This is a genomic window from Modestobacter sp. SYSU DS0875, assembly GCF_054050915.1.
Genome location: NZ_JBJHAH010000017.1, coordinates 1 through 84266, shown reverse-complemented (window position 1 = coordinate 84266; position 84266 = coordinate 1). Strand labels below are relative to the sequence as shown.

The 84266-nt window shown below is 75.1% G+C and carries 86 protein-coding genes and 1 pseudogene; 71 read left to right on the top strand and 16 right to left on the bottom strand.

Annotated features, from left to right (window positions below):
* Positions 1-253: 253 nt before the first annotated feature.
* On the bottom strand, positions 254-436 hold the full coding sequence (gene rpmB / locus ACI79Y_RS12430) for a 50S ribosomal protein L28 (protein ID WP_457085255.1): 183 nt from the start codon (positions 434-436) through the stop codon (positions 254-256).
* 206 nt (positions 437-642) lie between these two features.
* Between rpmB and ACI79Y_RS12425 the strand changes: the two genes are divergently transcribed.
* The 13 genes from ACI79Y_RS12425 (at position 643) to ACI79Y_RS12365 (ending at position 14084) form a co-directional block, all read left to right on the top strand.
* The gene (locus tag ACI79Y_RS12425) at positions 643-2238 is read left to right on the top strand and encodes a DAK2 domain-containing protein (RefSeq protein WP_457158772.1); all 1596 of its coding nucleotides are present in this window, start codon (positions 643-645) and stop codon (positions 2236-2238) included.
* A 1-nt stretch (position 2239) separates the two neighbouring features.
* Complete coding sequence (recG, locus tag ACI79Y_RS12420) at positions 2240-4447, top strand: ATP-dependent DNA helicase RecG (RefSeq protein ID WP_457158771.1); 2208 nt, start codon at positions 2240-2242, stop codon at positions 4445-4447.
* Complete coding sequence (gene rsmD, locus ACI79Y_RS12415; protein WP_457158770.1) at positions 4444-4998, top strand: 16S rRNA (guanine(966)-N(2))-methyltransferase RsmD; 555 nt, start codon at positions 4444-4446, stop codon at positions 4996-4998. Before recG ends, rsmD begins: the two co-directional genes overlap by 4 nt.
* Positions 4995-5480, top strand: coding sequence for a pantetheine-phosphate adenylyltransferase (gene coaD, locus ACI79Y_RS12410; RefSeq protein WP_457158769.1), 486 nt, complete (start codon positions 4995-4997; stop codon positions 5478-5480). Before rsmD ends, coaD begins: the two co-directional genes overlap by 4 nt.
* A complete protein-coding gene (locus ACI79Y_RS12405) occupies positions 5477-6166 on the top strand; it encodes a hypothetical protein (RefSeq protein WP_457085250.1) in 690 nt (229 codons plus the stop codon). The genes coaD and ACI79Y_RS12405 overlap by 4 nt, the downstream gene beginning before the upstream one ends.
* A gap of 150 nt (positions 6167-6316) precedes the next feature.
* The gene (locus ACI79Y_RS12400) at positions 6317-6997 is read left to right on the top strand and encodes a YceD family protein (RefSeq protein ID WP_457158768.1); all 681 of its coding nucleotides are present in this window, start codon (positions 6317-6319) and stop codon (positions 6995-6997) included.
* A 1-nt stretch (position 6998) separates the two neighbouring features.
* Positions 6999-7178 (top strand): 50S ribosomal protein L32, encoded by a 180-nt coding sequence (gene rpmF / locus ACI79Y_RS12395; protein ID WP_153362036.1) that lies wholly within the window; start codon positions 6999-7001, stop codon positions 7176-7178.
* Positions 7179-7201: 23 nt separating this feature from the next.
* Entirely contained in the window at positions 7202-8026 is an 825-nt protein-coding gene (rnc, locus tag ACI79Y_RS12390; RefSeq protein WP_457158767.1) for a ribonuclease III, read from the top strand.
* Complete coding sequence (gene mutM, locus ACI79Y_RS12385) at positions 8027-8899, top strand: bifunctional DNA-formamidopyrimidine glycosylase/DNA-(apurinic or apyrimidinic site) lyase (protein ID WP_457158766.1); 873 nt, start codon at positions 8027-8029, stop codon at positions 8897-8899. It begins immediately after the preceding gene.
* Positions 8896-9168 carry an acylphosphatase gene (locus tag ACI79Y_RS12380; protein WP_457158765.1) on the top strand — a complete coding sequence of 91 codons (273 nt, stop codon included), beginning with the start codon at positions 8896-8898 and terminating at the stop codon, positions 9166-9168. The genes mutM and ACI79Y_RS12380 overlap by 4 nt, the downstream gene beginning before the upstream one ends.
* A 148-nt stretch (positions 9169-9316) precedes the next feature.
* Positions 9317-9508 carry a hypothetical protein gene (locus ACI79Y_RS12375; RefSeq protein WP_457158764.1) on the top strand — a complete coding sequence of 64 codons (192 nt, stop codon included), beginning with the start codon at positions 9317-9319 and terminating at the stop codon, positions 9506-9508.
* 113 nt (positions 9509-9621) lie between these two features.
* On the top strand, positions 9622-13188 hold the full coding sequence (gene smc / locus ACI79Y_RS12370; RefSeq protein ID WP_457158763.1) for a chromosome segregation protein SMC: 3567 nt from the start codon (positions 9622-9624) through the stop codon (positions 13186-13188).
* A gap of 53 nt (positions 13189-13241) precedes the next feature.
* Positions 13242-14084 (top strand): MerR family transcriptional regulator, encoded by an 843-nt coding sequence (locus ACI79Y_RS12365; RefSeq protein WP_457158762.1) that lies wholly within the window; start codon positions 13242-13244, stop codon positions 14082-14084.
* On the opposite strand, the gene ACI79Y_RS12360 is transcribed toward ACI79Y_RS12365, so the two are convergent.
* The gene (locus ACI79Y_RS12360) at positions 14081-14896 is read right to left on the bottom strand and encodes an endonuclease/exonuclease/phosphatase family protein (RefSeq protein ID WP_457158761.1); all 816 of its coding nucleotides are present in this window, start codon (positions 14894-14896) and stop codon (positions 14081-14083) included. The genes ACI79Y_RS12365 and ACI79Y_RS12360 overlap by 4 nt on opposite strands.
* Entirely contained in the window at positions 14893-16581 is a 1689-nt protein-coding gene (locus ACI79Y_RS12355) for an alkaline phosphatase D family protein (protein WP_457158760.1), read from the bottom strand. Before ACI79Y_RS12355 ends, ACI79Y_RS12360 begins: the two co-directional genes overlap by 4 nt.
* Before the next feature lie 61 nt (positions 16582-16642).
* On the opposite strand from ACI79Y_RS12355, the gene ftsY reads away from it, so the two are divergent.
* On the top strand, positions 16643-17851 hold the full coding sequence (gene ftsY, locus ACI79Y_RS12350; protein WP_457158759.1) for a signal recognition particle-docking protein FtsY: 1209 nt from the start codon (positions 16643-16645) through the stop codon (positions 17849-17851).
* Positions 17852-17902: 51 nt separating this feature from the next.
* On the opposite strand, the gene ACI79Y_RS12345 is transcribed toward ftsY, so the two are convergent.
* The 5 genes from ACI79Y_RS12345 to ACI79Y_RS12325 all read right to left on the bottom strand — a co-directional run bounded on the left by ACI79Y_RS12345 (position 17903) and on the right by ACI79Y_RS12325 (position 22504).
* The gene (locus ACI79Y_RS12345; RefSeq protein ID WP_457158758.1) at positions 17903-19744 is read right to left on the bottom strand and encodes a SpoIIE family protein phosphatase; all 1842 of its coding nucleotides are present in this window, start codon (positions 19742-19744) and stop codon (positions 17903-17905) included.
* A 94-nt stretch (positions 19745-19838) separates the two neighbouring features.
* Entirely contained in the window at positions 19839-20588 is a 750-nt protein-coding gene (locus ACI79Y_RS12340; RefSeq protein WP_457158757.1) for an energy-coupling factor ABC transporter ATP-binding protein, read from the bottom strand.
* On the bottom strand, positions 20585-21370 hold the full coding sequence (cbiQ, locus tag ACI79Y_RS12335; RefSeq protein WP_457158756.1) for a cobalt ECF transporter T component CbiQ: 786 nt from the start codon (positions 21368-21370) through the stop codon (positions 20585-20587). Before cbiQ ends, ACI79Y_RS12340 begins: the two co-directional genes overlap by 4 nt.
* A gap of 1 nt (position 21371) precedes the next feature.
* The gene (locus ACI79Y_RS12330; protein WP_457158755.1) at positions 21372-21731 is read right to left on the bottom strand and encodes a PDGLE domain-containing protein; all 360 of its coding nucleotides are present in this window, start codon (positions 21729-21731) and stop codon (positions 21372-21374) included.
* Positions 21728-22504: an energy-coupling factor ABC transporter permease gene (locus tag ACI79Y_RS12325; RefSeq protein WP_457158754.1), complete on the bottom strand. Its 777-nt coding sequence runs from the start codon at positions 22502-22504 to the stop codon at positions 21728-21730. The genes ACI79Y_RS12330 and ACI79Y_RS12325 overlap by 4 nt, the downstream gene beginning before the upstream one ends.
* A 414-nt stretch (positions 22505-22918) precedes the next feature.
* On the opposite strand from ACI79Y_RS12325, the gene ACI79Y_RS12320 reads away from it, so the two are divergent.
* From ACI79Y_RS12320 to ACI79Y_RS12285, 8 genes are all read left to right on the top strand, one after another.
* Positions 22919-24241, top strand: coding sequence for an ammonium transporter (locus ACI79Y_RS12320; RefSeq protein WP_457158753.1), 1323 nt, complete (start codon positions 22919-22921; stop codon positions 24239-24241).
* Positions 24238-24576 carry a P-II family nitrogen regulator gene (locus ACI79Y_RS12315; RefSeq protein ID WP_089304115.1) on the top strand — a complete coding sequence of 113 codons (339 nt, stop codon included), beginning with the start codon at positions 24238-24240 and terminating at the stop codon, positions 24574-24576. The genes ACI79Y_RS12320 and ACI79Y_RS12315 overlap by 4 nt, the downstream gene beginning before the upstream one ends.
* A gap of 116 nt (positions 24577-24692) precedes the next feature.
* The gene (locus tag ACI79Y_RS12310) at positions 24693-27062 is read left to right on the top strand and encodes a [protein-PII] uridylyltransferase (RefSeq protein WP_457158752.1); all 2370 of its coding nucleotides are present in this window, start codon (positions 24693-24695) and stop codon (positions 27060-27062) included.
* Positions 27063-27193: 131 nt separating this feature from the next.
* Complete coding sequence (locus ACI79Y_RS12305) at positions 27194-27376, top strand: hypothetical protein (protein WP_457158751.1); 183 nt, start codon at positions 27194-27196, stop codon at positions 27374-27376.
* Between the two features lie 165 nt (positions 27377-27541).
* Entirely contained in the window at positions 27542-29140 is a 1599-nt protein-coding gene (gene ffh, locus ACI79Y_RS12300; RefSeq protein WP_457158750.1) for a signal recognition particle protein, read from the top strand.
* Between the two features lie 4 nt (positions 29141-29144).
* Entirely contained in the window at positions 29145-30230 is a 1086-nt protein-coding gene (locus tag ACI79Y_RS12295; RefSeq protein WP_457158749.1) for an amidohydrolase family protein, read from the top strand.
* 220 nt (positions 30231-30450) lie between these two features.
* Positions 30451-32187: a proline--tRNA ligase gene (locus ACI79Y_RS12290; protein ID WP_457158748.1), complete on the top strand. Its 1737-nt coding sequence runs from the start codon at positions 30451-30453 to the stop codon at positions 32185-32187.
* Positions 32180-32551, top strand: coding sequence for a ribonuclease E inhibitor RraB (locus ACI79Y_RS12285; protein ID WP_457158747.1), 372 nt, complete (start codon positions 32180-32182; stop codon positions 32549-32551). Before ACI79Y_RS12290 ends, ACI79Y_RS12285 begins: the two co-directional genes overlap by 8 nt.
* Here the strand turns inward: ACI79Y_RS12285 and ACI79Y_RS12280 are convergent.
* The gene (locus ACI79Y_RS12280) at positions 32482-32913 is read right to left on the bottom strand and encodes a VOC family protein (RefSeq protein ID WP_457158746.1); all 432 of its coding nucleotides are present in this window, start codon (positions 32911-32913) and stop codon (positions 32482-32484) included. The genes ACI79Y_RS12285 and ACI79Y_RS12280 overlap by 70 nt on opposite strands.
* Before the next feature lie 155 nt (positions 32914-33068).
* Between ACI79Y_RS12280 and rpsP the strand changes: the two genes are divergently transcribed.
* From rpsP to ACI79Y_RS12200, 16 genes are all read left to right on the top strand, one after another.
* Complete coding sequence (gene rpsP / locus ACI79Y_RS12275; protein WP_153362013.1) at positions 33069-33518, top strand: 30S ribosomal protein S16; 450 nt, start codon at positions 33069-33071, stop codon at positions 33516-33518.
* A 3-nt stretch (positions 33519-33521) separates the two neighbouring features.
* The gene (locus tag ACI79Y_RS12270) at positions 33522-33758 is read left to right on the top strand and encodes an RNA-binding protein (RefSeq protein WP_299958160.1); all 237 of its coding nucleotides are present in this window, start codon (positions 33522-33524) and stop codon (positions 33756-33758) included.
* A gap of 44 nt (positions 33759-33802) precedes the next feature.
* Entirely contained in the window at positions 33803-34318 is a 516-nt protein-coding gene (gene rimM / locus ACI79Y_RS12265; RefSeq protein WP_457158745.1) for a ribosome maturation factor RimM, read from the top strand.
* On the top strand, positions 34315-35061 hold the full coding sequence (trmD, locus tag ACI79Y_RS12260) for a tRNA (guanosine(37)-N1)-methyltransferase TrmD (RefSeq protein WP_457158744.1): 747 nt from the start codon (positions 34315-34317) through the stop codon (positions 35059-35061). The genes rimM and trmD overlap by 4 nt, the downstream gene beginning before the upstream one ends.
* Positions 35062-35071: 10 nt before the next feature.
* The gene (locus ACI79Y_RS12255; protein WP_457158743.1) at positions 35072-35572 is read left to right on the top strand and encodes an NUDIX hydrolase; all 501 of its coding nucleotides are present in this window, start codon (positions 35072-35074) and stop codon (positions 35570-35572) included.
* A gap of 205 nt (positions 35573-35777) precedes the next feature.
* Positions 35778-36134, top strand: a complete 357-nt coding sequence (rplS, locus tag ACI79Y_RS12250; protein WP_457084732.1) for a 50S ribosomal protein L19 — start codon at positions 35778-35780, stop codon at positions 36132-36134.
* 136 nt (positions 36135-36270) lie between these two features.
* The gene (lepB, locus tag ACI79Y_RS12245) at positions 36271-37317 is read left to right on the top strand and encodes a signal peptidase I (protein WP_457158742.1); all 1047 of its coding nucleotides are present in this window, start codon (positions 36271-36273) and stop codon (positions 37315-37317) included.
* A gap of 214 nt (positions 37318-37531) precedes the next feature.
* A complete protein-coding gene (locus tag ACI79Y_RS12240; protein WP_457158741.1) occupies positions 37532-38221 on the top strand; it encodes a LuxR C-terminal-related transcriptional regulator in 690 nt (229 codons plus the stop codon).
* 372 nt (positions 38222-38593) lie between these two features.
* Positions 38594-39358 carry a ribonuclease HII gene (locus ACI79Y_RS12235; RefSeq protein ID WP_457158740.1) on the top strand — a complete coding sequence of 255 codons (765 nt, stop codon included), beginning with the start codon at positions 38594-38596 and terminating at the stop codon, positions 39356-39358.
* Positions 39355-39675 carry a DUF2469 domain-containing protein gene (locus ACI79Y_RS12230; RefSeq protein ID WP_153362005.1) on the top strand — a complete coding sequence of 107 codons (321 nt, stop codon included), beginning with the start codon at positions 39355-39357 and terminating at the stop codon, positions 39673-39675. Before ACI79Y_RS12235 ends, ACI79Y_RS12230 begins: the two co-directional genes overlap by 4 nt.
* 147 nt (positions 39676-39822) lie before the next feature.
* Positions 39823-40191 (top strand): YraN family protein, encoded by a 369-nt coding sequence (locus tag ACI79Y_RS12225; RefSeq protein ID WP_457158739.1) that lies wholly within the window; start codon positions 39823-39825, stop codon positions 40189-40191.
* Entirely contained in the window at positions 40191-41711 is a 1521-nt protein-coding gene (locus ACI79Y_RS12220) for a YifB family Mg chelatase-like AAA ATPase (protein ID WP_457158738.1), read from the top strand. Before ACI79Y_RS12225 ends, ACI79Y_RS12220 begins: the two co-directional genes overlap by 1 nt.
* Positions 41708-42967, top strand: a complete 1260-nt coding sequence (dprA, locus tag ACI79Y_RS12215) for a DNA-processing protein DprA (RefSeq protein WP_457158737.1) — start codon at positions 41708-41710, stop codon at positions 42965-42967. Before ACI79Y_RS12220 ends, dprA begins: the two co-directional genes overlap by 4 nt.
* 31 nt (positions 42968-42998) lie before the next feature.
* On the top strand, positions 42999-43955 hold the full coding sequence (locus ACI79Y_RS12210; protein ID WP_457158736.1) for a tyrosine recombinase XerC: 957 nt from the start codon (positions 42999-43001) through the stop codon (positions 43953-43955).
* 49 nt (positions 43956-44004) lie between these two features.
* On the top strand, positions 44005-44808 hold the full coding sequence (gene whiG, locus ACI79Y_RS12205) for an RNA polymerase sigma factor WhiG (protein ID WP_457158735.1): 804 nt from the start codon (positions 44005-44007) through the stop codon (positions 44806-44808).
* A gap of 149 nt (positions 44809-44957) precedes the next feature.
* On the top strand, positions 44958-45344 hold the full coding sequence (locus ACI79Y_RS12200; protein ID WP_457158734.1) for a hypothetical protein: 387 nt from the start codon (positions 44958-44960) through the stop codon (positions 45342-45344).
* Between the two features lie 63 nt (positions 45345-45407).
* On the opposite strand, the gene ACI79Y_RS12195 is transcribed toward ACI79Y_RS12200, so the two are convergent.
* Together ACI79Y_RS12195 and ACI79Y_RS12190 are read right to left on the bottom strand one after the other, a co-directional pair.
* Positions 45408-45899, bottom strand: coding sequence for a DUF4262 domain-containing protein (locus ACI79Y_RS12195; RefSeq protein ID WP_457158733.1), 492 nt, complete (start codon positions 45897-45899; stop codon positions 45408-45410).
* Positions 45900-45928: 29 nt separating this feature from the next.
* Positions 45929-46480 (bottom strand): murein hydrolase activator EnvC family protein, encoded by a 552-nt coding sequence (locus ACI79Y_RS12190; RefSeq protein ID WP_457158732.1) that lies wholly within the window; start codon positions 46478-46480, stop codon positions 45929-45931.
* A gap of 337 nt (positions 46481-46817) precedes the next feature.
* Between ACI79Y_RS12190 and rpsB the strand changes: the two genes are divergently transcribed.
* The 5 genes from rpsB to ACI79Y_RS12165 all read left to right on the top strand — a co-directional run bounded on the left by rpsB (position 46818) and on the right by ACI79Y_RS12165 (position 51611).
* On the top strand, positions 46818-47744 hold the full coding sequence (rpsB, locus tag ACI79Y_RS12185; RefSeq protein ID WP_457084720.1) for a 30S ribosomal protein S2: 927 nt from the start codon (positions 46818-46820) through the stop codon (positions 47742-47744).
* 89 nt (positions 47745-47833) lie between these two features.
* On the top strand, positions 47834-48649 hold the full coding sequence (tsf, locus tag ACI79Y_RS12180; RefSeq protein WP_457158731.1) for a translation elongation factor Ts: 816 nt from the start codon (positions 47834-47836) through the stop codon (positions 48647-48649).
* Positions 48650-48864: 215 nt separating this feature from the next.
* Positions 48865-49653 (top strand): UMP kinase, encoded by a 789-nt coding sequence (gene pyrH / locus ACI79Y_RS12175; protein ID WP_457158730.1) that lies wholly within the window; start codon positions 48865-48867, stop codon positions 49651-49653.
* 115 nt (positions 49654-49768) lie between these two features.
* The gene (gene frr, locus ACI79Y_RS12170; protein WP_457076035.1) at positions 49769-50326 is read left to right on the top strand and encodes a ribosome recycling factor; all 558 of its coding nucleotides are present in this window, start codon (positions 49769-49771) and stop codon (positions 50324-50326) included.
* A 121-nt stretch (positions 50327-50447) separates the two neighbouring features.
* Positions 50448-51611, top strand: a complete 1164-nt coding sequence (locus ACI79Y_RS12165) for a phosphatidate cytidylyltransferase (RefSeq protein WP_457158729.1) — start codon at positions 50448-50450, stop codon at positions 51609-51611.
* Between the two features lie 42 nt (positions 51612-51653).
* Here ACI79Y_RS12165 and ACI79Y_RS12160 read toward each other — a convergent pair whose 3' ends face one another.
* Complete coding sequence (locus ACI79Y_RS12160) at positions 51654-52766, bottom strand: DUF952 domain-containing protein (protein WP_457158728.1); 1113 nt, start codon at positions 52764-52766, stop codon at positions 51654-51656.
* 59 nt (positions 52767-52825) lie between these two features.
* Here ACI79Y_RS12160 and ACI79Y_RS12155 point away from each other — a divergent pair, with 59 nt between their 5' ends.
* The 4 genes from ACI79Y_RS12155 to ACI79Y_RS12140 all read left to right on the top strand — a co-directional run bounded on the left by ACI79Y_RS12155 (position 52826) and on the right by ACI79Y_RS12140 (position 57111).
* Complete coding sequence (locus ACI79Y_RS12155; RefSeq protein WP_457158727.1) at positions 52826-53530, top strand: TrmH family RNA methyltransferase; 705 nt, start codon at positions 52826-52828, stop codon at positions 53528-53530.
* A gap of 129 nt (positions 53531-53659) precedes the next feature.
* Positions 53660-55144, top strand: coding sequence for a hypothetical protein (locus ACI79Y_RS12150; RefSeq protein WP_457158726.1), 1485 nt, complete (start codon positions 53660-53662; stop codon positions 55142-55144).
* A 72-nt stretch (positions 55145-55216) separates the two neighbouring features.
* A complete protein-coding gene (gene rlmN, locus ACI79Y_RS12145; protein ID WP_457084713.1) occupies positions 55217-56395 on the top strand; it encodes a 23S rRNA (adenine(2503)-C(2))-methyltransferase RlmN in 1179 nt (392 codons plus the stop codon).
* On the top strand, positions 56392-57111 hold the full coding sequence (locus ACI79Y_RS12140; RefSeq protein ID WP_457084712.1) for a VIT1/CCC1 transporter family protein: 720 nt from the start codon (positions 56392-56394) through the stop codon (positions 57109-57111). Before rlmN ends, ACI79Y_RS12140 begins: the two co-directional genes overlap by 4 nt.
* Before the next feature lie 111 nt (positions 57112-57222).
* Here ACI79Y_RS12140 and ACI79Y_RS12135 read toward each other — a convergent pair whose 3' ends face one another.
* Positions 57223-57552: a DUF2631 domain-containing protein gene (locus ACI79Y_RS12135; RefSeq protein WP_457158725.1), complete on the bottom strand. Its 330-nt coding sequence runs from the start codon at positions 57550-57552 to the stop codon at positions 57223-57225.
* A 63-nt stretch (positions 57553-57615) separates the two neighbouring features.
* On the opposite strand from ACI79Y_RS12135, the gene dxr reads away from it, so the two are divergent.
* The 5 genes from dxr to ACI79Y_RS12110 all read left to right on the top strand — a co-directional run bounded on the left by dxr (position 57616) and on the right by ACI79Y_RS12110 (position 64307).
* Positions 57616-58830 carry a 1-deoxy-D-xylulose-5-phosphate reductoisomerase gene (gene dxr / locus ACI79Y_RS12130; protein WP_457158724.1) on the top strand — a complete coding sequence of 405 codons (1215 nt, stop codon included), beginning with the start codon at positions 57616-57618 and terminating at the stop codon, positions 58828-58830.
* Positions 58831-58857: 27 nt separating this feature from the next.
* Positions 58858-60180: a M50 family metallopeptidase gene (locus ACI79Y_RS12125; RefSeq protein ID WP_457158774.1), complete on the top strand. Its 1323-nt coding sequence runs from the start codon at positions 58858-58860 to the stop codon at positions 60178-60180.
* Between the two features lie 76 nt (positions 60181-60256).
* Positions 60257-61417 carry a flavodoxin-dependent (E)-4-hydroxy-3-methylbut-2-enyl-diphosphate synthase gene (gene ispG / locus ACI79Y_RS12120; RefSeq protein ID WP_457158723.1) on the top strand — a complete coding sequence of 387 codons (1161 nt, stop codon included), beginning with the start codon at positions 60257-60259 and terminating at the stop codon, positions 61415-61417.
* Positions 61418-61447: 30 nt separating this feature from the next.
* On the top strand, positions 61448-62299 hold the full coding sequence (locus ACI79Y_RS12115) for a GNAT family N-acetyltransferase (RefSeq protein ID WP_457158722.1): 852 nt from the start codon (positions 61448-61450) through the stop codon (positions 62297-62299).
* A gap of 139 nt (positions 62300-62438) precedes the next feature.
* Positions 62439-64307, top strand: coding sequence for a penicillin-binding transpeptidase domain-containing protein (locus ACI79Y_RS12110; protein WP_457158721.1), 1869 nt, complete (start codon positions 62439-62441; stop codon positions 64305-64307).
* Positions 64308-64382: 75 nt separating this feature from the next.
* Here the strand turns inward: ACI79Y_RS12110 and ACI79Y_RS12105 are convergent, their stop codons facing one another.
* Both ACI79Y_RS12105 and ACI79Y_RS12100 read right to left on the bottom strand, forming a co-directional pair.
* Positions 64383-64868 carry a ferritin-like domain-containing protein gene (locus ACI79Y_RS12105; RefSeq protein WP_457158720.1) on the bottom strand — a complete coding sequence of 162 codons (486 nt, stop codon included), beginning with the start codon at positions 64866-64868 and terminating at the stop codon, positions 64383-64385.
* Positions 64869-64925: 57 nt separating this feature from the next.
* A complete protein-coding gene (locus tag ACI79Y_RS12100; RefSeq protein ID WP_457158719.1) occupies positions 64926-65423 on the bottom strand; it encodes a hypothetical protein in 498 nt (165 codons plus the stop codon).
* Positions 65424-65663: 240 nt separating this feature from the next.
* Here ACI79Y_RS12100 and rimP point away from each other — a divergent pair, with 240 nt between their 5' ends.
* The 19 genes and pseudogenes from rimP (at position 65664) to dapB (ending at position 83806) form a co-directional block, all read left to right on the top strand.
* On the top strand, positions 65664-66431 hold the full coding sequence (gene rimP / locus ACI79Y_RS12095; RefSeq protein ID WP_457158718.1) for a ribosome maturation factor RimP: 768 nt from the start codon (positions 65664-65666) through the stop codon (positions 66429-66431).
* Entirely contained in the window at positions 66428-67549 is a 1122-nt protein-coding gene (gene nusA, locus ACI79Y_RS12090; RefSeq protein WP_457158717.1) for a transcription termination factor NusA, read from the top strand. Before rimP ends, nusA begins: the two co-directional genes overlap by 4 nt.
* 8 nt (positions 67550-67557) lie before the next feature.
* Positions 67558-67923: a YlxR family protein gene (locus ACI79Y_RS12085; RefSeq protein ID WP_457084702.1), complete on the top strand. Its 366-nt coding sequence runs from the start codon at positions 67558-67560 to the stop codon at positions 67921-67923.
* Positions 67924-67984: 61 nt separating this feature from the next.
* A pseudogene (locus ACI79Y_RS12080) lies at positions 67985-68125 on the top strand (translation initiation factor IF-2 N-terminal domain-containing protein); the annotation flags it as partial.
* Between the two features lie 954 nt (positions 68126-69079).
* Positions 69080-70915 carry a translation initiation factor IF-2 gene (infB, locus tag ACI79Y_RS12075; protein WP_457158773.1) on the top strand — a complete coding sequence of 612 codons (1836 nt, stop codon included), beginning with the start codon at positions 69080-69082 and terminating at the stop codon, positions 70913-70915.
* A gap of 5 nt (positions 70916-70920) precedes the next feature.
* The gene (locus tag ACI79Y_RS12070) at positions 70921-71298 is read left to right on the top strand and encodes a DUF503 domain-containing protein (protein WP_457158716.1); all 378 of its coding nucleotides are present in this window, start codon (positions 70921-70923) and stop codon (positions 71296-71298) included.
* Positions 71299-71388: 90 nt separating this feature from the next.
* Complete coding sequence (gene rbfA / locus ACI79Y_RS12065; protein ID WP_457158715.1) at positions 71389-71931, top strand: 30S ribosome-binding factor RbfA; 543 nt, start codon at positions 71389-71391, stop codon at positions 71929-71931.
* Positions 71928-72176: a hypothetical protein gene (locus ACI79Y_RS12060; protein WP_457084699.1), complete on the top strand. Its 249-nt coding sequence runs from the start codon at positions 71928-71930 to the stop codon at positions 72174-72176. Before rbfA ends, ACI79Y_RS12060 begins: the two co-directional genes overlap by 4 nt.
* Entirely contained in the window at positions 72173-73168 is a 996-nt protein-coding gene (locus ACI79Y_RS12055) for a DHH family phosphoesterase (RefSeq protein ID WP_457158714.1), read from the top strand. The genes ACI79Y_RS12060 and ACI79Y_RS12055 overlap by 4 nt, the downstream gene beginning before the upstream one ends.
* The gene (locus ACI79Y_RS12050; RefSeq protein WP_457158713.1) at positions 73165-74490 is read left to right on the top strand and encodes an MATE family efflux transporter; all 1326 of its coding nucleotides are present in this window, start codon (positions 73165-73167) and stop codon (positions 74488-74490) included. The genes ACI79Y_RS12055 and ACI79Y_RS12050 overlap by 4 nt, the downstream gene beginning before the upstream one ends.
* Before the next feature lie 61 nt (positions 74491-74551).
* Positions 74552-75472, top strand: a complete 921-nt coding sequence (truB, locus tag ACI79Y_RS12045; RefSeq protein ID WP_457158712.1) for a tRNA pseudouridine(55) synthase TruB — start codon at positions 74552-74554, stop codon at positions 75470-75472.
* A gap of 186 nt (positions 75473-75658) precedes the next feature.
* On the top strand, positions 75659-75991 hold the full coding sequence (locus ACI79Y_RS12040) for an antibiotic biosynthesis monooxygenase family protein (protein ID WP_457158711.1): 333 nt from the start codon (positions 75659-75661) through the stop codon (positions 75989-75991).
* A gap of 127 nt (positions 75992-76118) precedes the next feature.
* Positions 76119-77267 carry a branched-chain amino acid aminotransferase gene (locus ACI79Y_RS12035; protein WP_457158710.1) on the top strand — a complete coding sequence of 383 codons (1149 nt, stop codon included), beginning with the start codon at positions 76119-76121 and terminating at the stop codon, positions 77265-77267.
* A gap of 23 nt (positions 77268-77290) precedes the next feature.
* Positions 77291-78268: a bifunctional riboflavin kinase/FAD synthetase gene (locus tag ACI79Y_RS12030; RefSeq protein ID WP_457158709.1), complete on the top strand. Its 978-nt coding sequence runs from the start codon at positions 77291-77293 to the stop codon at positions 78266-78268.
* Between the two features lie 124 nt (positions 78269-78392).
* Entirely contained in the window at positions 78393-78662 is a 270-nt protein-coding gene (gene rpsO, locus ACI79Y_RS12025) for a 30S ribosomal protein S15 (protein ID WP_029339129.1), read from the top strand.
* A gap of 259 nt (positions 78663-78921) precedes the next feature.
* Entirely contained in the window at positions 78922-81183 is a 2262-nt protein-coding gene (locus ACI79Y_RS12020) for a polyribonucleotide nucleotidyltransferase (RefSeq protein ID WP_457158708.1), read from the top strand.
* The gene (locus ACI79Y_RS12015; RefSeq protein ID WP_457158707.1) at positions 81180-82565 is read left to right on the top strand and encodes a M16 family metallopeptidase; all 1386 of its coding nucleotides are present in this window, start codon (positions 81180-81182) and stop codon (positions 82563-82565) included. The genes ACI79Y_RS12020 and ACI79Y_RS12015 overlap by 4 nt, the downstream gene beginning before the upstream one ends.
* A gap of 33 nt (positions 82566-82598) precedes the next feature.
* Positions 82599-82937, top strand: a complete 339-nt coding sequence (locus ACI79Y_RS12010) for a VanZ family protein (protein WP_457158706.1) — start codon at positions 82599-82601, stop codon at positions 82935-82937.
* 59 nt (positions 82938-82996) lie between these two features.
* Positions 82997-83806 carry a 4-hydroxy-tetrahydrodipicolinate reductase gene (dapB, locus tag ACI79Y_RS12005; RefSeq protein WP_457158705.1) on the top strand — a complete coding sequence of 270 codons (810 nt, stop codon included), beginning with the start codon at positions 82997-82999 and terminating at the stop codon, positions 83804-83806.
* Positions 83807-84047: 241 nt separating this feature from the next.
* On the opposite strand, the gene ACI79Y_RS12000 is transcribed toward dapB, so the two are convergent.
* Positions 84048-84266, bottom strand: a 219-nt coding sequence (locus tag ACI79Y_RS12000; RefSeq protein ID WP_457158704.1) for a hypothetical protein, incomplete at its 5' end; no start/stop codon positions are given.

The following is an 84266-nucleotide window of genomic DNA, read 5'->3' as shown; positions in this document are numbered from 1 at the left end:
CCCCCCCCCCCCCCCCCCCCCCCCCCGCCCCCCCCCCCCCCCCCCCCCCCCCCCCCCCCCCCCCCCCCCCCCCCCCCACGACTGTCCCGGAGAGGGTGGCGGGGGCCGGGTACGACAGTTCCGTGCCCGGGCCAACGACCAGCCGATCCCGCGTGCCGGGCGTCCGCGGCGAGCACACGAAAGACCCCGGAGGTCACGAGGACCTCCGGGGTCTGGGTGCCCCGGCCGGAGCCGGGAGCGGTCAGCGGGGGGACTAGCCCCGGACGACCTTGCCCGCACGGATGCAGGAGGTGCAGACGTTCATGCGCTGGCGGCCACCGCCGGCCAGCGCAGCCCGCACGGACTGGATGTTCGGGTTCCAACGGCGCGGCGTGCGGCGGTGCGAGTGCGACACCGACATACCGAAACCGGGCCCCTTGCCACAGACATCGCACACGGCAGCCACGGCGGATCACTCCCAGAAGTCGTTCAACTGAAGTCGTTTGCAGCGCGGTCGTTCGGACACGGGCACACGAGTACCCACACGCAGACTGGAGACCACTGTAGCCGGTCCCCGGCGCGGCCGTCGGACCGGCCGGAGCCGCCGGTGCTCCCGCAGCGCGCGAACGGGGACCGTCGGTCGGCGCAGGTACCCTCCCGTCCGTGCTGCAGGCGCTCGACGACGCGGCGGTCGGCCGGTGGAGCCGCGCCGTCGTCGACACGCTGTCCCGGTCCCGCGGCCGGCTCGACGAGCTCAACGTCTTCCCGGTGCCCGACGGCGACACCGGCACCAACCTGCTGCTCACCGCCGAGGCCGGGCACACCGCGCTGCAGTCGGCGGCCGGGGAGTCGGCGTGGGCCGTCCTCGCCCGAGGCGCGGTGCTCGGTGCCCGGGGCAACTCCGGCGCGATCCTCGCCCAGCTGCTGCGCGGCCTGGCCGACGGGCTGGCCGGCGCCGAGCGGGTCGACGGCCCGGTGCTCGCCGGTGCGCTGGCTGCCGCGGCGCGCACCGCCTACGGCGCGGTGGCCGACCCGGAGGAGGGCACCTTCCTCACCGTGGCCCGCGCCGGCGCCGACGCCGCGGTCACCGCGGTCGAGGTGGGCCGCGACGCGCTGCCCGACGTCGTCCGGGCCGCCGCCGACGGCGCGCGCACCGCGCTGCAGGCCACCCCGGGCCAGCTCGCCGCGCTCCGTGACGCCGGGGTGGTCGACGCGGGCGGCGCCGGCTGGTGCCTGGTGCTCGACGCACTGGTCGGCACGGTCACCGGAGAGGTGCCGGTCCGCCCGCCGCTCGCCGGCCGGCCCCACCGGCACCGGGCCGCGCCCGCGCCGCTGGTCGGCCAGCCACCTGCCGGCCCCGGGAGCGAGGTGCAGTACCTGCTGGCCGACTCCGACGACGCCGCGGTGGCCCGGCTGCAGCACCGGCTGGCCGGGCTCGGCGACTCGCTGGTCGTCGTCGGGGTCGACACCCCCGGCGGGCGGGAGTGGAACGTGCACGTGCACGTCTCCGACGTCGGGGCGGCGATCGAGGCGGGCATCGAGGCCGGCCGGCCGCACCGCATCACGGTCACGCCGCTCGCCCCGGTGCGCCCGCCGGCGGCCGCGCCCGGCGTCCGTGCGGTCGTGGCACTGGCCTGCGCGGCAGGCCTGGCCGACCTCTTCGCCGGCGAGGGGGTCACCGTGCTCACCGCCCCGGTCGACGCGGTCACCGAGGACGCCGTCCTGGCCGCGGTGCTCGGCACCGGCGCCGAGCAGGTCGTCGTCCTGCCCAACCACCCCGAGGTCACCGCCGTGGCGGCGCGGGCGGCCGAGCGGGCTCGCGAGGAGGGCCGCGACGTCGCCGTCGTGCCCACCCGCTCGGCGGTGCAGGGCGTCGCCGCGCTGGCGGTCGCCGACCCGGCGCGCCGGTTCGGTGACGACGTGATCGCCATGGCCGAGGCGGCGGCCGCCACGCGCTGGGCCGAGGTCGTCGTCGCCGAGCACGAGGCGCTCACCTCGGCCGGTCGCTGCTCCGCCGGCGACGTGCTGGGCACCGCCGACGGCGACGTCGTCGTCATCGGGGCCGAGCTCGCCGCCGTCGCCGCCGAGCTGCTGGACCGACTGCTGTCGGCCGGCGGTGAGCTGGCCACCGTGGTGGCGGGCGACGAGGCGCTGGGCGACACCGTCTGCGCGCACCTGGCCGCGGCGCACCCCACGGTCGAGGTGCTGCGCTACGCCGGGGGCGAGGGGGCGCTCCCGCTGCTGGTCGGGGTGGAGTGACGTGGCGCTGGCGATGGACACCCCGCTCAGCCGCGTGGTGGGCCCCAAGACGGCGAAGGCGATGGCCGACCAGCTGTCGCTGCACACCGTCCGCGACCTGCTGCGGCACTACCCGCGCCGGTACGCCCGGCGCGGGGAGATGAGCCGGCTGGAGGACCTCCAGGTCGGTGACCGGGTCACCGTGCTGGCCCAGGTGAAGAAGGTCAGCAGCCGGCCGATGCGCCAGCGCCGCGGCACGATCACCGAGGTCACCGTGGGTGACGGCGCGGGCAGCATGCGGCTGGTCTTCTTCAACCACCGGCACGCCCACCTCGACGTCGGGGAGTGGGGGCTGTTCGCCGGCACCGTGGGCAAGTGGCAGGGCGACCTGCAGTTCACCCACCCCGACTGCCACGTCATCACCGGCGACGACGCCGACTGGGCCCGCGCGCTGGTGCCGATCTACCCGGCGAGCAAGGACGTCTCCAGCTGGGTGATCCAGAAGTCGGTGAAGCTGTTGCTGGACGACGAGCGCTCCCTGCAGCAGGCGCTCGACGACCCGCTGCCCGCGCCGGTGCGGGAGCGGCACAGGCTGGTCCCGCTGGCCACCGCCCTGCGCTGGAAGCACCGGCCGGACTCCCAGGAACAGGTCGACCAGGCCGACGAGCGGCTCAAGTGGGACGAGGCGCTGGTGCTGCAGGCCACGCTCGCCGGCCGCCGCCGCGCCGCGGCGCTGGAACCCGGCATCGCCCGGCCGCGCCGGGCCGGCGGCCTGCTGGACGCCGTCGACGCCGCCCTGCCGTTCGCGCTCACCGACGGGCAGCGTGAGGTGGGGGAGGAGCTCGCCGCGGAGCTGGCCCGGGAGCAGCCGATGAACCGGCTGCTGCAGGGCGAGGTCGGCTCGGGCAAGACCGTCGTCGCGCTGCGGGCGATGGCCCAGGTCGTCGACGCCGGAGGGCAGGCCGCGCTGCTGGCGCCCACCGAGGTGCTCGCCGCCCAGCACGCCCGCAGCCTCGCGGCGGTCCTCGGGCCGCTGGGCCGGGCCGGGGAGCTCGACGGAGACCCGGCGGGCACCCGGGTGGTGCTGCTCACCGGCTCGCAGAAGGCCGCCGTCCGCCGGGAGGCCCGCGCCGCGGTCGCCGACGGCAGCGCCGGCATCGTCGTCGGCACCCACGCCCTGCTGCAGGAGGGCGTCGAGTTCGCCGACCTCGGCCTGGTCGTCGTCGACGAGCAGCACCGGTTCGGGGTCGAGCAACGCGACGCGCTGCGCGCCAAGGGCAACCGCCCCCCGCACGTGCTGGTGATGACCGCCACGCCCATCCCGCGCACCGTGGCGATGACCGTCTACGGCGACCTGGAGACCTCCACGCTGCGCCAGCTGCCCGCCGGTCGCGGCGGGGTGTCCAGCTCGCTGGTGCCGGTCCGGGAGAAGCCGTCCTGGCTCGACCGCGCCTGGGCCCGGGTGCGCGAGGAGGTCGCCGCCGGGCGGCAGGCCTACGTCGTGTGCCCGCGCATCGGGGACGCCGAGGACGGCAAGGGCTCCGCGCGGGACGACGACGGCCCGGACGACGCCGACGGCGCCCCGCCGGAGGACGAGAAGGGCGGCAGCGACCGGCGGCCGCCGCTGGCGGTGCTCGACGTCGCCGACGAGCTGCGCGCCGGGCCGCTGGCGGAGCTGCGGGTCGAGGTGCTGCACGGCCGGATGACGCCGGAGGACAAGGAGGCCCGGATGCGGGCCTTCGCGGCCGCCGAGGTCGACGTGCTGGTGGCCACCACCGTCGTGGAGGTCGGCGTCGACGTGCCCAACGCCACGGTGATGGTGGTGATGGACGCCGACCGGTTCGGCGTCAGCCAGCTGCACCAGCTGCGCGGCCGGGTGGCCCGCGGCAAGCACCCGGGGCTGTGCCTGCTGGTCAGCGAGGCGCCCGCCTCCTCGGCCACCGGGCAGCGGCTGGCCGCGGTCGCCGCCACCACCGACGGCTTCGAGCTGGCCCGACTGGACCTGGAGACCCGTCGCGAGGGCGACGTGCTCGGGGCCGCGCAGTCCGGGCGGCGGTCGGGGGTGCGGCTGCTGTCGCTGCTCGACGACGAGCAGCTGATCGCCGAGGCCCGGGTGGAGGCCACCCGGCTGGTCGAGGAGGGCCGCGGGCTGGCCGACCACCCGGAGCTCGCCGCGGCGGTCGCCGCCCTGGCGCTGGACGACCGCGCCGACTACCTGGAGAAGGCTTGACGAGGATCATCTCGGGAACCGCGGGTGGGCGGCGGCTGAAGGTGCCGGCGTCCGGGGTGCGGCCCACCGGCGACCGCGCCCGGGAGGGGCTGTTCAACTCCCTCGGCTCGCTGCTGGACCTCGACGGCGCCCGGGTGCTCGACCTGTACGCCGGCACCGGCGCGCTCGGGCTGGAGGCGCTGTCCCGCGGGGCAGTCGAGGTGCTGCTGGTCGAGTCCGGCCCGAAGGTGCTGCCCGTGCTGCGGGCCAACGTCGCCGCCGTCGGCCTGCCCGGTGCCCGGGTGCTCGCCGGCTCGGTGCCCACGGTGGTCGCCCGGCCGGCGCCGTCCGTCTTCGACCTGGTGCTGGCCGACCCGCCGTACGCCGTCCCGGACGAGGAGGTGCTCGGCGTGCTGCGCGCGCTGGCCGACGGCGGCTGGCTCGCCCCGGAGGCGGTCGTGGTGGTCGAACGAGCCAGCCGGGACGCGCCCTTCGACTGGCCGACACCGCTGACCGGGCTGCGCGATCGGCGCTACGGCGAGGCCGTGCTCCGGTACGGTCGCTCGTTGTGAGGCGCGCGGTCTGCCCCGGCTCGTTCGACCCGGTCACCAACGGCCACGTCGACGTCATCCGCCGTGCCGCCGCGCTGTACGACGAGCTGGTCGTCGCGGTGCTGGTGAACCCGGGCAAGGCGGGCCTGTTCGACGTCGAGGAGCGGATGGCGCTGCTGCGCGAGGCCGCCGTCGACCTGCCGAACGTGGTCGTCGACAGCTTCTCCGGCCTGCTGGTCGACTACTGCACGGCGAACGGCCTGCCGGCGGTGGTCAAGGGGCTGCGCGCCGTCGGCGACTTCGAGTACGAGCTGCAGATGGCGCAGATGAACCGCGAACTCGCCGGCGTCGAGACGCTGTTCGTGCCCACCGCACCGCAGGTCGGGCACCTCTCCTCCAGCCTGGTGAAGCAGATCGCCCGGTTCGGCGGGGACGTCTCGTCGCTGGTCCCCAAGGCGGTCAACGACCGGCTGGTGGCCCGGGCCCGGGAGGCATCCGCATGACCGAGGTCGTGTACCGGCTCTACGAGACCGTGGACGAGCTGACCACGGTCATCGAGAACGCCCGCAGCGTCCCGATGTCGGGCTCCTGCATGGTCCCGCGCGACCACCTGCTGGACCTGCTCGACGAGCTGCGCGAGACGCTGCCGGAGGAGGTGCACGCCGCCGGCGCGATCGTCGAGCAGCGCACCGAGATCCTCCAGCAGGCCCAGGCCGAGGCCGAGCGGCTGACCGGGCGCACCCGCAACGAGAGCGACCAGGTCGTCTCCGCCGCGCGGCGGCAGCGCGAGGAGATCGTCGGCACCGCCCGGCGGCAGCGCGACGAGCTGCTCACCCAGGCCCGCGAGCAGGCCGACGACCTGCTGGCCCGCGCCGAGGCCGAGGCGGAGGCGATCGTCGCCGAGGCCGAGCGGCTGCGCGACCAGCTGGTCGCCGAGGGGCGGGCGCAGGCCGAGCAGCTGGTCGCCGAGGGCGTCGCCGAGAACGAGCGGCTGCTCACCGAGACCGAGGTGTACCGCACCGCTGTCGCCCGCGCCGACGAGCTCGGCGCCCAGACGGCGGCGGAGGTGGCCCGGATGCGGGCGGAGGTCGACGAGTACGTCGACACGCGGCTGGCCGACTTCGGGAACACCCTCGCCCACATGGCGCGTTCGGTGGAGCAGGCACGCAGCAACCTCAGGACCCCCTGACCCCTGCCGCGGCCCTACCCGTTCCTCATGGCGCCCAGCGGGTGCCCGCCGGGGATCGGGTAGGCTGGACGCTTGTCCGGCTCCGTGCCGTCCCGTGCCGTTCGCTCGGGGCCGTGCCGGCACCCCACACCGACGACGACGAGTACTGACATGCCTGCTGCCTCCGCCCGCCCCTCCGACGCCGCGTCCACCGACGCCCGGCGTCCCGTCGGTGACCCCGCCGCGACCGCTGCGGAGCGTGCCGCCGCCAAGGCCTGGAAGATCGAGCTGCGCGAGCTGGGCCGCCGGGCCGGCTCGATGCGTGAGTGGGAGAAGACGCTGCCCGCCCCGGAGGGCTGGGGCGTCGAGATGATCGGCGTGCCCGAGGGTGCACCGGTCGACCTGCGGCTGCGCCTGGAGTCGGTCATGGAGGGCGTGCTCGTCTCCGGCGAGGTCGACGTCCCGGTGACCGGCCAGTGCGCCCGCTGCCTGGAGCCGCTCGAGGACACCCTCACCCTGGACGTGCAGGAGCTGTACGCCTACGAGGGCAGCACCACCGAGGCGACCAGCGGTGAGGACGAGGTCCGCCGGATCGAGGGCGAGACGATCGACCTCGCGCCGCTGGTCCGCGACACCGTCGTGCTCACCCTGCCGCTGTCGCCCACCTGCACGCCCGACTGCGCCGGCCTGTGCGTCGACTGCGGTGAGCGGCTCGACGACCTGCCCGCCGACCACTCGCACGAGGTGCTCGACCCCCGGTTCGCCGGGCTGGCCGACCGCTTCGCGCACCTGACCGACACCGCGGAGGGGTCCCAGTCCGGGTCCGCCCGCACCGACCCAGAGGAGAACTGACGTGGCCGTCCCGAAGCGGAAGATGTCGCGCGCGAACACCCGGTCCCGCCGTTCGCAGTGGAAGACGACCGCCCCCACCCTGGCCGCCTGCCAGAACCCGGCCTGCCGCGAGCTCAAGCCGCCGCACCAGGCCTGCCCCACCTGCGGTCAGTACGACGGCCGTCAGACCCTCGCGGTCTGACCAGCTCCGCACCCGCTCCCGGCGTGGCGAGCTCGACCACGACACCGGCGTCCACCGCCGACGGCTCCGTGCAGCCGTCGGCAGTGGACGCCGGTGGTCGCTCACCCGCCGGTGACGCGCACGCCGCGCAGGCCGCCCGCTGGCTGGCCGACGCCCTCGGTGTCTCGCTCCCCGGCGATCTGCTCACCCTGGCGCTGACCCACCGGTCCTACGCGTACGAGCACGGCGGCCTGCCCACCAACGAGCGCCTGGAGTTCCTCGGCGACTCGGTGCTCGGGTTGGTCGTCACCGACGAGCTCTACCGCAGCCACCCCGACCTGCCCGAGGGACAGCTGGCCAAGCTGCGGGCCTCCGTGGTCAACATGACCTCGCTGGCCAAGGTCGCCCGCTCCCTCGGCGACGGCGGCGTCGGCCCGCACCTGCTGCTGGGCCGCGGTGAGCAGACCACCGGCGGCCGGGAGAAGGACTCGATCCTCGCCGACGCCCTCGAGGCGCTGATCGGCGCGATCCACCTGGGCCGTGGCCTGGACGTCGCCAGCGCCCTGGTGCACCGGCTCTTCGACCCGCTGCTGGCCGAGTCGGCCACCCGGGGCGCCGGCCTGGACTGGAAGACCAGCCTCCAGGAGCTGGGCGCCGCGCAGGGCCTGGGCGCGCCCGTCTACGTGGTGGAGGACGAGGGCCCCGACCACGCCAAGACCTTCACCGCATCGGTGCTGCTGGCCGGCACCGCCCGCGGCCGCGGGTCCGGCCGGACCAAGAAGGCCGCCGAGCAGGAGGCCGCGGAAGCGGCGTGGCGGGCCCTCTCGGCCGAGGCGGAGGCCGAGTCGGAGAAGGCCGCGGGGGCCTGAGTGCCCGAGCTCCCCGAGGTCGAGGTCGTCCGCCGTGGGCTCGAGCGCTGGGTCGCCGGGCGCACCGTCGCCGCCGTCGAGGTGCACCACCCCCGCGCCGTCCGGCGGCACCTGGAGGGCGTCGACCACTTCGTCGCGACGCTCACCGGCGCCACGTTCAGCGCCGCCCACCGCCGCGGCAAGTACCTGTGGCTGCCGCTGACCGCCGCCGACGGCACCCCCGCCGACCGGGCGCTCGTCGCGCACCTGGGCATGAGCGGCCAGCTGCTGGTGGAGAAGCGCAGCGAGCCCGACGAGGTGCACCTGCGCGCGCGCTTCCGGTTCGCCGACGGCGGCCGTGAGCTGCGCTTCGTCGACCAGCGCACCTTCGGCGGCCTGGCCCTCGAGGAGACCACCGGCGAGGAGCTGCCGCCCCGCCTGGCGCACATCGCCATCGACCCGCTGGACCCCGGCTTCGACGAAGCGGCCTTCACCGCCGCCCTCCGCCGGCGCCGCACCGAGGTGAAGCGGGCGCTGCTGGACCAGACGCTGATCGGCGGGGTGGGCAACATCTACGCCGACGAGTCGCTGTGGCGCGCCCGGCTGCACGGTGCCCGCCCCACGGACAAGCTCACCCGCCCCCAGGTCACCGCACTGCTGGAGGGCGTCCGGGACGTGCTCGGGGAGTCGCTGGCCCAGGGCGGGACGTCGTTCGACTCGCTCTACGTCGACGTCAACGGGCAGAGCGGCTACTTCTCCCGCCACCTGGCCGTCTACGGGCAGGAGGACCGGCCCTGCCCGCGGTGCGGCACCGCCGTCGTCCGGGAGCAGTTCATGAACCGGTCCAGCTACAGCTGCCCGCAGTGCCAGCCCCGACCCCGGCGGCGCGCATGAGTGCGCGGCGGGTGGTCGCCGTCGTGGACGGTCGGGTCCAGGGCGTCGGCTACCGGTTCTTCGTGCGCCGCGCGGCCACCGCGCGCGGCCTGGCCGGGTCGGCGACGAACCTGCCCGACGGGCGCGTCGAGGTGGTCCTCGAGGGACCGGCCGACGACGTCGCCGCGGTGCTCGCCGCTCTCGACGGGCCCGACGCCCCCGGCACGGTCCGCGGCGTGCAGGCCCGGGACGACGTGGTGCAGGGGGTCCACGGCTTCACCACGGGGTGACCAAGACGACATCCACCCGACACGGGGACGCGGTAGCCGAGACGTTGACCGAGGTCGAGGCGGGTGTCACCCTGAAGCGACCAGCCCGTGCAGACCGCCTCCGGCGGTGCACGGGAACCACCTCCTGTCTGCGAGAGGCCGCTCAGTCATGGCCAAGGCCCTGTTCGGTTCCGTCGTCGCTCCGCACGAGCTCCGGATGGCCCAGGAGAACGCCGCGCTGCGCGCGCGGGTACGCCGCCTGGAGGAGGAGCTCACCGTCCTCCGCGAGGAGCGCGACAACGTCATCGCCCGCGAGCTGCTCACCCTGGCCGACGAGTCGGCCACCCCCGCGCTGGCCTGAACGACCGCCTCCGCACCACCCGCCCCGGGCGCCCCGTGAGCCGGGGTCCTGTCGGTGTGCTCGGTTAACGTCGGGCCGGCACCCGTCCCGCCGGCCACCGGAGTCTGCTCCCCGTGCACCTGTCCAGCCTGACGCTCAAGGGCTTCAAGTCCTTCGCGTCGCCGACGACGCTCCGCCTGGAGCCGGGCATCACCGCCGTCGTCGGCCCGAACGGCTCGGGCAAGTCCAACGTCGTCGACGCGATCGCCTGGGTGCTCGGCGAGCAGGGCGCCAAGAGCCTGCGCGGCGGCAAGATGGAGGACGTCATCTTCGCCGGCACGGCCGGCCGCCCGGCGCTGGGCCGCGCCGAGGTCACCCTCACCATCGACAACGCCGACGGCGCCCTCCCGATCGACTACACCGAGGTGTCCATCACCCGCCGCATGTACCGCTCCGGGGAGAGCGAGTACGAGATCAACGGCGACAAGGTCCGCCTCCTCGACGTCCAGGAGCTGCTCAGTGACTCCGGGATCGGCCGGGAGATGCACGTCATCGTCGGTCAGGGGCAGCTCGACGCCGTCCTCTCCGGCCGGCCGGAGGACCGCCGCGCGTTCATCGAGGAGGCCGCCGGCGTCCTCAAGCACCGCAAGCGCAAGGAGAAGGCGCTCCGCAAGCTCGACGCGATGCAGGCCAACCTCGACCGGCTGACCGACCTCACCGCCGAGCTGCGCCGCCAGCTCAAGCCGCTGGGCCGGCAGGCCGAGGTGGCCCGTCGTGCCGCCGGCGTGCAGGCCGACCTGCGGGACGCCCGGCTGCGGCTGCTCGCCGACGACCTGGTCGGCCTGCGCGACGCGCTGGAGAAGGACGTCGCCGACGAGACCGCCGCCCGCGCCCGCCGGGCGATCGTCGAGCAGGCGCTCGCCGAGGCGTCGCGCGCCGAGTCGACCCTGGAGCGGCAGCTGGCCGCCGACGCGCCGCAGCTCGCCGCCGCCCAGGAGGCCTGGTACCGGCTCTCCACCCTCGGCGAGCGGTTCCGCAGCGTCGCCCAGCTGGCGGCCGAACGGCACCGGCACCTCTCCGCCGCGCCCCCGGCGGGCCCGGCCGGCCGCGACCCCGAGCAGCTGGACGCCGAGGCCGACCGGGTCGAGACCACCGAACGGGAACTCGCCGCCTCCCTGGACGCCGAGCGGGCCCGGCTCACCACGGCCGTGGCCGTGCGCACCGACGTCGAGTCCGCGCTCACCGACGCCGAGCGGGCGCTGGTCGCCGCCGCCCGGGCGCTGGCCGACCGGCGCGAGCAGCTGGCCCGGCTCTCCGGCCAGGTGGCCGCCGGCCGATCCCGCGCCGCCGCCGGGGAGGCGGAGACCGAGCGGCTGGCCGCGGCCGCGGCCGAGGCGACCGAGCGGGCCGAGGCCGCCGCTGAGCGGCTGGCCCGGCGCCGCGACGAGCTCACCGAGGACGCCGGCGACGACACCGACCTCGCCGCAGCGCACGCGGCGGCGGTCACCGCGCACCGCGATGCGGTGCGCACCGTCACCGAGCTCACCGCCGCCGAGCGCGCCGCCGAGCGCGACCGGGCCGGCGCCCAGGCCCGCCGGGACGCCCTCGCCCTCGGGCTGGCCCCCGCCGACGGCGCCGCCGCGGTGCTCTCCGCGGGCCTGCCCGGCGTGCTGGGCCCGGTCGCCGACCGGCTCACCGTCACCCCCGGCGCCGAGGTCGCGCTGGCCGCCGCGCTCGGCGGCCTGGCCGACGCCGTCGTCGTCGCCGGGGTGGCCGAGGCCGCCGACGTGCTCACCCACCTGGCCGAGGGCGCCGGCGGCCGGGCCGGGCTGCTGGTCACCGGAGGCCTCCCGCCCGTCGCCCGCGACGGCTGGCCGGAGCTGCCCGCCGGTGCCCGCTGGGCGCTGGACCTGGTGCAGGCGCCGCCGGAGCTCGGCCCCGCGCTGGCCCGGGCGCTGGAGCGGGTGGCCGTGGTCGCCGACCTGCCCGCCGCCGTGGCGCTGGTGCGCACCCACCCGCGGGTCCGGGCGGTCACCGAGGGCGGTGACCTGCTCGGAGCCGACTGGGCCGCCGGTGGCCAGGCCAACGCCCCCTCCGGTCTGGAGGTGCGCGCCCGGGTCGAGGAGGCCGCCACCGCGCTCGAGGCGGCAGCCGCGCACGCCGCGGAGCTCGCCGAGCAGCTCACCGTGGCCCGGCAGGTCGCCACCGAGCGCTCCGCCGACGTCGACGCCGCCCTCACCGCCCGCCAGGCCGGTGACCGGGCGCGGTCGGCCGCCGCGGCGGAGCTCGCCGAGCTCGGCGCCGCGGCCCGGTCGGCCGTCGCCGAGGCCGAGCGGCTCGACGCCGCCCGGGTGCGCGCCGAGCAGGCCCACGAGCAGGCGGTCGCCGGGGTGGCGGAGCTGGCGGAGCGGCTCGCCGCCGCCGAGGCCGCGCCGGTGGAGGAGGAGCCCTCGACCGAGGAGCGCGACCGGCTGCGCGCCGAGGCCACCGCGGCCCGCCAGGCCGAGACGGAGGCCCGGCTGGCGGTGCGCACCGCCGAGGAGCGGGTCCGCTCGCTGTCCGGGCGGGCCGAGTCGCTGCGCCGGCAGGCCCGCCAGGAGCGCGCCGCCCGGGAGCGCGCCGCCGCCGCCCGCGCCGCCCGCGAACGGGGTGCCCGCGTCGCCGCCGGGGTGCGCGCCGGAGCCGAGGAGGCCCTCACCGCGCTGACGACGTCGCTGGCCCGGGCCGCCACCGAACGCGACGCGCTCGCCGAGGCCCGCACCGGTCGGGAGGCGGAGCTGCTCGCCGTCCGGGTCCGGGTGCGCGAGCACACCGGCGAGCTGGACCGGCTCACCGACGAGGTGCACCGCGACGAGGTGGCCCGCGCCGAGCAGCGGCTGCGGATCGAGGCGCTGGAGGCCCGGGCCGCCGAGGAGTACGGCGTCGACCTGCCCACCCTGGTCGGCGAGTACGGCCCCGCCGCCGCCGTCCCGCCGAGCCAGGCCGAGGTGACCGCGGCCGAGACGGCTGGTGAGCCGGAACCCGAGCCGGTGCCCTACGACCGGGCCGCGCAGGAACGCCGGGCCGCCCGGGCCGAGCGGGACCTGGCGGCGCTGGGGAAGGTCAACCCGCTGGCGCTGGAGGAGTTCGCGGCGCTGGAGGAGCGGCACACCTTCCTCGCCACCCAGCTGGACGACCTCAAGACCACCCGCCGGGACCTGCTGACCGTCGTCCGGGAGGTCGACGCGCGCATCCACGAGGTGTTCGCCCAGGCCTTCGCCGACACCCAGCGGGAGTTCGAGCAGGTCTTCGGCACGCTGTTCCCCGGCGGAGAGGGGCGGATCTTCCTCACCGACCCCGAGGACCTGCTCACCACCGGCGTCGAGGTCGAGGCCCGCCCACCGGGCAAGAAGGTGAAGCGGCTGTCGCTGCTGTCCGGTGGCGAGCGGTCGCTGACCGCGGTGGCCCTGCTGGTGGCGATCTTCCGGGCCCGGCCCTCGCCGTTCTACGTGCTCGACGAGGTCGAGGCGGCGCTGGACGACGTCAACCTGGGCCGGCTGATCACGCTCATCGAGCAGCTCCGCGACACCTCGCAGCTGATCGTGATCACCCACCAGAAGCGGACCATGGAGGTCGCCGACGCCCTCTACGGGGTCAGCATGCGCGGCGACGGCATCACCGGGGTGATCAGCCAGCGCCTGCGGGAACCCCAGCCTGCCTAGTCCGATGACCCGGGGCTTGCACCTCACACCGTGTCAGCGCGGAGGCTGACCTCGTGACGGTGACCATCGGGGACTTCGCCCGGCTCGGCGGTGTGTCGGTCCGGATGCTGCGGCACTACGACGCCATCGGCCTGCTCGTCCCTGCCCGGGTCGACAGCCGTACCGGCCGGCGTTCCTACGAGCTCTCCCAGCTCGGCCAGCTGAACCGGCTGGTCGTGCTGAAGGACCTCGGGTTCGGCCTCGGCGAGGTCGCCGAGATGCTGCGGGAGCCGCTCGACGAGCGGCGGGTGCGGGTGCTCCTCGAGGAACGGCGGGAGGCGACGGCGGCGCAGCTCCGTGACGCCGGCCACCGGCTGGCCCACGTGGAGGCGAGGCTCCGGCTGATCGACGGCGGAGACGCCGTGTTCGAGGACGTGCAGGTCAAAGACGTGTCGGCGGTCCACGTGGTGGGTCTGAGTTCGATCGTCCCGGTGGACGTCGACGATCTCGCGGCGGAGGTGGCGGGCCAGTTCGACCGAGTCGGGCTGGTGCTGGACGCCGCGGGGACCTCCCGGCTGGCGCCGGTCAGCCGGTCTGCGCCGATCGGCGGCGGGGAGGCGGCGGGCACGGGCACGCGGGTCACCACGGGGTACGTCGTCCCCGGCGGCGCGGTACCCGGGCTGGAGTCGATCGAGCTGCCTCCCGCCCGGGTGGCATCGGTGGTCCACCGCGGCCCGATGGCCGGCGTCCGGGTGGGCTGGCAGGCGCTCGCCCGCTGGGCCGAGCAGCGGGGCTGGAACGCGACCGGCATCGCCCTCGCTGCGGAGCGGACGGTGTTCCTCGCGGCGGGTGGTGACGACCAGTCCGAGTGGGTGGTGGAGCTCCAGCTCGAGCTCGGCCCGGGGCCCGCGGACTAGGCGCGGGCGGCCGGGACCTGGAGGTCCACGAGGAGCGGGTGGTGGTCGGACGCGCCCGAGCCGTCGAGCACCCGGGCGTCGGTCACCGTCACCCCGGCGGTCACCCACACCTGGTCGATCCGCACCCGCGGCCGGCGGGCGGGGTGGGTGAGCCCCGCGTCACGGTGCAGGGAGAAACGGCCGGTCTGGTCGCTGCGCTCGGCCGCCTGCTGCCAGGCGTCGGCGAGCAGGGCCCGCAGCGGCTCCAGCTCCGGAGCGCCGGCGTCGGCGTTCAGGTCACCGACCAGCACCCCCGGCTCCGGCACCGCCGCGTGCAGCTCCGCCACCGCGGCGGCCTGGGCGGCGCGGTCGGCCGCCGAGCCGCTGGACAGGTGCGTGGTGGTCACCCACAGCGCGCCGCCGGGCAGCCCGACCCGGGCACGCAGCGCGCTGCGCGGCTCCCCGCCCCCGGGCAGCGGGTGGACGTCGCGGGCCAGCAGCGGCAGCCGGGACAGCAGCGCGTTGCCGTACTGCCGCCGGTCGCCGTCTCCGTTGCCGCCCCCACTGCCCGGTTCGTCGATCGCCGGCCCCCATGCCAGCTCCATGTCCAGCGCCCGGGAGAGCAGTTCGGCCTGGTCGACGCCCTCGCTGCGCGGCCCGAAGTGCCGATCCACCTCCTGCAGGCAGATGAGGTCCGGGTCGGCATCGGCCAGCAGCCGGGCGAGCCGCGGCAGGTCGTGCCGGCCGTCGTCCCCGACGCCGTGGTGCACGTTGAAGGTGACCAGCCGGACCGGGGCCGTCGGCCCCTCCGGGTCGGGCGCGGATGCGGTCATGCCCCCAGCGTGGCCGATGCGCGCTCCGTTGCCGAGAGACGGGTGTCCAGCACCTGGGTGAAGTGCTCCGGGCCGTCGTCGTCGCGGGAGGTGGCCCACAGCAGGAATCGGGCGTCCCGGCCGTCGAGCACCAGCTCGCCGAGCTCGTTGCCGAAGAACGGCCCGGCCTGCTTGCGCCACTGCAGCGAGCTGGGGCGGACCCGCGCCAGCCGGTTCACCGCCCCGGTGAGTGCCCGGGCCCAGCGGCTCCAGCCGAGCTTGAAGCCGATCTCGATGGCGTGCGGGGCGGCGTTGTGCAGCGGGGAGACGGTCAGCTGGTGGATCCGGCTCTCCGTTCCGCCGGGGCACACCAGCTCGGCGGCGTAGGCGTGGTGGACATCGCCGGAGAGCACCAACGCGGTCGCCGGCGGCCGGCCCCGCTCGCCGCGTCCGACCTCGAGCAGCGTGCGGCCCAGCCGCTCGAAGGACTGCTCGAACGCCGCCCAGTGCTCCAGGTCGGCGGCCTGGCGCAGCTTCTCCATCAACCGGCCCAGCGGGCGGCCGGCGTGCCGCACCGACAGCGTCTCGTTCCACCGTTCGATGTCGTGCACCGCGTGCGGCAGCAACCACGGCAGGGAGGTGCCGATGAGCAGGTGGTCGACCCCGTCGGCGACCGCCTGGGACACCGCCGCGTCGACCCACGCGTACTCCTCGTCGTCGACGATCTTCCGGTCGGTCTCCTCCAGCGCGCGGCCGGCGCGGGTGTCCACCATGACCAGCCGGGCCGGGCCCCAGTGCCGGACGTAGCTCCATCGGACGCTCAGCGGCTCCCGGTCCGCGGCGCGGGCCATCTCGTCGAGCATCGGCCCGGCGTCCTCGTCCGGGGACGCCAGGATCGCCTGCCAGGTCTCGTTCCCGGCGAGCTCACGCGGGGAGAGGTTGCCCAGGTGCTGGTAGACCCAGTAGCTGACCAGCCCGCCGCAGATCCGCCGCTGCCACCAGTCGGTCGGGGTCACCTCGGCGCGCCAGGCGGCGGAGGTGTTCCAGTCGTCGATCATCTCGTGGTCGTCGAAGATCATCGACGACGGGATGGTCGCCATCAGCCAGCGGACCTCGGCGTCGCTCCAGGACTCCGCGTAGAGCCGGCTGTACTCCTCGAAGTCCGCCGCCTGGGCACCCGGCGGCTGGGACAGGTCACGCCGCGCCGCCATCCAGGTGCGGGTCGCCGGGGTGATCTCGTCGGCGTAGACCTGGTCGCCGAGCAGCACCAGCGCGTCGGGCCACTCGTCCTCGGGCACGGCCAGCAGGCGGCGGGCGTAGGCGTCCAGGGCGTCCGGCGGGATGTTCTCCCGCACGTCGACCGTCGTCGGGGTGGCGTACCGGCAGGACCCGAAGGCCAGGCGGAACGGGCCGGGGCGGCCGGCGGTGCGGATCCGGCTGGGCGGGAAGGCCGACTGCGCCGGCGGCCACACCCGGACGTCGTCCAGGTGCACCTCGTACGGGGTGCTGCTGCCCGGCTCGAGGTCCTCGACGACGACCAGGGCGTAGTGGTGCCCGTTCACGCCGAAGGTGCGCGCGGTGCGGCCGAGCACGGACACCTCGCAGGCCCGGTCGGTCTCCACCCACACGGTCGCCGAGACCCGGTCGACGTGTCGCAGCAGCGGCCCGAGCAGCAGGAGCGGGTGGGAGCCGGGGGTCTCGGGCATGGGCGACAGCCTGCCCCATCGGGCTGTGCGCCGGGGCGGACGCGGCTGGGAGACTGCCTGCATGGAGTTCGTGGAGTACGTGCTGATCGCGGTCGCGATCCTCGTCGTCGGCCTGGTGTCCGCCGTCGGTCTGCTGGTCGGCCGGGGACGGCGCACCACCCGGCTGGACGACGACGCCGCGGCCGGCACCACGCTGACCCGGCCCCGTCCGCCCCAGCCCACCGCCCCGCCCACGCCTGCACCGGAGCACACCGGGTCGACCGCCGTCGACCCGGCCGACCTGCCGGTGGCCGAGCCGGTCGAGCTGCCCCCGGCGGAACCCGAGCCGGGCCTGGTCTTCGAGACGCCGCCCCCCTCGGCCGGCCGGCTGATCCGGCTGCGGTCCCGGCTGGCCCGGTCGCAGTCCTCGCTGGGCCGCGGCCTGCTCACCGTGCTGGGCCGGGAGAAGCTGACCGAGGACGACTGGGAGGAGATCGAGGAGACCCTGCTGGCCGCGGACGTCGGCGTCGCCGCCACCACCCAGATCGTCTCCCGGCTGCGCACCCAGAGCCTGGTGCTGGCCACCGCGTCCGGGGAGGACCTGCGGCAGCTGCTGGTCCGCGAGCTGACCGCCGTCCTCGGCCCCGACCTGGACCGCACGCTGCACACCGACCGGCACGACGGCCGCCCCGCCGTCGTCCTCGTCGTCGGGGTGAACGGCGCGGGGAAGACGACGACGGTCGGCAAGATCGCCCGGGTGCTGGTGGGCGACGGCAAGAGCGTGCTGCTCGGCGCGGCCGACACCTTCCGCGCCGCCGCCGCCGACCAGCTGGAGACCTGGGGCGAGCGGGTGGGCGTGCACACCGTGCGCGGTCGGGAGGGCGGCGACCCGGCCGCGGTGGCGTTCGAGGCGGTGCGTTCGGGCATCGAGGGGGAGGTCGACGCCGTGCTGGTCGACACCGCCGGCCGGCTGCACACCAAGTCCGGGCTGATGGACGAGCTGGGCAAGGTGAAGCGGGTCGTGGAGAAGCACGGCCCGGTCGACGAGGTGCTGCTGGTGCTGGACGCGACCACCGGCCAGAACGGCGTCGTGCAGGCACGGGTGTTCACCGAGGCGGTGGACGTCACCGGGGTGGTGCTGACCAAGCTCGACGGCACCGCGAAGGGCGGCATCGTCGTCTCGGTGCAGCGTGAGCTGGGCATCCCGGTGAAGCTGATCGGGCTCGGGGAGGGGCCGGACGACCTGGCGCCGTTCGAGCCGGAGGCCTTCGCCGAGGCGATCGTCGGCTGACGCCCGCGGGAGCATCGACCGAGCTCTGCGAGGGAGGAGCGGACCGGGGGCCTACGGGCCGATGCGCAGCGCGAGCAGGGCGACGTCGTCGGCGAAGTCCGGCGCCATCCGCGCCAGGAGGGCGTCGCACAGCTCCTCCACGGGGGTGCCGGCGAGCTCGGTGGCGGCCGTGAGCAGTCGGTCCAGGCCGTCGTCGAGGGTCGCGTCCCGGCGCTCGACGAGGCCGTCGGTGTAGAGGACGACGGTGTCCCCGGGCCGCAGGTCCACCGCGTGGTCGGTCCGGGGCGTGCCCGGGTCCACGCCCAGCAGCAGGTTCCGGGGGCGCTCCAGCAGCTGCGTCGTCCCGTCGGCCCGGACCAGCACCGGCGGCAGGTGACCGGCGTTGGCCCAGCGCAGCGTGCGCACGCCGGCGGCGGCCTGCTCCGGGGTCTGCTCGACCCGGGCCAGCACGGTGGTCGCCAGCGTGGTCACCCCCAGGTCGTGGACCGCGCGGTCCAGCGCGGTCAGCACCGGGGCCGGCCGGGCGTCCAGCGCATGTGCGATGCCGCGCAGCAGGTTGCGCAGCTGGCCCATGGCGGCCGCGGCGTCCCGGTCGTGCCCGGTGACGTCGCCGATGACCAGCGCGGTCGCGCCGTCGGCGGAGGGGAAGGCGTCGTACCAGTCGCCGCCCACCTGGGCCTCTCGGGCGGCGGGCCGGTAGCGCACCCCGATCCGCAGGTGGTCCGGCTGGGGCGGCGCGGTGAGCAGCGAGCGCTGCAGCGCCTCCGCCAGGCTGCGGGTGGCGCGGGCCTGCCGCCGCTCCTCCTCCAACCGGGCGACCCGCTCGACCGCCTGTGCGCACTGCGCCGCGTAGGCCTCCAGGACGCGGAGCTCCTCGTCCTCGAACGCGCGCGGCCCGGCCCAGCCGACCGTCCACGAACCGAGCAACCGGCCGCCGGCGCGCAGCGGCAGGGCCGCCCACGACCGCACGCCCAGTCCCTCGGCCACTCGGGTGGCCTCCACGTCCGACCAGCCGCTCAGCGTGGCGTCGCGGACGATCCGGGGTGCGCCTGCCGCGGCCACGGCCATCGGCAGGGGTGAGTCCACGGCCAGGTCGGCGCTGAACAGCCGGCCGTTGCGCCACTCGGTCAGCCGCAGCGGTCCGGCCGGCCGGGTGAGGGCGACCGCCGCGGCGTCGACCGCGAGCGCCGACCGGCCGTGCTCGAACAGCAGCTCCAGCAGCTCGCGGGTGGTCTCCGCCTGGGCGAGCGCGGAGACGGTCGCCGCCAGCCCGGACAGGGAGCGGGCGGCGCGCCGCTCCCGCTCACCGACCTCGCGCAGCCGGGCGTTCAGCTGCTCCAGCTCCCGGGTGCGGCTGAACAGGTCGGACTCCACCTGGGCCACCCGGTGCTGGCCGCGGGCCGCTTCCAACCGGGCCTCGTCCCGGTCGCGGACGTAGTCGGTGATGTCGTCGGAGCGGTGCAGCAGCAGCACCACCCGCCCGTCGTCGTCCAGGATCGGCACGTTGCGCGGGCTCCAGAAGCGCTCCTGGTAGCTGCCGTCGGGCATCCGGATGTCGTACCGCTGGATCGCCATGGTGACCGGCCGGCGGGTGTCCCGGGCCTCGGCGAGGGAGGCGGCCAGGTTGACCATGCCGTCGGCGGCCGGGTCGTCGGGGTTCATCGGGAAGAGGTCGAACAGGTGCCGCCCGACGTTCTCCGCGAGCGTGGTCGCCGTCGCCTCCCGCCGCGCCTGGTTGGCGTGCACGATCACCAGGTCCGGGGTGAGCAGCAGGAAGGGTGCGGGCGCCAGCTCGAAGACCCGGGCGTACTCGGGGACGGGCAGCGCCGCAGGGCTCACCCGGCGCGCCGCGCGGGCGATCCGCGCCCCGTCCGGCGAACGTCCCTCGGCCACGTCGCTGCTGCCCCCTGCCCGGCTCCTGCCATCGATCCGACGGGGTGGCCTACCCGCGTGGCCCCCGGGGCAACCTGGTCCGGGACGCCGTCGCTCAGCCGACGGCGCGGGGGTCGAAGCCGAAGGGCAGCTCGAGCCGGTGGGCGGCCAGCAGCGCCGTGTCGGCGAGCAGCTCCCGGGTCGGGCCGTCGGCGACGATCACGCCGCCGTCCAGCACGACCGAGCGCGGGCACAGCTGCAGGGCGTAGGGCAGGTCGTGGGTGACCATCAGCATCGTCACCGGCAGCGACTGGAGCACTTCGGCCAGCTCGCGGCGGCCGGCCGGGTCGAGGTTGCTGCTGGGCTCGTCGAGCACGAGCACCTCGGGCTGCATCGACAGCACGGTGGCGACGGCGACCCGGCGTCGCTGGCCGAAGGACAGGTGGTGCGGCGGGCGGTCGGCGGCGTCGGCCATCCGGACGGCGGCCAGCGCGTCGGCCACCCGGCGGGCGACCTCGGGCTCGGGCAGGCCCAGGTTGCGCGGGCCGAAGGCGACGTCCTCGCCGACCGTGGGCATGAACAGCTGGTCGTCGGGGTCCTGGAAGACGATCCCGACCCGGCGGCGCACCTCCTGCAGCGAGCGGTCGGTCACCGGAAGGCCGCCGACCTCCACCCGGCCGCGCCCGCCCCGCAGGATGCCGTTGAGGTGCAGCACCAGCGTGGTCTTGCCGGCGCCGTTGGGGCCCAGCAGCGCCACCCGCTCGCCCGGTGCGATCCGCAGGTCGACGCCGAAGAGCGCCTGGTGCCCGTCGGGGTAGGCGAACGCGAGGTCGTCCACGACGAGGGACGGCGGGGGAGTGCTCACCCCAGCAGTGAACCCGCCGTCAGGACGGCGGCCGCGGCCAGGGGCAGGGTGAGCGCGATCGCCCAGGAGCGGGTGCCCACCACGGCGACCGGCCCGGTGGGGATCCGGCCGGTGTACCCGCGGGACAGCATCGCCAGGTGCACGCGTTCGCCGCGCTCGTAGGAGCGGATGAACAGCGAGCCCGCCGCGGGGCCGAGCACCTTGAGCGCCCCCAGGTGGCGGGCGCGGAAGCCGCGGGACTCCCGGGCCACCCGCATCCGGCGCAGCTCGCCGCCGACCACGTCGGCGTACCGGATCATGAAGCCCAGGATCTGCACGAGCACCGAGGGCATCCGCAGCCGTTCCAGGCCGCGCAGCAGGGCACGTGGGTCGGTGGTCGCGGCCAGCAGCGTGGCGGCCAGCACCGACAGCGTCGCCTTGGCCAGGATGCTGCCGCCGGCCGCCAGCCCGTTCTCGGACAGGGAGAGCCCGAGCACGTCGGTGCGGGGGCCGCGGGCGACGAACGGCAGCAGCACGGCGAAGAGGACGAACGGCACCTCGACCACCAGGCCGCGCAGCAGCCGCCCGGGACGCACCCGGGCGACCGCCGCGACGGCGAGGAGGAGCAGCAGGAAGCCGGCGTAGGCCAGCGGCGCCCACCCGGCGTGCACCGGCGTCAGCACCACGACCAGCGCGAAGGCCAGGACCGCGACCAGCTTGGTGTGCGGCTCGAGGCGGTGCACCGGGCTGTCGCCGGGGACGAAGGTCGCCCCCAGGCCGCCGTGCGCGTGTCCGGCGCCCACCTCAGTCGCGGGCGGCGGGAACGGCGTCGTCGGCGGGGACGTGCTCGCTCCGGCTCTGGTCCCGGCGGCGCAGCACCAGCGTGAGCCCGCCGGCGAGCACCAGCACCAGCAGCACCCCGACGACGCCGGCCAGTCCACCGGAGAGCCGGGCGTCGTCGATCCCCGCGGTGCCGTAGTCGGCCAACGGGGAGCCGGCGACGGCGCTGTCCTCCGCGGTGTGGCCGAAGCCCTGCTCCTCGGCGGTGGCCTCCAGGCCGTCGGGGGCGGAGCTGGCGTAGTAGCTGCCGACCCCGGCGATCAGCAGCGCGACGACCAGGCCAGCCAGCAGGAAGGCGCGGGTGCGTCGCTGCGGCGCGGTCACCGGGCGTCCGTCGGGGTGAGCACCGGCCGCTCGTCGGCGTCGGCGGGTGGCATCGGTGCGGTGGTGTTCGGGGTGCGCGGCCGGCCGGCCGTCTCCGGGCGCGGGGCCAGCATGCCGGCCGACCGGGTGAGGTGCCGCGCGCCGCGCACGAGGTCCGGGCGGACGGCGAGGACCGCGCCCAGCACGGCGACGGTGATGGCCGCCTCGCCCAGCCCGATCAGCAGGTGCACGCCGCCCATGGCGCCGGCGACCGCCGCCAGCGAGACGTCGGCGACGCCGCCGAGCCCGAAGAGGCCGGCGAAGACCAGCGCAGCCACCGGCACCGAGAGGAACGCGCCCACCCCGGCGGCGGCGAGCACCCCGGTGCGGCCGGCCGGCAGCACCCGGCGCAGCCCGGCGAAGACGCCGTAGCCGACCGCCACCGCGACCAGGCCCATCAGCGTGACGTTCGTGCCCAGGGCGGTCAGCCCGCCGTCGGCGAAGACCAGCGCCTGGACCAGCAGGACCACGGTCATGCACAGCACCGCCGTCCAGGGGCCGACCAGGACGGCGGTGAGCGCGCCACCGATCAGGTGGCCGCTGGTGCCGTAGGCGACCGGGAAGTTCATCATCTGGACCGCGAACACGAAGGCGGCGGTGAGGCCTGCCATCGGCGCGGTCCGCTCGTCGAGCTCGCGGCGGGAGCCGCGCAGGGCCAGCGCGACACCGGCGGCGGCCACGGCCGCGGTGCCGGCGGTGGTGGCCGCGTCGAGATAGCCATCGGGGACGTGCACGCGGACCTCCGGGACGTCGGGTGGTGCGCCGGCCGGGCGGCCTGGGCGCTGCCGGCCGCGGCGCTGCGACTGACCGACCTTATTGCACACAGCTCGCAGTTGCACCCCCCTTGCAACAAGGTGGCCGGGAACCGTCGGGCAGGTGACGTACTGCACCTCGGGCCCGGTCGGCAGGGGCCGTCGGGGCGTCTGCAACACGGTTGGAACAGAACCGGCCGACACGCTTAGTGGAGTTCACGACCGCGAAACACGTTCGCGCCGCCGCCGGAAACACGGGGTCGGCACCGTTCATCCCCGTCGCCCTCCGATGGAGGCGCCGGCTCAACCCGCTGCCCGCACGGGCGGTGGTCGACCCCCGAGGCCCCCGGGCCCCCGCTTGCGGCCGATGGCCGACGACACCCTCAGGAGGTTGCCGTGCTCGACACCGGCAATACCGCCTGGATCCTCACCAGCGCTGCTCTCGTGCTGCTGATGACCCCAGGCCTCGCACTCTTCTACGGCGGCATGGTCCGCGCGAAGAGCGTTCTCAACATGATGATGATGAGCTTCGGCGCGCTGGCGCTGATCAGCGTCCTGTGGGTGCTCTACGGCTACTCGATCGCCTTCGGCGACGACATCGGGCTCGGGCTCCTCGGCAGCCCCTTCGAGTTCTTCGGGCTCGACGGCCTGATGGAGGACACCGACGCGGCGCTCCCGACCATGGCGTTCGTCGGTTTCCAGTCCGTCTTCGCGATCATCACCGTCGCCCTCATCTCCGGCGCCATCGCCGACCGGGCCAAGTTCGGCTCGTGGATGGTCTTCGCCGGCATCTGGGCCACCGTCGTCTACTTCCCGGTGGCGCACTGGGTCTTCGCGTTCGACGGCGACGACGTGGAGGGCGGCTGGATCGCCAACGACCTCGCTGCGATCGACTTCGCCGGCGGCACCGCGGTGCACATCAACGCCGGTGCGGCGGGTCTGGCCCTGGCCCTGGTGCTGGGCAAGCGCCGCGGCTTCGGTCGGGAGGCGATGCGCCCGCACAACCTGCCGCTGGTGATGATCGGCGCCGGGCTGCTGTGGTTCGGCTGGTTCGGCTTCAACGCCGGCTCCGCCCTCGCCGCCGACAACACCGCCGCCGTCGCCTGGGTGAACACCCTGGTCGCCACCGGTGCCGCGACGCTGGCCTGGTTGCTGGTGGAGAAGATCCGCGACGGTCACTCGACCTCGCTGGGCGGCGCCTCCGGCGTCGTCGCGGGTCTGGTCGCGATCACCCCGGCCTGCTCGGCGGTCTCGCCGATCGGCGCGATCATCGTCGGCGCGGTCGCGGGTGCCCTGTGCGCCCTGGCCGTCGGCCTGAAGTTCAAGCTGGGCTACGACGACTCGCTCGACGTCGTCGGCGTCCACCTGGTCGGTGGCCTGGTCGGCACCATCCTGATCGGCTTCCTGGCCGACCCCGACGCCCCGGCCGGCGTGGAGAGCCTCTTCTACGGTGGCAGCGTCGACCAGCTCTGGCGTCAGGTCGTCGGCGCGGTGGCGGTGCTCGCGTACTCGTTCATCCTCACCCTGGTCATCGGCTTCCTCATCCAGAAGACGATCGGCTTCCGGCTCACCGAGGAGGACGAGGTCACCGGCATCGACACGGTGGTGCACGCTGAGTCGGGGTACGACTTCGCCTCCCTGGGCGGCGGCGGCAGCACCGCGCCCCTGGGTGGCCAGGCACGCGCCGAGGCGCGCAACACGGAAGGGACCCGGGCATGAAGCTCGTCACCGCCATCGTCAAGCCGTTCAAGCTCGACGACGTCAAGAACGCCCTCGAGCTGATCGGCATCGCCGGTCTGACCGTCAGCGAGGTCCAGGGCTTCGGTCGCCAGCGCGGCCACACCGAGGTCTACCGCGGGGCGGAGTACCAGGTCGACTTCGTGCCCAAGGTGCGGATCGAGGTCGTGGTCGGCGAGGTGGAGGCCGCCCGCGTGGTCGACGCGATCGTCGAGGCCGCCTCCACCGGGCAGATCGGCGACGGCAAGGTGTGGGTCACCACGATCGACGAGATCGTCCGGGTCCGCACCGGGGAGCGCGGGGCCGACGCGCTCTGACGCGCTGCTGGTGAGCTGACGTCGGCCGGGGTGGTGGGGAGACCCGCAGCCCCGGCCGACGCGCGTTTCCGGCTCGCCCACCACCCGCCCGTTCCGACCACCGCGAGAGGTGCCGCGTGCTCGACCTCGACGCCCTGCCCCGCCTGCCCCGCACCGAGCGGGTCCAGGCGGTGGACACCTGGCTGGCCGGCCTCCTCGCCGAGGCGCTCGCCGGCACCCCGCGTCCGCCCAGCCGGCGCGGGGCACCGCCGGCGACGCCGGCCGGGCAGGGGGTCGCGCTGGTCGCCGTCGGCAGCCTGGGCCGGCGGGAACTGCCCCCGCACGGCGACCTGGACCTGGTGCTCGTCCACGACGGCCGGCCGGAGATCGCGGCCCTGGCCGACGCGCTCTGGTACCCGATCTGGGACGCCGGGATGCGCCTGGACCACTCCGTGCGCACCGTCGCCGAGGCGGTCGCGATCGCCGGTGACGACGTCAAGGCCGGGTTCGGCCTGCTCGACGTGCGCCACGTGGCCGGCGACCCGGAGGTCGGCACCGCGCTGCGCGCAGCGACCCTCGCCGCCTGGCGTCAGCACGCCGGGCGGCTGCTGCCCGAGCTGCGCGACCTGCGGCGCACCCGCGGCCGGCAGGTCGGTGAGCTGGGCTTCCTGCTCGAGCCGGACCTCAAGGAGGCCTACGGCGGCCTGCGGGAGGGGCAGGTGCTGCGCGCCCTGGCCGCCGCCCAGCTGACCGACCAGCCGCCGGCCGACGCGGGGCAGGCGTACGCGCTGCTGCTCGACGCCCGGGACGCCCTGCGCGCGCACACCGGTCGGGCGACCGACGTGCTGGTTCGGCAGGAGCAGCGGCCGGTCGCCGAGGCGCTCGGGCTGGCCGACGACGACGCGCTGCTGCGCCAGGTCAGCCTGGCCGGCCGGCGGCTGGCGTTCGTCGCCGACGAGACCTGGCGCCGGGTGGACGCCTCGCTGGTCCGCCGCCCCCGGGCCCGGTACCGGCGGGTGCGCCGGGAGCCGCTGGCCGAGGGGCTGGTCCGCCAGGGCGACGAGGTCGTCCTGGCTCGCGACGCCCGGCCGGCCGCCGACCCCGGGTTGGTGCTGCGCGGCGCCGCCGCTGCCGCGCGGGCCGACCTGCTGCTCTCGCCGTACACGCTCAAGGTCCTCGCCGTGCACGCCCCGCCGCTGCCCGAGCCGTGGCCGCCGGAGGTCCGCTGGTCGTTCCTGCGCCTGCTGGCCAGCGGGCGCAGCGCCGTCCCGGTGCTCGAGCAGCTGGACCAGGAGGGGCTGCTGTCCCGCATGCTGCCGGAGTGGGACCGGGTGCGGTCGCTGCCGCAGCGCCACCCCTGGCACCGGTTCACCGTCGACCGGCACCTGGTCGAGGCGGCGGCAGCGGCCGCCGAGCTCACCCGGGACGTCGACCGGCCCGACCTGCTGCTGGTCGGCGCCCTGCTGCACGACATCGGCAAGGGCTGGCCGGGTGACCACACCGAGGTGGGGGTGGTCGTGGTGGGGGAGATGGCCGCGCGGATGGGGTTCAGCCCGCCGGACGTCGCCACGCTGGTCGCGATGGTGCGCCACCACCTGCTGCTGCCCGACGTGGCCACCCGCCGGGACCTGGACGACCCGCTGACCGTCGACCGGGTGGTCGAGGCGATCGACGCCGACGCCGCCCTGCTGCAGCTGCTGCACGCGCTGTCCCAGGCCGACGGCGCGGCCACCAGCACCTCGGCGTGGTCGCCGTGGAAGGCCCACCTGGTCGCCGCGCTCGTGGCGCGGGTGGCCGCCCGGCTGGGCAGCACCGCGACGCCGGAGCCGGTGCTCGAGCCGACCGAGCCGACGGTGACCGCCCCCGCTCCGGCGATCCCCGGGCCCACCGAGCCGGTGACGGTGGGCATGGAGGACGTGCTGGACGGTCAGCAGATCACCATCGGGGCGCCGGACCGCCCCGGCCTGCTGAGCCTGTGCGCGGGGGTGCTGGCGCTCAACCAGCTGGACGTGCGCGCCGCCCGGGTCAGCGTGGAGGGCGGCCACGCCACGCAGGTGTTCGCCGTCCGGCCCCGGTTCGGTCGGGCCCCCGTGCCGGAGATCCTCGCCGACGGCGTCCGCGCGGCGCTGGAGGGCACTCTCCCGCTGGCCGAGCGGCTGCGGCAGCGGGAACGCGACTACAGCCAGGACCGGGCGCCGGTGCGCCCGCCGCGGGTCTCCTGGTTCGACGCCGAGGCCACCGGGGTCACCGGCCTGGTCGAGGTGCGCGCCACCGACCGCGCCGGCCTGCTGCACCGGCTCACCGCGGCGCTGGCCGGCGAGGGGCTGGACGTGAGCTCGGCCACCATCGAGACGCTGGGCGCGGACGCTGTCGACGCCTTCTACGTCGCCGACCCCAGCGGCACCCCGATCGACGCCGGCCAGCGCGAACGCGTCGAGCGGGCGCTGGTCGCGGCCGCCCGTGGCGAGGTCCACGACCCCGCGGCGCTGCCCGTCCGCGACAGCTGAGCGACACCTGGCCCGGGCGGGTGCGTCGGGTTCTGTCGGACCCTCGTGGCACGTTGCACGTGCCGGACGACGCCCGGCGCCGGGATCCGCGGGACCACCGGGATCAAGGACGCGACGGAAGGGGACCCCTCGTGAGCGAGCTGCCGACCTGGCCCTGTGTGAGCTGTGGCCACGACACCCGGTTCGAGCAGCCGCCGTGCACCGACGGCCACACCGAGGACGGCGGCGAGTGCCCGGAGTGGCTGTGCGTCGACTGCGGCGCGGCGATCGTGAACGGCGACGCGTCGGCGGGGGAACGGCAGCGCGCCGCCTGAGGACGGACCCCGCTGCCCCCGCCGCGACGAGGTCGCGGCGGGCCCCTGCAGCGGGGCCTTAGGGTGGTGACAGGTGGCGTGACGGCCCCGGGGTGGCCCCGGGCGCCCGAGCCGAACCGTCGGACTCCGGCGGCGGCTGCGCGCCCGACTGCTTGAGGACGTGTTGTGTTCGAGACCCTCTCCGACCGCCTGGACAAGGTCTTCACCGGTCTGCGCGGCAAGGGCCGGCTCTCCGACGAGGACATCGACGCCACCGCGCGCGAGATCCGGATCGCCCTGCTCGAGGCCGACGTCGCGCTGCCGGTCGTCCGCTCCTTCATCGCCTCGGTCAAGGAGCGGGCGCGCGGCGCCGAGGTCTCCCAGGCGCTGAACCCGGCGCAGCAGATCATCAAGATCGTCAACGAGGAGCTCATCGGCATCCTCGGTGGCGAGACCCGGCGGATCCGCTACGCCAAGCAGTCGCCGACGGTGATCATGCTGGCCGGTCTGCAGGGTGCCGGCAAGACGACCCTGGCCGGGAAGCTCGGCCGCTGGCTCAAGGGGCAGGGCCACACCCCGCTGCTGGTCGCCTGCGACCTCCAGCGCCCCAACGCGGTGCAGCAGCTGTCGGTGGTGGCCGGACAGGCCGGGGTCGACGTCTTCGCCCCGGAGCCGGGCAACGGCGTCGGCGACCCGATCGCGGTGGCCCGCGAGTCGATCGACCACGCGCGGCGCACGATGCACGACGTCGTCGTCGTCGACACCGCCGGCCGGCTGGGCATCGACGCCGAGCTGATGGCCCAGGCCGCCGGCATCCGCGACGCCGTGCAGCCCGACGAGACGCTCTTCGTCGTCGACGCGATGATCGGTCAGGACGCGGTCACCACCGCCCAGGCCTTCGCCGACGGCGTCGGCTTCTCCGGCGTGGTGCTCACCAAGCTCGACGGTGACGCCCGCGGTGGTGCGGCGCTGTCGGTCCGCTACATCACCGGCCAGCCGATCATGTTCGCCTCCACCGGCGAGAAGCTGGCCGACTTCGACGTCTTCCACCCCGAGCGGATGGCCTCGCGCATCCTCGGCATGGGCGACGTGCTCACCCTCATCGAGCAGGCCGAGCAGGCGTTCGACGCCGACCAGGCCGAGCGCATGGCCGGCAAGCTCGCCGCCCGAGAGGGCTTCACCCTCGAGGACTTCCTCGAGCAGATGATGGCGATCCGCAAGATGGGCCCGATCGCCAACCTGCTGGGCATGCTGCCCGGTGCCGGCCAGATGAAGGACCAGCTCGCCCAGGTCGACGAGCGCGACCTGGACCGCACCGCGGCGATCATCCGGTCGATGACGCCGGCCGAGCGGGTCAACCCCAAGATCATCAACGCCTCGCGGCGGGTCCGGATCGCCAACGGCTCCGGCATGAGCGTCACCGACGTCAACCAGCTGCTGGAGCGGTTCGCCCAGGCGCAGAAGATGATGGGCCAGATGGCCGGCAGCATGGGCATGCCCGGCATGGGCCCGATGTCGAAGAAGCAGCGCGGCCGGCAGAACCAGGTGCAGGCCCGCGGCAAGGGCAAGAAGGGCAAGGGCGGCAAGAAGAGCGGCCCGGCCCGCCGGCCCATCGGCGCCCCCGGCGCGATGGGCGGCTTCCCCGGCGGGATGCCCGGTCAGCTGCCCGGCGGCCAGCCCCCCGGCGGGGTGCCCGGGCTGCCGCCCGGCCAGGCGCTGCCCGACCTCTCCAAGCTCGACTTCAGCCAGTTCAAGGACGGCCCGTTCAAGGACCAGGGCCGCTGAGCCGGTGACCGCCCCCGCCCTGCACCTGTCCGGCGTCGTCCTCCCCGAGGGCGAGCACCGCGACCTGTGGGTGCGCGACGGGCGGATCACCTTCGAGCCCGTCCCCGGCGCCGAGACGGTCAGCCGGGACGGGTTCGTGCTGCCCGGCCTGGTCGACGCGCACTGCCACGTCGGCCTCGGCCACGGCGGTGAGCACGTCGGCGACCTCGACGGGCTGCGCGCCCAGGCCCTCGCCGAGCGGGACGCCGGCGTGCTGCTGCTGCGCGACTGCGGTTCACCGGTCGACACCCGGGTGCTCGACGACCACGAGGACCTGCCGCGGGTGATCCGGGCCGGCCGGCACCTCGCCGCGACCCGGCGGTACATCCCCGGGCTCGCCCTCGAGCTGGAGCCGGCCGACCTCGTCGAGCAGGTCCGGGTGCAGGCCCGGCGGGGTGACGGCTGGGTGAAGCTGGTCGGCGACTGGATCGACCGCGGCGTGGGCGACCTGGCGCCGGAGTGGCCGGCCGACGTCGTGGCCGCGGCGATCGCCGCCGCCCACGAGGAGGGCGCCCGGGTCACCGCGCACACCTTCGGCACCGACGCGCTGCCCGACCTCATCGGCGCCGGCATCGACTGCATCGAGCACGGCAGCGGGCTGACCGAGGAGCTGGTCGGGCAGATGGCGGCGCGCGGCACCGCCGTCGTCCCCACCCTGGTCAACGTGGAGAACTTCCCCGGCTTCGCGGCGGCGGGGGAGCAGAAGTTCCCCGCCTACGCCTCCACGATGCGGCGGCTGTACGCACGGGCCGGGGCCGTGGTGCGGGCCGCGTACGAGGCCGGTGTGCCGGTGTTCGCCGGCACCGACGCCGGCGGTGGCATCGACCACGGCGTCATCGCCGACGAGGTGCGGGCGCTGCACGCCGCCGGGCTGCCGGCCGAGGCGGCGGTTGCCGCGGCGTCCTGGGCGGCGCGGGAGTGGCTCGGGCTGCCCGGTGTCGAGGAGGGGGCGCCGGCCGACCTCGTCGTCTACGAGGCCGACCCGCGCACCGAGCTGGACACGTTGCAGCGACCGCAACGACTGGTCCTCCGCGGCCACGTCGTCGGCTGAGCCGGCGGCCGCGGCCCCGGCGCCAGACGGCCCGGGATCAGGTGACCTGATCGTGGGGGGCGGCGGGGGGGGGGGGGGTGGGGGGGGGGGGGTCGGGGGCGCGCGCGCCGGGGGCCGCCCCCCCCCCCCCCCCCCCCACGGTGAGCCAGGAGGACGCCCCGGCCAAACCCGTGGACGGCGTCCCGCGGACGCCTGGGACACTCGTCCCGTGCTCCTTCGGATGTCCTCCCTGTTCCTGCGCACGCTGCGCGACGACCCGGCCGACGCCGAGGTCCCCAGCCACCGGCTGCTCGCCCGGGGCGGCTACATCCGGCGGGCGGCGCCGGGCGGGTTCACCTGGCTGCCGCTGGGTTGGCGGGTCTTCCGCAACGTCGAGCGCATCGTCCGCGAGGAGATGGACGCGATGGGCGCGCAGGAGGTGCACTTCCCGGCGCTGCTGCCGCGCGAGCCCTACGAGGCGACCGGCCGCTGGACCGAGTACGGCCCCAACCTCTTCCGGCTGCAGGACCGCCGCGGCAACGACTTCCTGCTCGGGCCCACCCACGAGGAGATGTTCACCCTCCTGGTGAAGGACCTCTACGGCTCCTACAAGGACCTGCCCCTCTCGCTCTACCAGATCCAGACCAAGTACCGGGACGAGGCGCGGCCCCGGGCCGGGCTCTTCCGCGGCCGTGAGTTCACCATGAAGGACAGCTACTCCTTCGACGTCGACGACGCCGGCCTCGAGCGCTCTTACCAGGCGCACCGCGAGGCCTACATCAGGATCTTCGACCGGCTCGGCCTCGACTACGTGATCGTCGCGGCGATGTCGGGTGCCATGGGGGGATCGGCGAGCGAGGAGTTCCTGCACCCGACCGACATCGGCGAGGACACCTTCGTGCGGTCGCCCGGCGGCTACGCGGCCAACGTCGAGGCGGTCACCACCGTCGCCCCGGACGCCGTCCCGTTCGACGGCCTGCCCGACGCGCACGTCGAGGACACCCCCGACACCCCGACCATCGAGACGCTCGTGGCGGCGGCCAACCAGCTCTTCCCCGACGCCGGGTACACCGCCGCGTCGACGCTGAAGAACGTGGTCGTCACGCTCGTGCACCCCGACGGCACCCGGGAACCGCTGATCATCGGCCTGCCCGGCGACCGGGAGGTCGACGCCAAACGCCTCGAGGCCGTGGTCCACCCCTCGGAGGTGGAGCCGTTCACCGACTTCGCCGGCAACCCCGCGCTGGTCAAGGGCTACATCGGCCCGCAGGTGCTGGGCAGCGAGAGCGAGTCGAAGATCCGCTACCTGGTCGACCCGCGGGTCGTGCCGGGCACCCGCTGGATCACCGGCGCCAACGAGCCGGGCAAGCACGTGTTCGACCTGGTGGCCGGGCGCGACTTCACCTGGGACGGCACCATCGAGGCCGCCGAGGTGCGCCCCGGCGACCCGGCGCCCGACGGCTCCGGACCCCTGGAGCTCGCCCGCGGCGTGGAGATGGGCCACATCTTCCAGTTGGGCCGCAAGTTCGCCGAGGCGCTGGACCTGAAGGTGCTCGACGAGAACGGCAAGCTCGTCACCGTCACCATGGGCTCCTACGGCATCGGGGTCTCCCGGGCGGTGGCCGCCATCGCCGAGTCCACCCACGACGAGCTGGGCCTGCGCTGGCCGCGGTCGGTCGCGCCGGCCGACGTCCACCTGGTGGCCACCGGCAAGGACGCCGCCGTCTTCGAGTACGCAGAGTCCCTCGCCGGCCAGTTGGTCGACGCCGGGGTCACGGTGCTCTTCGACGACCGGCCGAAGGTGTCGCCCGGGGTCAAGTTCAAGGACGCCGAGCTGCTGGGCATGCCGACGATCGTCACCGTGGGCCGTGGGCTGGCCGACGGCGTCGTCGAGGTGCGCGACCGGGCGACGGGGGAGCGGTCCGAGGTCGCGGTGGCCGATGCGGTCGACGCGGTCCTCGCCGCCGTCCGTGGCTGAGCGGTCGCTCGACGAGCAGCTGCGGCTGACCGCCGAGACGGTCGAGGCGAACCTCGGCCACGGCGACCAGGTGCACGCGCCCCGGCCGATCGACCACACCGCCGCCTTCCGGAGCCGGAGGGCGGCGGTGGCGGCCGGGGAGGAGCTCACCGGGGCCGGCTACCGGGTCGACGGGCTGTACCGCCGGCTGCTCACCGTGTGGCTCGAGTTCAGCGCCATGACGGCGGTCGACCACGAGACCGCGGCCGGCTTCACCCGTGAGGTGGTCGGCATCGTCGAGCGGCACGGGGGCCGCTACGACGGCTGGGGCGGGTTCCTGGTGGCCGCGGAGTCCGGCGACGAGGGCACCAGTTCCACCTCGTAGCCGTCGCCGTCGGCCAGGTAGGCGGCCCGGTGCTCGGGACCGCCGGCGAACGGGTGCCGGTCGGCGAACAACAGCGACCAGCCGTGGGCGGGGGCCTCGGCGACCAGCGCGTCCAGGTCGTGCACCCAGAACGCCAGGTGGTTGAGCCCCGGAGCGCGGCGGTCGTGCCGGTCGCCGGTCAGCGCCGGGGACTGCTCGATGACGAGGTAGCCGCCCTCCGCCCAGCGCCAGGACCGGCCGTGCGGCCACGACTGGAACGGTGCGGCGCCCAGGGCGGTCAGCAGCCACCCCCAGGATCGTTCCGCACGGGCGAGATCGGGCACCCACAGCTCGATGTGGTGCAGGGGTCCGGCAGCGGTCATGAGCTCTTCCCTCGCGTCTGGCATCATGGTCTGTCGAACACGGCGGCGGGTGGCCCTCTCACCATCCCCGCCCGTGTCCATCGCCTCGCCCCGGCGTACCCCCACGCGACCGTCCGGCGGGCAACCACACACGTTCGAGGAGCACACCACACACCGTGGCCACCAAGATCAAGCTCATGCGCCTGGGCAAGATGCGCGCGCCGTACTACCGCATCGTCGTCGCCGACGCCCGCACCAAGCGGGACGGTCGCTCGATCGAGACGATCGGCAAGTACCACCCGAAGGAGGACCCGTCCTTCATCGAGGTCGACAGCGAGCGCGCGCAGTACTGGCTCGGTGTCGGCGCCCAGCCGACCGAGGCCGTCGCCGCCATCCTCCGGGTCACCGGTGACTGGCAGAAGTTCAAGGGCGAGCCGGCTCCGGCCCCGATGAAGGTCGCGGCCCCCAAGCCGGACAAGAAGGCCCTCTACGAGGAGGCCGCCCGCGCCGCCGCCGACGAGCCGACGACCGAGGCGACCACCCCGCGCAAGAAGGCCGCTCCCAAGGCCGACGCCGCTGCCGACGCCCCGGCCGCGGACGCCGCCGAGACGCCTGCTGCCGAGTAAGACGTGCTCGAAGAAGCGCTCGAGCACCTGGTCAAGGGCATCGTCGACAACCCCGACGACGTCGTGGTCGACATGGTCAACGGCCGCCGCGGCAAGACCCTCGAGGTCCGGGTGCACCCCGACGACCTCGGCAAGGTCATCGGCCGCGGCGGGCGCACCGCCAAGGCGCTGCGCCAGGTCATGACCGGTGTCGGCGGCCGCGGCCTTCGGGTCGACGTCGTCGACACCGACGGGCGCTGAGCACTCCCGGCGCCGCAGGCGCCACCCCCGCACACCCCGACACCGTGGTGGTCGGCCGCATCGGCCGGCCCCACGGTGTCCGTGGTCAGGTCACCGTCGAGGTGCGCACCGACGACCCCGACCTGCGGTTCGCCCCCGGGTCGGTGCTGCTCACCGACCCGCCCTCCCGCGGCCCGCTCACCGTCGCCGGGATGCGCTGGCACAGCGGCACGCTGCTGCTGACCCTGTCCCGCCCCGACGGCGCGGTGATCGCCGACCGCGAGGCCGCGGACGCGCTCCGCAACACGCAGCTGCTCGTCCCGGTCGACGCGCTGCCCGAGCTCGACGACCCGGACTCGTTCTACGACCACCAGCTGGTCGGCCTGGCCGCCGAGCTGACCGACGGGACGCCGCTGGGCGAGGTGACCGCCGTGCGGCACGAGGGCGCCGAGCTGCTGGTCGTGCGGCGCACCGACGGCCGCGAGCTGCTCGTGCCGTTCGTCGCGGCCATGGTGCCGACGGTCGACGTCGCCGGTGGCCGGCTCGTCGTCGACCCGCCCGAGGGGCTGCTCGACCTGTGAGCTTCCGCGTCGACGTCGTCTCGATCTTCCCCGAGTACCTGGCGCCGCTGCGCCAGTCGCTGCTGGGCAAGGCCGCCGAGCGCGGGCTGGTCAGCATCGGGGTGCACGACCTGCGGCAGTGGACCGACGACGTCCACCGCACGGTCGACGACGCCCCGTACGGCGGCGGCCCCGGCATGGTCATGCGCCCCGAGCCCTGGGCCCGGGCGCTGGAGGCGGTCCGGCCGGCGGGCACCCGGCTGGTCGTGCCCACCCCGGCGGGCCGGCCCTTCACCCAGGCGGTCGCTGCCGAGTGGGCCACCGAACCCGGCCTGGTCTTCGCCTGCGGCCGCTACGAGGGCATCGACCAGCGGGTCGCGGACTGGGCGGCCTCGGCGGGCCCGGTCTCGGAGGTCTCCATCGGCGACTACGTCCTCGCCGGCGGGGAGTCCGCGGTGCTGGTCATGGTCGAGGCGGTCACCCGGCTGATCCCCGGCGTCGTCGGCAACGCCGAGTCGGTGGAGTTCGACTCGCACGCCGACGGGCTGCTCGAAGGACCCTCCTACACCCGCCCGGCCAGCTGGCGCGGCCAGGACGTGCCGCCGGTGCTGCTCTCCGGCGACCATGCGGCCATCGCCCGCTGGCGGCGCGCGCAGTCACTCCGGCGTACCGCCGACCGCCGTCCCGACCTGCTCGCCGCGCTGCCGACCGAGGCCCTGTCGGCGGCCGACCGGGCCGCGCTGGACGCCGACCCCCAGCCGTGAGGACCCAGCCGTGACGGACCGGCCCTGGGTGCGGCCGACCGCCCGCGTGCTGGTGCTCGACCCGGCGCAGCGGGTGCTGCTGCTCGGCGCGCGGCTCACCGGCCCGGACGCCGTCCCCGGCGAGGTGCTGTTCTGGTACACGCCCGGCGGGGGAGTGGAGGACGGCGAGGACCTGCGCACGGCCGCCGTCCGGGAGCTCGCCGAGGAGACCGGCCTGCGCGCCGACCCCGCCGAACTGGAGGGTCCGGTGTGGCTGCGCCGGCACCTGGGCCGCTGGGGTGAGCAGGAGATCGACTCGCGCGAGACGTTCTTCGTGCTGCGCGACGTCCGGCACGTCGTGGACGTGGCCGGGCGCACCGAGCTGGAGCTGCTCGCCGACGAGCCGCACCGCTGGTGGAGCGTCGCGGAGATCGCCGCGGGTGGGGCGGCGTTCGCCCCGCGCGACCTCGCCGACGCGCTCCCGCAGCTGCTCGCGGGCCCGTGGACGGGGCCGCCGCGCATCGTCGGCTGAAGATGTGGCACAGTAGAGAGCTGCTGCACGCCGTCGGCTCCTGTCGACAGTGGCTCCGCACCTGACGACGACGTCCCCCTGACCACGTCCTGCACGAGGTCACGGACGACGACGCGGGTGGTGGAGCGCGGCCCCCCGGTACGGACTCACCGGGACCCCGCTGCCCGTTACACGACGAGTTCCCTAGATCCTGAGGACTGCTGCGATGAACACCCTGGACGCCCTCGACGCCGCGTCGTTGCGCAACGACATCCCCGACTTCCGCCCCGGGGACACCGTGAAGGTGCACGTGCGGGTCATCGAGGGCAACCGCTCGCGCGTCCAGGTCTTCCAGGGCGTCATCATCCGGCGCCAGGGCGGCGGGATCCGCGAGACCTTCACCGTCCGCAAGGTCAGCTTCGGCGTCGGCGTGGAGCGCACCTTCCCGGTGCACACCCCGGTCGTCGAGAAGATCGAGGTGCTCACCCGCGGTGACGTCCGCCGGGCGAAGCTGTACTACCTCCGTGAGCTGCGCGGCAAGGCCGCCAAGATCAAGGAGAAGCGCGAGGTCGTCGCGCGCTGATCTCAGCGTCTCGGCACCGAACGGGGCCGGCTGCCATGGGCAGCCGGCCCCGTTCCCGTTGTCGGGCGGCTGTGCGGTGACGGCGGCCCGGCGCTCTGTCGGGCAGGGTGGCGCGCGGACCGTACGCTGAGCGGCGATGAGCACGCACGGGCCCGACGACTCGTCCGCCGGCCGTCCCCAGCGGGACGAGACCCCGGACTCCCCGCCCTCCCCGGAGGTGGGCTCCCGCCGGCCCGACGGGCCTGATCCGGGCGGCACCGCGGCAGGGGAGCGCACGGGGCGCCCACCGGCGAAGAAGGGCTCCCTGCTGCGCGAGCTGCCGGTGCTGCTGGTCATCGCCTTCGTCCTGGCGTTGCTGGTGAAGACCTTCCTGGTGCAGGCCTTCTTCATCCCGTCGGGCTCGATGGAGCAGACGCTGCACGGCTGCCCCGGCTGCACCGGGGACCGCGTGCTGGTGAACAAGGTGCCCTACTGGTTCGGCGAGCCGGAGCCCGGTGACGTCGTGGTCTTCCGCGGGCCGGACACCTGGTCCCCGGAGATCACCGTCGAGGAGCCGAGCAACTGGTTCACCGGGGCGCTGCTGACCCTGGGCCGGGCGATCGGCGTCGCCCCGCCCAGCGAGGACGACTACGTCAAGCGGGTCATCGCCACCGAGGGCCAGGAGGTCGCCTGCTGCGACCCGGAGGGCCGGGTCACCGTCGACGGGGAACCGCTGGAGGAGCCCTACATCTACGAGAACAACCCGATCGAGTCGCGGGCGTTCTCCCCGGTCGTCGTCCCCGAGGGGCGGCTGTGGGTGATGGGCGACCACCGCTCGGCGTCGTCCGACTCCGTCGAGCACAGCGGCGACAAGTACGCCGGCACGGTCGCCGTGGACGACGTGATCGGCAAGGCCGCGGTCATCGTCTGGCCGCTGGACCGGTTCGGTCTCATCGACGACCCGGACATCCAGGCCGACGCGGCAGCCGCCCCCGCGGGGCTCCCGATCCAGGGGGGTGCGGCGGTCGCGGTGCCCTACGTCCTGGGGCTGGCCGGCGCCGTGCCGCTGACCGCCTGGCGACGGCGGCGCAGGCTGCGCCGGGCCCGGGCGGCAGGCCCGTCCCGGCGTCCGCCCCGCACCGGCTGGCGGCGCGTGCGCCGGCCCGCGCAGACCCGGCCGGCGCGGGGCTCCTCGGCCGGCTGACGGTCCCGCCCCGGAGGCTCCTCCGGGCCACTGTCGAGCAGGCGCGCCGTCCTCCGGGCACGCTCGGCGACCCTTCTGATGCGCCTTTCGGCATGATCTGCGCGCGTCCCGCGAAGAAGTTTGCGGAAGTTGTTCAAGCAATCCGTTCACCCGGTCGATGTACATCGCAGAGAGTCATCAGACCCGAACGGAGAGTCAGACAGTGTCTGCACCCATGGCGAGCACCACGCGCGGCGTCACCCGCGTCATGATCCTCGCGGACGCCCCGGTTCTGCGCCGCGGGCTGATCGGCATGATCAACGAAACCGCCGGCATGCAGGCGGTGGGCACCCCCGGGGAGCCCCGCCGCGCGCTGACCCTCGCCGACTCCGCCCGCCCCGACGCCGTCGTCGTCGAGCTGGGCGCCGGCCGGGCCGCGACGCTCAACGCCTGCCGCGACCTGCGCCGCCGCTACCCGCAGATCGCGATCGTCGCCATCGCCACCTCCGAGGACCCCGCCGTGGTCAACGAGGCGCTGGCCGCCGGCGTCCGCGGCTACCTGCTCATGAACACCTCGCCCACGCTGCTGGGCTGGGCGGTGCTCGCGGCCCGCGCCGGGCGCACCGTCGTCGACCCGCAGATCCGCCGCACCGAGGGCGGGGCCGAGCCGGTCGCCAAGCCGCTGGCCCCCGAGGTGCCGCTGACCCGCCGCGAGTCCGACGTCCTGGACGAGCTCCTCCAGGGGCAGTCCAACCGGCAGATCGGCCGGAACCTGTTCATCAGCGAGGACACCGTCAAGTCCCACGTCAAGGCGATCCTGCGCAAGCTCGGCGCCCGCGACCGTGCGCACGCCGTGTCGCTGGTGCTCTCCGCCCGCAACCCGGGCTGCACCTGCGGCGCCCACAGCTTCACCGCCACCGTCTGATCCGGCGGGCCGCGGACGAGCCGGGCATCGCGCCCGCCGTCCTCGACCCGACCCCGACGGCCGGGACGTCCCCCCACGCCCCGGCAGGCCGGGCTGGTCGGCACCTGCCGACCACGCTCGCCCGCCACGAGCCGGTCCCCGTTCCCCCGCGGACCGGCTCGTGGTGTGTCCGGGTCCGTGGTGTGTCCGGGTCCGTGGTGTGTCCGGACCGTGGTGTGTCCGGACCGTACCCGGTGCGCCGCCGTCCGGTCCGTGTGCCACGACGTCCCTCCGGCGTCGTAGGGTCGGCAGTCGATGCCTGCCCGATCCACCCCGACCGCTCCCCGCTCCCGGGGCGTGTCCGCCGCGGAGGCGTCGGACACCCTCTGGGAGATGGAGCGCTCCCTCCGCCGCCGCGGGTTCGCCGCGATCGCCGGCGCCGACGAGGCCGGGCGCGGAGCCTGCGCCGGCCCCCTCGTCGCGGCCGCCTGCGTGCTGCCGGCCGGCCGCCGTGGCCGAGTGCCCGGGCTGGCCGACTCCAAGCTGCTCACCCCGGCCACCCGGGAGCAGGTCCACGCCGAGGTCGTCCAGCGGGCGCTCGCCTGGTCGGTCGTCGTCATCCCCGTGCCCGAGCTCGACGCCCGGGGCATGCACGTGACCAACATCGAGGCGTTGCGCCGGGCGGTGCACGCCCTGGACCCCGGCCCGGAGTACGTGCTCACCGACGGCTTCCCGGTCAGCGGCCTGGCCCAGCCCTCGCTGGCGGTCTGGAAGGGCGACCGGGTCGCCGCCTGCGTGGCCGCGGCCTCCGTGCTGGCCAAGGTCACCCGGGACCGGATGATGCTCGAGCTGCACGAGCGGTTCCCCGCCTACGGCTTCGACGTGCACAAGGGCTACATCACCGAGGCGCACAGCGCCGCGCTCGACGAGCACGGCCCCTGTCCGGAGCACCGGACGCGGTTCGTCAACGTGGCCCGGGCGCGGGACGCGCACGCCGCGCGGGCACCGGCGCTGCCGACGAGGCGGGCCATGCCCGATGATGGACCCGTGCCCGCCCAGTCGAACGACCTCCCGGAGCTCGTCTCCGGATCCATCCCGCGGGCTGCCGACCACCGCGCCGGCCTGCCCACGCCGGCACTCGTGGAGCACACGCGATGAGCACCGAGGACCTCGAGAAGTACGAGACCGAGATGGAGCTGCAGCTCTATCGCGAGTACAAGGACATCGTCCGCCAGTTCTCCTACGTGGTGGAGACCGAGCGGCGGTTCTACCTGGCCAACAGCGTCGACCTGCAGGTCCGGGACGCCGGCGGTGAGGTGTTCTTCGAGCTCACCCTCACCGACGCGTGGGTCTGGGACATGTACCGGCCGGCGCGGTTCGTGAAGAACGTGCGGGTGGTGACGTTCAAGGACGTCAACGTCGAGGAGCTGGACAAGCCCGACCTCGAGTTGCCGGACAGCCCGCGTCTGCCCTGACCCTGCCTGCCCTGATCCCGCCGCGCGCACCCGGCCAGGCTGCCCGGCGGGGGGCCGACCGGCGGTTCGTCGTCCACAGCCGCACCGGCTGTCCACAGATCCGGTGCGGCGCTGGTCCGCTCCCTGCGCCGGACCCAGGGTCGAGGGGTGTCTCCGACCCCGACCCCACGAGCCGCCCTCGGCGCCTACGGCGAGCGGGTGGCCGTCCGGCTGCTCACCGACGCCGGTATGCAGGTGCTCGACCGGAACTGGCGCTGCCGCCACGGTGAGCTCGACGTCGTCGCCCGCGACGGCGACGCGATCGTCTTCTGCGAGGTGAAGACCCGGCGCGGCACCGGCTTCGGTCACGCCGTGGAGGCGGTGACCGCCGGCAAGCGGCGCCGGTTGCGCCAGCTGGCCCGCGCCTGGCTCGCCGCGCACGACCACCACGCACCCGATCTGCGCTTCGACGTCGTCGGGGTGCACGTCCCGGTCGACGGGCCGGCCCGCGTGGCGCACCTGCGGAACGCGTTCTGATGGCGCTGGCGAGGACCTGGTCGGTGGGGCTGGTCGGCGTGCGCGGCGCCATGGTGGAGGTCGAGGTCGACCTCGCCGCCGGGGTGCCCACGGTGGTGCTGGTCGGCCTGCCCGACGCCGTCGTGCGCCAGTCGGTCGACCGGGTGCGTGCGGCGGTCGTCAACAGCGGGCACGACTTCCCGCTGCGCCGGGTGACGATCGGGCTGTCGCCGGCGGCGATGCCGAAGCAGGGCAGTGGGTTCGACCTCGCCCTCGCCGTGGCGGTGCTCGCCGGCGCCGGCGTGGTCCCCGCCGAGCGGGTGCGCGAGCTGGTGCTGCTCGGTGAGCTGGGCCTGGACGGGTCGCTGCGGACGGTCCGCGGGGTGCTCCCCGCGGTGCTGGCCGCCGCCCGCGCCGGGCACCGGCAGGTCGTGGTGCCGGCCGACAACGCCGACGAGGCGGCGCTGGTCGAGGGGATCGAGGTGCTGGCCGCCCGGACCCTGCGGCAGGTCGTCGCCCACCTGGCCGGGGGCGCGGCCATCCCGGTCCACGTCCGTGCGCCGGCGGCTCCCGAGCCGGCGGGCCCCGACCTGGCCGACGTCGTCGGCCAGACCGCCGGGCGCCGGGCGGTGGAGGTCGCCGCCGCCGGGGGCCACCACCTGTTCCTCACCGGCCCGCCCGGGGCGGGGAAGACGATGCTGGCCGAGCGGCTGCCGGGCCTGCTGCCGCCGCTGGACGAGCGGGCCGCGATGGAGGTCACCGCGATCGCGTCCGTCGCCGGCACCCTTCCCCCGGGAGCGCCGCTGGTCCGGCGGCCCACCTTCGAGTCACCGCACCACTCGGCGACGATGGCCGCGCTGGTCGGGGGCGGCTCGGGCCAGATCCGCCCCGGCGCGCTGTGCCGCGCCCACCTGGGGGTGCTCTTCCTGGACGAGGCGCTGGAGTTCCCGCGGGCCGTGCTCGACACGCTGCGCCAGCCGCTGGAACGCGGCGAGGTCACCATCCACCGGGCGAACGGCTCGGCCACCTTCCCCTGCCGGACGCAGCTGGTGCTCGCCGCCAACCCGTGCCCCTGCGCGAGCGCGGCCGGCGACACGGCCTGCACATGCAGCCCGCTGGAGCGCCGGCGCTACCAGTCCCGGCTCTCCGGCCCCTTGCTCGACCGGATCGACCTGCGGGTCACGCTGCCGGCGGTGAGCCGCGCCGCCTGGCTGGACGGCGTCGCGCCGCCGGAGTCGACGCAGGTGGTGGCCCGGCGGGTGGGCGCCGCGCGCGCCGCCGCCGCGGCCCGGCTGGCCGGCACCGGGTTCACCCTGAACAGCGCGGTCCCCGGCCGGCTGCTGCGCGAGCGGTGGCCGGTGCCCCGGCGGGCGCTGTCGCTGGCGGAGCGGGCCCTGGAACGGGGCTCGCTGTCGGTCCGCGGGTTCGACCGGGTGCTGCGGGTCGCCTGGACGCTGAGCGACCTGGCCGGACGCACGGTGCCCGGCTCCGACGAGGTCGCCGAGGCCCTCGGCATGCGCCTGCAGCGGGCGGCGGCATGACCGCCGGGAGCCCCGACGAGCTGGTGGCCGACCTGCGCAGCGGACCGACCGAGGACCACGCAGGTACCGCGGGTCCGGCGGCCCGCCGGGCGCGGGCCTGGCTCAGCCGGGCGATGGAGCCCGGGTCGGTGGAGGCGTGGCGGTTCGTCGAGCGGGTCGGTCCGGTCGAGGCGGTGGCCGCCCTCCGGGCCGGGACCGCCCCACCCCGCGTGCAGGCGGTCGCCGGTGCCCGGGTCGCCGACGACGCCAGCCTGGCCGACCTGAGGCGGGCCGAGCGGTGTGGTGCGCGCCTGGTCGTGCCCGAGGACGACGAGTGGCCGGCGCTGGCCCTGCACTGCCTGACCGTGGCGACCGCGCAGATCGCCGATGACCGAGGGCTCGACCGACGGCGGACGCCGGTCCCGCCGCTGGCGCTGTGGGTGCGGGGTGACGGGGCGCTGGCCGACGTGGTCGACCGCTCGGTGGCCCTGGTCGGATCACGGGCGGCGACGGCGTACGGCGAGCACGTGGCCGGTGAACTGGCCCACGGCCTGGGGGAGCGGGGGTGGACCACCGTCTCCGGCGGCGCCTACGGGATCGACGCCGCCGCTCACCGCGGGGCGCTGGCCGCCGGTGCCCCCACCGTCGCCGTGCTCGCCTGCGGCGTCGACCGGGCCTACCCGGCGTCGCACTCCGCCCTGTTCTCCCGGCTGCTGGACGGCGGCCTGCTGGTGAGCGAGTGGCCGCCGGGCTGCGCACCGCTGCGCCACCGGTTCCTGGTGCGCAACCGGCTGATCGCCGCCCTGACCCGGGGCACGGTGGTGGTCGAGGCGGCAGCGAGGTCCGGCGCGCTGGCCACCGCCCACCGGGCCGACGACCTGGGCCGGGCGCTGATGGTGGTGCCCGGCCCGGTCACCAGTGCGATGTCGGTGGGCTGCCACGAGCTGCTCCGCGACGAGCTGCGCACGGCCCGGCTGGTGACCACCGCGGCGCAGGTGATCGAACGGGTCGGGTCGCTGGGTACCGACCTCGCCACCCCGCCGGAGCGGCCGGACACCGCCCGGGACGAGCTGTCCGACGTGGCCCGGCGGGTGCTGGACGCCTGCCCGGTCCGCACCGGCGTCACCCCCGAACGTCTCGCGGCGGTGGCCGGCTGCGACGTCCTGGACGTGCTGCGGGTGCTGCCGGCGCTGGAGCTCGCCGACCTGGTCCAGTGGACCGGCACCGGCTGGCGGCTGCACCCCCCGCCGAAACCCGGGACCGGCGCGCCCCGTTGACCGGCCCCGTTCCGGCACGGACGCTGCCCCCATGGCGGGGACGGCGGAGCTGCGGGCGGCGCTGCCCCCTGCCCTCGCCGAGTCGCTGGACGCCTGGGAGGAGCACCTGCGCATGCAGCGGGACCTCTCGACCCACACCGTGCGGGGCTACGTCGGTGACGTCGTCTCGCTGCTGGACCACCTGGCCCGCCGGCAGGGGACCACCCCCGCCGACCTCGACCTCGCCACGTTGCGCAGCTGGCTGGCCGCCGGCCGCACCCGGGGCGACAGCCGGTCCACCACCGCCCGCCGGTCGGCCTCGGCGCGCTCGTTCACCGCCCACCTGCGCCGCAGCGGCCAGGTGGCCGAGGACGTGGGCCTCCGGCTGGCCAGCCCCCGGGCGCACCGCACCCTGCCCGGCGTGCTGGGCGCGGAGCAGGCGCGCGCCGTGCTCGAGCAGGCCGCCCACCCCGCCGCCGAGGCCGAGGACACGACGGTCACTGCCCTCCGACTGCGCAACCTGCTGGTGCTCGAGCTGCTGTACGCCAGCGGCATCCGGGTGGGGGAGCTGGTCGGCCTGGACGTCGACGACGTCGACCGGGGCCGGCGGCTGCTCCGGGTGTTCGGCAAGGGGCGCAAGGAGCGCAGCGTGCCGTTCGGTGCACCGGCGGCCCAGGCGCTGGAGACGTGGTCGACGGAGGGCCGGCCCGCGCTCGCCACCCCGACCAGCGGGCCGGCGCTGCTGCTGGGCGCCCGTGGTGGCCGGCTGGACGCGCGGGAGGCGCGACGCATCGTGCACGCCGCGGTCCAGGCCGCACCCGGGACGCCGGACATCGGCCCGCACGGGCTGCGGCACTCCGCGGCCACGCACGTGCTGGAGGGCGGTGCCGACCTGCGGTCGGTCCAGGAGCTGCTGGGGCACGCTAGCCTCGCGACCACGCAGGTCTACACGCACGTGACGGTCGAGCGGCTGCGTGCTGTCCACGCGCAGGCCCATCCGCGGGCCTGAGACAGTGGGGACGGCAAGGGTGCGCGAAGCGCGACTGGCGATCAGGGGGATGCAGGTGTCTGAGGCGACGGTCCACCAGCTCGGGGCGAGCGACGACCCGGACGCGGCGGTCGCCGACCTCTGGGCCCGCTACGCCGTCGACCGGGAGACCGGTCTGCGCGACCGGCTGATCCTGCACTACGCGCCGCTGGTCAAGTACGTCGCCGGCCGGGTCGGCAGCGGCCTGCCCGCGCACGTCGAGCAGGCCGACCTGGTCTCCTACGGCACCTTCGGGCTGATCGACGCGATCACCCGCTTCGAGCCGTCGCGGGAGATCAAGTTCGAGAGCTACGCGATGTCACGCATCCGCGGCGCGATCATCGACGAGCTCCGCTCCACCGACTGGATCCCGCGGTCGGTGCGGATGAAGGCGCGTCAGTTCGAGCGCACCATCGCCGCCCTCGAGAGCCGGCTCCAGCGGAGCCCGAGCGAGGAGGAGATCGCGGCGGAGATGGAGATGGACGTCGAGGAGATCCGCAAGTTCCTCGGCCAGCTGTCCCTGGTCAACGTCGTCGCCCTCGACGAGCTGCTCGTCGACGACGACGGCTCCGCCCCGCGCCTGGTCGACACGCTCAAGGACACCAGCGCACTCGACCCGCAGGCGATGGCCGAGCACGGGGAGGCGCGGCAGCTGCTGGCCCGCGCGGTCGAGCAGCTCCCCGACCGGGAGAAGGTGGTGGTGAGCCTGTACTACTTCGAGGGGCTCACCCTGGCCGACATCGGCCGGGTCCTCGGGGTGACCGAGAGCCGCATCTGCCAGCTGCACACCAAGGCCGTGCTCCAGCTGCGCACCAAGCTCGTCGACATCGTCTGAGGCCACCGGCCGCTCGTCCGCCGCTGACGCGGATCCCGACACCGGGACTTCGCCCGCTGACCGGGCACCGCGCCGCGAGCTGACCGTCCACCGGCTGCCCCACCTCGTGCCACGCTGCGCAGGACAGCCAGCAGCGGGAGGCGCAGCGCATGAGCACGGACCGACCGGTGGGGTTCGCGGGAGGACGCAACATCGCGATGAAGGTGCCGCCGCACCAGTGGGAGCAGACCGTCCGCTTCTACCGGGACACGGTCGGCCTGCCGGAGATTGAGAACCCCTTCGAGTCGGGGCCGCCCTCGGTCGGCTTCCAGTTCGGCGCGAACCGGTTGTGGATCGACCGGGTGGCGGGGGTCAGCCAGGCCGAGATCTGGTTGCAGCTGACGTGTGACGACCCGGCTGCGGCGGCGCAGCACCTGGCCGCGGCGGAGGGGGTGGCCCGGTGCGACGAGATCGAGCCGCTGGGCGAGACCCCGGCCTTCTGGATCAGCAGCCCGGCCGCGATCGTGCACCTGGTCTCCGAGCCCGACGGCGACTGATCCGCGAGCCGGGTCCGGGCCAGGGGCGCCCGCGCCGGAGGTGCTCCGACACTGCGCGCCCGGTCAGTCGCCCTGCTCGCCGGGGCGCGGCCCCAGCAGCGGCTGCGCGGTCGGTGGGTTGCGGTGCCCCGACTCCCAGGGCAGCGTGCCCTGGGAGTCGGGCCACACCAGCTGGAGCGCGTCGACCGAGCCGTAGAGCTGTTCGGCCATCGGCAGCCGGCCGGTGTCGGCCACGGCCAGGAAGACCACGGGGGAGTCGGCGTCGGTGAGCGTCGTCGTCACGGCGTCCGGCGTGAAGCGGGTGCCGGCCCGCACGGCCTCGCCCACCAGGTTCAGGTACTTCTCCCCGGCCTCGAACGGCAGCCCGGTCACGATCACCTCGGGGTGGCCGAGCCTGGTCAGGCCCACGGTGTGGGACCACCGCGGCTCGCCCGGGGACCCGCCGCCGTGCAGCACCGCCCAGCCGAACCGGTCGATGACCGCCTGCAGGTCGCGCAGCACCTGGCCACCGTCCTGTTCTCCCGGTCCGGACTCCTTCTTCCGTCGCCAGCGCACGCCCGGACGGTAACCCCACGGCGCCCGGGTCACCCCCACGGCAGCAGGCTGATCCGCGGCGGGCGCAGCAGGGCGAGCGGGTCCAGGTAGGTCTCGCCCCGCCGTACGCCCCAGTGCAGGCAGGCCTCGACCGGGCAGCCGGGGTGCCCAGCGGCCAGGGTGCCGAGGGGCGAGCCACGTCCGACGGCCTGGCCGGCGGCCACCGCCGGCTGCACCGGCTCGTACGTGGTGCGCAGGCCGCCGGCGTGGTCGACGCTCACCACCGGCCGCCCGGCCACCATCCCGGCGAACGCGACCACCCCGTCCCCGGCGGACAGCACCAGGGCGCCGCTGCCACCGCGCAGGTCCACGCCCCGGTGCCCGGCCGCGTACGGCGTCGGCGGCGGCTCGAACGCCCGGGTCACCTCCGGCGAACCGGGCAACGGCCAGCCCCACACCCCGGCCGGGGTCGTCGCGGGAGCAGCGGCGGGCGCGGGAGCAGCGGCGGGCGGGGGAGGAGCCGGCGACGCCGGCGGCGCCCCGGGTCCGAGCAGCGCGCCGGCGACCAGGACGAGCAGCATCAGCAGACGGGCGACGGACACCCTCCCGACCCTGGTGCCACCGGCGCCCGCGTGGCGGCCGGCGAGCCCGGCTGTGGACGGCGGGCACCGCTGGGGACGACCGGTGCGGAGCCCCCCGCGCGACCGCGTATGCTTGCCGGTGCGGCCCGCCTCGGCGGGTCGACTTCGCGTGTCCGCGTCCCGCTGCTCGTGCACCTCGACGAGCCCGGCGGGGAGCTCGCCACCCCGGTCCCGTCCCCGCGGCGGGTCGGTGGCGCGATCCGGACACCAGGGCGGCGCACCACCCGGTGCCCGCGACAACCGGCACAGCGCGGCCCGGCCCCCGGCCGCCCGCGCACGAGAAGGAAGGCGGCGCCACGTGGCAGTCGTCAGCATGAAGAACCTGCTCGACAGCGGGGTCCACTTCGGGCACCAGACCCGTCGCTGGAACCCGAAGATGAAGCGGTTCATCTTCACCGAGCGCAACGGCATCTACATCATCGACATCCAGCAGACGCTGGGTTACATCGACCAGGCCTACGAGTTCGTCAAGCAGACCGTGGCCCACGGCGGTTCGATCATGTTCGTCGGGACCAAGCGCCAGGCGCAGGAGGTCATCGCCGAGCAGGCGACCCGCGTCGGCATGCCCTACGTCAACCAGCGCTGGCTGGGCGGCATGCTCACCAACTTCTCCACCGTCTACAAGCGGCTCCAGCGCATGAAGGAGCTGGAGGACATGGAGCAGACCGGCGTCATGGCCTCCCTCTCCAAGAAGGAGCAGCTGGGCCTGACCCGCGAGAAGGCCAAGCTCGAGCGCAGCCTCGGCGGCATCCGCGACATGCAGAAGGTGCCCAGCGCCATCTGGGTCGTGGACACCAAGAAGGAGCACATCGCCGTCGGCGAGGCCCGCAAGCTGGGCATCCCGGTCGTCGCGATCCTCGACACCAACTGCGACCCCGACGAGGTCGACTACAAGATCCCGGGCAACGACGACGCGATTCGCAGCACCGCGCTGCTCACCCGCGTGATCGCCGACGCCGTCGCCGACGGCCTGATGGCCCGCTCGGCCGCGCAGGCCAACGCCGGGCGTTCCGAGGACGGCGCCCCCGCCGGTACCGAGGCCGAGCCGCTGGCCGACTGGGAGCGCGAGCTGCTCACCGGTCAGTCCGGTGACGCCCCGGCCGCGGAGCTGCCCGAGACCCCGGCCGCCCCGCCGACCGTCACCGCCGACGAGGTGGCTCCGGTCGAGGGTGTCCCTGCCACCGGCAGCACTGAGACCGGCACCCAGGGCGCCCAGAACGGCTGATCCGCCGGCGCCGCTCCCCGGTCACCACACGGCCGGGGAGCGGCGCCGCTGCACGTCCGCACCCAGCACACCACCCCAGAGGAAGTGACATGCCCGCCTTCACCGCAGCCGACGTCAAGCGTCTCCGCGACGCCACCGGCGCCGGCATGATGGACGCCAAGAAGGCCCTGACCGAGGCCGACGGCGAGTACGACAAGGCCGTCGAGCTGCTGCGGATCAAGGGCGCCAAGGACGTCGGCAAGCGCCTGGAGCGCTCGACGACCAACGGCATCGTGGTCAGCAAGGGCGGCGCGCTGCTCGAGCTCGACTGCGAGACCGACTTCGTCGCCAAGAACGCCGAGTTCGTCGCCCTCGGTGAGAAGCTGCTGGACATCGTGCTGGCGCAGAAGCCGGCCGACGTCGCGGCGCTGCTCGCCACCGAGGTCGACGGTCAGACGGTCGAGAAGCTGATCGAGTCCGAGTCGGCCCGCATCGGTGAGAAGCTCGTCCTCTCCCGGTTCGCGCTCTTCGAGGGCGCCACCGCCGTCTACCTGCACAAGCGCGCCACCGACCTGCCCCCGGCCATCGGTGTCGCGGTGCAGTACTCCGGTGGCGACGAGGACGCGGCCCGCGCCCTGGCGATGCACATCGCCGCGGCCCGTCCCCGTTACCTGTCCCGCGAGGACGTCCCCGCCGAGACGGTGGAGACCGAGCGCCGGGTCGCCGAGCAGACGGCGAAGGAGGAGGGCAAGCCCGAGCAGGCGATCGCCAAGATCGTCGAGGGGCGGGTCAACTCCTACTTCAAGGACTTCGTCCTGCTGGAGCAGCCCTCCATCACCGAGCCGAAGCGCACCGTCAAGCAGGTCATCGGCGACGCCGGTCTGACCGTCGAGCGGTTCGCCCGGTTCGAGGTCGGCCAGGCCTGAGGAAGGACCCCGTCCCCGCATCCCTCGCACGCTCGGGGTGAGCCTCTGGACGGGGCCTCACGGTGCGGCCTGCGACGGGGCCGTTCCAGCACGTCCCCATCGGCCCCGCTCCTCCCGGAGCGGGGCCGGTGGCCTGTCCGGCCCGTGCTGCGGAGGCCCGCGCGCCGGGCATGCGGCAGGATCGATCACCGACCACATCGACGCGAAGGACACCTGTGACCGACACGACCCCCGTCAGCAACCCGGAGGGCCTGCTCTTCGCACCCGCCGCCTCCGCGCCGACCGACGGCAGCGGCTACCGGCGGGTGCTGCTCAAGCTGTCCGGTGAGGCGTTCGGCGGCGGCAGCGTCGGGGTCGACGGCGGCATCGTGCACGGCATCGCCGAGCAGCTCGCGGAGGTCGTGCACGGCGGCACCCAGGTGGCCGTCGTGGTCGGCGGGGGCAACTTCTTCCGCGGCGCCCAGCTGGCGGAGGCGGGCATGGACCGCCGGCACGCCGACTACATGGGCATGCTCGGCACGGTGATGAACGCGCTCGCGCTGCAGGCGTTCTGCGAGCAGATCGGCCTGGAGACGCGGGTGCAGACCGCGATCACCATGGGCCAGGTCGCCGAGCCCTACATCCCCCGCAAGGCCGTCCGGCACATGGAGAAGGGCCGGTTGGTCATCTTCGGCGCCGGGGCCGGGATGCCGTACTTCTCCACCGACACCGTCGCCGCGCAGCGCGCGCTGGAGATCGGCTGCCAGGTGCTGCTGATGGCCAAGAACGGCGTGGACGGCGTGTACGACGCCGACCCCCGGACCAACCCCGGCGCCACCATGTACGAGGAGCTGGACTATGCCACGGTGCTGGCGAAGCAGCTGGGGGTGGCCGACGCCACTGCCATCAGCCTCTGCATGGACAACCGCATGCCGATCGTCGTGTTCAACCTGCTGCGTGAGGGCAACATCGCCCGGGCCGTCGCAGGTGAGAAGATCGGGACCCTGATCAGCCAGCCGGCCTGACCGGTCGGCTCCCGGACGGGCGACGGTCGCCGCGCCCCGACCCGGGTACCGGTCGGCGGAATGCCGATCGACCAGACGGCCAGCACGGCGGCAGCCGCCGCAGGAGGAGAGAACCGTGATCGACGACACCCTGCTCGACGCCGAGGAGCGGATGGACAAGGCCTTGTCGGTCGCCCGCGAGGACCTCGGTTCCGTGCGCACCGGCCGCGCCGCGCCGTCCATGTTCAACAAGATCGCGGTCGACTACTACGGCGCCTACACGCCGGTGCCGCAGATGGCCTCGATCACCGTGCCCGAGGCGCGGATGGCGGTCATCAAGCCCTACGACATGAGCCAGCTGCAGGCCATCGAGCGGGCGATCCGCGACTCCGACCTCGGGGTCAACCCCACCAACGACGGCACGCTGATCCGGGTGGTCTTCCCGCAGCTGACCGAGGACCGGCGTCGCGACCTGGTCAAGCAGGCGCGGGCCAAGGGTGAGGACGCCAAGGTCGCCATCCGCAACATCCGCCGACGCTCCAAGGAGGAGCTCGACCGCATCGCCAAGGACGGCGAGGCCGGCGAGGACGACGTGCGCCGTGCGGAGAAGGAGCTCGACGACCTCACCGCCACGCACGTGGCGGCCATCGACGAGGCGATGAAGAACAAGGAGACCGAGCTCCTCGACGTCTGATCCTGCCCGGACCCGCGCGGTGCCCCGCTTCCTGTCCCGTTCCGGACCCGAGGGTCCGGAGCGGGAGCCTGCCCGTGGCCGGGCCGGCGTCGCCGAACCCGGCTGGTCACCGGACGCGCCGGTGACCGCTCCCCAGCCGACGGTGAGTGGCCCACAGACCGGCTCGCTGCCGCGCGCCGGTCGGCCGCCGGTGCCGCCGGGCCGGGTCCGTCCGTCGCCGACTGAGGCGGCCCCCGGCCGGCCGGGCGCCGACCCGGACGACGAGCCGGTGCGCGGCGACGCCGACGCTCTGTTCACCTCCGACGGCGGGCTCCGCGCCGAGGGCGCCGCGACCGGCCCGGCGACCGTCGCCGAGGGCGGCGACGACCCCGTGGACCCCGTGGACGACCCGGAGCACGACGCCCCGCTGACCGCCGTGCCCGGGGCGCCCGGTGCCGAGGTGAGCGGGGAGCCGCCCAAGGAGAACCCCACCGGTGCCAGCCGCGCCGGCCGGGACCTGAGTTCGGCGATCGGCGTGGCGCTGGGCCTGGGCGCGGTCGTCATCGCCACGCTGCTCATCTGGCGCCCGGCGTTCCTGCTGGTGATCACGGCGGCCGTGCTGGTCAGCGTGGTGGAGCTGAGCCGGGCGCTGCAGGCCGGCGGCCACCGCCCGCCGATGCCCCCGGTGCTCGTCGGCGCGATCGCGATGATGGCGCTCGCCTGGACCCGCGGCCCCTCCGGGCTGGTCGTCGGCTTCCTGCTGACGGTGTTCGCGGTGGTCCTCTGGCGGCTCGGTGACGGGCCGGTGGGCTACCTGCGGGACGCTTCCGCCGCCGTCCTGGTCGCGCTCTACGTCCCGCTGCTGGCCGGGTTCGCCGTCCTCCTGCTGGTCCCCGACGACGGGGTCGCCCGCGTGCTGGCGTTCATCGTGACCGTCGTGTGCAGCGACACCGGCGGGTACGCCGCCGGCGTGCTGTTCGGCAAGCGCCCACTCGCGGAGAGCATCAGCCCGAAGAAGTCATGGGAGGGGCTGGCCGGGTCGGTCACCGCCTGCGTGGTCGTCGGCGTCCTGCTGTTCACGCTCACGTTCCACGGGCCGTGGTGGGGCGGTGTCCTGTTCGGCGTCGCGATCGCGCTCACCGCCACGCTCGGTGACCTGGGTGAGTCGCTGATCAAGCGCGACCTGGCGATCAAGGACATGGGCACCCTGCTGCCCGGCCACGGCGGGCTGATGGACCGGATGGACTCGCTGCTGCCCTCGGCCGCCGTCGCCTGGCTGGTGCTCTCGCTGATCGTCCCGGCCTGATCGTCCCGGCCCGATCGTCCCGGCCCGATCGTCTCAGCCTGGTCAGGCAGCGGCGCGGACTGCTTCCCACGCGCGACCCACCACGTCGAAGCCGCGCCGGGCGTACCACTGCCGCGGCCAGTCCAGCGCCGCGGCGTCGAGCACGACGAGGTCGCAGCCGGCCGCGCCGGCCCGCCCGAGCGCGGCCGCCAGCAGCGCGTCGGCGTACCCCCGGCGCCGCGCAGCCGGGTCGGTGGCCACCGCGTCCACGGCCGCGGTGGCCCCGTCCACCCGCAGCTGGGCGGCCGCGAGCACCCGCCCCGACTCCCGCACGACCAGGTCGGTCACCTGCACCACCCGGTCGTTGCGGTGCTCCCGGCCGACCAGCTGGGCCACCACCTCTGCCAGCGGCAGACCGGACCCCGCCAGCTCGCGCCGCCACGACCGCGCCCAGAACTCGTGCACTAGCTCCTGCGCCACGGCCTCCGTGGGCCCGTCGGCACGGGCGGGGAACGGCGCCCGACGGGCCATGACCACCGTGGGGGAGACGTCCCAGCCGCGACGGGACAGCTCCGCGGCGGCGTCCTCGGCGCCGGGGTGCAGCAGGGTGGCGGCCTGTGCCGGCCAGCCTGCGGCGGCCGCGACCGTGGCCGTGCGCTCCTCGACGGCCGCGGCGTCGACCGCGGCGGTGAACAGCACCCGGTTGTCGTCCCGGGAGTGGCGGAACGCCGGATCGGCCACGGCCAGGCCACCGGGTACCGGCCGTACCTGCGCGGCGCGCCGCGTGGCGACCGAGACGGCCAGCGCCCGCGCCCGGGCGAGCGCATCCCCCGGGTCGGGGAGCTGCGGCGGCCGGCCCGGGATCCACGGCACCACCGCGACGACGGCGGAGGTGGGCAGGGGGCCGAACAGGTGCGGGAAGCACATCGCTGCCAGGTCCCCGGGCACGCCGGGCTCCCAGCGCACCGGGTCCCGCAGTCGGGCCGGGTCGACGACGAGGAGCACCACGTCGTCGCGGTCGGGGCACAGCCGCTGCGCCGGGAGGTGCACCTGCTCCGGCGTGGACAGGTGCACGAACCCGACATCGGCCAGCGAGGGCGGGGTGACCGCGCCGGTGTTCAGCGCCGCGCGCCAGTCAGCCGGCTCGATCAGGTGCAGCAGGAGGCCGTCGCTCACCGGGCCACTGTCCCCGGTGCGCCGGACGCCGGGCGCACCGGGCGTGGCAGCATGCCCCGATGGCCGAGCAGCGGGGCCCCGAGGACGGGGAGAGCGGACCGGGCCCCACCGAGTGGGGGACGACGGTCGGCGTCGGTCCGTGGTCCGGTCCGTGGCCGGCCGACCCCCGCTACGACCCGGAACTGCTCGCTGCCGGCGACCGGCGCAACGTCGTCGACCGGTACCGCTACTGGCGGCTGGAGGCGATCGTCGCCGACCTCGACCGCCGGCGGCACCCGTTCCACGTCGCGATCGAGAACTTCGAGCACGACCTGAACATCGGCACGGTGGTACGGACCGCCAACGCCTTCCTCGCCGCGGAGGTGCACGTCGTCGGCCGCCGCCGGTGGAACCGGCGCGGGGCGATGGTGACCGACCGGTACCAGCACCTGCGCCACCACGCCGACGTCGCGGCGCTGCTCGCGCACGCCGACGCGGCCGGCCTGGTCGTGGTGGGGGTCGACAACGGTCCGGGCGCGGTGCCGCTGGAGACGGTCGAGCTGCCCCGCGCCTGCCTGCTGCTGTTCGGTCAGGAGGGGCCCGGACTCTCCGGTGCGGCGTCGGCGGGGGCGGCGCTCACCGTCTCCATCGCGCAGTACGGGTCCACTCGTTCGCTCAACGCCGGGGTGGCCGCGGGCATCGCGATGCACACCTGGATCCGGCAGCACGCCGGACGCACCCCTGCCGGGCCCGTGGATGCTGGCGAGACCTCACCAAAGGTCTGACGCGCGTCGTCAGATGTGACCGCCCCGTCACGCCGGGCTGGTGGCTGCCCGCAGGGGAGCATCCAGACGCGGCCGACGGGCCGGTCGCGCTCGGGCGGCCGGGGAGACGGTCGCCGATGAGGAGTGGACGTGGGGTCGCGCCGACCAGGGGTCGAGCGCTCGCAGGCGTCGGGCCAGGAGCTGCCGGGGCTGCGAGCTGCCGCCGGCGACGTGCCGGACGCCGGTGCGGCCGCCGCGGACGGCGGTGCGGGTGCGCCGTCCGAGCAGCTGCCCCCCGCCGACCCCACCGGCGGTGCCGACCCGCGCGACGCCTGGGACGAGGCGTGGCTCCCCGCGTGGGTCGCGGTCACCGACGAGGGGCCGGCGCAGGACGACACCGCCGCGGCCGTCCCCGGCGGGGCGGACGACGCCCCCCAGCCCGAGGCCGACGTGGCGCCGGGTCCCGACGCCGACGTGGCGCCGCAGCCCGTGGCCGATGTCGAGCCGGGTCTCCAGGCGCGCCCCGCTGGCGTCCGCGCCGACCTGATCCGCGCCGCCGCGGAGCTCGACCAGGAACTCGCCGCCCTGCAGCGGGCGGAGGAGGAGCGGGCCGCGGTCCGCGCCGAGGTGGCGCTGGCCGCCTCCCGCCTCTCCGACGAGCTGCTCGCGGTGGGGGCCGCCGCTGCGCGGCCGGCCGGCCCCGTGACGGAACAGGCACCGGACCTGATCGCGGCACCCCCGGAGGCGACGCCGGTCCGGTCGGTGGCGAACCCCCCGGTGGCACCGCGCCGTCGAGCCCGCGTGCTCGTTCCCCTGCTGGTCCTGGTGATCGCCGGGGTGTTCGGGATCCTCGCCGCGCTGGATGGCGGGGACGACGCGGAGCCGACCGTCGCCGCGGTCGCCCGGGACTCCGTCGGCACCCCCGGCCGCAGCGCGCCCAGCTCCTCGCCGAGCCGCCCCGGCCGCTCCACGCCGGCTCCGCCGTCGGGTGGGCCGGTGGTTCCTGCGGCGGAGTCGGACGCCTCGGCGTCGCGGGAGCTCCGGTCCGACGGCGGTCCGGTGGTGGCCGCCCGGGGGAGTGCGCGGGCTGCCGGTGCTCCGGCGGCCGGGGTCGTCGACCCGGCCGGGCAGCTGCCCGTCGTCGCGCCGTCGGGGCTGCCGCCAGCGGCTCCGGCACCGCCGGTGACAGGTGGGCCGGGGGTCCCGCCGGGACCGGCCCCCACGGTGCCGCCGGCCCCGACCCCCACCACCGCGCCCCCGCCGGGGATGCCCACGCCGACCGGGACGCCGACGGAGCCGGGGACGCCGACGGAGACGGGGACGCCGACGGAGACGGGGACGCCGACGGAGACGGGGACGCCGACGGAGACGGGGACGCCGACGGAGACGCCCACGCCAACCGGGACGCCGACGGAGACCGGGACGCCGACGGAGACCGGGACGCCGACGGAGACCGGGACGCCGACGGAGACCGGGACGCCGACGACCACGGCCCCGCCGGAGACCGGAACGCCGACCGGCGACACCCCCGCGACGACCACCCAGCCCACGACCGCCCAGCCCACGAGCACTCCGCGCGGCACCCCCGACCCGGGCGAGGCCGCGCCGCTCGCGGCGCGCGTGGTGCCCCGCTGACCCCTCCGGGGGAGCCATCTCACGGTGCACGGGCGCCACGGCCGCCGGGTGAGTGGGACCATGGGAGGCGCCATGACTGCTCTCCCCCTGGTCTTCGACGCCCCGCGCCGCACCAAGCCACCCCGCCACCTGGCCGACCTCACCCGTGAGGAGGCCCGCGCGGCCGTGGCCGAGCTCGGTCAGCCGGCGTTCCGCGCCGACCAGCTCGCGCGGCACTTCTACGCCGGCGTCACCGACCCGCAGCAGATGACCGACCTGCCGGCCGCAGCCCGCGCGGACCTCACCGCGGCGCTGCTGCCTGGTCTGCTCACCCCGGTGCGGCACCAGTCGGCCGACGGCGGGCGCACCCGCAAGACGCTGTGGCGGCTGCACGACGGGGCGCTCGTGGAGAGTGTGCTGATGCGTTACCCCGACCGCGCCACGGTGTGCATCTCCAGCCAGGCCGGCTGCGGCATGGCCTGCCCCTTCTGCGCCACGGGCCAGAACGGCCTGACCCGCAACCTCTCCGCCGCGGAGATCATCGGGCAGGCGGTCGCCGCGGCCGCCGCGATGGCCAACGGGGAGATCCCCGGCGGTCCCGGCCGGCTGTCCAACGTCGTCTTCATGGGGATGGGCGAGCCGCTGGCCAACTACCCGCGGGTGCGCAAGACCCTCGACGCGCTGCTCACCCCGGCGCCGCACGGGCTCGGACTGGGCCAGCGCTCGGTGACGGTCTCCACCGTCGGGCTGGTGCCGGCGATCCGCAAGCTCACCGACGAGGGGCTCAACATCACCCTGGCGGTCAGCCTGCACGCGCCCGACGACGAGCTGCGCGACACGCTCGTCCCGATCAACACCCGCTTCAAGGTCGCCGAGGTGCTCGCCGCGGCCGACGACTTCGTCAAGCGCACCGGCCGGCGGTACTCGATCGAGTACGCGCTCATCCGCGACGTCAACGACCAGCCCGAGCGGGCCGACCTGCTCGGCCGGCTGCTGGCCGACCGGCTGGCGCACGTGAACCTCATCCCGCTGAACCCGACCCCCGGCAGCAAGTGGGACGCCAGCCCGCTGCCGGCCCAGCGCGAGTTCGTCGCCCGGCTGCGCGCCGCCGGCGTGCCGACGACGGTGCGCGACACCCGCGGCCAGGACATCGACGGCGCCTGCGGGCAGCTGGCCGCCGCCGACCGGGTGGACGGGGTGCCGAGCGTCGCGGTGGCCACCCCCGGGGTCGAGGAGGGCGTCCCGCTCGGGTCCGAGTCGGACCAGGCGTGAGCGCCCCGGGGGTGCTCCCGGGGTCCGCCCCCGAGCACACCCACGCCGACGTCTCCGGCGGCTGGCTGCGCGCGGCCGTCTTCGGCGCGATGGACGGGCTGGTCACCAACACCGCGCTGGTGGCCGGGGTCGGCGCCGGGGGCGCGGCCGCTCGCACCGTCGTGCTGTCCGGGGTGGCCAGCCTGGTGGCTGGGGCCATCTCCATGGCGCTGGGGGAGTACACCTCCGTGCGCACCCAGAACGAGCAGCTCGACCTCGAGGTCGCCAAGGAACGCGGCGAGCTGGCGCGCAACCCGGCCGGCGAGCGGGCCGAGCTGGTCGCGCTGCTGCGCGACCGCGGCGTCGACGACGACCTGGCCGAGCAGGTGGCCACCCAGCTGTCCCGCGACCCGGAAGCAGCCCTGCAGCTGCACGTGCTGGCCGAGCTGGGCGTGAGCGCGGCCGACCGCCCCTCGCCCCGCGTCGCGGCGGTCTCCTCGTTCCTGACCTTCGCGACGGGCGCGCTGATCCCCCTGCTGCCCTACCTGCTGGGCTTCCCGCTGCTGTGGGCTGCGCTGGCCAGCGGCGGGCTGGGCCTGGCCGTGGCCGGCGCCCTCTCCTCCCGCTTCACCCCGCGCCCGTGGTGGTCGGCCGGGCTGCGCCAGCTGCTGTTCGGCGCGCTGGCGGCCGGGGCGACCTACCTCATCGGCCTGGCGATCGGCGTCTCGGTCGCCTGACCCGGCCGGGAACGACGCAGGCCCGTCCCCCGGTGGGGACGGGCCTGTCGACCGGCCCCGTCCAGCGGCTTCGCCCCGGCGTGCGCGGGGTGCGGAGGAAGGGGTCCGTGCTCAGCGTGAGCGCCAGGCGTTCTTCCGCCGCCGCGCGTCCCAGACCAGCAGCCCCGCCAGGTACAGCGCGAAGCCGATGATCCACAGGTTCTCGACCTGGCCGTCGTGGTTGCCGATCAGGAAGGCGAGGACCACCAGGACCATGAACCAGCCGCCGATGCGGCCCCACTTGCCAGCCTCACCGTGCCACCCCCAGTCCTCGGGGGTCTCGTGGGTGATCGGGGTCTCGCCCGCGCGGAGGATGCCCTCCTCACGCTCGGACTGCTCGACCACCCGGGCGCTGGTCTGCTGGCCCTGTCCCCGGCCGCTGTGCTCGCTCACGGGGGCCATCTTGCCAGGCGTGGTCGGCGCGCACCCGGCGGACGGCGCGGCGGGTCCTGACAGGATCGGCCCGTGAACGAGTTCCGCAGCAGCGAACCCCGGACCGTCACCGTGCTGGGGTCGACCGGGTCGATCGGCCGGCAGGCGATCGCCGTCGCGCAGCAGTTCCCCGACCGGCTGCAGGTCACCGGCCTGGCCGCCGGCGGTGGCGACGTCGCCCTGCTGGCCGAGCAGGCGCTCGCGCTGGGCGTGCGCACCGTGGCCGTCGCCCGGGCCACCGCCGCCCAGGACCTGCAGCTCGCGTTCTACGCCGCAGCCCAGCAGCGCGGGTGGGCGCAGGGCCGGTACGCGCTGCCGGAGATCCTGGCCGGACCGCGGGCCGCCGAGGAGCTCGCGGCCCGCCCCGCCGACGTCGTCCTCAACGGCATCACCGGGTCGATCGGCCTGGGCCCGACGCTCTCGGCGCTCGGGGCCGGGCGCACCGTGGCGCTGGCCAACAAGGAGTCGCTGGTCGCCGGTGGCGCACTGGTGACGGCGGCGGCCGCCCCGGGGCAGCTCGTCCCGGTCGACTCCGAGCACTCCGCGCTGGCTCAGTGCCTGCGCGGCGGCGACCGCGGGGAGGTGGCGCGGCTGGTGCTCACCGCCAGCGGCGGTCCGTTCCGCGGCCGCACCGCCGCCGAGCTGGCCGGCGTCACCTGCGAGGAGGCGCTGGCGCATCCCACCTGGGACATGGGGCCGGTGGTCACCATCAACTCCGCCACCCTGGTGAACAAGGGCCTGGAGCTCATCGAGGCCCACCTGCTGTTCGGTGTGCCCTACGCCGACATCGACGTCGTGGTGCACCCCCAGTCGATCGTGCACTCGATGGTCACCTTCGCCGACGGCGCCACCATCGCCCAGGCCAGCCCGCCGGACATGCGGCTGCCGATCGCGCTGGCGCTGGCCTGGCCCGACCGGCTGCCCGACGTGCAGTCGGCGCTGGACTGGTCGACGGCGAGCACCTGGGAGTTCGCCCCGCTGGACGAGGCGGTCTTCCCCGCGGTGCGGCTGGCCCGGCAGGCGGGTGAGGCGGGGGGCGTCGTCCCGGCGCTGTACAACGCGGCGAACGAGGAGGCGGTCGCGGCATTCACAGCGAACCGCCTGTCGTTCCCAGCGATCGTGCAGGTCATCGCGCGTACCCTCGACGCCGCGCCGGACCTCGGCGCACCCACCTGCGTCGAGGACGTGCTGGCCGCCGAGAGGTGGGCCCGGGAGCACGCCCGCGCCGCCATCGGCCTCCGCACCTGAGGCCGGGCATCTGACGAGGGAGCTGAGCTGAGCGGGTTCCTGCTGACGGTCCTCGGGATCGTCGCCTTCGCCGTCGGGCTGCTGTTCAGCATCGGCTTCCACGAGTTCGGGCACTACTTCTGGGCCCGGAAGTTCGGCATGCGGGTGCCGCAGTTCTTCGTCGGCTTCGGCCCGACGGTGTGGTCGCGCCGCCGCGGGGAGACCGAGTTCGGCATCAAGGCCGTCCCGCTGGGCGGGTTCATCCGGATCGTCGGCATGATCCCGCCGGCCGAGCCGGACGAGAGCAAGCGCGCCACCCGGATGCGCAGCTTCATCGCCGAGGTCCGCGGCGCCGCGCTCAACGACGTGCTGCCCAGCGACGGGAACCGGGTCTTCTACAAGAAGCCCTGGTGGCAGCGGGTGATCGTGATGGCCGCCGGGCCGGCGCACAACCTGGTGCTGGCCGTGCTGCTCTTCCTGGTCCTGCTGGTCGGCATCGGCATCCCCATGAGCAGCACGACGATCGAGCGGGTGCCCGCGTGCGTCGTGCCGGCCACGGCCACCACCACCGACTGCGACACCCCGATCGACGCCTCGGGCACCCTGCCCGCCCCCAGCCCCGCGGCCGGGGCCGGGCTGCGGGCGGGGGACCGGATCGTGGCCGTCGACGGCGAGCAGATCCCCCAGGACCCCAACGACGAGGGGTGGACCACCCTGGTCCGCCGGGTCCAGGCCAGCGCCGGCACCCCGCTCACCCTCACCGTCGAGCGTGACGGTTCCCGCGAGCAGGTCACCGTCACGCCCATCGAGAACCAGGTGCGCGAGGCCGACGGCGACGTCGTCACCGCCGGCTACCTGGGCGTCCAGTCCGCGCCGCGCTACACCCGTCAGCCGGTCAGCGAGCTGCCCGGGTTCTTCGCCGACGTGGTCAGCGAGTCCGTGCAGCGGCTGATCGGCATCCCCGAGCGCATCCCGCAGCTGTTCCGGGCGGCCTTCCTGGGCGAGGAGCGCGACCGGGAGGGCCCGATCGGGCTCGTCGGCGTCGGCCGGCTCTCGGGGGAGGCGTTCGCGTTCGAGGGCTTCAGCAACACCGACAAGGTCAGCTTCTTCGTCGGGCTGCTGGCCAGCCTCAACCTGATCCTCTTCCTGTTCAACCTGCTGCCGATGTACCCGCTGGACGGCGGCCACGTGGCCGGCGCGCTGTACGAGAAGGCACGGTCCACCGTCGCCCGGCTGCGCGGCCGGCCCGACCCCGGCCCGTTCGACATCGCGCGGCTGATGCCGGTGGCCTACGTGATCGCCGGCCTGTTCGTGCTGCTGTCCGGGCTGCTGGTCGTCGCCGACGTGGTCAACCCGATCACCCTGCGCTGACCGGCCGCGACAGCACGGCGACGGTCACACCGGGCACGGCGGCGCCGGGGTGGCGGGCAGGGGGATACTGAGCGGCATGGCGACCCCCGTCAGTCTCGGCATGCCCGCAGCTCCTCCGCCGGTCCTCGCGCCCCGGCGCAAGACCCGTCAGCTCGACGTGGGGGGCGTCGGCGTCGGCAGCGACTCCCCGGTGAGCGTCCAGTCGATGTGCACCACCAAGACCGCCGACATCAACGCCACGCTCCAGCAGATCGCCGAGCTCACCGCCTCGGGCTGCCAGATCGTGCGGGTCGCGGTGCCCGACACCGACGACGCCGAGGCGCTGCCGATCATCGCGAAGAAGTCGCAGATCCCGGTGATCGCCGACATCCACTTCCAGCCGCGCTACGTGTTCGCCGCGATCGACGCCGGCTGTGCCGCGGTCCGGGTCAACCCGGGCAACATCAAGAAGTTCGACGACAAGGTCGGCGAGATCGCCCGGGCGGCCAAGGACGCCGGCACCCCGATCCGGATCGGGGTGAACGCCGGCTCCCTGGACAAGCGCCTGCTGGCCAAGTACGGCAAGGCCACCCCGGAGGCGCTGGTCGAGTCCGCGCTGTGGGAGTGCTCGCTGTTCGAGGAGCACGACTTCCGGGACATCAAGATCTCGGTCAAGCACAACGACCCGGTGGTCATGGTGCGCGCCTACGAGCTGCTCGCCGCCCAGTGCGACTACCCGCTGCACCTGGGCGTCACCGAGGCCGGGCCGGCCTTCCAGGGCACCATCAAGTCCGCCGTCGCCTTCGGCGCGCTGCTGAGCCAGGGCATCGGCGACACCATCCGGGTCTCGCTCTCCGCGCCGCCGGCGGAGGAGGTCAAGGTCGGCAACCAGATCCTGGAGTCGCTCAACCTCCGCCAGCGCGGCCTGGAGATCGTCAGCTGCCCCTCGTGTGGCCGCGCCCAGGTCGACGTCTACAAGCTCGCCGACGAGGTCACCGCCGGCCTGGAGGGCATGGAGGTGCCGCTGCGCGTCGCCGTCATGGGCTGCGTCGTCAACGGCCCGGGCGAGGCCCGCGAGGCCGACCTCGGCGTGGCCTCCGGCAACGGCAAGGGGCAGATCTTCGTCAAGGGCGAGGTGGTCAAGACCGTGCCCGAGTCGCTGATCGTGGAGACCCTGATCGAGGAGGCCATGCGGATCGCCGAGGCGCAGGTCGCCGACGGCACCCCCTCGGGTCCGCCCGTCGTCACCGTCTCCTGACCCAGCCGGGTCGAGAGAGCGAGGAGCCGCGTGCTGCGCGCGCCGTCGGCACGGGTCCTGGACGCCGGCGACGAGCCCGCCGTCCGGGAGCTGCTGGCCACCGATCCGGTTGCCGCCTGCATGCTGGCCGGCCGGATCGAGGTCCACGGGACGTCGACCTCCGCCCTCGGTGCGCCGCTGTGGGGCCTGCACTCGGGACGGCGGCTGGACGCGGTCTGCCTGGCCGGGGCCAACCTGATCCCCTTCGCCCGACCGGGCGCGGAGCACGCGGCGGCGACCGCGTTCGCCGATCGGGCCCGACGCGCCGGACGGCGCTGCTCGACCGTGGTCGGGCCGGCGGCGGCCGTGCTCCCGCTGTGGGAGCTGCTCGAGCCGTCCTGGGGCCCCGCCCGCGAGGTGCGGGCCCGGCAGCCGCTGCTGGCCATCGAGGGGCCGCCGGCCGTGCCCGTCGAGCCCCGGGTGCGCCCGGTCCGGCTCGCCGAGCTGGACACCCTGCTGCCCGCGGCGGTCGCCATGTTCACCGAGGAGGTCGGGGTCAGCCCGCTGCGGGTCGACGGCGGCGCCGGCTACCGGGCCCGGGTGACCGAGCTGGTCCGGTCCGGGCAGGCGCTGGCCTGGATCGAGGACGGGCAGGTGCTGTTCAAGGCCGACGTCGGTGCGGTCTCCCGGGCCGCCTGCCAGCTGCAGGGGGTCTGGGTCGCGCCGCACCTGCGGGGGCAGGGGATCGGCCGGGGCGGCACCGCGGCCGTCGTCGAGTACGCGCGCACGGCGATCGCACCTGTGGTGAGCCTCTACGTCAACGACTACAACCGGGCCGCGCGCGCCACCTACGAGCGGGTCGGCTTCCAGCAGGTCGGCACCTACGCCTCGGTCCTCTTCTGAGCGCTCCTGTGAGTCCCGGGGCTGCTGGGGCGGCGCTCTCGGTCCCTGGCCCGGGGTCTGCCAGGCTGGGTGGGTGCGTGCACGGGGAACGGTGACCGGATCGAGGGCGGGACGGGCGACGGCGGTCGCAGGGACGGCGGTGCTGCTGCTCGGACCGCTGCTGACCGGCTGCTCGTCGGACCCCTCCGACGACGTCCGCGCCGCAGCGGAGGCGTTCCTGGCCGACTGGTCGTCCGGGGACACCGCGGGGGCGGCGGGCCGGACCACCGACCCCGCGGCGGCCACGGCGCTGCTGGAGCAGACCGCCACCGACCTCTCCGGTGCCGGGCTGTCGGCCGACGTCGGCGAGGTGCAGGTCGGGGAGGACGGGGCGGCGACCGTCGACTGGACGGCCACCTGGGACCTGGCGGCCGCGCCCGACTGGGAGTACCCGGCCACTCTCGCGCTGACCGAGACCGACGACCGCTGGGAGGTGGTCGCCGAGCCCACGACGGTGCACCCCGAGCTCGCCGCCGGCCAGCACCTCGAGCTGACCCGCACGCTCCCCGAGCGCGCGCCGATCACCGACGCCACCGGCGCCCCGCTGTTCACCGAGACCGAGGTGGTCAACGTCGGCGTCGACCCGGCCCAGGTCACCGACCTCCCGGCCCTGGCCCAGGGGCTGGCCGCGGCCACCGGGGTCGACGCGGCGGAGATCGCCGCCGACGTGCAGGCCGCACCGGCCGGCCAGTTCGTGCCGGTGATCACCCTGCGGCGTCCGGACTTCGAGGCGATCCGGGCACAGGTCTACGACCTCCCCGGCGCCGTCTTCCCCACCGACACCCGGCTGCTGGCCCCCTCGCCGCGGTTCGCGGTCGGGCTGCTCGGCCGGGTCGGCCCGGCCACCCAGGAGGTGCTGGACGAGAACGCGGCCGACGGCGCCCCGCGCTACGCCGCCGGTGACCAGCTGGGCCTCTCCGGGCTCCAGCGGCAGGCGCAGGAGCAGCTGACCGGCACCCCCGGGTTCACCGTCTCGGTGGTCAGTGCCGACGAGGCCACCGCCGACGCCGGCCAGGTCGTCGCCACCGTCGACCCGGTGCCCGGCACCCCGCTGCAGACCCCGCTGGTGCCGGCGGTGCAGCACGCCGCGGACGCCGCGGTCGCGACCCAGCCGCTGGCCACCCACCTGGTCGTGGTCCGGCCGGGCACCGGCGAGCTGCTCGCGGTGAGCTCCAACGAGGCGGCCAACCCCTCGTTCGCGCTGTCGGGCCAGTTCCCGCCCGGGTCGAGCATGAAGACGATGACCGCGACGGCGTTGCTCGGCGCCGGGGTGGTCACCCCCCAGACGCCGGTGCCCTGCCCGGGCACCACCGTCGTCGACGGCCGGGAGTTCGAGAACGAGGACCAGTTCGACCTGGGCACCGTCCCCTTCACCCAGGCGTTCGCCGAGTCCTGCAACACCACCTTCATCCAGCAGGCGCTCACCCTGCCCGACGACGCGCTGTCGCAGGCGGCCGCCTCCTACGGCGTCGGCTCGGAGTGGGACCTCCCGGTGGCCGTCTTCAGCGGCCAGGTGCCCAGCACCAGCACCGGCACCACCAAGGCCGCCGACGCCATCGGTCAGGGCGAGGTGCTGATGAGCCCGGCCCAGCTCGCGCTGGTCGCCGCCGGCATCGCCAGCGGCACCCCGGCGGCCCCGGTGGAGGTCGTCGGCGCGGACCCGGCGGGCCCCGCCCCCGCCGGGCCCGCCGGGCCCGGCGCGGCCGTGCTGGACCAGCTGCGGCCGCTGATGCGGGAGGTCGTGCTCAGTGGCACCGCCACGGCGCTGGGCGACCGGGGCCAGGTCTTCGGCAAGACCGGCACCGCCGAGTTCGGCACCAACACCCCGCCTGACTCCCACGGCTGGTTCATGGGCTACCAGCTGGGCGGCCCCCAGGGCGACATCGCGTTCGCCGTCCTGGTCGAGGCCGGGCAGTCCAGCAGCGCCGCCGTCGCCGTCACCGACGTCTTCCTCGGCAACCTCGGGTGACGGAGGGCCTCGTCCGGAGGCTCACCCCTCGCAGGCCGAGCTTCCGGACGAGGCCGCAGATACGCCTTCGCAGCCCTACGCGGGGAGGCCGGGCAGGGCGCTGGTGACCGGTGTCCGGCCGGCCGCCGTGCGCCAGCCGACGGCGCGCAGCTCGGCCGCGGTCAGCTCGCGCACGGCCAGCTCGCGGATCACCTGCCCGGCGGCCTGGTCGAGCACCCACGTCCAGGACCGGGACGTCCCCTCCTCCAGGGTGGCCGCGAGGGCCGCGGCGTCCACCGGGGAGAGCACCGGGAAGGGCAGCGTGTAGCCGCCCTGCGCGGGCACCGGGTCCCGACCGCGTTCGTCCAGCAGGGTGAGCAGGGCGTCGCGGACGTCCCGGTGCGCCTCCTCGGCGGCGGCGACCACGGCCCGATCCCCCTCGGGCCAGGCCGCCCCGACCACGCCGTAGCCCCAGACGGCCGCGCGGGTGGCGGCCAGCGCGTCCTGCAGCGCGGCGGCCTCCCGGTCGGCCGGGGGCGTCGATCCGCTCGCCGGTGTCCCGCCGTCGGTGCCGTCAGCCATCGCCGTGCTGCCTTCCGCCTCGTCGTCCGCCGGGGATCTCCTGACCGGCCCGGCCGGTCACGCCAGCAGCCCGTCCTGGCCGCGCAGGCCGGCGGCGATGCTGCCCAGCAGGGCCGCGCGGGCGCCGCTGAAGGTGGCGGCGGCGGCGGCGTGCGCGTCGGCTGCGGCGACGACCTGCGTGCGCAGCCACGCCCGTGCGCCGGCCGGGTCCGGGCCACCGCCGGTCGGTGGGGCCGAGCTGGCCGTCGCCCGGGGCGCTGCCGCCTGCAGCCGGCCGAGCTGGGTGCGGGCCTGCTGGGCCAGCGTCGCCGCGGCAGCGGCCAGCTCCGGATCGGCGGCGAAGGCCTGCTCGTAGGCGCGGACCAGCGTCTGCTGCACGGTCAGCTGCGCCGCCAGCTGGTCGGCCTGCTGGGGGGTGACCGCGTCGGCCGGGTCGCCGCCGTCGCCAGCCGTGCACGCCATCGCGGTGGAGGCGGTGCCCACCAGGGCGGCCGCGAGCAGGGTGCGCCGGGAGAAGGCGCCCGCGCGCGGGGGAGGGGAGCCGACAGCGGACATCGGCGTCCATCCTGACAGCCGACCTGCTCCACCCCGGGGGTGACGCACCGGTGCGCCGCCGGAGTCCGTCGCTGGCCGCGAGCAGGTCCCCGACCGGGCGGTAGCCTGACGGTTCACCCCGACGTGCCCGCACCGCCGCCGAGCCGAGCCCCGGCTCCCGGTCCGCGAGGTGACGCCCGTACCGCACGACCACCCGACGCACGCACCACCCGAGCACGCACGGACGACAGGAGGCAGCCGGTGTCCACCCGAGGTGCCCGCACCCCCCAGGCGGTGACCACCCAGCTCGCCGCCTCGGTCGAACCGGTCGTCACCGCCGCCGGCTACGACCTGGAGGAGCTGGTCGTGCGCCCTGCCGGTCAGCGCTCGGTCGTCCGCGTGGTCATCGACCGGGACGCCGGCGTCAGCCTCGACGACGTCGCCGAGCTCAGCCGGGCCCTGTCCGACGTGCTGGACGGCGAGGACGAGGCCTTCGGTCGGGCGCCCTACGTGCTGGAGGTCACCAGCCCCGGGGTCGACCGGCCGTTGACCGCGCCCCGGCACTGGCGCCGGAACGTGGGCCGGCTGGTCGACGTCACCGTCGGGCCGGACGGGTCACGGGAGCCGCTGGTCGCCCGGGTGCTGCGGGTCACCGACGAGGGTGTGGTGTTCGAGGTGCAGAAGGGCGCGGCGAAGAAGGGGCAGGTCCGCAAGGCAGCAGGGGAGCGGACGGTCGTCTGGGCCGAGCTCGGGGAGGCCCGGGTGCAGGTCGAGTTCGCCCGCCCGGCAGGGCACCGCGACGCCGGTCTGGTCGACGAGTCGACCGGTGACGGCGAGGACGACGACGAGCACGACGACGACGACGAGGACGAGGACGAGGGCGCAGACCTCGACACCGGCGACGACGACATGGACCACCAGCAGGACCCGGCCGGTCCCCCCGCGGCCGACGCGAGCGGACGGACCGGGCGACCGGCCACGCGCCGCGCGCCGCGGGACGACCGGCCGCGACGAGGAGGCAGCAAGTGAACATCGACGTGACCGCCCTGAAGGCGGTCGAGCGGGAGAAGGGCATCCCCGCGGACACGGTGCTGGAGGCGATCGAGACCGCCCTGGTCACCGCCTACCGGCACGCCGACGGGGCCGCGAAGCACGTGCGCGTGCACGTGGACCGCAAGAGCGGCGAGGTGGCCGTGCTCGCCCAGGAGCTCGGGCCCGACGGCGAGGTCGTCCACGAGTGGGACGACACCCCCAGCGACTTCGGCCGGATCGCGGCGAGCACCGCCAAGCAGGTCATCGTGCAACGGCTGCGCGACGCCGAGCACGAGCAGACCTTCGGGGAGTACGCGGGCAAGGAAGGCGACATCGTCAGCGGCATCGTCCAGGCCGACCAGCGGCGCAACGCCAGCGGCGTCGTCATGGTCGACATCGGCAAGGTGGAGGCCACCCTGCCGGCCGCCGAGCAGGTGCCGGGGGAGCGCTACGTCCACGGCAGCCGGCTCAAGGGGTACGTGGTCTCGGTGGCCCGCAGCTTCCGTGGCCCGCAGGTGACGGTCTCGCGGACCCATCCGAACCTGGTGCGCAAGCTATTCGCGCTGGAGGCCCCGGAGGTCGCCGACGGCAGCGTCGAGATCGTCTCGGTGGCCCGCGAGGCCGGCCACCGGACCAAGATCGCCGTCCGGACCTCGGTGCCCGGGCTCAACGCGAAGGGTGCCTGCATCGGCCCGATGGGCCAGCGGGTGCGCAACGTGATGAGCGAGCTCAACGGCGAGAAGATCGACATCGTCGACTGGTCGGACGACGACGCCACCTTCGTCGCCTCCGCGCTGTCGCCGGCCCGGGTCTCCAGTGCCCGCGTCGTCGACCCCAAGGCGCGGGCCGTGCAGGTCGTCGTCCCTGACTACCAGCTGTCGCTGGCGATCGGCAAGGAGGGCCAGAACGCCCGCCTCGCCGCGCGGCTGACCGGGTGCCGGATCGACATCCGCAGCGACGCCCAGCCCCTCGACGACGGCCCGGCCTCACCGGGTGTCGGGCGGGCGCCGCTGCGACCCGGCCCGGCCGAGCAGCGACCCGGGCTCCGCGGTCCGCAGACGGGGCAGCGCCCTCCGGTGCGGCGGGCGGAACATCCCGGACGAGCAGCGCGCTAGACTCGTCGATGGCCGACACGTCGATCCCGGTCCGCACCTGTGTGGGGTGCCGGCGACGCGCTCCGGTCACCGAGCTGTTGCGTGTCGTCGTCCGTGACGGGGGTCTCACCCCCGACCCGCGGCGGCGGCTCCCCGGCCGGGGTGCATCCCTGCACCCCACCGGTGAGTGCCTGCACGCAGCAGTGCGGCGCCGGGCCTTCCCGCGCGCGCTGCGCAGCAGCGTGCCGCTGGAGACCGGTCCGCTCGAGAGCCACGTCGCCCGGTCCGCCGGGCGCGCGGCGCCGGGCGGGACACCGTCGGACCGGCACCCGGCCGGTCCACCACTCGAACAGGACGACCCCTCGGATGAGCAACCCGTGAAGTCGCCACGATGACCATGCACCACTGACGACGAGGTCGAGCGGGCCAGCCGCCGGCCTCACGAAGAGGAGACCCGTGCCAGGCAAGGCCCGCGTACACGAGCTCGCGAAAGAGCTCGGCGTCGACAGCAAGGCAGTGCTCGCCAAGCTCAAGGAGCAGGGCGAGTTCGTGAAGTCCGCCTCGTCCACCGTCGAGGCCCCGGTGGCCCGACGGCTGCGTGAGGCGTTCCCCGGGGGTGGCTCCGGCTCCGGTGAGAGCCGCAGCAGCTCCGCTCCCCGTCCCGGTCCGCGCCCGGCCCCGCGTCCGGCCGCGCCGAGCGCGCCGGCGGCCGCGCCCCAGGCGCCGGCGACCCCCGCTCCGGCGCCCGCGCCGCAGGCCGAGGCGCCCGCGCCCCAGGCTCCGACGGCTCCCGCCGCGCCCGCACCGGCGGCTGGGCCTCGTCCCGGCCCGCGGCCCGGTCCCCGTCCGGCGGCTCCGGCCCCGGCCCCGGCCCCGGCCGCGGCGAGCGCACCGCCCCAGCAGCCGCCGGCCGCTCCGCAGTCCGGGCCCCGTCCCGGTCCCGCGGCGCGTCCCGGTCCCGGTGGCGGCGCCACCCCGGGTGCTCCGCGTCCGGCGGGCGCCGGACCGCGTCCCGGCCCCCGGCCGGCGCCGCGTCCGGGCAACAACCCCTTCAGCAGCGCGCCGCGGCCCGCGGCCCCGGGTCGTCCCGGCCCCGGTGGCGCTCCCGGCCAGGGCGGTCCCCGCCCCGGCCCGGGCGCCGGTGGCCCGCGTCCCGCGGCCGGTCCCGGTGGGCCCCGTCCCTCCGCCGGTCCGGGTGGGCCCCGTCCCTCCGCCGGTCCGGGTGGGCCTCGCCCCAACCCGGGCATGATGCCGCAGCGTCCGAGCCCCGGCATGATGCCGCCGCGCCCCGCCGGTGGCGGTCGTCCCGGTGCCCCCGGCGGCCGTGGCCGCCCGGGTGGTCCCGGCGGTGGCGGTGGTTTCCGTCCCGGCGGTGGCGGCGCGCCCGGTGGCGCTCCGGCCGGCGGTGGCTTCCGCCCGGGGGGCGGTGGCCGCGGTCGTGGTCGTGGTGGCTCCGGTGCGGGCACCGCGGGTGCCTTCGGGCGTCCGGGTGGTCGCGGTCCGGTCCGTGGGCGCAAGAGCAAGAAGCAGCGGCGTCAGGAGTTCGACTCCATGGCGGCGCCCAACATGGGCGGCGTCAGCCTGCCGCGCGGCAACGGGCAGACCGTCCGTCTGCCGCGGGGTGCCTCGCTGACCGACCTGGCCGAGCGGATCAACGCCCAGCCGGCCGCGCTGGTCACCGCCCTGTTCCACCTGGGCGAGATGGTCACCGCGACGCAGTCGGTGAACGACGACACGCTGCAGCTGCTCGGTTCCGAGATCGGCTGGGTCATCCAGGTGGTCAGCCCCGAGGACGAGGACCGCGAGCTCCTCGAGACCTTCGACCTGACCTTCGGTGACGAGGAGGGCGACGAGGAGGACTGGTCCTCCCGCCCGCCGGTGGTCACCGTCATGGGTCACGTCGACCACGGGAAGACCAAGCTCCTCGACGCGCTCCGGAACGCCAACGTGGCCGGCAAGGAGGCCGGTGGCATCACGCAGCACATCGGCGCCTACCAGATCGTCACCGAGCTGGAGGGCAACGAGCGCCCGGTCACCTTCATCGACACCCCGGGTCACGAGTCGTTCACCGCGATGCGTGCCCGTGGTGCGAAGGTCACCGACATCGTCGTGCTGGTCGTGGCCGCCGACGACGGCGTCATGCCGCAGACGGTCGAGGCGCTGAACCACGCCCAGGCCGCCGAGGTGCCGATCGTGGTCGCGGTCAACAAGATCGACAAGGAGGGGGCCAACCCCGCCAAGATCCGCCAGCAGCTCACCGAGTACGGGCTGGTGGCCGAGGAGTACGGCGGCGAGACGATGTTCGTCGACGTCTCCGCGATCTCGGGTCAGGGCCTCGACGACCTGCTCGCGGCGATCCTGCTGACCGCCGACGCCTCCCTGGACCTGCGCGCGAACACCGAGCAGGACCCCCAGGGCGTGGTGATCGAGGGCAAGCTGGACAAGGGCCGGGGCCCGGTGGCCACGGTGCTGGTCCAGCGCGGCACGCTGCGCCAGGGCGACTCGATCGTGGCCGGCGACGCCTACGGGCGTGTCCGGTCGCTGCTCGACGAGCACGGCAACAAGCTCAAGGAGGCGCTGCCGGCCCGCCCGGTGCAGGTCGTCGGCCTCACCTCCGTGCCGCGGGCCGGTGACACCTTCCTCGTCGTCGAGGAGGACCGCGTCGCCCGGCAGATCGCCGACCGCCGCCAGGCCCGGATCCGCAACGCGCAGAACGCGCAGATGCGGAAGCGGATCAGCCTGGAGGACCTGGACGCGGCGCTCAAGGAGACCCGTCAGCTCAACCTGATCATCAAGGGCGACAACTCGGGCACCGTCGAGGCGCTCGAAGAGGCGCTGATGAAGATCGAGGTGAGCGACGACCTGTCGCTGCGGGTCATCCACCGCGGCGTCGGCGGGATCACCAAGAGCGACATCGACCTGGCGCTGGCCGACGACGTCATCGTCCTGGGCTTCAACGTCCGGGCCGAGGGGCAGGCCACCGAGCTCGCCAACCGCGAGGGCGTGGACGTCCGGTACTACACGGTCATCTACCAGGCCATCGAGGAGATCGAGTCCGCTCTCAAGGGCATGCTCAAGCCGGAGTACGAAGAGGTGCAGCTGGGCACCGCGGAGGTCCGCGAGGTCTTCCGTGTCCCGCGCATCGGCAACGTCGCCGGCTCGCTGGTCCGCAGCGGCACGATCGTGCGCAACTCCAAGGCGCGCCTCATCCGCGACGGTGCCGTGGTCGCCGACAACCTGTCGGTCGACTCCCTGCGCCGCTTCAAGGACGACGCGACCGAGGTCCGTGAGGGCTACGAGTGCGGTATCGGCCTGGGGTCGTTCAACGACATCAAGGTCGACGACGTGATCGAGACCTTCGAGCTGCGCGAGAAGCCGCGCGCGTAAGACAGGTGACACGGCCCCTGCAGGAGAGCCACTCGGCCCTCCTGCAGGGGCCCGCCGCGAGCCGCGAGTGCGGGGGCAGGAGGGGCCGCATCTTCACGGGCACGCTGACCGCCGACCTGCTGCTGGGTGACGTCCACTCGCTCAAGGGCAAGCGGGCCGTCGTCCGGCCGATCGTGGCCGAGCTGCGGCGACGCTTCGCCGTGGCGGCCGCCGAGGTGGGTGACCAGGACCTCCACCGCCGGGTGCAGGTCGGGGTGGCCACCGTGGCCGGCGAGGCCGGGCAGGTGACCGACGTGCTCGACGCCTGCGAGCGGTTGCTGGCCGAACGCCCCGAGGTGACGCTGCTGTCGACCCATCGGCAGCTGCACAGCGACACCGATTGACGGAAGGACCCCCTCGCCCCCCGCCGCTCGCAGGCTCGCGACGGGCCCCTGCGAGGGGGCCGCTCCATCCCACGAACCAGGAGATCCGAGATGGCTGACCCGGCCCGGGCACGACGGCTGGCGGTGCGCATCCGCCAGATCGTCTCCGCCACCATCGAGACGCAGATCAAGGACCCGCGCCTGGGGATGGTCACCATCACCGACGCGCGGGTGACCAGCGACCTGCGTGAGGCGACGGTGTTCTACACCGTGTACGGCGACGCCCAGGAGGTCGAGGACTCCGCCACGGCGCTGGCCAGCGCCACCGGGGTCCTGCGGTCCACCGTGGGCAAGCAGACCGGCATCAAGTTCGTGCCGTCGCTGACCTTCGTGGCCGACATCGTCCCGGACACCGCGCGGGAGCTCGAGGAGGCCCTCGAGCGCGTCCGGCGGGCCGACGCCGAGCTGGCGCGCGCCCGGGAGGGCGCCCAGTACGCCGGCGAGGCCGACCCGTACCGCCGTCCCGCCGTCGACGAGGACGACCAGGACGACCAGGACGGCGACGACCGCGAGGCCGACGGCGCCGTGGACGACGACACCCCCGAGCTCACCGACCCGGCCGACGCGCCGGCGACCCCCCGGAGCGCCTCGTGACCGAGACCAGTGACCCGATCGACCCCGAGGGCCCCGACGAGCCACGGGTGACCCTGGGCGGGCGGGAGGAGCCGGCCACCGGCGACCCGACCGCGGGCGGCAAGCGCGGGGAGATCGGGGAGGTCCCGAGCATCGCCGCCGACGAGCCCGACGACGGCAGCACCTACCCGGTCGGCGGTGGCGACATCTCCGCCGAGCCGCAGCAGCCCCCGCACGCCGACCCCGGGCCTGACGGAACCCCGTGACCGCCACCGTCTCCGCCCCGCTGGCGGCCGCGGTGCGGGTGCTGGCGGAGGCGGCCGACGGGGGCGCGACGGTCGTGCTCTCCGGGCACGTGCAGCCCGACGCCGACGCGCTGGGCAGCACCCTGGCCCTGGCCGAGGGGCTGCGCCGGCGGGGTGCCCGCGTGGTCCCCACCTTCCCGGCCCCGTTCACCCTGCCCGACTCGCTCGCCTGGCTGCCCGGCGCCGACCGGCTGACCGACCCGGCGACCGTGCCGGCCGCGGTCGACGTCTTCGTGAGCCTGGACGCCGCCTCACCCGGCCGGCTGGGCGAGCTCGCTCAGCGGCTGGAGTCCGCCGGCCGGTCCGTGGTCGTCGACCACCACGCCAGCAACCGCGGCTTCGGCCAGGTGCGGCTGGTCGAGCCGCACGCCGCGGCGACCGTCGCGCTGGTCGCCGAGATCCTGGACGGGCTGGACGTCGCGCTGGACCGGGAGCTGGCCACCTGCCTGTACGCCGGGCTGGCCGCCGACACCGGGTCCTTCCGGTTCGGCAACACCGCCCCCGGCACCCACGAGCTGGCCGCGCGGCTGCTGCGCACCGGCATCGACCACGCCGCGATCAGCCGGCGGCTGTTCGACACCGCGCCCTTCGGCTGGCTGGGTCTGCTGTCCCAGGTCACCGGCCGGGCCCGGCTGGAGACCGGGGTCGGCGCGGGCCTGGTGTGGACCTGGGCCACCGCGGCCGAGGCGCGCGGGCACGGGCTGGCCGCCGACCAGCTCGAGGCGCTGGTCGACGTGGTCCGGGCCACCGCCGAGGCCGACGTCGCCGCTGTGGTCAAGGGGCACGACGACGGCAGCTGGGTGGTCTCCATGCGCTCCCGGGGCGCCACCGACGTGTCCCGGGTCGCGATCGCTCTCGGGGGCGGCGGGCACCGCGCGGCCGCCGGGTACACCTCCGCGCTCGACCTGGAGGGCACCGTCGACCAGTTGCGGTCGGAGCTCGACCGGGCATGACCGAGGCCGGCCCGCCCGCGGCCGAGCGGAGCATCCCGTCGCTGGCGGCGCCCGCGCTGGTCGTGCTCGCCGCCGAGCCGCTGTACCTGCTCGTCGACACCGCCGTGGTCGGCAACCTGGGCACGGTCGCCCTGGGCGGCCTGGCCGTCGGAGGTGGCGTCCTGGCGGTCGTCGCCGGACTGCTGAACTTCCTCGCCTACGGCACCACCGCCCGCGCCGCCCGACGGGCGGGCGCCGGGGACCGGCCCGGCGCCGTCGCCGAGGGGGTCCAGGCCACCTGGCTGGCCGGGTGTCTCGGCCTGGGGGGCGCGATGCTGCTCCAGCTGCTGGCCGGGCCGCTCACCCGGCTGATGGCCGGCGGTGCCGGGCCGGTCGCCGCCGCCGGTGAGCAGTGGCTGCGGGTGGCCAGCGCCGGCCTGCCGCTGCTCCTGGTCGCCCTGGCCGGCAACGGCTGGCTGCGCGGCGTGCAGGAGCTCCGCCGGCCGATGGGCTACGTGCTGGCCGGCAGCCTCGTCAGCCTGGTGCTGTGCCCCCTGCTGGTGCACGCGGCCGGCCTGGGCCTGGTCGGCTCCGCCGTGGCGAACGTGACCGGTCAGGCCGTCGCCGCATCGCTGTTCGGCTGGGCACTGGCCCGGGAGGTGGCCCGGTACGGGATCGACTGGCGCCCCCGCTCCGCGGCGCTGCGGGGTCAGCTGGTGCTCGGCCGGGACCTGCTGGTGCGGGCGGCGGTGCTGCAGCTGGCGTTCGCGGCGGCGGCAGCGGTCGTGGCCCGCGCGAGCACCGCACAGCTGGGGGCCCACCAGATCGCCCTGCAGCTGTGGCTGTTCCTCGCCCTGGTGCTGGACGCCTACGCCATCGCCGCGCAGACCCTGGTCGGCCACGCCCTCGGCGCCGCCCGGCCGGCGGGTGCCCGCCGCACAGCGACCCGGGTCCTCCGCTGGGGTCTCGGCACCGGCGTGCTCGTGGCGGGGCTGCTGCTCCTGCTGCGCCCGGTGCTGCCCGGGCTGTTCACCGACGACCCCGCGGTGCTCGCCCAGACCGAGGTGGTCTGGTGGTTCCTGGCCTTGATGCAGCCGCTGGCGGGCGCGGCCTTCGCGCTCGACGGGGTGCTCATGGGCGCCGGTGACGTCGCCTGGCTGCGCACGGTCACGGTCGGCTCGGCGCTGGTGGGCTTCGTGCCGCTGTCGCTGCTGTCGGGCTGGCTGGAGTGGGGGCTGACCGGGGTGTGGACCGGGCTGACCCTGTTCATCGTGCTGCGGCTGGTCGCGGTCGGCTGGCGGGTGCGGGGCAGCGCCTGGCTGGGTGAGACGGTGAGGGTGTGAGCGGACCGATGGGCACAGCAGCCCGGCGAAGCCGGCCGACGCGCGCCGGCGAGGAGGTCGGATGAGCCCGAAGAGACCGGATGCCGACGTCCCGCCGTCCCTGCTGCTGGTCGACAAGCCCGGCGGCATGACCTCCCACGACGTCGTGGCCCGCGCCCGCCGGGTGCTGTCGGTGCGCAAGGTCGGCCACGCCGGCACGCTCGACCCCATGGCCACCGGCCTGCTGGTGCTCGGGGTGGGGGCCGCGACCCGACTGCTGGGTCACCTGGCCGGCTCCGACAAGGTCTACGAGGCCACCCTCCGGCTGGGCCGGTCCACCGTGACCGACGACCGGGAGGGGGAGGTCACCGCCACCACGTCGGCCGCCGGGGTCACCGAGGACGCCGTGCGGGCCGCCCTGGCCGCCCAGGTCGGCCCCCTCCAGCAGGTGCCCTCCTCGGTCAGCGCGGTCAAGGTCGACGGACGGCGTTCCTACGACCGGGTGCGGGCCGGTGAGGAGGTCGAGCTGGCCGCCCGGTCGGTCACCGTGCACGCCATCGACGTCCACCGGGTGACCCGGCCGACCCCGGACCTGGTCGACGTCGAGATCACCGTCTCCTGCAGCACCGGCACCTACATCCGGGCGATCGCCCGGGACGTCGGGGCGGCCCTCGGCGTCGGCGGGCACCTGACCGCACTGCGGCGCACGTCGTCCGGGCCCTTCGGCACCGGACAGGCCCGGCCGGTCGAGGAGGCGGCCGGGGCGCTGGGCGAGCGGGGGAGCGGCCCCGGCGTGCTCCCGCTGGCCGACGCCGCCCGTGCGGTCTTCCCGGTCCGGGACCTCACCGCGGAGGAAGCCGTTGCCCTCGGGTACGGCCAGCGGGTGCCCGCCACCGGCACGCCCGGCCTGCACGCCGCGGTCGCCCCGGACGGACGGCTGGTCGCCCTGGTCGAGGACGCCGGCCCGGTCGCCCGCGTCGCCGTGGGCTTCCCGCAGGCCTGACCGCGGTGGCACGCTCCGGGGCGTGAGCGGCCCGACGCGTAGGCGACCTCGGGGTGCCGGTCCGGGCGGTCCGGTCCGGGCCGAGGCGGGCGAACCCGAGGTCGGTGGTGCGCGGACGCTGGTCCGCGGCCGCAGTCCGGCGCACCCGGCGTGTCGGTTCCCGGCCGGACGGGCAGGATGCGGGGCATGAGCGTCGTGAAGATCAACGTGGTGACCATGCCGGAGGACAAGCGCGAGCGGTTCGAGGAGCGGTTCCGGGGCCGGGCCGGCGCCGTGGAGACCACCGAGGGCTTCGAGTGGTTCGAGCTGCTGCGCCCCGTCGAGGGCACCGATGCCTACCTCGTCTACACCCGGTGGACCAGCGAGGAGGCCTACCAGGCCTGGCAGTCCAGCCAGGACTTCGACCGTGCCCACGCCGGCGGTGGCGACACGCTGGCCCCCGCCGCGGAGCGGTCGCAGAACCACCTGTGGAGCTACGAGGTCGTCCAGTCCTCCGGCCCGCACGGCGAGAAGAGCTGAGCTCCCCCCGTCCGTGGGGTGGGCCGCCCCGGTGCCACTGGCCGCACGGGAGCTGCGGACTAGGGTGACGGGGCGGCCCGGCACCCGCCGGGCACCGCGCCAGCACGAGCACCAGCAGGTGGGAGCCATGACCGACACGCTCGCCGACAGCCGTACCTCCGCTCGGGTCTTCACCGACGGCGTGCCGGTGGTCGCGGAGGACGTGCCGCGCCGGCCCACCGTCGAACGCGCCGCCGTGCTGGCCGACCCGGGCTTCGGGCGGCACTTCACCGACTCGATGTTCGTGGCCCGGTACCGGGCCGGTGAGGGTTGGGTCGACGCCCGGCTCACCGCCTACGCGCCGCTGCAGCTCGACCCGAGCGCCGCCGCGCTGCACTACGCCCAGTCGATCTTCGAGGGGCTCAAGGCCTACGCCCAGCCCGACGGCAGCGTGGCCACCTTCCGCCCGGAGGCCAACGCCGCCCGCTTCGCCCGCAGCGCCCGCCGGCTGGCCATGCCGCCGGTGCCCGAGGACGCCTTCCTCACCGCTGTCGACGCGCTGGTCGACGCCGACCGCGACTGGGTGCCCACCGGCCCCGACCAGACGCTCTACCTGCGCCCGTACCAGCTCGCGGTCGAGCCCTTCCTCGGCGTCCGGCCGGCGCACGAGTACCTCTTCGTGGTCATCGCCAGCCCGGCCGGTGCCTACTTCCCGCGCGGCGTGCACCCGGTGTCGGTCTACCTCTCCGAGGACTACATCCGCGCGGCTCCCGGGGGCACCGGCGACGTGAAGTGCGCCGGCAACTACGCCGCCAGCCTGCTGGCCCAGGAGCAGGCCATCGCCGCCGGCTGCGACCAGGTCGTGTGGCTGGACGCCGTGGAGAAGAAGTACGTCGAGGAGATGGGCGGGATGAACCTGTTCTTCGTCCTCGGCGCCGGCGACGACGCCGAGCTGGTCACCCCCGAGCTCACCGGCACGCTGCTCCCCGGCATCACCCGTGACTCACTGGTCACCGTCGCCCGCGAACTCGGGCACACCGTGACCGAGCGGAAGTTCAGCGTCGAGGAGTGGCGGGCCGGGGTGGCCGACGGCACGATCACCGAGACCTTCGCCTGCGGCACCGCCGCGGTGATCACCCCGGTCGGCTCGGTCAAGGCGCGCACCGGTGACTTCGTCGTCGGCAACGGCGAGCCCGGCCCGCTCACCATGCGGCTGCGCGAGCACCTGCTCGACGTCCAGCACGGCCGGGTGGCCGACGCCCACGGCTGGCTGCACCGCGTCCCCGCCGCCTCCTGAGCCGGCCGGTACGGGGGAGCGACGTGCTGCGCTGGCGCGGGCTGGACGCCACGCCCGGTGACCTGGGGCGCACGGTGGTGACCATCGGCATGTACGACGGGGTCCACCGGGGGCACCAGCAGCTCATCGGTGCCGCGGTGGCCCGCGCCCGAGCGATGGGCCGCCCGGCGCTGCTGCTCACCTTCGACCCGCACCCGTCGGAGGTGGTCCGCCCCGGGTCCCACCCGGCGATCCTCACCTCGGCCGATCGCAAGGCCGAGCTGGTGGCCGCCCTCGGCGTGGACGCGATGTGCGTGCTGCCCTTCACCCAGGAGTTCAGCCGGCTCGACCCCGGCGACTTCACCCACACCGTGCTGGTCGAGCACCTGCACGCCGCGCGGGTCGTCGTCGGCCGCAACTTCACCTACGGGCACAAGGCCGCCGGCACGGTGGACACCCTGACCGCGGAGGGCCGCCGGTTCGGGTTCAGCGTCGAGGGCGTCGACCTGGCCAGCGTCGCGCAGGCGCCCGACCCGGCCGGCGGTGGCGACGTCACGATCTCCTCCACCTACATCCGCGCCTGCGTGGCCGCCGGCGACATGACCTCGGCGGCGCTGGCGCTGGGCCGGCCGCACCGGGTCGACGGGATCGTCGTGCGCGGGGACCGGCGGGGCCGCGAGCTGGGGTACCCGACGGCCAACGTGGAGAGCCCGGCGCACACCGCCGTCCCGGCCGACGGTGTCTACGCCGGGCACCTGGTGCTGCGCGACCACCAGACCGGGGCCAGCGGGGCCCGGCACCCCGCGGCGATCTCGGTGGGCTCCAACCCCACGTTCGCCGGCGCTCGGCGCACCGTCGAGGCGCACCTGCTCGACTTCGACGGCGACCTCTACGGCGAGCACGTCGGGGTCGAGTTCGCCGAGCGGCTGCGCCCGATGACCGCCTTCCCGGGCGTCCCGGAACTGCTCGTGGCGATGGCCGAGGACGTCGCCCGGACCCGTGCGGTGCTGGGCCTGACCTGACGGGCCGTGGGCGTCGGCCGTGACCGGTGTGTAACCTTGGCACGGACGTCGGGTGACCGACGTGTGTGCATGCTGCCCCCGTGACACAGACCGGGGGCCACACGTGACCTGCCCTGGAGGCACCATGGCGCTGGAGAGCGCGACGAAGAAGCAGATCATGACCGAGTACGCGACGGTCGAGAACGACACCGGTTCCCCCGAGGTGCAGGTCGCGATGCTGACCCGACGGATCAGCGACCTGACCGAGCACCTCAAGATGCACAAGCACGACCACCACAGCCGGCGGGGCCTGCTCCTGCTGGTCGGCCGCCGCCGGCGGCTGCTGAACTACCTGGCGAAGACCGACATCAACCGGTACCGCTCGCTCATCGAGCGGCTCGGCCTGCGCCGCTAGCACCACCGAGGGGACCGCTCCCGCACACCGGGACGGTCCCCTCACTCGTGCGGCACCCGCCGCACGGGCCCACCGGCGGTCTGCCGTCCCCCACCAGCGGGCCGGTCCTCGGTAGTGGCCCCCGGGCACGTTCGGCCCGCACCCGGTGCGGGCACACGACACCCGGGAGCTTCGATCGAAGACCGGTCGCCCCGGAGGAGAGCCGGCGCAGCCCGCCGCGAAGAGGACGTCGCCGTATGCGACGTAGGAAGAGGACACGATGTCCGCACCCAGCACAGAGATCGCCGACTTCGACGCCGAGGACGGCGTCCACACCGCGACCGCGGTGATCGACAACGGGGCCCTCGGCTCCCGCACCGTCACCTTCGAGACCGGCCGCCTCGCGAAGCAGGCCGCCGGCTCCGTCGTCGCCACCATGGGCGACACCACGCTGCTGTCGGCCACCACGGCCGGCCGCCAGCCCAAGGAGCAGTTCGACTTCTTCCCGCTCACGGTGGACGTCGAGGAGCGGATGTACTCGCTCGGGAAGATCCCCGGTTCGTTCTTCCGCCGCGAGGGCCGCCCGTCCGAGGACGCGATCCTCACCTGCCGGCTGATCGACCGCCCGCTGCGCCCGACCTTCGCCAAGGGCCTGCGCAATGAGGTCCAGGTCGTCATCACGGTCCTGTCCCTGGACCCCGACCACCTGTACGACGTGCTCGCCATCAACGGCGCGTCGGCCTCCACCCAGCTCTCCGGCCTGCCGTTCTCCGGCCCGATCGGCGGCACCCGGGTGGCGCTGATCAACGGCCAGTGGGTGGGCTTCCCGACCCACGCCGAGCTCGAGGACGCCGTCTTCGACATGGTCGTGGCCGGCCGGGTGCTGCCCGATGGCGACGTCGCGATCATGATGGTCGAGGCCGAGGCCACCGAGAAGACCGTCGAGCTGGTCGCCGGGGGCGCCACCGCCCCGACCGAGGAGGTCGTGGCCCAGGGCCTCGAGGCCGCCAAGCCCTTCATCAAGGCGCTGTGCCAGGCGCAGAGCGAGCTGGCGGCCAAGGCCGCCAAGCCCGTCGCGGACTTCCCCCGGTTCCTCGACTACCAGGACGACGTCTACACCGCCGTCGAGTCCGCCGCCCTGGCGCGGCTGACCCAGGCGCAGGCCATCGCCGGCAAGCAGGAGCGCAACGACGCCACCGACGCGCTCAAGGACGAGGTCATCGCCTCGCTCGCCGAGCAGTTCGCCGGCCGGGAGAAGGAGCTCTCCGGCGCCTTCCGCGCCGTGACCAAGAAGGTCGTGCGGCAGCGCATCCTGCGCGACAAGGTCCGCATCGACGGCCGCGGCCTCACCGACATCCGACCGCTGTCGGCCGAGGTCGAGGTCCTCCCGCGGGTGCACGGCTCGGCGTTGTTCGAGCGCGGCGAGACCCAGATCCTGGGCGTCACCACGCTGAACATGCTCCGCATGGAGCAGCAGCTGGACACGCTGAACCCGGTCACCCGCAAGCGGTACATGCACAACTACAACTTCCCGCCGTACTCCACCGGTGAGACCGGCCGGGTGGGCTCGCCCAAGCGCCGCGAGATCGGGCACGGCGCGCTGGCCGAGCGCGCGCTGCTGCCGGTGCTGCCCGACCGCGAGGAGTTCCCCTACGCGATCCGCCAGGTGTCCGAGGCCCTCGGCTCCAACGGCTCCACCTCGATGGGCTCGGTCTGCGCCTCGACGCTGGCCCTGCTCAACGCCGGTGTGCCGCTGAAGGCCCCGGTCGCCGGCATCGCCATGGGCCTGGTCTCCGACGAGGTCGACGGCAGGACCGAGTACGTCGCGCTGACCGACATCCTCGGCGCCGAGGACGCCTTCGGTGACATGGACTTCAAGGTCGCCGGCACCAAGGACTTCGTCACGGCCCTCCAGCTGGACACGAAGCTCGACGGCATCCCCTCCGACGTCCTGGCCGGTGCACTGACCCAGGCCCGCGCGGCCCGGCTGCACATCCTCGACGTCATGCTCGAGGCGATCGACGGCCCCGACGAGATGAGCCCGTACGCCCCGCGGGTGACCACGGTGCGCATCCCGGTCGACAAGATCGGCGCGGTCATCGGCCCGAAGGGCCAGATGATCAACGCGATCCAGGACGAGACCGGCGCCGACATCACCATCGAGGACGACGGCACGATCTACGTCGGCGCCTCCGACGGCCCGTCGGCCCAGGCCGCGGTCGACCGGATCAACGCGATCGCGAACCCGACGCTGCCCAAGGTCGGCGAGCGGTTCCTCGGCACCGTGGTGAAGACCACCGCCTTCGGTGCCTTCGTCTCGCTGCTGCCGGGCCGGGACGGCCTGGTGCACATCAGCAAGCTGGGTGGCGGCAAGCGGATCGCCAAGGTCGAGGACGTCGCGAACGTCGGGGACAAGCTCCAGGTGGAGATCACCGACATCGACGCCCGCGGCAAGATCAGCCTGGTGCCGGTCGCCGAGGGTGACGCGGCCGCCGCCGGCGACGCGGCTCCGGCCGCCGACGCCACGCCCGCGGAGGCGTGACCACCTCGGACGGCCTGACCGGGGCCGGGACGGGCGCTGCGGCGTCCGTCCCGGCCCCGGCCGGTCTCGCCGCCGGCACGACGCGGGTGCTGGACGTCGACGAGGTCGGAGGCACCGTCGAGCGCACCGAGCTGCCCGGGGGGCTCCGGGTGGTCACCGAGTCCATGCCGGGTGTCCTCTCGGCGACCCTGGGCATCTGGGTCGGTGTCGGATCCCGGGACGAGAGCCCGGCGCTGGGCGGCTCCTCGCACTTCCTCGAGCACCTGCTGTTCAAGGGCACGCGCAGCCGCACGGCACTGGAGATCGCCACGGCGATGGACGCCGTGGGCGGTGAGATGAACGCCTTCACCGCCAAGGAGCACACCTGCTACTACGCGAACGTGCTCGCCAGCGACCTGCCGCTGGCGGTCACGCTCCTCGGTGACCTGGTCACCGAGGCGCTCAACACCGCCCCGGACCTGGAGTCCGAGCGCACGGTGGTGCTCGAGGAGATCGCCATGCGCGACGACGAGCCCGCCGACGCCGTGCACGACCTGTTCTCGGAGACCCTGTTCGGCGATTCCCCGCTGGGCCGGTCGGTGCTCGGCACCATCGAGTCGATCGAGGCGCTGACCCGCGACGACGTCGACGGCTGGTACCGCTCGCGGTATCAGGTTCCCTCGATCGTGGTCTCGGCCGCGGGACGTGTCGACCACCAGCAGGTGGTGGACCTGGTGAGCGCGGCGTTCGGCGACCGGCTGACCGGGAGCGGGGGACCGGACCCGCTGCGGTCGGGCGACGACGTCCGGGCGGACGGGCCGGCCCGCCCGGCCGGCCTGATCCACCGGCGGACCGAGCAGACCCACCTGCTGCTGGGGAGCGTCGGCCTCGCGCGGCTCGACGACCGCCGGTACGCCGCGGCGGTGCTCGACGCCGCCGTCGGCGGGGGGATGAGCTCGCGGCTGTTCCAGGAGGTCCGGGAGAACCGCGGGCTGGTGTACAGCGTCGGTTCGTCGCTGACCCACTACGCCGGCACCGGCACCTTCTCGGTGTACGCCGGGTGCTCACCCAAGCGGGTGCCGGAGGTCCTCCGACTGGTACGTGCGGAACTCGCCGAGGTGGCCACCGGCGGGTTGCGCAGCGACGAGGTGGCCCGTGGCCGCGGGCAGCTCAAGGGCGGCCTGGTGCTCGGCCTGGAGGACACCGGCTCGCGGATGAGCCGGCTGGGCAAGAGCGAGCTCTCCTACGGGGAGTACCTGCCGGTCCGCACCGTGCTGGAGCGGCTGGACTCGGTCGACGAGGAGCAGGTGCGGTCGGTCGCTGCCGACCTGTTGACCCGCCCCACCTGCCTGGCCGTCGTGGGCCCGTACCGCGAGCGCGACCTCGACGCGCTCCTGGGCTGAGTGCTGTCCTCACCGCTTCGGGTGCACGGCGCCATGTCCCGGGGCGTCCTCGCCGTCGCCGTCCTGGTCTCCCTGGCGGTGTTGTTCGCGCCGCCCTCCGACGTGCCGGACAGCCCGCCCGGCGTGGACAAGCTGGTCCACCTGCTGCTCTTCGCTGCGTTGGCGGGCAGCGGACGGTGGGCGGGCATCGGTCGTGCCGTCCTGGCCGGCGCGCTCGTGCTCTACGCCGCGGTGAGCGAGCTGCTGCAGGCGACCGACCTGGTGGGCCGGGACGCCTCCGTGGCCGACCTGCTCGCCGACGTGGTCGGGGTGGTCCTCGGCCTGGCGGCCTGGACGGCGTTCACCCGCCGGCGCCGCGCGACCGTGGCCTGATCTGCCGCCGCCGGGTGGGCCGCCTTGCGCCGGGCGGCCGGGTTGGTGAGCATCGCGGGGTGAGCACACCCCCCACCGCGACCGTGTCCGCCCCCGAGGCCCCCGCCGGGGAGGCTCCGCTCATCCCGGTCGGCGTGCTGGGCGCACGGGGGCGGATGGGCACCGAGGTGTGCCGTGCCGTCGACGCGGCCGAGGACATGGAGCTCGTCGCGATGGTCGACGAGCGGGACTGGCTGTTCAACGTCGCAGACGCGGGCGCACAGGTGGTCGTGGACTTCACCCGCCCGGACTCGGTCATGGAGAACATCCGCTTCTGCATCGACCAGAACATCCACTGCGTGGTGGGAACCACGGGCTTCGACGAGGAACGGCTGGCGACGATCGCCCAGTGGCTGGAGCCCAAGCCCGATCTCGGTGTGCTCATCGCGCCGAACTTCGGCATCGGTGCCGTGCTGCTCATGCGCTTCGCCCAGGAGGCCGCCCGGTTCTTCCCCTCGGTGGAGATCGTGGAGCTGCACCACCCGGCCAAGGTCGACGCCCCGTCCGGCACCGCGGCGCGCACCGCCCGCCTGGTCGCTGCGGCCCGGCGGGCGGCCGGTGTCCCGGAGGCACCGGACGCGACCCGCGATTCGGACTCCCTGCCGGGTGCCCGGGGCGCGGACGTCGAGGGCATCGCGGTGCACGCGGTCCGCCTGACCGGACTGGTCGCGCACCAGGAGGTCCTGATGGGCGCGGCGGGGGAGACGCTGACCCTGCGGCACGACTCGTACGACCGGGCGTCCTTCATGCCCGGCGTGCTCCTGGCCGTGCGCGAGGTCCGCAACCGCCCCGGCCTGACGGTCGGGATCGAGTCCCTGCTGGGCCTCTGAGCACCCCCCCGTGGTGCTCGCGGGGCGCCTGAGGCGCTCGAACGCCCTCGCGCGGCGTGACCTGGCTCGCAATCCTGCGCCGACCGCACGCCGCCGACCAGGACTTTCGTCGTGCAACCCGTCCCATGGGAGGCGGAACGTGCACCAGATGGCCACCTGCGGTTTGACGAGCCCCCTCCGGCCACGTAACTTTCTTTCTGCGCCGAGCGAGACCGGGCCGAAGGGGCCGGGAGCCGCAAGGTCAGACCCCCGGGTGTGACAGCGAGCCGTGCACGGCGTAACGTAGGACAAGCCGCCACGAACGAGGGCCGAAGAGATTCGGTTGGGTTTCGTGCGCGTCCGCTCCTTGAGAACTCAACAGCGTGCCGAAAGTCAGTGCCATATAGTTAAACCCCCATTCGGCCTGGTCGTTCTGCGATTGGGTTGGGGATTCCTTTGGTTGATTGACATCGAGAGTGCT

What these genes read in the sequence shown, in the direction of transcription:
- ACI79Y_RS12315 (WP_089304115.1), top strand. Translation starts at nt 24,238, where the DNA reads ATGAAGCTCGTCACCGCCATCGTCAAGCCGTTCAAGCTCGACGACGTC.
- truB (WP_457158712.1), top strand. Translation starts at nt 74,552, where the DNA reads ATGAGCCCGAAGAGACCGGATGCCGACGTCCCGCCGTCCCTGCTGCTG.
- ACI79Y_RS12280 (WP_457158746.1), bottom strand. Translation starts at nt 32,913, where the DNA reads ATGACCGCTGCCGGACCCCTGCACCACATCGAGCTGTGGGTGCCCGAT.
- tsf (WP_457158731.1), top strand. Translation starts at nt 47,834, where the DNA reads ATGCCCGCCTTCACCGCAGCCGACGTCAAGCGTCTCCGCGACGCCACC.
- rplS (WP_457084732.1), top strand. Translation starts at nt 35,778, where the DNA reads ATGAACACCCTGGACGCCCTCGACGCCGCGTCGTTGCGCAACGACATC.
- rbfA (WP_457158715.1), top strand. Translation starts at nt 71,389, where the DNA reads ATGGCTGACCCGGCCCGGGCACGACGGCTGGCGGTGCGCATCCGCCAG.
- rpsO (WP_029339129.1), top strand. Translation starts at nt 78,393, where the DNA reads ATGGCGCTGGAGAGCGCGACGAAGAAGCAGATCATGACCGAGTACGCG.
- ACI79Y_RS12155 (WP_457158727.1), top strand. Translation starts at nt 52,826, where the DNA reads ATGGCCGAGCAGCGGGGCCCCGAGGACGGGGAGAGCGGACCGGGCCCC.
- ACI79Y_RS12020 (WP_457158708.1), top strand. Translation starts at nt 78,922, where the DNA reads ATGTCCGCACCCAGCACAGAGATCGCCGACTTCGACGCCGAGGACGGC.
- ACI79Y_RS12235 (WP_457158740.1), top strand. Translation starts at nt 38,594, where the DNA reads ATGGAGCGCTCCCTCCGCCGCCGCGGGTTCGCCGCGATCGCCGGCGCC.
- ACI79Y_RS12290 (WP_457158748.1), top strand. Translation starts at nt 30,451, where the DNA reads ATGTCCTCCCTGTTCCTGCGCACGCTGCGCGACGACCCGGCCGACGCC.
- ACI79Y_RS12135 (WP_457158725.1), bottom strand. Translation starts at nt 57,552, where the DNA reads ATGGCCCCCGTGAGCGAGCACAGCGGCCGGGGACAGGGCCAGCAGACC.
- ACI79Y_RS12085 (WP_457084702.1), top strand. Translation starts at nt 67,558, where the DNA reads ATGGCCGACACGTCGATCCCGGTCCGCACCTGTGTGGGGTGCCGGCGA.
- ACI79Y_RS12035 (WP_457158710.1), top strand. Translation starts at nt 76,119, where the DNA reads ATGACCGACACGCTCGCCGACAGCCGTACCTCCGCTCGGGTCTTCACC.
- infB (WP_457158773.1), top strand. Translation starts at nt 69,080, where the DNA reads ATGGCGGCGCCCAACATGGGCGGCGTCAGCCTGCCGCGCGGCAACGGG.
- ACI79Y_RS12200 (WP_457158734.1), top strand. Translation starts at nt 44,958, where the DNA reads ATGAGCACGGACCGACCGGTGGGGTTCGCGGGAGGACGCAACATCGCG.
- ACI79Y_RS12100 (WP_457158719.1), bottom strand. Translation starts at nt 65,423, where the DNA reads ATGTCCGCTGTCGGCTCCCCTCCCCCGCGCGCGGGCGCCTTCTCCCGG.
- ACI79Y_RS12405 (WP_457085250.1), top strand. Translation starts at nt 5,477, where the DNA reads ATGACCGAGGTCGTGTACCGGCTCTACGAGACCGTGGACGAGCTGACC.
- ACI79Y_RS12355 (WP_457158760.1), bottom strand. Translation starts at nt 16,581, where the DNA reads ATGCCCGAGACCCCCGGCTCCCACCCGCTCCTGCTGCTCGGGCCGCTG.
- ACI79Y_RS12220 (WP_457158738.1), top strand. Translation starts at nt 40,191, where the DNA reads ATGGCGCTGGCGAGGACCTGGTCGGTGGGGCTGGTCGGCGTGCGCGGC.
- ACI79Y_RS12230 (WP_153362005.1), top strand. Translation starts at nt 39,355, where the DNA reads ATGAGCACCGAGGACCTCGAGAAGTACGAGACCGAGATGGAGCTGCAG.
- ACI79Y_RS12375 (WP_457158764.1), top strand. Translation starts at nt 9,317, where the DNA reads ATGGCCAAGGCCCTGTTCGGTTCCGTCGTCGCTCCGCACGAGCTCCGG.
- ACI79Y_RS12240 (WP_457158741.1), top strand. Translation starts at nt 37,532, where the DNA reads ATGGCGAGCACCACGCGCGGCGTCACCCGCGTCATGATCCTCGCGGAC.
- ACI79Y_RS12050 (WP_457158713.1), top strand. Translation starts at nt 73,165, where the DNA reads ATGACCGAGGCCGGCCCGCCCGCGGCCGAGCGGAGCATCCCGTCGCTG.
- ftsY (WP_457158759.1), top strand. Translation starts at nt 16,643, where the DNA reads ATGGAGTTCGTGGAGTACGTGCTGATCGCGGTCGCGATCCTCGTCGTC.
- ACI79Y_RS12010 (WP_457158706.1), top strand. Translation starts at nt 82,599, where the DNA reads ATGTCCCGGGGCGTCCTCGCCGTCGCCGTCCTGGTCTCCCTGGCGGTG.
- ACI79Y_RS12040 (WP_457158711.1), top strand. Translation starts at nt 75,659, where the DNA reads ATGAGCGTCGTGAAGATCAACGTGGTGACCATGCCGGAGGACAAGCGC.
- rlmN (WP_457084713.1), top strand. Translation starts at nt 55,217, where the DNA reads ATGACTGCTCTCCCCCTGGTCTTCGACGCCCCGCGCCGCACCAAGCCA.
- ispG (WP_457158723.1), top strand. Translation starts at nt 60,257, where the DNA reads ATGGCGACCCCCGTCAGTCTCGGCATGCCCGCAGCTCCTCCGCCGGTC.
- ACI79Y_RS12400 (WP_457158768.1), top strand. Translation starts at nt 6,317, where the DNA reads ATGCCTGCTGCCTCCGCCCGCCCCTCCGACGCCGCGTCCACCGACGCC.
- ACI79Y_RS12210 (WP_457158736.1), top strand. Translation starts at nt 42,999, where the DNA reads ATGGCGGGGACGGCGGAGCTGCGGGCGGCGCTGCCCCCTGCCCTCGCC.
- dprA (WP_457158737.1), top strand. Translation starts at nt 41,708, where the DNA reads ATGACCGCCGGGAGCCCCGACGAGCTGGTGGCCGACCTGCGCAGCGGA.
- ACI79Y_RS12360 (WP_457158761.1), bottom strand. Translation starts at nt 14,896, where the DNA reads ATGACCGCATCCGCGCCCGACCCGGAGGGGCCGACGGCCCCGGTCCGG.
- lepB (WP_457158742.1), top strand. Translation starts at nt 36,271, where the DNA reads ATGAGCACGCACGGGCCCGACGACTCGTCCGCCGGCCGTCCCCAGCGG.
- whiG (WP_457158735.1), top strand. Translation starts at nt 44,005, where the DNA reads ATGCAGGTGTCTGAGGCGACGGTCCACCAGCTCGGGGCGAGCGACGAC.
- ACI79Y_RS12380 (WP_457158765.1), top strand. Translation starts at nt 8,896, where the DNA reads ATGAGTGCGCGGCGGGTGGTCGCCGTCGTGGACGGTCGGGTCCAGGGC.
- ACI79Y_RS12105 (WP_457158720.1), bottom strand. Translation starts at nt 64,868, where the DNA reads ATGGCTGACGGCACCGACGGCGGGACACCGGCGAGCGGATCGACGCCC.